The following is a 115,343-nucleotide window of genomic DNA, read 5'->3' on the forward strand; positions in this document are numbered from 1 at the left end:
AGGTCCCATTGCGGCCGGGTGACCGACGATTGGCGTTAGCCGCCGGTGCGCCCCGGCGGCGTGCCGCGCCAGCCACGAACCCGCCCGACGCCCAGAAGGCCATCCCCGGGCACGCTGTCGAGTTGTTCGAACAGGACGCCAGGAGCTGATGCCGGCAGGTGTTCGTCCAAAAGCCGGTCTCCGCCCGCGAGGACGTCGCCGGCTACAGCGCCCTTCGGAAGTGGAGCGAGCAGTTCTGCGAGGTGCCTGAGGGCCGCCCCCTGACGCGGTCCCTCGTCGAGCAGGGCTGGCCGGGCACCGGTCAGATCAGTCCGGTGACTCCGCCGCGGTCGTTGCCGCGTTCCGGGAAGATGAGGTCGTGGACGCTGCGGGCTTCCTCGGCGCCGGAGCTGAAGATCTGGTAACGGTCCGTTCCCAGCATCGCGCTCTCGCTGCCCGCAACAGCCTCCACTGTGAGGTCCCGATCGACGACGCCTTCGGTCACTCCGAGGAAGAATCGAGCGACGCGTCCGCCTGCGGCGCTGATGATCTCGCCGTTCAGCGCGCAGTGCTCGTGGCACAGCCAGGCCACGACGGGGGAGACGAGATCGGGCCTGAGCGCGTCAGCCCACCGATCTCCCTCTCCGCTACGCCATCGCGCCGGGGCAGCCTTCGATTGGCGGGACATCGACGTGTAGGCGATGGGAGCGACGGCATTGGTTCGGATGCCAGCATCTTCGCCCTCGAGGGCGAGGACCCGAACCAGTCCCACCAGCCCGGCCTTCGAGGCCGCGTACGCCGCTGATCCCCGCTGCCCGAGCATCCCCGAGTTGGAAACGGTCATGATGACACGCCCATAGCCCGACGATTCCATTATCGGCCATGCCGCCCGGGTGACGGCGAAGGCACTGCGCAGGTTGGCGGCCAGAACCATGTCCCACAGGTTGTCGTCGGTGGCGGCGATGGGCGCGGCACGCAGGATGCCGGCGTTGTTGATCACGATGTCGAGCCGGCCGTACGTGTCGACCGCCGCCTGTACCGCCTGTGCTGCGCCTCTGCTCGTAGCGCAGTCGGCCCCCACGCCGAGAGCGGTCCCGCCGCGCGCCGCGATGCCTGCGACAGCGGGCCCTGGGTCGGCGATGTCGTTGACGACGACGGAGGCTCCCCGCTCCGCCAGCAACTCGGCATGAGCCCGTCCCAGCCCGTTGGCCGCTCCGGTGACGAGGGCAACCCGGCCGTCGAAGCGCAGTGGCCCGCATCCTTCCGTTTGTAGAGGATCCACGGCACGTCCAGTCTCAGGCGTCGCGTCGGCCGGCCGACTTGACTAACTTGCCAAGTCGCCTCCGAAGGGAAAGAGTAGCTCCAGACCCGGAGGAGGAGCTGCGTTGGAGCACGACCTGGTGAATGTGCGCGTCGAGGTGGCCGACGGTATCGCCCTGGTGACACTGGACCGACCGCCAGTCAACGCATTGGACAGCCGGACATGGTGCGAGCTCACCGCTGCGTTCGACTCGCTAGGCGCTCGGCGCGATGTCCGAGTGGCCATCTTTCAAGGCGCCGGTCGGGTCTTCTCGGCAGGGGCTGACCTAGCCGACTCGCCCAGGCGCTATCGGCCGGACGGGCGGAGCGAGGACGGAGGCCCTCAAGGCGATCCGCGCCAACAGGTCGATCCGGGCCTCCTTCCCCGTCAGGCGTTCTGGGCCCTATACGACTGCGCGGTACCGGTCATCGGGGCCATCGACGGCAAAGCCGTCGGTGCCGGGGCGGTGCTGGTCTCGCTCTGCGACATGGTCGTCGCGACTCCAAGGTTCGAGCTGGCCCTGACGGAGGTCAACGTCGGCGTCCTCGGGGGCGTCAAGGCAACACAGCGGATGGTCGGGCCCTACCTGGCCAAGCGGTTGTTCCTCACCGGCGAATTCATCGGCGCTGAGGAGCTATACCGCAGGGGGGCGATCGAGGCCGTGGTCAGCTCCGAGGAGCTCCTTGGCGCGGCCCGCGGCTTGGCGGCCAAGATCGCGGGTAAGAGCCCTATCGCCGTCCGATTGGCGAAGGAATCGGCCAACCGAGTCGAGTACATGGACCTCAAGGAGGGCTACCGCACGGAGCAGGACTACACGACGCGTGTCAAGCGCTATGCGGATTCCACGGAGGCCGGCGCCGCTTTTGCGGCGCACCGGGCCCCGGACTTCCGCTGGGAGTAGGTGACGTGGGCAGTCTGGGGCGGTGAGGGGCAGGCACCAAGTACAAAGGTCTGCCATGACAGACATTTACGACCGGTACCCGGGCCTGAGCGTCGATCGACCCTCGGAGGGTGTGCTGCGGATCACGATGGACGCCCCCGGCCTCAACGCTGTGACGCCCGCAGTTCACCGGGAGCTGGCGGACATCTGGATGACCGTCGACCGCGACCCCGATACCCGTGTTGCCCTCCTGCGGGGGGCCGGCAAGGCTTTCTCCGCTGGCGGCAGCTTCGAACTGCTCGACACCATGATGGCGGACTACGCCACGCGGACCCGGGTGATGCGGGAGGCCAGGGACCTAGTCTTCAACGTTATCAACTGCTCCAAGCCCATCGTCTCTGCGATCCACGGCCCTGCCGTGGGCGCCGGCCTGGTGGCGGGGATACTGGCGGACGTATCGGTGGTGGCCCGGTCGGCCCGGATCATCGACGGCCACACCCGCCTCGGCGTCGTGGCCGGGGACCACGCGGCGATCTGCTGGCCGCTCCTCTGCGGCATGGCGAAGGCGAAGTACTACCTGCTCACCTGTGACGAGCTGCGGGGGGAGGAGGCGGAGCGGATCGGCCTGGTGTCAATCTGCGTCGACGATGACGCCGTGCAGGCGCGGGCGATGACGGTCGCGGAGCAACTGGCCGGCGGCGCCCAGTCGGCGATCCGCTGGACCAAGCAGGCGCTCAACAACTGGTACCGCGCCCAGTCCGCGATCCTCGATGCCAGCTTGGCCTACGAGTTCTATGGCTTCGGGGGCCCAGACGCCAGGGAGGGTCTGGCGTCCCACACCGACAAGCGGGCGCCGGTGTTCGAGGGTCCGACCGCCGAGTAGCGGTCCCGTTCGATCAGGAGGAACCGAACTCCCCGGGTTTTGGGGTCATTGGACCCTGACGCCCAAGGGGCCATCGTCGTACCTTCGAAGGACAGGCGCTTCCAGGCCTCGTTCACACCCAAATAGCAGCGAGGGAGTCGACCATGAAGGCACTCGTATACCACGGTCCGGGGATCAAGGCGTGGGAAGAGGTGCCCAAGCCGCTGCTGAAAGACGACACCGACGCCATCGTCAGGGTCGACGCGGTCACGATCTGCGGTACCGACCTCCATATCCTGAAAGGCGATGTCCCGGCGGTAACCGATGGCCGGATACTCGGCCATGAGGCGGTGGGCACCGTCGAGTCTGTCGGCACCGGAGTCAAGAACGTCAAGGTGGGCGACAAGGTCCTGGTGTCGTGCATCACCTCGTGCGGCACCTGCCGGTATTGCCGCGAAGCCCGATACGGGCAGTGCCTCGGCGGTGGAGGCTGGATCCTCGGCAATCTGATCGACGGCACCCAAGCCGAGTACGTCCGGGTGCCGTTCGCGGACACCTCTACCTACCCCGCTCCCGCTGGGGTCAGCGACGAGGCGCTCCTCATGGTCGCGGACATCCTGCCCACGGGTTACGAGGTGGGCGTGCTCAACGGGAAGGTGCAGCCGGGTGACGTGGTAGCGGTGGTCGGCGCCGGGCCGATCGGCTTGTCCGCGATCATGGGGAGCCGGCTCTACAGCCCGTCTCACGTCGTTGCCATCGACCTGGCGGACAGCCGCCTCGAGGCCGCCAAGCAGTTTGGGGCGGACGTCACGGTCAACAACAGCCGGGAGGACCCCGCCGCGGTCCTGGCCGGGTTGACCGGCGGCCTCGGCGCCGACGTGACCATCGAAGCCGTCGGCGTTCCCGCCACCTTCGAGCTAGCGGCGTCGCTGGTCCGTCCGGGCGGGCACGTGGCCAACATCGGCGTCCACGGCCAGCCCGCGACGCTCCACCTCGAGGAGCTGTGGACCAAGGACGTGACGATCACAACGGGCTTGGTGGATGCGTTTTCGTCAGGGACGTTCCTGCGCCTGCTGCAGGGGCATCAACTCGACGCTGACCGTTTCGTCACCCACCACTTCACTCTCGACCAGTTCGAACAGGCCTACGACGTGTTCGCTAACGCGGCAGAGACCGGGGCCTTGAAGGTCTTCCTCTCCCGCTCATAGCGCTCGTCGTCACCTCCGCCGGGCGATGGCTTGCTCTCTCCTGTCAAAGCCTTCGCCCGGCGCCCGGGGGGCTGCCTGGCAAGCTGGGTTGCCTCGACGGGTCGATCGGCCTTGTCCCGCAGGATGCTTGCCAGACAGCCGCGAAGCTGGCCGGCGACGCCGGCACCGCTCGGCCGGGTGGCAGCAGCCGGTCCTGGCCCTGAGGCCGGAACTCCTGTGGCGCGGCGCCCGGAGGACTTGCGGCGTCAAGTACACCAAAACCTTGAGCGGCTCGGCGGGGACCATCTGGGAGCCTGGTTGGCTTGTGCACCGGGGACTGCAAAGGGGGGCGGGGAGACTCGCTGGCCGAGCACATCGCCGGCTTGGCTGAGTTGCAGCACGACGGGCTGGTGCGGCGTCTGGGTCTCTCAGCAACGTGACCCAAGAGCAGGTCCGCGAGGTGCGCGGCGTCGCGCGGCCAGAACATGCGCACGCTCGATCACGGCGGTGTCGAGGACTGCAACGGGCATTTCGGGTACCGGGTGGCACCAGCGGTCAGGGGCAAGCATGCTGGTCAGAGGATAAGTTCGGGCTTCTGGGGGCGGTTAGCGACGGTGAGTCGGTCTGTAGGCGGGATTCTGTCCACCGGCCCGTTGCCGGGATCCGGATGGGTGGCCATCCATCTGTGCGGTCTACCTGGGGACACCGGCCGGGCCGACCGTCCCACGTTTGACCTTGCTCCGGGTGGGGTTTACCGAGCCGCCCGGGTCGCCCCGGGCGCTGGTGCGCTCTTACCGCACCGTTGCACCCTTACCTGTGATCCCCGTTCCAGAGGAGCGGTTATCCATCGGCGGTCTGTTCTCTGTGGCACTTTCCTGCGAGTCACCTCGACTGGCCGTTAGCCAGCACCCTGCCCTGCGGAGTCCCGACCTTCCTCGACCGGATCAACGTCCGGCCGCGACCACCCAACCGACTCACCGTCATCATCCACGCTAGCGGGTCGGCCGGTGAAGCCGGGAAAGTAGGGAACGGGCGGTTTGCGGCTCTCGTCGGGCGGGGTAATGACAGCGGACCGAAGGTGAAGATAGGGACGGAGGACCGGCACGGTGGAGTGCGTCGGGTGTGGTGCGCAAGTGGCGGATATCTGGCGGTGGTGCCCGGACTGTGGTGGCCGTCTCCGTCCGGAACCACTGGCACCGGAGCCGCCGCCGGCACCGGGCGTGCGAGGGGTCCGGCGCAAGTCGGCGACCTGCCGCCTGACACCGGACGGGTCGGACCGGGCGGCTTGATGACACGAGCCGACGTAAGGGCCGAGCCAGGGTGAACCGACGCTTCAGGCCGCCAGCACCCGGGCGGTCGCCCGGCGGCCGGGGAGCTTGACCACCTCGATGGCGTTGGGAAGCTGCTCTTTAATGGAGCCGTCGTGGGTGACGACCAGCACCTGCCGGAACCGGCCCCGCAACCGTTCGAGCGCGCCCAGCATCCGCTCCTTGCGTTCCTCGTCGAGGGGGCCGAACACCTCGTCGAGGACTAGAAGGCCCACGGAGCCACCCGACTGAAAGCGGATGTGCTCGCTGATGGCGACCCGCAGGGCCAGGTTGGCCAGGTCGATCTCCGACCCGGAGAAGCGGTCGAGCCCGTAGACCCGCCCGCCGTCGGAGATCTGTAGCCCGTACGTGTCGGGATCGACCTGCAGCTCGTCGTACTCATGGTCTGTCAACTCTGCGAACAGCTCCGCGGCTTGCAGCGCCAGCCGGGGACCGACCGATGCCACAACTGTGTTGCGGAACTCCGAGAGCAGATCGGCCAGGCGCGACAGGTGCTGGCTGTCGGTGGCCAGCTCCTGGAGCGTGGCGTGCTGGGCGACGGCGTCGTTCACTCTGGTCTGGGCGCCGTCGGCGGCCGCTCTGGCTGTGGCGGCCCGCAAGCGCGCCTCTTCCGCCTGGCGGCCGTGCGCCTGGGCCGCGCCGGTCGCGTCGGCGGCCAGCTGGCGGGCCTCCTGGAGTTCCTTGGGGTCGAAGCCCAGCGTCTTGACCTTGTCCCGCAGCGCGGTGACCTCACCCTCGGCGCCGGCCGCGGCGTCTCGCTCACGAGCGAGCGCGGCCTCCAGTGCGGGGCGGCCTTCGAGCCGGCCCCGCAGTCGCTCCGCGGTGACGGCGGCGCGCCGTTTGCTCGCGGCGCGAGCCTCCACCGCCGCGACCGCAGCGCGCAGGGCGTCAGGAGGGGTGCCGGGAGCGGCGGGGCCGCCCGGGCCGACCAACGCGGGATCCACCGCGGCCAGCGCACTACGGGCCCGGCCCTCCGCGGCTACGGCGTCATCGTGGCGAAGCCTTGCCTGGTCCCACGCGGCCCTGGCGGCCTCGGCCGCCCGGTATGCGTCGAGGGCGGCGTTGAGAGCGGCTACCGCAGCCGCCGCGGCGGCCGCGGCCTGGGTGCGCTGCGCGCTTAGCGCTTCCAGTCGGGCCGCCGCTTCGGCGACCTCGGCCGCCCGGTGATCGCGTACTTGCTCCCAAGCCTCCCCGAGGGCCTGTCCGCAAAGCGGGCAGTCGGCCTCGCCGGACAGCTCGGAGGATCGGCTGGCTGCTTGGCGGGCTCGCTCCAGCTCGGCCGTGACTGCGCGGTGGGCGCCGTCGACCTCAGCCAGGCGCGCCCTGGCGGTCTCGGCCGCGGCCGCCCCCCGGTCCCGCTCGGTCGGGTCGGGTTCGGGCGGTGGGTCAGGCACGGTCAGGTCGGCGGCCGCGGCCGCGGCCTCGGCCAGCGCCCGCAGCGGTCCGAGGGCCGCCTCGTCGCCGGCCAGCCCGTGCGCGTCCCGCTCGGCGGCGGCCAGGCCCGCGGCGGCGCGGTCGAGCTCGTCGAGCTCGCGCTCGCGGGCGGCTACTGCCTCTTGGGCTCGGTCGAGCTCGGCTCGGGCGGCCCTGCCTTCGATAACAAGCCCGTCGTAGGCCTGCCGCAGGAGGTCGAGGCGGCCCAGCCGCTCCTGCGCCTCGCTGGCCCTTGTCGATGCGGTTCGCTCCTCCTCGGCCGCTTCTCCGGCGATGGCCTCGGCGGCGCCGGCCGCGGCGTCGGCGTCGTCGGCGGCGACCCTCAACGCCGCCACGTCGGGGAGGACCGACCGCAAGTGGTCGTGGCGCTCTCTCGTGACCCGCGCGTCTCGGCGGGCCTCGTCGCGCGCGGTGTCGAGGGGGGTGATGCCGAGCAGCTGCAGGACCAGCTTGCGCCGCTCCGCAGGCGTCTGGCCCGAGAAAGCCGCCAGCTGCTTTTGCTCAGCGAACACCGACGCCCTGAACGCGGCGTCGTCCATGCCGAGAAGGGAGTGGACGTACCGGCCGACGTCGCGTACCCCTTCGGTCATCTGCAGCCCGTCGCAGGTGACCGACGCCTTGGGCGTCGAGTTGATGCCCGACAACGAGCGCCGCACGACGTAGAGGTGACCTTCGTGCTCGAACTCGACCTCGGTGACGCAGTCGCCGCCTACCCCGGCGGAGCGGATCTCCTCCTTGGCTGTCCTGGCGCGACCCCATAGCGTGAAGAGGATGGCCTCGAGCAGTGTCGATTTGCCCGAACCGTTGGGCCCGTAGATGCCTACCAGGCCCGGAGGCAGCGCGAGGTCGAGCTCGTCCTCGTAGACGCGGAAGTTCCTCAGGTACAGCCTGGTCAGCAGCACAGTCCTCCTTTCTCCACCTCTTAGCCGGCCGCCTCGACGGCTCGCTGCAGGTACTCGTGGCCAAGGCGGCTCAGCCGCTCCCTGTCCAGACCGGTCAGGTCCTGGCCGCCGAGGTAGCCATCCCATTGCCCGCCGAGGGTCTCCACCGACGGTAGCTCCGCGAGGAGGGTCGTGGAGGCGAACTGGGGCTCCAGCTTGAGCAACAGGCCAGCGCCGGCGGCATCGTGGATCGCGGCCATGTCCAGCAGCCTGTAGGCCTCCGGGTCTACTCCATCGAGGTACAAGCGGGCGACCGCCCCCTCCGGGACCGACGCCGCCCGCTCCATGACTCGATCCGACAGCTCCGCCGGGGACATGCCGAGGGCGTAGACGGACTCCAGGGTGATCAAGGGGCGGGCACCCGGGACGGGCACGTGCCGGCACTCCCCGGTGTCGGTGTCGAGCACGACGATGCCCTTGGGCCGGTCCGGGTCGTCGGCGAAGCTGAACGTGTCGGTCGAGCCGGCGTACCACATGGTGGGCGAGACGGCAGCGAAGGTGTGGTAGTGCCCCAGGAGGACCAGATCCGACTTGAGCCGCCCGGCGTCGACCTCGATCTCGTTGATGTCGGAGTGGCGGGGTTGGAGCTGCGCGAGGCGGGGGTGGGTCAGCAGCAGGTTGGTGGTGTCGGCGCGCCGGTTGGCGGCGGCCTCGTCGAGGCCCTCGAGAGCGGCTTCGACGGTGAGCATCTGGGGCACGGCATGCACAGTCAGCCCGGGCAGGTCGAAGCGCTCGTAGCTGAGGCGATGGGCGAAGTGGAACTCCGGGAACGCGTCGGCCAGGGCCGAGTAGGGGCTCCCGGTGCCGGGCAGTCGGGGTGTGTCGTGATTGCCGGTGATGATCACGGCGGGGATCCCATGCTCCCGGATCCGAGTGAGCGCCGCCTGCGCCACCCGGAACGATCGGTAGGTGGGGCGGGGGTGGTCGAAGATGTCTCCGAGCCAGACGATGAGGCCTGGCCGCTCGATGAGCGCCTGGTCGACGGCGGCGGTGAACGACCGCTCGAAGTCCGCCTCCCGCTGGTTGACGCCGGAGGCGGTGGTCATCGGGTAGTAGCTGCGGCCCAGGTGGGCGTCTCCGATGGCAGCGATCCGCATGCCTCCCAGGAAACCAGAGGCGTGTGACAAATACCAGCGATGTAACTCCGGTGGGGCGGCAGCAGGTAGGGTCAGAGGGTGCGTTCTGACCGTGCAGATCGCGCCGGGGGCTCCGCCACCGACGGCTTCACCGCCGCCCGTGGGGTCGCCCGTCGGCGACGGCTCGTGCAGGTCGTCGCGCTCGCAAGCGGTGCCGCGGGCGCCTCGTTCGCGCCGGGCCTGGAGTGGAGAGGCGCCGCGCTCGGCGCCTCGTTGGTCGCCAGTTGGATGGTCCGGCCCGATCGCGATCCGGAGCGGTGGCTGCGCGGCGCCGCCGGCGAGGAGGCCACCGCCGCTCTGCTGGCGGAGTTGCCTGGGCGGCGGTGGATCGTCTTCCACGACCGAGCCGTGCCGGGGAGTGCCGCCAACCTTGACCATGTCGTCATCGGCCCGACAGGGGTCTGGGTGATCGACACCAAGTCCTACCGGGCGCCGCTGCGAGCAGGATGGCGGTCCGTGCGCGTTGGGGATCACCGGATCGACACCGCCACGGCCGCTTGGGAGGCCTCCGTGGTCGCTGACCGTCTCGGAGTCGACGTGCGGGCGGTGCTGGCCGTACACGGCGTGGGGCTGCCGCCTCGAGGCCGGCGAGTAGGAGGGGTCCCGATCCTGCCGGCGTCGGCACTGTTGCGCCGGTTGCGCCGTCGCCGGGGCTCGGCCCGTCTGCGCCGCCAAGACATCCACGCGCTCGGGGAGGCGTTCGAGGAGGCGTTCCGGCCCGCGGCGTCGTTTTCGCCCCGTTCGGTCCGGTCCCGTTCGGCCTCCGCTCGGCCCCCGCGTGGCGAGCCTCGACCCTGGCTGCCATACGATCCATCCGGGGACGGCCCGCGGGCGCCGGGCCGGCGTGCTCGCGCCGCCCGTCTCGGTTCCGGGGGTGCGACGGCGTGACCTCACCGGAGTTCGCCGGAGGGCCGGACCCCAACCCGCCGACGCCGGCGGCGACCGTCGTGTGCTTGCGTCCCGGACCGGCCGGCCCCGAGGTCCTGCTGCTGCGTCGGCGTTCGAAGGGCGCGTTCGGTGGCATGTGGGTGTTCCCCGGCGGCAAGGTCGACCCCGAAGACTGGGGTCCCGGCGACGACGAGGTGGCCGCCGGTCGCAACGCCGCGGTGAGGGAGGCGGCCGAGGAGGCCGCCATCGTGGTCGACCCGGCAACGGTGGTGACCCTGTCGTACTGGCTGCCGCCGCCGGAGGCGGCCCGCAGGTTCTCCACGTGGTTCTACCTGGCGCCGGTGCTGGGGGAGGACCCGATCGTGCTAAGCCAGGACGAGGTGGGCGATCACCGGTGGGAACCGCCAGCTGCCATGCTCGCGGCGCACGCCGCAGGTGAGGTGCAGCTGGCCCCTCCGACATGGATGACGTTGCACTGGCTCGCCGGCTACCGCACGATCGATGACGCCCTCGCCGCGGCTGCTGGATCAGAGCCGGAGCGGTTCCTGACCCGGGCGGTCATCTCCGACGATGGCCAGCTGGTGTCGACCGTATGGGAGGGCGACGTCGCCTACGACGACTTGGACCTCGACCCCGGCCGGCCCGGCCCGCGCCGGCGCCTGGAGGTCCGACGGGGCGCGTGGGTGGCGCTCCTCGACCCGGTCCCGGAGGGATCGTGAAAGCTCAGGCGCCCGCGGTTCAGGGCGCCATGGCGCCACCAGCGTCGCCGCCGGCGCCTTGGCGTCCCTCCGTTTCCGCCCGGCTTGGGGCGACGCTGAGCGGGCGGAGGCCGTGACCGGCGCCAAGCCCCTCGGCTTCGACCCTGTCGACGAGGCCCGGCGCCACTGGGCCGAGCACGGTTGGGCTGACGCTGCGTCGGGCATGGCAGCGGTGACCTCGGTGTTCCGGGCCCAGCAGATCTATCTAGGTCGCATCGACCGGGTGCTCAGACCCCTCGGGCTGACCTTCGCCCGCTACGAGGTCCTGATGCTCCTGTCGTTCAGTCGAACCGGCTCGTTGCCGCTCAACAAAGTCGGCGCCCGCCTGCAGGTGCACCCGACGAGCGTCACCAACGCCGTCGACCGCCTCGAGGCCGAGGGGCTGATCGAGCGGCGCCCCCATCCGACAGACCGGCGCACCACACTGGCCGAGATCCAACCCTCAGGGCGCGAGCTCGCGAAGCGGGCCACCGAGGCGGTCAATGAGGCCGTGTTCGCTGACCCGCTGCTCGACCCCGAGCGCACCGATGCGCTAGTCGAGTTGCTCACCGGTCTCCGCAGGGCCAACGGGGATTTTCAGTAGCGCTCGGCGGGTGCGCCGCCGGGCGGTCCGTCGCGCCTGGCGGCTTGCTGGGGTGGCGGCTGGGATGGTGCGGGGGTGGTGGCCGGGTGCGGGGTTCAGGGCAGGGAGGTCCGAGCGCGTGTGTCGGGGCACGGGGGTCAGGGCGCGGGGGTCAGGGCACAGGGGTCCGCGATGAAAGCCGCGACAGACCCAGCGCCAAACCGGGACGTCTGTCGCGGCTTGCCTTGCTGCAGGCCGAGCAACCCGAGCCAGACCCCCCATCTGGCGTCGAGGTGTGTCGCGGATTCCATCGGGTCGGGGTGGTGCTTCGGGCGTCGCGGCCCGGGGCCCCCACCGGCACCCGCCTGCGCCGGCACCCGCCCTGCGCCGGCACTCGGCTGTGCCGGCGGCCCGGCCTGCGCCGGCACCCGCCTGCGCCGGCACCCGCCGGCGCCGGCAACCCCCTATGCCGACAACTGGCTAGGAGGAGGCCTCGTCTCGAAGCGCGGCGAGCCCGGTGAGGACCTCGGCGAAACTGGTCGACAGCGGGGCCAAGCCGACGCGGATACCGTCCGGCGCCCTGAAGTCGGGCACCACCCCCCGAGCCCACAGCCTGTCGGTAACCGACCGGAAGTCGGTGCGCCGCAGCGTGATGTGGCCGCCGCGCAGGCCCGGGTCCCGAGGGGACGCGACGCTCACGCCGAGCGGGCTGAGCCAGGCGTCCGCGAGCTCGAGGGCGAAAGTCGTCAGCTGGACGGACTTGGCGCGCACCGCTTCGATCCCGACCTCCTCGAGTAGGTCCAGGCTGGCTTGGAGCGGCACCATGGCCACGATGGGCGGCGTACCGCTCAGCATCGAGCGGACACCGGTCGCAGGGCGGTAGCCGGGGCCCATCTCGAAGGGATCACCGTGGCCCATCCACCCCCACACCGGCTGGCGTAGCCGTGGCTGGTGCCGGGCCGCTACGTAGGCGAACGCTGGTGCGCCCGGACCTCCGTTGAGGTACTTGTAGGTGCAACCTACGGCCAGGTCGGCGCCCCAAGAGTCGAGGTGTACCGGCACCGAACCCACGGAGTGGGACAGGTCCCAGAGGACCATGGCCCCGCCAGCCTGGGCGCAGGCGGTGATGGCGGCGGCGTCGGCCAGCCATCCCGAGCGGTAGGCGACGTGGCTGAGGACGACGAGCGCAGTGTCGTCGTCCACCGCTGCCGCCACCTGGTCCACGGTGATGCCCGCCGCCGGGTCGGTGTCGATCCACACCAGGCGCAGGTCCCGCTCGGCGGCGATGCCCTCCAGCAGGTAGCGGTCCGTGGGGAAGTTGTCAGTGTCGAGGACGATGCTGCGCCGGCCACCCTCGGTCGCTGCGCGGTCGACCGCGGCGCGGGCCAGCTTGTAGAGCAGGACGCTGGTCGAGTCCGCCACCACCACCTGGCCGGCGGCCGCTCCCAGTGCGGCGGCCGCTATGCGGTCGCCGAGGGATTCGGGCCACCGCATCCACTCGTCGGTCCAACCGCGGATCAGCCGTCCGGCCCACTGGTCCCGCAAGAAGCGCTCCATCCGCTCGACCGCGGCGCGCAGCGGCCTCCCGACGGAGTTGCCGTCCAGGTAAGCGACGACGTCGTCGAGTTCAACGAATCGGTCCCGCATGGCACCGAGCGGATCCATTGCGTCGAGCGACGCGGCCCGAGCAGCGAAGTCTGTGCCTCCGCCGGCAGCGGCATCGCCGGCAGCGGCACCGCCGGCAGCGGCACCGCCGGCAGCGGCACCGCCGGCGGAGTCAGCGGTGCCTGCCGGGCCGCGGGATCTCGTGGGGTCGGGAAGGCTCATCGGGCGATCTCGGTGCGCACCGCGTAGAGCTCAGGGAAGAACGTCAGGTCCAGCGCGGCACGGAGGAACCCCACGCCGCTCGACCCGCCCGTCCCTTTAGCGGTCCCGATGGTGCGGGCCACCGTCTGGAGGTGCCGGTAGCGCCAAAGCTGCAGGTTGTCCTCCAAGTCGACGAGCTCCTCGCAAGCCTCGTAGGCCTCCCAGTAGCGGTGGGCGTCGCGGTAGATCTCGGTGAACACCGGGATCAGCTCGGGTACCAGCACCCACGGCTGGGTGACGTCGCGCTCTAGGACGGAGGCAGGCACGGGGTGGCCGGCTCGCGCCAGGTAGCGGAGGAAGTCGTCGTAGACCGTGGGCCGTTCCAGCAGCTCGTGCAGAAGCGACCGGGCGTGCGGGTCGTGGTCGAACATGTCGAGCATCCCCGGGTTCTTGTTGCCGAGAACGAACTCGACGGCCCGGTACTGCCACGACTGGAACCCCGATGACGTCCCGAGCCACTGGCGGAACTCGCTGTACTCGGTCGGGGTCAGCGTCGCCAGCACCGACCACTGCTCGGTTAGCTGGCGCTGGATGTGCTTGACCCGGGCCAGGCCCTTGAGGGCTGGACGGAGGTCGTCGAGGGTCAGGCACTCCTGCACGTGGCGCAGCTCGTGGAGGACCAGCTTGAGCCACAGTTCCGAGGTCTGGTGCTGGATGATGAACAGCAGCTCATCGTGGTGGGGAGGCCGGCTCACCGGGTGCTGGGCGCCCAGCACCTCGTCGAGGTGCAGGTAGGCCCCGTAGGACAGCTCCACCTTCTGGCGGGCGATGCCTTCTTCGATCGGCCGGATCCCGTCGCCGGCTCCGGCGCTCACCGCGTCCCCCGCAGCTGCCGCCCGGCGGCCGGTCCGCGCCGGCGTTCGTGTCGGAGCCGTCTCATTCGACCAGCGCAGCCACGTTGGGCCGGGCGGCGGGGCGGGGCGCGGGAGGCGGCGGCGTGGCGCGCACCACGTCCCGGTAGAGGTCGACCTTGGCGGGGACGGCGAAGGGCGCCACCAGGTTGACGATGAGGCACTCGCCGGGCATGAGTGTCTGGATCTCCGCGCTCTGCGCGCTGATGTCCTGCTTGGCCGCCGACCGCAGGATGTTGCGGTCCCGCTCGTCGGCCAGCCCGAGCACGAAGAAGGTGTTGAACTGGCTGAGCAGCTCCCCGTCCAGCAGCTTGGGTTGCTGGGTGATGGCGCACAGGCCGACGTTGAACTTGCGGCCTTCGCGTGCCACCCGGGGGAAGACGTTGGACTCCTTGTCCTTGTTGCCAGACAGCACCCGCTGTGCCTCCTCGAGGGCGATGGCCACGACCGGCATCCGCTCGTGACGGTCCGGGTCGTCGAGGTAGGCCCCTTGCCACTCCTCGAGCACCCTGCGGGCCAGGAACGACGCGACCAGCACCTCCTCGGTGCTGCCCAGGCCGCTGACGTCGACCAGCACGACCTGCCCGGCCAGGAGGTCGGAGATGATCCGGCCGCCGGCGGACACCGACGGGTCGGTGGCGACGCATCGCAGGTCGATGATGCGCCGGGCCCGCCGGTGGACGACCTGCAGGGTGCTCAGCGCGACGCGCGACGACAGCTCCACGTCGCGAAACCCGGGGAGGTCGTCGACCCGGGCGAACTCGGCCAGCCACGCCAGCCCTTCATCGCTCGATCCCGTCGAGTAGTGACGTTCCAGCTCGTAGAGCGCCTCCTCCTGCGGCCGGCTCCAGTCGTAGGCGGTGCGCAGGTCGTCGACGGTGAGCTCGGCCAGGCTGATGCGCAGCGACGTGGTGGAGGGCAGGGCCCGGTTGGCGTACACCCGTAGCGCGCTGGAGGCCCAGGGGTGGCGACCGAGCGCGGTGCGGTACTCGCCGTGGGGATCGATGATCAGCAGCCCGTAGCGGCCGTTGGCTCGCATGGCGCCCGCGGCCAGCACCTGCATCAGGTTGGACTTGCCCATGCCGGTGGTAGCGAAGACCCCCACGTGGCTGGCCAGTGACGCGCCGGGAATGCCGACGGTGAAGTCGACCACCGTCTCGCCGGAGCGCAGCCGGCCGAGGGGCAAGTCGCCCATCCTCTCGGCTAGGAACGCGAAGTCCTCCGCCTCGGGGGCCACGACCCGCGAGAACTGCGTCGGGAGGCTCTTGGGCTTGCGAAACTCGGTCCTCGTCCCGCCGGGCACGTCGGGGGGAGCCAGGTACCCGAGGCACCGGCAGGATGCCACGCGGTAGGTGCGTCGATCCTGCTCGTGAAGGGGGTGAGCCCCGGGCTCCCCGCGCTCGTCGTCGGCCAGCAGCGTGCCCGCTACCCGCTCCGCCCATCCGGGTTCGCGGTGCTCCGTGCCGTAGGTGACGTCGACGACGCGGAACAGGTAGCGGCGGTCGGCGACGGAGTCCACCCCGACCAGCAACTCCCCGAGGAACAGGTCCTCGTCAGGCGCAGCCCGGAAGACCGCTTCGAGCACGTTGCGCCCGAAGAGCCGGCCCCGGATCGGGGATCCACCGGGCGACCCTGCGGCGCCCGGGAGCGGCGGGAGAGCCGGATCGGGGGGCAGGAAGGAGTCGGTCACCGGACGAGTCTCGCAGGCGAGCGTGACGCCCGCTCCGCCAGGGTCCGAGCCGAACACGCCAGCGCCACCTGGTCAGGCCGCTCAGGCCGCTCAGGCCGCTCAGGCCAGTCAGGCCAGTCAGGCCGCCCGGCGGCTACTCAAGCGGGGCGGGTCTTGTGCCGGTCTACCCACTGGTCGATCACCGCCCACTCGGTGGTCAACCAGGCCAGCTGCGCGGCCTCGTCGTCGAGCGGGAAGGGTGCCGCCGGCCACGCCCTCACGGTCATGGCGGCGTTCAGGGGCAGCGCCCGCCACGCCTCACCGGCGGTGACGATGGTGTCCAGCCCGCTGTGCGCGACGAGAACCACCGACAGCCCCGGTTGAGCCTCCATCACCGCGAGCACACCGGCGGGGCGAGGCGGCAGGACGTGAGGCATGAGGGCCGCGGCGTTCGCGGCGTCGGCCTTCCCGTCGCTGCGAAGCCGGCGGATCGCGCGGCGCCGGCGCCGTGGCGTCCAGTTGCCGCCCTCGGGGAACACCAGGAGCGTGTCTCGGCCGTGCAGCTCCCCGGCCAGTCCGGCCAGGCGCCCGGCCAGGTCGTCGTTGGCGTCGCGGCTCGAGGGGAGAAAGCAGCACCCGAGCCGGTTGAGGACGATGTCCAGGGCCGGGTCGGCCTGCAGCACGTCCTTCAACACGATGCGCACACCCCGCCGGTAGCGCTCGAGGAGCATGTGCACCAGCGCGAACGAGTCACCGGGCCCCCCGTGGCGGGCCAGGACCAGCACCGGCTTGTCGGTGTCCAAGGCGCCGGTGTCGGCCGCGCCCGGCGCGTGGTCGGCGCCGGCGAAGGCGGCGGAAACCTCGATCTCCACCCGGAAGCCGGCGCAGCGCCGGGCCCACGCCAGGATCGACCCGAGCGCCCATCCGAGCAGCCGCTGGTGGGCGAGGATCCACGCCTCCGGCGGGGGCCGCCGCCGGGCGGCGCCGGGGTGGCGCATCCACAAGCCGAACGCGGCCATCACAGCGGCCAGATCCACGCACAGGTAGCCGGCGCCGAACGCGCAGACGCGCAGCGGCCGTCGGCGCCGGCCGAAGGGGGCGAGGAGCAGGCCGACTACGGCGCCCGCCGCGAACACGACCAGCAGCGCCAGCTCGATTGCGATCACTACTGGGGAGAGCAGGCGACGCACCGGCCTGGGCGGAATCCGCATCCTCAGGCCTTGATGTGGGCGTCGAGGTAACGGGCCGTCGAGCCGCGGGCGGCTTCGATGCGGGCGGCGGCTCCGCTGGTCTTGCGGTAGCGCACCGTGAGGGTGCGCGAGGAGCTCCCCGCCGGCAACAGGTGGACCTCGACGTCGTCGGGGACGCTGGCCATGTCCTCGCTGAAGCGGTGCCGGCGGCTGATCTCGAAGGCCACCTGCGCCACCTCCCACGGCCTGGTCGGCGGCACGAGGGGCTGCTCGATGCGACCGACGTGGAGCACGAAGACCCGCCGGGCGCCGAGCTCGACGGCGCGCCCGACGGGGACGGAACGCACCAGACCTCCATCCAGGAAATGCTCCCCGTCGATTTCCACCGGCGGGAACAGGCCCGGCACCGCGCACGACGCCAGCACCGCGTCGGCCACCGGACCGGAGGAAAACCAGTGCGCCGATGCGGCCTCGATCGAGGCGGCCACGCACTGGAAGGCCACGGGGAGGTCCTCGATGCGCATCCCGGGCAGGGCATCGTCGATCAGCCGGCGCAGCCTCTGGTTGGCGTGGAGGTGGGTGCCGTGGCGGGCCAGGGTGCCGAGCTGACCGATGACCGAACCGCCGAACACCGCACGGTCGGAGAGCCCGGCCCACATGTCGCGCATCCGCTCGATGGTCTCCGGCGACGGGTCGGCGGCCACCAGCGCGCCGTTGAGCGCGCCGACGCTGGAACCTACGACCAGGTCGGGGATGATGTCCCGCTCGAAGAGGGCCTGGAGCATGCCGACCTCCGCGGAGCCGAGCACCCCGCCGCCCCCGAGCACGAAAGCAGTGTCGAACGCCGGGAGACGGGACCGAGCGGCGCTCACGCCCGCTCCATCATGCGGTGGCGGTCGGCGAACGCCCGCTCCCGCACGTCGAGGGGCACCCCGAGACGATCGAAGCGTTCGGCCATCCGGTCCCACACGTCTGCACGGACCCAGGTGGCGCACGCCGCCAACCGATCGGCGACCGACAGCGGGTACGGGTAGCCGGGGAAGGCGGCGTCGTCGCACAACGCCGACAGGGCGCCGAGAGACGCCTCGGGGTCCGCGTCGGCCGGCAGGTCGACGCGGAAAGCGAACGGGGCGTCGGGGTCAAGGCGGGCGACTAGAACCTGCAGGCCGGCGCCGACCTCGGGGCGGGTCCGGGCCACCTTGGTCCACCAGGTCGCCCGGGCGCCCAGCTCCACGGTCGCTTCCTGCTCGAGCGCTCCGAGCAGCGGCGCGCCGCCCCGCGACAGCGACGAGTGCTTGGTCACCCCGGCAAGCAGCACGCGGCGGTCCGCGGCGCGCGCCACCAAAGCGGCCAGCCACCACGCGGGGATGCGCCAGTCGGGCTGCAAGTCGCCGTCGACGAGCACCACGGCGCCCGGATCGGCGGCGTCCACCGCGGCGGCCACCGCCTTCCACTCGCCCCAGTCCCGCAACAGGTTCACGTCGACCGCAGCTCGCGGGTCGACAGGGGAGTCCAAAGCGGCCAGAGCGGCACGCTCCTCGCCGCAGCCGAGCAGGTGCACCTGCAGCCGACCCTCGTCCTCGAGCACGCTGCGGCCGTCGCGCCAGCGCACCGTCGCGGCGCGGGTCGCGTAGACCTGCAGGCTGCGGGCGTCCGCCACCAGCGCCTGGCCGCCGTCGACGGCCCAGCAGTCGCGGGGAGCCGCGCCGCGGCTGAGCGGCGCCAGCGCCAGCGACGCCTCGAACTCCAGTCCGCTGCTCGTCTCGTCCCGCAGCCCGCCGCCTCCGTGCAGCAGGAGCGACGCCACCCGGTCCGCCGTTGCATCGATGTCCACCCGGCCAGGATGGCACGGCGCCGCGATCGGCCGTCGCCCCGACTGTGACCAGCGCTTTTGGGGAAGAATGTGGCCATGCCCCGCGCCATCTGGTCCGGCTCGGTCAGCTTCGGGCTGGTCAACGTCCCGGTGAAGCTGGTCACCGCCACCTCGTCGAAGGACGTCCGCTTCCATCAGCTGCACGCAGAGGACGGCGGGCGGATAAACCAGAAGCGGGTTTGCTCCCTCGACGGCGAGGAGGTCGAATACAGCGACATCGTCAAGGGCTACGACATGGGCGGCGGCCGGTACGTGATCGTCGAGCCCGAGGAGCTGGCCACCCTCGACCCGGAGGCGGATCGCAGCATCGACATCGAGGAGTTCGTCGAGCTCTCCGACATCGACCCGCTCTACTACGACCACAGCTACTACCTGATCCCCGACGGCAGGGCCGACAAGCCGTACGCGCTGCTCGCCGAGACCATGGCCCGGACCGGCAAGGTCGCCATCGGCCGGTTCGTGCTGCGCACCAAGCAGTACCTCGGAGCCATCCGGGCCCACGACGGCGTGCTGGTCCTCTCCACCATGCTCTACGCGGACGAGATCGTGCCCCAATCCGAGCTCGAGGTCCCGACCACTGACGCCACCAAACCGTCCAAGCGGGAGCTGGACATGGCCGAAAAGCTGGTCGAGTCGCTCACCTCGGCCTTCGAGCCGGAGAAGTACCACGACGACCACCGCGAGAAGGTCCTGGCCCTGATCGAAGCCAAGGCGGATGGCCAGGCCATCGCCGCCCCCGAAGCCCCGAGAGACACCGCTCCGGTCGTCGACTTGATGGCCGCCCTGGAGGCCAGCCTGGCCGCGGCCGGCGCCCGCGGTGACGGCAGCCGCAAGAAGGCCTCGGCCTGAGCAGCTGGTGGCCACCGCGAAGACCACCGAGGTCGAGGTAGGCGGCCGATCCCTCAAGCTGTCCAACCTGGACAAGGTCCTGTGGCCGGCCACCGGGTTCACCAAGGGTGACATGATCGACTACTACGCCAGGATCGCGCCGGCAGTGCTGCCGCACATAAGCGGGCGTCCCCTGACCCTCAAGCGGTATCCCAACGGGGTCGACGGCACGTCATTTTTCGAGAAGAACTGCCCTAGCCACCGCCCGGATTGGGTGCCTACCATCGCGATGGGCGACGTGGCTTATTGCAGCATCGACGAGCCGGCGGCGCTGGTGTGGTTGGCCAACCTGGCCGCCATCGAGCTGCACCCGACCCTCGCCGGCGAGCCCGACTTGGACTGCCCGAGGGCGGTGGTGTTCGACCTCGATCCGGGGCCGCCGGCGGACGTGGTGACCTGCGGGCGGGTGGCGCTGCTCGTGCGCGGCGTCCTGGACCGGCTGGACCTGCAGGCGTGGATCAAGACTTCTGGGAGCAAGGGCCTGCAGCTGTACGTGCCGCTCAACACCCCTGCCGGTTACGACGCGACGCGGGATTTTGCGCTGGCGGTGGCGCAGCTGCTGGAGCGGGCTCACCCCGACTTGGTGGTGACCAGCCAGGAGAAGCGGTTACGGCCCGGCAAAGTGCTGATCGACTGGAGTCAGAACACCAAGTCCAAGACCACCGTCGCGGTCTACTCGCTGCGGGCCAGGGACACCCCGAGTGTGTCTACACCAGTCGCATGGGACGAGGTCGAAGCTGCCGTGAAGGTGGAAAAAGGGGATGGCCTGCGCTTCGATGCCGCCGCAGTGCTGGCCCGGGTGGCCGACCGAGGCGACCTCATGGCGCCGCTCCTCGAAGTCCAGCAAAGCCTCCCCGACCTGCGCCTGCCGGAGCGGTGAACGGGGCTCAGAACTGCAGCGCGGTGAGCTCCGGGTACCACTCCCGGGCTCGCTCCACCGCGGCGCGCCACCGGTCACGATCCGCGCCGTTCGCCGGCTCGACGGTGTGCTTGGGCGCCCACGCCTCGGCGATGTCCTCCTCACCGCGCCAGGTGCCCACGGCCAGCCCGGCTAGGTAGCCGGCGCCGAGGGTGGTGGCCTCCACCTCGCGGGACACCTCGACGGGTCGTTGGCACGCGTCGGCCAGGGCCTGCACGAACACCGCGTTGGCGCTCATCCCGCCGTCCACCCGCAGCGCTGCGATGGTCGTGCCGGCGTCGGCCTCGGCGGCTTCGACCAGGTCGGCGCCGGAGTGGGCCACGCCTTCGAGGACGGCGCGGGTCAGCTCCGCCCGCCCGCTGCCGCGGGTGAGGCCCAGCACTGCGCCCCGGGCGCCGAAGTCCCACTGCGGGGTTCCCATCCCGGACAGGGCGGGGACCACCACCACCCCGCCGCTGTCGGCGCAGCTGGCGGCCACCGTCTCGGACTCCGCGGCCGACGACAGCACACCGAGGTCCTCGACCAGCCAGTCGACTGCGCTTCCGGCGGCCAGCATGATCCCCTCGACACCCCAGGTGAGCCGCCCGTCGCGCCGCCAGGCGATGATCGGGAACGTACCGGCCGCCCCCCGATGCTCGAACGCGGGCCGGTCCCCGACGCACATGTCGAGCATCCCGCCGGTGCCGAACGTGGCCTTGGCCATGCCCGGCCGGGTGCAGCCCTGGCCGATGAGCGACGCCTGCTGGTCTCCGGCGATGCCGCACACGGGCGGGCTGCCGGCGAGCGCCGAGGCCTGCGCCAGGTGTCCGGAGGAGTCGACCAGCGCCGGCAGGGCGCTGCTCGGGATGCGGAGCCGTTCGAGGAGGTCGTCGCGCCAGCCCCGCCCCTCGTCGGCGATGAGCCCGGTGACCCCGGCGTTGGACAGGTCGGTGATGTGGGCTTCACCGCCCGAGAGCGTCCACACCAGCCAGCTGTCAACGGTGCCGATCCGGGTGGTGGGCGAGCGGTCAGGGTCGTAGGTGTCGAGCAGCCACGCCGCCTTGGTGGCTGTCTCGTTGGGGGACAGGCGCAGGCCGTCGGCCTGCAGCTCGAGGCAGGTGCCGGCGGTGCGCAGGTCCTGCCAGCCGAGGCCGGGGCCGAGAGGGACCCCGGTGCGGGCGTCCCAAGCGACGGTGGACGCCCGCTGCGCGGTGACCCCCACCGCGTCGACTGGACCACCGGAGGCGAGGGCCTCGGCGGCGACTTCGAGCGCGGCGGCGGCCATGGCCGCAGCGTCGAACTCGAGCAGCCCGGGCATCGGCACGATCGGGGGCAGGGGCCGGCGGACCACGTGGGTGACTGTGCTGTCGGGGCGGACAATGGCCGCTCTCACGCTGCTGGTGCCGACGTCGACGACGAGGATGCTGATGGGAACCCCTCCCCTGGGTGAGCGCGGACGGGCAGGGACTCTATCGGCGGGTCACCACGGCGGCGGACCCCACGGCGACCCCAGACCGAGCTTGCCCGGGTTGAGGATGCCCCGTGGGTCGAGGGCCGTCTTGAGCGCGGTCAGCACTTGCAGGCCCCCGTCGAGCGCTGCCGCCATGTGCCGGCCCCGGTTGATCCCGATCCCGTGGTGGTGAGACAGGCCGCCGCCGCGTTCCAACGTGGCGCCGACCACCGCGTCCCAGGCCGCCCGGTAGTAAGCCTCGGCCCCTTCGGGGTCGGGCCGCCCGGCAAAAGTGAAGTACAAGCAGGCGCCGTCGCGGTACGCGTGTGACTGGTGGGCGCTCACCGCCAGCGTGGCGGGCAGGTCCTGCACGGCCCGCAGCGCGGCGTGGTAGATCGCCGTCAACCCCGACCAGCTGGCGGCGACCTCGATGGTGTCGGCGACGATGCCGGCCGCGGCCAGCTGCCCAAGGTCGGCTACCTGGTTGCGGTGGGCCAGCCACCGCTCGACCAGGCCCTCGCCGAGCGGCTCGGCGCGGCGGCACTCGTCGTCGACGACCAGCCACCCGCCGTCGATCTCGGCGGGGTCGCCCTCGTCGAGCGCGATCAACACGCAGTGGTCGGGACGCTCGAAGTTGCGGCCCGACTCCACGCGGTCGTAGAGCCGCAGCACCGCCGGCGTCGCGCCCCGGCGGAGGATCCGGCGGCAGGCGTCGAGGCCGTCGTCGACGGTGGCGAAGCCCCACGCGGCGCGCCGCTCGGCGTCAGGCAACGGGCGGACCTTCAGCCTGGCAGAGGTGATCACGCCGAGAGTCCCCTCGCTGCCCACGAACAGCTGGGTCAGGTCCGGGCCCGTCGCGGCCCGCGGCGCCCGCCCGCCGGTGCGGATCACCGTGCCGTCGGCCATGGCCACCTGCAGGCCGGCGACCATGTCCTCGATCTTCCCGTAGCGGGTGGAGTACTGGCCGGCGGACCGGCAAGCCAGCCAGCCGCCGACCGTCGACAGCGCCATCGACTGCGGCCAGTGGCCGCTGGTCGCGCCGTGGTCGTCGCGCAGCGCTGCCTCGAAGCGGTCTCCGAAGGTCCCCGGCGAGACGTCGACGAGGAGGCTGATGTCGTCGTAGGCCTCGATTCCCGACAGCCCGGTGAGGTCCAGGACCACCCCGCCGAACACCGGCACGCTCGCCCCGCACACCCCGCTCCGGCCGGCGGCCACGGTTACGGGGACCTGGGCGTCGTTGCACACCGCGAGCACCGCGGCGACCTCACCGGCGCTCCCCGGTCGGGCCACCGCGCCGGCCCGAGCCGGGGCGGTGCCGGCCTTGGCCCAGACCACCGACAGCGGCCACCAGTCCCGGGCCGATTCTGTGCAGGTCTCGCCGTCGGTGGTCACCGTGGCGCACACCTCCTCCAGCCGGCGGGCCACGCCCGCTGGGAGCGGTCCGCCGGCGAAGCGGGTCGCCAGGCCGGCCGGGTCGCCCTCGAAGGCGACCGCCGGTGTCGGGACGCCGGGACCGAGGGGTGGGGGCGACGTGGGCGTGGTCATCGAAAGGGATGATGCCCGCTGCCGGACCGTGCTGTCAGGGCCGGCCCGCTCCACCGGCGGTCGGGAGTACTCCCGCGGCCATCGACGCCCGCTCCGCCTCGGCACCGGCCACCACCGCGGCGACCTCCGAGGCCTGGCGGGAGCTGTCCCAGCCCAACTCGGCGCCGATCAGCTCCGCCACCGCAGGCGCCGCGGCGACGGTGGCGTCGCGGTCGAGGATCCCGGCGCGGGTCCGCCGGTAGAGGACGTCGGCGAGGGAGTGGACCATCTCGTAGCGGGCCGCGAACAGCGCCTCGGCCCTCAGATAGGGCAGGCCGGGGACCAGCGCCTGGCCGAGATCGGGGTCGGCGGCGATCATCGCGACGAGCGCCCGGGCCTCGCCGCCGTAGCGGCCGGCCAGGTGGCGGAGCAGCACCGGGCTGGCGCCGAGGCGTTCAGCGGCGCCGGGCTCGGCCAGCTCCGCGCTGCCTTCGGACCCCCAGATCGCCAGGCGTCGGGTGGGGCAGTAGGTGAGGCGGCGCCCCAGCAGATGGTGCACCGCATCGACGGCGTCCGCGGCCATCAGCCGGTAGGTGGTGAGCTTGCCGCCGGTGACGGTGATCAGCCCCTGCGGCGAGGTGTCGATCCGGTGCCGGCGGGACAGGTCGGCGGTGGCCTCGTCCCCGGACCCGGGCTGGCCGCCGGCGACTAGAGGGCGCAGACCGGCCCAGGAGCCGGTGACGTCGGCGGCGCTGAGCCCGGCGGTGGTCCAGGCGTTCACCGCGTCGAGGAGGTACCCGACATCGGCGGGAGTGACTTGCGGGTCGTCGAGGGGGCCGTCGTAGTCGGTGTCGGTCGTGCCGATGTAGGTGAAGCGCCCGGGACCGTCCGGACCCGACGCGCTCGCTGCGTCCCACGGCACGACGAACACCGACCTGCGGTCGCCGGGCACCGACAGGACCGTGGCGTAGTCACAGGGGAGCCGGTGCGCGGGCACCGCCAGGTGGACGCCTTTGGCCGGGCGGAGGCGCAGGTGCCCAGACGGGGAAGGCGACAGCTCGGCCACCTGCTCGCTCCACACGCCGCCCGCGTTGACCACCGCCGCGGCGCGGACCTCGGTGCCATCCGCCAGGCGAGCGCCGCACACCCGCCCGTCGGCCTCGAGCAGTGCCGCCACCGGCGCGTAGGTGGCCACCGCGGCACCGTGGTCGGCGGCGCTGCGGGCCAGGGCCAGGGTGAGGCGGGCGTCGTCGGCCTGCGCGTCCCAGTACAAGAAGGCGTCCACCAGCCGATCGGAGCGCAGCAGCGGCAGGTGGGCCCGGGCGCTGCCGGCGCTGACCCGGCGGTGGCGCTTGCCGATCCGCAGGCCGCCGGCCAGGTCGTAGAGCCACAACGCGCTGGAGTACGCCTTGGCCAGGCCCTTGACCTTCGCCCGGGACGATCCGCCGGCGCCGGGCGCCACCGGGTCGCGGCTGAACAGCGGGATCAAAAACGGCAGCGGCTTGACCAGGTGGGGGGCGTTGGTCAGCAGGCGCTGGCGTTCTGTCAGCCCCTCGGCCACCAACCGGTACTCGCCCTGCGAGAGGTAGCGCAGCCCGCCGTGGACCATCTTCGACGACTTCGACGACGTCCCGCCGCCGAGGTCCCCAGAGTCGACCAGCGCGGTACGCAAACCCCGCGCCGCCGCGTCGAGCGCCACACCGCACCCGGTCACGCCTGCTCCGATCACCAGCAGATCGAAGCGATCCGACCTCATTCTGGACAGCGCCGCACCACGGTCGAAGCCACGCACGTCCCCACCGTAGCCAACCGCCCTACCGACAATGATTGTTAGGTGCTAATATGTGTCGCATGAAGTCCCCGGCCGAGCTCGCCGACGCCTTCCGGGCGCGAGGCCTCAAGGTCACCCCCCAGCGGGAATGCATCTTCGGGGTACTCCACGGGTCGGCGGTGCACCCCACGGCCGAGGCGGTCTACGCGGTGGCCAGGGAGCGGATGCCCACCATGTCGTTGAAGACCGTGTACCAGACCCTGAACGACCTGGCCGAGATGGGCGAAATCCAGCAGCTAGACGTCGGGACCGGCGCCAGCCGCTTCGATCCGAACGTCGACCCTCACCACCACCTGGTGTGCCGCGTGTGCGGCAAGATCCGGGACCTCCACGTGGAGTACCCCGGCCTCGACGTGCCGGCCAACCAGCAGCAGGGGTTTGCCGTCGAGGACGCCGAGGTGGTCTTCCGGGGTGTGTGCGCCCAGTGCGCCGCAGCCCCGCAGGTTGTATGACAGCAACCGCACAACCAGAAATCCCCAACAACCAGGAGCGACCGACATGCCCGAACTGAAGGAATCCAAGACCCACGAGAACCTGAAGGAGGCGTTCGCCGGCGAGAGCCAGGCCAACCGCCGCTACCTGTACTTCGCCCAGAAGGCCGACGTCGAGGGCTACCCCGATGTCGCCGCGTTGTTCCGCAGCGTCGCTGAGGGTGAGACGGGCCACGCGTTCGGCCACTTCGACTTCCTCGCCGAGGTCGGCGACCCGGTGACCGGCGTCGCGGTGGGCGACACCGAGGACAACCTCAAGTCGGCGATCGAGGGCGAGACCTACGAGTACACCGAGATGTACCCGGGTTTCGCCAAGACCGCCCGCGAGGAGGGTTTCGACTCCATCGCCGAGTGGTTCGAAACGCTGGCCAAGGCCGAGAAGAGCCACGCCGGCCGCTTCACCTCCGGCCTCCAGAGCGTCAGCTGATACTCGGTCCGCTTCGTTCGGACCCCTGAGCAGGCCGCCGGCCCGTCCCGATACCGGGGCGGGCCGGTCCTGTCACTGCCCGCCGCCGGGCACCCGTCTCCTTTCCCCGAACCCTTGCCAGGAGCACCGTGACTGTCACCTACGACCCGAACGACCCCGCCTACTACGACGAAACCGATCTCCGCACGGAGCTGACCCGGGTCTACGACCTCTGCCACGGCTGCCGGTTGTGCCTGTCGCTTTGCCCGTCGTTCCCGACCATGTTCGACGCCATCGACGCCCGCGACGGAGCCGTCGAGGAGCTCACGGCGGCGGAGCAGGACAAGGTCGTCGACGAGTGCTACCAGTGCAAGTTGTGCTACGTGAAGTGCCCCTACATCCCGCCGCACGAGTGGCAGCTGGACTTCCCGAAGCTGATGCAGCGCGCCGAGGCGGTACAAAACCGCCACCACGGCGACTTGAAGGGAAAGATCACCACGCAGGTGCTCGGCCACACCGACTTGATCGGGACCCTGTCGAGCGCGGCCGCGCCCATCGCCAACCGGGCCATCGCCACGCCGGGCTCCGCCATCCGCAAGCTCATGGACAAGACCGTCGGCGTTGCCGCGGAACGGGTACTGCCGCCCTACGCCCGCACCAGGTTCTCGACCTGGTTCAAGAAGCGGCGCCGGCGGGGCGAGTCCCGCCTCGGGCGGCCCGAGCAGGCCCGCGCTGCGATCTTCTCCACCTGCCTCGTCGAGTACCAGAACCCGGCCATCGGCAAGGATCTGGTCAAGGTCTACGAGCGCAACGGCGTCACCTGCGACATGCCCGACGGCGCCGGCTGCTGCGGCGCGCCGTGGCTGCACAGCGGGGAGTTCGGGCAGTTCACCAAGCAGGCCGCGGCCAACGTGGAGAAGCTCGCTGCCTCGGTGCGGGCCGGCAATGACATCGTCGTCCCCCAACCGACGTGCGGCTACGTCCTCAAGCGGGACTACCCCGAGTACCTGAAGACCGAGGACGCCCGGCTGGTCGCGGCGCACACCTACGACGCCGCGGAATACCTCTGGAAGCTGCACAAGAACCAGCTGAAGCCCGAGTCGTCGAGCGTCAGCGGCGACACCAGCATCGACACCGAGTTCGCCGGTGACGTGCCCGAGACGACCGCGTACCACGTCCCCTGCCACCTGCAGGCCCAGAACATTGGCCTGCGGAGCCGGGACCTCATCAAGCTGACCGGTTCCAAGGTGACTGCCATCAACAAGTGCTCAGGCATCGACGGCATGTGGGGCATGCGCTCGGAGAACTACGACCTGGCCCGCAAGGTCGCCCAGCCCCTGGCCCAGGCCATCGACAAGGCCGATGCGGAGGTAGTGGCCGGCGACTGCCACCTGGCCAACGGCGCCATCGACCAGGAGACCGGCCGGCGTCCCCTCCATCCCCTGCAGTTGCTGGCTCGGGCCTACGGGATCCCCGAAGAGCTCGACGACCCGCGACGCTGATGCCCTCTAGGAGGCAACCATGCCCGCCAACACCAAACTGACCCTCGACGACATCTCCGACCTGCGAGCGTACGAACGAAGCCGGGACCAGTTCCGGGACCGGATCATCGCCCTCAAACGACGCCGCCGGGTTTCGGTCGGCCCGGTGGTGACCCTCGTGTTCGAGAACCACGACACCATCCTCTTCCAGGTCCAGGAGATGGCCCGAGCCGAGCGGATGCTCTCCGACGAGGCCATCCAGACCGAGCTCGACACCTACAACCCGCTCATCCCCGAGCCGGGGAGCCTCTCCGCGACGTTGTTCGTCGAGCTGACGACCAGAGCCGAGATGGAGGAGTGGCTACCGAAGCTCGTCGGGGTGGAGCGCTCCGTCGAGCTGCTGATCGGGGAGGGTCCGACTGCGTCGGTCGTGCGCTGCGCCGTCGACGAGGGCCACGCCATGCAGTTGACCCGCGAGGAGATCACCGCGTCGGTCCACTACGTGCGGTTCTCCCTCTCGCCGCAGGAGATCTCCCGTTTCGCGTCGGAGCCGGTGGTCCTCGCCATCAATCATCCCGCCTACACCGAGGGCGTGCGCCTCTCCGACGACACCAAGGAGACCCTCCTCGAGGATCTGCGAGGCGCTTGAGGCCCGAACCGGAGGCGACGCGGTGTCACCGCAGTTCACCAGAATCCTTGGTGCGGAACTCCTAGACACCCCCCGCCATGCCGCGACACAATGGGGGTCTCCCGGCGGCACCTGCGTGCGGATGGCGCCGGGAGATGCCCCCGAGTTGGAGAACCCCGATGGAACCGACAAAAGCCCTGGTATGGCGGCAGCGCGCCGCCTGTCGCGGTGTCGAACCCGAAGTCTTCTATCCCATCACCGATGAGGAAGCGGAGGACGCCAAGGCCATCTGCTTCTCCTGCTCGGTGCGCGAGCGGTGTCTGGAGTGGGCGCTGACCAACAGGGAGCGAGACGGCGTGTGGGGCGGTGCGACCGAGCGCGAGCGGCGGCGGATCATCCGCCAGCGGCGGCGCTCCGCGTAACCTCCCGACCCCGTACGTCGGTGATGGCGATTTAGAGCCCGACGCCGGTCTGCCGGTAGCGTCTCGACCCTGTGGAACCGTCGAGGCAGTCCGGCACGCCGACCATCGACAGCCTCGGCGGGTGGCCGGGGATCCTGTCGCGGTTGTCCTCCGGCCACGACCTGAGCAGAGCGGAGTCGGCCTGCGCCCTCGGCGAGGTGCTGGAAGGCAACGCCACGCCGGCGCAGATCGCCGCGTTGATGTTCGGCTTGCGGTGCAAAGGTGAGACCGTCGAAGAAATGAGCGGGATGGTGGGGGCCCTCCTGGCCGCGGCCACCCGGGTGCGAGTCGGCCCCGAGCTGGCCGATCGCTTGATCGACACCTGCGGTACGGGCGGTGATCGCAGCGGGACGATCAACGTCTCGACCATCGCCGCGCTGGTGGTCGCCGGCGCCGGCGTGCCGGTATGCAAACACGGTGGCCGGGCCGCCTCCTCCAAGGCCGGCTCCGCCGACTTGCTCGAGGCCCTGGGCGTCGCCATAGAGCTGGCGCCGGAGGGGGTGGCACGCTGCATCGAGACCGCCGGCATCGGCTTTTGCTTTGCCCCTCGCTACCACTCGGCGCTGCGTCACGCCACGCCGGTGCGCCGGGAATTGGGCGTGCCGACCGCGTTCAACTTCCTCGGGCCGCTGGCCAACCCGGCCCGCGTCCGCCGACAGGTGGTAGGCGTCGGGGACCAGACGATGGCCGCCAAGATGTGCGGGGTCCTGGCCGCCAACGGCGCCACCCACGTGCTGGTCGTCCACGGCTCCGACGGGCTCGACGAGCTCACCGTCACCGGCCCGTCGACGGTCCTGGAATGGAAGGTGGAGGACCCCGAAGTCCGCAGCTGGGTCATCGACCCGCTCGACCTTGGGATCACCCCGTGTCACCCCGACGAGCTGAAAGGCGGCGACGCGGTGACCAACGCCGGGTTGGCCCGAGCGGTGTTGGCGGGGGAGCGCGGCCCCCACCGAGACATCGTGGTGCTCAACGCGGCCGCCGGGCTGGTGGTTGCCGGCCGCGCCGCGCAACTGGCCGAAGGGCTGATCATGGCCGCGGCCGCCATCGATGACGGCCGAGCGGCCCAGGCGCTGGCGACGCTGGTCGCCACCTCGCAGGATGCCGCCGGCGAGCCGTCTTGACCGCGGGCGTCCCGGCTCTGGTCGGGCGGTGGTTCTACTCGGCGCCCAGGTCCCACATCGCTTCCAGGTCGTGGCGGCTGAACGACTGGAAGGCGATGAGGGTACGGGTGTTGGTGATGCCATCGAGGGAGTGGATGCGCCGGGTCACCACGTCGGCCAGCTCGTCGTGGCGCCGAACCCGGACCACCGCGACGATGTCCGCGTGGCCGGCCACGGAGTACACCTCGGCGACCCCCTCGACGTCGGCCAGCTCCGCGGCCAGGGGGGCGACCCGGGCGGGCACGGCGTCGATCAGCACGAAGGCATGGACCATGCCCGGAGGCTATCTGTCGCGCCGGGCGCCACGGACGTGGACGGCGGAGCCCGGTACGGTCGGAGCATGAGGACGGCGCGCACGCCAGCTGTTGTCACGCGCCCGGCGAGTTGAGCGACGACGGGTCCGATCTAGACGGCGGGCCGGAGGCGACGTCCGATCCGGTCGCCGGGGCGGGCGCTGCGCCCGAGGCCGTCCCGGTCTCGCTCATCCGCCAAGGCCTCGAGGCGGCCTGGTCGGTGGGCCGGGCAGGGCTGGCGGCCACACCGCCAGTGGAACCTCCAAGAAGGCTGCGGCCGCTCCTGCGCTTCGCCAAGCTCCCGGCCAAGAGCCTGGCCGCGGTCCGCGACGTCGTCGACAGCGACGACGGGTTCCGGGCGACGGTGGCAGCATCGGTGGATCCCGGCCTGATCGAGCAGGCGTCGTGGTTGTGGCTAACCAGACCCGACGGGTGGGCTCGGGAGTTGTCCGCCCTGGGCGAGCGAGCCGACGCCGTCGCCCACCAAGCGCATGAGGGCCGCGCCGAGCGCCAAGCCCGCCGCCGGCTCGAGGCGGTGGAGGCCGCCCGAGCCCGCAGCGACGAGGCGGCGGAAGCAGCCCGCCAGCTGGCCGGCGAACGGCTCGACGAGCTCACCAGGGAACGCCAGGCTCGCAGGCTGGCGGAGGAGGAGGCGGCGAAGCTGAGAGCCGAGATCGACGGCGCCCGCCTGGCCGCGTTCGACAGCGCCAGGGAGGCCGCCGAGGCCCGTCACCGCGCCGAGGTCGCCGAGGCAGCCGCCGACGAGCTGCGCGTCCGGCTTGACGCGACCAGCGCGGAGCGGGACCGGATGGCGGGCGACCTACGCCGCTTGACGGCCGCCCTGGCTGACGCCGAGGACGCCGCAGGTGCGGCCCGCGCCGAGGTCGAGGATCGCCGCGGGCGCGTCGCCCACGCAGTGATGGACGCAGCCGCGGCGGCGCAGGCTCTCGGGGCTGCACTGGCGCGGGCAGGAGCCGAGATGGGCGACGATGGCTCGAGCGCCACGGCCCCTGCCGGAGGCCCGCCGGGGTCGGGGTCGGGGGCCGCCTGGGGCGGGGCTGCTCCTCCCGGTTCCCCTGGGGCGGCGGTGACCGCCGCCCGCCGCCCCGGCTCGCCCGCAGGTCGACGGGGAAGCGCAGGCCGGCGGCGCCCGGTTCCGGTCCCCCGAGGCCTGTTCGGTGACTCCCTCGAGGTGGCTGCCCACCTGGTCCGCCGCCCCAACGTGGTGATCCTGGTCGACGGCTACAACGTCTCCCTCAACACCTGGCCCGGTGTCGGTCTGGCCGACCAGCGCCAACGGTTGACCGCTGCGCTCGGAGAGCTGGCTGCCCGCACCGGCGCCGCGCTCCACGTCGTGTTCGACGCCAGTGCGGAGGAGCAGCTGCCGCCCCCGGCCGGTCGGTTGAGGAGCCCAGTGCGGGTCAGCTTCTCTGAGTCGGGAGAGGACGCCGACGAGGTCCTGATCGACCTGGTCGATCGATGCGACCCAGGCCGTCCCGTGGTCGTGGCCACCGACGACCGGCGGGTGCGCAGCGAGGTCGAACGGCGGGGAGGCAACACCATCTCGGTGGCCCAGCTGCTCGGGGTGATCGGCCGCCGCCCGCAGGACCGCTGAGCGCCCTACCGGGTCTGTCGGGCCGGGCGGCGGGGGCGCGGGATGACTGACCGGCGGCGGGGTGGCTGACGGGCGGCCCGATGCCTGGCGGCCGGTGAGGGTGCTTGGCGGCCGGTGAGGGTGCCTGGCGGCCGGCCGGGGTGCCTGGCGGGAAATGTCACACCCCTGATGGATGATGCGGGTATGACGACGTTGACCATTGATTGCGACGACTGCGTGATGCAGCGGACGGCGGCTTGCGACGACTGCGTGGTGACTGCGATCTGTGGCCGCCAAGCGAGTGACGCGGTGGTGATCGACGCCGCGGAGGCGCGTGCGGTGCGGTTGTTGAGCCGCGGCGGCCTCGTGCCCCGGCTGCGTCACCAGGCGCGCGGCGCCTGCGCGTGACGCCTCGCCGCCCGCTTCGGTGGCGTTCCGACCGCCGGCATCCGCGGGAGGCAAGTAGTCCAACTGCTACTTTCGCAGATCGACTCGGAAGTCGGGTCCGTTAGCCGGGGGAGCCTGTGCAGTCGCTCCATCTCGTCGGTCCCACCAAAGACCGTAAGGGGCTTATCTTTGCCACAGAAGCGGGTGGTCGCGGGCAGTTCGTCGTCCCTGTCGACGACGCGCTTCTCGAACACTTGGCGGCCGGCTTGGCGCTGACCGCCGGAGCCGAGGACGCGCCGCGGGCTCTGGCTACGCCGCCGCCCAAGTCTGACAGTGCCCTCACCCCGCGCGAGGTGCAGGCCCGCCTGCGGGCCGGGGCCAGCATCGCTGAGGTCGCCGCCGCCGCTGGCGTGGACGTCGCTTGGGTCGAGCGTTTCGCTGCCCCGGTGTTCGCCGAGCAGGCAGCGGCGGTGGCCCGCGCGACCGTCCTGGCCATGTCCACCCCGAGGCGGGGCCCCTCACACCGGCCGCTCGGCGAGGCGGTCCCCCGGGCGCTGGCCGACAAGGGTGTGCGTCTCACCCCGGAGCAGTTCGCGGACGGCTGGTCGGCCTACCAGCTTCACGGCGCCGAATGGGTGGTGGCGTTCTCCTACCGCTGGCGGGGGAGGCAGCAGCGCGCGGAATGGATCGTCGACCTAGCGGCTCGGACGTTGCAGGCCCGGACCCGCAGCGCCACTGTGCTGGGATGGGTTCCGGCCCCCGAACCTGACGCAGCCGAAGAGGCCCCTGGTGGCGCCAGCCGGGTGGGGCGGGTGCCCGGAGTTCCAGCCTCGCTGCCGGTGCGGGACGAGCGGTCGCTGAGCGCGCGGGACCGGCCGCGCCGCGCCGCCGGGGCGCCTGCGAAGGCGCGACGAGCAGCGGGCGGGCAAGCTGCTGTGGGGTCGGGCTCTTCGCCGGCGCCCCCGTCTTCATCGTCATCGTCGGCTACTGCCTCGCCGACGCCTGGGGTGTCGTCGTCTGGGGTGCCGACGCCTGGGGTGCCGTCGCCTGGGTCGTCGTCTGGGCAGAGCGTGAAGGCCGCTCGAGCGTCGGCCGGAAACAAGAGGCTGGCCGGGTCGCCGCCTGCGGGCAAAGGCGCCGGGACTACGGCGGCGGCGAAGGTTGGGAGAGCACCCAAACCGGATGCCGCCGGCAACGCCGCCACCGAGGCCGGGGCAGGGGAGAAGGCCTCCGCCGCGAAGGACGCCGCTGCGAAGGCGGCCGCTGAGAGGGTTTCTGCGGAGAAGGCGGCCGCCGCCGAGGAGGCCGCGGCCGCCCGGAAGGCACTCGCGGCGAAGAAGGCGGCTGCCGCGGCCGCCCGGAAGGCACTCGCTGCTGAGAAGGCTGCCGCTCGGAGAGCTCTAGCTGCCGAGAAGGCTGCCGCCAAGCAGATCGCGGCCGCCGAACGCAGCGCCGCCAGAGAGGCGGCCGCGGCTAAGAAGGCGAGCGACCGGCAAGCGGCGGCCGCCAAGAGAGCAGCGGACCGGGCGCGAGCAGAGGTCGAGCGGTCCGTGGCCCGCAAGGCCGCTGTTGCGGAGAAGGCCGTCGCCAAGCAGGTCGCCGCCGCCGAACGGGCGGTGGCGGACAAGTTGGCCGCCGCGGAGGGACTCGCCGTGAGCGATCCAGTGGACGCGCCCGGTGAGTCTGGGGCTTCTTCTGGGAGTCGCCGACGGGGGTCGTCGTCTCCGACCGACGGGGAGGAGATGCGGCTTCCGGTCGCTCCAGAGACCCCCGAAGGCCCGCCGGCTCGGCCAGTCCTGGCCTTCGATGCGGGCGCACCGCATCCTGGCGCCGCCGGTCCTGATCCGGCCGCCGGTCCTGATCCGGCCGCCGGTCCTGATCCGGCCGCCGGCGCTGCTCTATTGGATCCAGCAGTTGGCACCGAAGCCGTTGCCACCGAAGCCGTTGGCACCGAAGCGCCCGCCGGCGTAGAGCCCGCCACCGGTTTCGAGCCCTCCAGTTTCGAGCCCTGCAGCGTCGAGCCTGGGCCCAGTGTCGAGCCCCACCCAGGCGTCGAGCCTGGGCCCGGTGTCGAGCTGGGGGATGGCGGTATCTCCTCTGCTGACGTGACCGCGGCAGAGGGTGAGACCTTGGCAGGGTCGGTGCCATCGCCGGGCGACCCGGAGGTCATCTCGCCGCCGACGGATGCCCTGTCAACCCCGCCGCTAGCAGAGCCGCTGTCGTCGGTGTGGGCTCACGAGCCGTCTGCTTCCACTGGGACCCCGCTCGTCTCGCCCGACCAGTCAGCGCCCGAAGGATCGGATCCCAGCTCAGGGACGTTCGGCGACGACTCAGAACTTCAGCTTCAACCTCAACCTCAGGTTTCGACTCAGCCGCAGGTTCCGGCGATTCGTGCCGCGCTCGCCGGGGACGCCGCGGAGGTGCCGGTCCTGACCTTCCCGCCGCCCCAGGTCGGCCGTCCGACGCCGGGCGCTCCGGAGGCACCAGGCTCGCCGGAGGCTGCCGATGGGCCGGGCGAAGCGTTAGCGGTTCCCGATCCCGCTCCAGGCCGCGGCCGCTTCCGGGCGTGGCGCGAGCGTCGCAAAGCTCGTCGATAATCACCGGACCCGCCGCTGTCGGCGCACGACCCAGCGTTGGTCGGGCCACCCCCGGCGACGCCGTTCCCTTGGCGCGCCCGGCGCCATCTAGACCGCCTGGCTCGTAGCCTGACCGCCATGGGCCACCACCGCGACCCGGGCCGGCTCGCGGAGGACCTGCGGGCGCTCGGCCTTGCGGCTGGCCTGGACGCGGTCGGCTTCGCCGGCGCGGGATCCTTCGACGACGCTCGCGAGGTGCTCGAGGAGCGGAAAGCCGAAGGCCTGCACGGTGGGATGCAGTTCACCTACCGCAACCCGGCCCGTTCGACCGATCCGTCACGGATCTTGGCCGGTGCTCGGTCGTTGATCGTCGGTGCCCGGAGCTACCTGCGGGAGCCGACGGAGGCGTCTCCGGCGCGGGCCGGCTCGCCGGCGCCCGCCCACCGTCCAGGCACGCTTTCCTCCGACATCCAGTTGTCCACCCCCCCAGGTGGACAACTGGATGTCGAATCCAGGGCCGCCCCGGAGACGCCCGCCCCGGAGACGCCCGCCCCGGACAGGCCCGCTCCGGAGACGCCCGTCCCTGGCGCGTCCGCCGGCGGCGCCGGCGGCGCCGGCCGCGGGGCGGGCCCCCCGGCCCGGATCGCCCGGTACTCCTGGGTCGATCACTACGCACCGCTCCGGGTCGCCCTCGAGGCGATGGCCCGCCGGCTTCGCGACGACGGGTGGAGGGCGGTGGTGGTCGCCGACGACAACGCGCTGGTGGACCGGGCCGCGGCTTACCGGGCCGGCCTGGGATGGTACGGCCGCAACACCACGATCCTGCTGCCCGGCGCCGGCTCCTGGTTCGTCCTCGGGTCGGTGGTCACCGACGCCCCGCTGCCGCCGGCCCCCGAGCCGGTACCGGACGGATGCGGCACCTGCCGCCGCTGCGCCACGGCCTGCCCGACCGGCGCCCTCGACCAGCCAGGGGTGCTCGACGCACGGCGCTGCCTGGCGTGGTTGGTCCAGGCGCCGGGGGTCTTCCCCGCGGAGCATCGGGTCGCCCTGGGGGACCGGTTCTACGGTTGCGACGACTGCCAGGAGGTGTGCCCGGTCAACCGCCTCGGCGCCCGGCGCCGGCCGCCGCCGGCGGCCGAGCCCGGCGCCCAGCCGAGCGCCGATGCCCTCGCGGTGCTGGCGTCGAGCGACGAGGCGCTGCTCGCGGATTGGGGGCGGTGGTACATCCCCGAACGCAACCCGGTGTACCTGCGGCGCAACGCGCTGCTGGTGCTGGCCAACGCCGGCGACCCCGGGTCGCCGGCGGTGCAGGCCGCGGTGGCGGACGGGCTGCGCCACCCGCATCCGATCGTCCGGGCGCATGCGGCGTGGGCCGCCCGGCGGCTCGGCGCCTCCCACCTCCTGGACCTCGTGGCCGACGACGTCGAGGCGATGGTGCGGGCCGAGGCCGACCCGCACCATCCGGTCCCGCTGAGAGCCAGAGCGGCCAGAACCTCGGTCGATGGGGAGCAGCCCCCCCGCTACCAGGGTGCTGGGCGAAGCGCCCTCTTCCGTGCCAGGCTGACCCTCTGCCTCCCGATACCGGACGAAGCCTCTGATGCGCCACCTTCTCGTCACCAACGACTTCCCGCCGAAGATCGGGGGTATCCAGTCGTACTTGTGGGAGCTGTGGCGGCGGCTGCCGGCGGAGGAGGTCACGGTCCTGACCACGCCGTACCGCGACGCCGACGTGTTCGACCGCCAGCAGGGTTTCCGCGTCGAGCGGACCCGGGAGCCGGTCCTGCTTCCCAACCCGGTGTTGCGCCGCCACATCCGGCGGCTGGCCGCCGAGGTCGGAGCGGAGGTCGTCGTGCTCGATCCCGGCCTTCCCCTGGGGGCGATCGGGCCGGGGCTCGGCCTGCCTTACGCGGTGGTCCTGCACGGGGCGGAGGTGACCGTACCCGGGCGGCTGCCGGCCAGCCGCCAGCTGCTGCGCCGGGTGGTGCAGGGCGCTTCGCTGCTGATCGCGGCCGGCGGCTACCCGGAGGCCGAGGCTCGCCACGTCGCGGGTGGCAGCCTGCCTCCTGTGGTCCAGGTGCCGCCTGGGGTGGACACCGAGCGATTCGTGCCCCTCGCGGCGATCGACCGGGTAGCGGCCCGCACCCGCCTGGGCCTGCCCGCCGGTGGTCCGCTGGTGGTCAGCGTCAGCCGCCTGGTGCCCCGCAAAGGGGTGGACACCCTGATCGAGGCCGCGGCTCGCCTGGCGCCCGAGCACCCGGGGTTGGTCGTGGCCGTCGCCGGTTCGGGGCGCGACCACGGCCGGCTCGAGCAGCTGGTCAAGAAGACCGGCGCGCCGGTGCGGCTCCTAGGCCGGGTGCCCGACGTGGAGTTGCCGGGGCTGTATGCCTGCGCAGACGTGTTCGCCCTCTTGTGCCGCTCCCGGTGGAAGGGTCTCGAACAGGAAGGGTTCGGCATCGTCTTCCTAGAAGCGGCGGCCGCCGGCGTGCCTTCGATTGCGGGACGAAGCGGCGGGGCCGCGGAGGCGGTGGCCGACGGCGAGACTGGCATCGTCGTCGAGCACCCCGAGGACGTGGGCGCGGTAGCGACAGCCATCGGCCGCATGATCTCAGACGGCAGCCTCGCCAGCCGCTGGGGGCAGGCCGCCCGGCAACGCGCCGAGCAGGACTTCGACTACGACATGCTGGCGGCCCGGCTGGGAGCCGCCATCGACGAGATGGGCACCCGGGTCGGCCGCTGAGCGGCCGCGGCGCGCTCCAGGCTCCGCCGTCCGTAGGGTGGCGGCTGCAGGTGTGATGCACCGGGGCCGGCCGGGTCCTTTGTCGCAAGAAGGTCGAAGGACTACCGTCGGTCGGCGGCTCGCACGAGCGGCGCCGGGCGCCGTCGAGAGGAGACGAACAACGTGGAAGAGCAGGTCACCGAACGAATGACCATCGGGGGCACGCCCGACCACTGCTTCGAGGTGCTGATCGGCTTCGAGCACTACCCGGACTGGGCCGCCGACATCAAGGCCGTCACCATCGACGAGCGCGACGAGGAGGGCCGGCCGGTCCGGGTCACCTTCCGGGCGGCCGCGTTCGGGCGGAGCACGTCCTACACGTTGCTCTACGACTACTCGGAGGCTCCCTCCGAGCTGTCGTGGGTCCAGGTCGCCGGCGACATCACCCGCCGTCTCGACGGGGCCTACGAGCTGCGTCCCGCCGGTGACGGATCGACGGAGATCACCTACCACCTGACCGTCGACTTGGTGGTGCCGCTGCCCGGCTTCGTGAAGCGGCGGGCGGAGGGGCGGATCATGGGCACCGCGTTGAGGGAACTGAAGGCCCGGGTCGAGAGCAGCGGAGCCGACGCAACCGCGTCCTAGACCCGTAGATTTCGGGACATGGCCCTTCCCGATGTGACAATCGCCGCTCTCGACGGCTCCCCGTTTGACACCGCGTCCCTCGCCGGCGAGGCCGTGCTGGTCGTCAACGTGGCGTCCAAGTGCGGGCTGACGCCGCAGTACAGCGGGCTCGAGGCGCTGCAGGAGCGCTACCGCGACCGGGGTTTCACGGTGCTTGGCGTGCCCTGCAACCAGTTCGCCGGGCAGGAGCCGGGGACCGCCGAGGAGATCGAGACCTTCTGCTCGACGACCTACGGCGTGACGTTCCCGATGACCGAGAAGGTCGACGTGAACGGCCCGGGACGCCATCCGCTCTACTCCTGGCTGACCGCCACTGAGGATGAAAAAGGCGAGGCCGGGGACGTGGCGTGGAACTTCGAGAAGTTCCTCGTCGCCCCCGACGGCGCGGTCGTCGCCCGTTTCCGGCCGCAGACCGAGCCGGAGTCCGAAGAGGTCACCTCGGCCATCGAGGCGCTGCTCAAGTAGCAGGTTCGGGGAAAAAGGGCGGGGATGGGCCTCCACCCCGTCCAGGTCACCGATCCCTCCGACGTCCGCCTCGCCGCCTATCGCCAGCTCAACAACCCAACCCGGCGGGATCGGGTGGAGGCGGGGGAGGGGATCTTCGTGGTCGAGGGCCACCTGGCTCTCGAGCAGATGGTCGCATCGGCGTACCCGCTCGAGTCGGTGCTGGTCACGCCGAACCGTCTGCAGCCTCTGGCGGACCTGCTGGCCGCCGCCGGGGAGTCGGCACCGGTGTATGTCGCTGACAGAGACGTGGTTGCGGCGACGGTCGGTTTCGACCTGCATCGGGGCGTCGTCGCGGTGGGTCGCCGTCTGGCGCCGGCCGATCCGATGGCCGCGGTCGCCTCGGCCCGGGTGGTGATGGTCCTCGAAGGCGTCAACGACCACGAGAACCTGGGCGCGCTGTTCCGCAACGCCCGAGCCCTCGGGGCGGAAGCGGTGCTGCTCGACCCGACCTGCGCCGACCCCCTGTACCGCCGCAGCGTCCGGGTGTCGCTCGGCCACGTGCTGCGGGTCCCTTTCGCCCGTCTGCAGCCGTGGACGCAGGGGCTGGCCTCGCTGCGTCGCGCCGGGTTCACGGTCGTAGCTTTGACCCCCGATCCGACGGCGGCGCCGATCGGCTCCTTGGAGCCACCACGGCGCGTCGCGTTGGTGGTGGGCGCCGAGGGCCCCGGGCTGAGCGCGGCGGCTCGGGCCGCTGCCGACGTCGAGGCTCGCATCCCGATGGTGCGCGGCGTCGACTCGCTCAACGTCGCGACCGCGGCGGCGATCGCCCTGCACCGCTTGGCCGGGGCGACGCCGGCCTAGGGTGAGCCCGATGAGCGTCGAGTTGGCAGGCAACGTTGCGGTGGTGACAGGCGGGGGCAGCGGGATCGGAGCCGCCCTGGCCGCCAGGCTGGCCGCCGCGGGGGCAGCGGTGGCGGTGGTCGACCTCGACGCCGGTAAGGCCGAGGCGGTGGCCGCCACCTTGCCCGGCGGCGCCGGCTTCGGCGTCGACGTCACAGACCCCGTGGCGGTCACCGCCCTCGTCGAGCGGGTGTCCCAGGAGATGGGGCCGATCGGCGTCTACTGTTCCAACGCCGGTATCGGCGCCGGCCAGGGCCTCGGCGAGGACGAGGACTGGGAGCGCAGCTGGGCGGTGCACGGGATGGCCCACATCCACGCGGCGCGAGCGGTGCTGCCCGGGATGGCCGAGCGGGGATCGGGAGCGTTCGTGGTCACCGCCTCCGCGGCCGGGCTGCTGGCCATGATGCAGTCGGCTCCCTACACCGTCACCAAGCACGCGTCGGTCGCCATCGCCGAGTGGTTGAGCATCACCTACGGCGGGGACGGGGTCAACGTGCTCTGCCTCTGCCCGCAGGGGGTCCGCACCCCGATGGTCAGTGCCAGCGTCCTCGGCGAGACCGAGGTGGCTGCCAGCGGCGAGATCATCGAGCCGGCCAAGGTCGCCGACGACGTGGTGGCCGCGATCGTATCGGGGACTTTCCTGATCCTGCCCCACCCCGAGGTCCACGAGTACGAAAAGGGCAAGGTGGCCGACCGGGACCGCTGGCTGGCGGTGATGCGCAAGCTGCGGGCCCGCATCGCGGCGTCCTGAGCCGCGCCGTGGCCTCCGGGCCGGTCGTCGGGGTGGACATCGGAGGCACCAAGATCCTCGCCGTGCGCCTGGCACCCCTCGCCCGCCCCGCCCGCGCCGAGGGCGAACCTCCGAACCAAGGGGGGCCGTCCCGTGGGGCGATCGCCGGGGCGGTTGAGGCGGAGGCCCGCCGGCCGACGCCGCGCGACGGAGCGGAGGTCGTCGCCCGCATCTTCGAGGTGGTGAGAGACCTCTGCCCGGCGGCACCGCCCGAGGCGGTCGGCATCGGGATCCCCGGATTGGTCGACCGGGGCGGGGTGATGCGCTTTTCCCCCCACCTCCCGGGCCTGGTCGGCCTGCCGGTGGCGGACCAGCTCGCCGTCGGGTTGCCCGGCTCGCGCCTGTGGGTCGGCAACGACGCCACCGCCGCCGGCTGGGCCGAGCACCGCTTCGGCGCCGCGGTCGGAGCCGACGACGTGCTCATGGTCACCCTCGGCACCGGGATCGGCGGCGGGATCGTCAGCGGGGGCGCCCTGAACGAGGGGGCGGACCGCTTCGCCGGCGAGTTCGGCCACATGGTCATCGACCCGCACGGGCCGCTCTGCCCGTGCGGGAAGCAGGGCTGCTGGGAGCGGTACGCGTCGGGCAGCGGCCTCGGCCAGCTGGGCCGGGAGGCCGCCCTCGGGCACCGGGCCCCCGGCGTCCTCGCCCGTGCCGGCGGCGACCCGGAGGCGGTGCGCGGCGAGCACGTGACCCAGGCCGCCCGCGACGGCGACCCGGACGCGCTCGGCATCATGGCCCGCTTCGCCTGGTGGCTGGCCCTCGGCCTCGCCAACCTGGCCAACGCCTTCGACCCTCGGGTCATCGTCCTCGGAGGCGGCCTCATAGAGGCCGGCGACGTCCTGCTCGGACCGGTCCGCAAAGCCTTCGCCGAGCTGGTCGAGGCACCCGGCGAGCGCCGGGTGCGCATCGAGGCGGCGGTCCTCGGCGAGCGGGCCGGGGCGATCGGCTCCGGGCTGCTCGCGGCAGGTGGCGCGGCGGCGTAACTGCCACTGGGACCGCCGGCGGCGTCCACTACCCTTGGCGCCGTGGAGTTCCGCCGGATCAACGGCTTGCCGCCGTACGTGTTCAGCATCATCAACCAGCTGCGTGACGATGCCCGCCAGGCCGGGCGCGACGTGGTCGACATGGGGTTCGGCAACCCCGACATCCCGAGCCCTGACCTGGCCGTGGACAAGCTGGCCGAAGCCGCCCGCAACCCCCGCAACCACCGGTACTCCGCATCCCGGGGCATCCCCAAGCTGCGGCTGGCCGCCTCCAACCTGTACCTGCGCCGCTTCGGGGTGGAGCTCGATCCCGACACCGAGGTGGTCACCACCATCGGCGCCAAGGAGGGTCTGTCCCACCTGATGTGGACCCTCGTCGGGCCGGGAGACACCGCGCTGGTGCCGACGCCGAGCTACCCGATCCACATCTACGCCCCGCTCTTCGCCGGCGCCGATGTGCAGCAGGTCCGCCTCGGACCCGACCAGGATTTCTTCGCCAACCTGATGGAGAGCTGGGAGTCCACCTGGCCCCGGCCGCGGGTCATCGTGTTCTCGTTCCCGCACAACCCGACGACGGAGTGCGTCGACTTGGCGTGGATGCAGCGCATCGTCGATTTCGCCCGCGAGCACAACGTGATCCTGGTCCACGACTTCGCTTACTCCGACACCGCCTTCGACGGCTACCAGCCGCCGTCGATCATGCAGGTTCCGGGCGCCAAAGAGGTGGCCGTCGAGCTCTACACGCTGACCAAGAGTTTCTCGATGGCGGGATGGCGGGTGGCTTTCATGGTCGGCAACCCTGAGATTGTCGCCGCCCTGACCAAGCTCAAGAGCTACCTGGACTACGGCACCTTCCAGCCGATCCAGATCGCGGCCATCGTGACCATGAACGAGGCGCAGGACTACCCGAAGGTCGTCAACGAGATCTACCAGGGCCGGCGTGACGCCCTCTGCGAGGGCCTCAACCGGATCGGCTGGGAGATCGAGCCGCCGAAGGGCACCATGTTCGTGTGGGCGCCGATCCCCGAGCCGTACCGGGAGATGGGCTCGCTCGAGTTCGCCAAATTCCTGGTGACCGACGCGGAGGTCGCCACCTCCCCGGGCGTGGGGTTCGGCAAGGGCGGCGAAGGCTTCGTCCGCTTCGCGCTGATCGAGAACGAGCAGCGCATCCAGCAGAGCATCCGCAACCTTCGCCGGTCCCTGACCAAGCTCGCCTGAGCCCTCGATGCGCCGGTGGCGTTTTTGTCCCCTGCGCCCCTCGTCAGCGCGTAGCGTCCGTCACATGGGGTACACGCTGATCAAGATGGTGCTGGCACCGATCCTGCGGCTGGCGTACCGGATCAAGGTGGAGGGGCGCGAGCACCTGCCGGCGCAGGGGCCGGTCATCCTCGCGGCCAACCACGTGTCGTTCCTCGACAACCTGGTGATACCGCTGATCTCGCCTCGTCGGGTCACGTTCTTGGCCAAGGCCGAGTACTTCGACGACAAGCGGGTGGCGTGGTTCTTCCGGCTGGGCGGCCAGATCCCGATCAAGCGGGAGGGCGGCTCGGCCGCCGACCGGGCTTTGGCCTCGGCCCGGGAGGTGCTGCAGGCCGGCGGGGTGCTCGGCATCTACCCGGAGGGCACCCGGTCGCCCGACGGCCGTCTCTACAAGGGCCGCACCGGCGTGGCCCGAATGGCTCTCTCCTGCCGGGCCCCGGTGGTGCCGATCGGCCTGCACGGCACCGCCGACGCCCAGCCGATCGGAGCGCGCTTCCCTCGGCCGTTCCGGACCTTGACCGTGGCGATCGGTGCGCCGTTGCGCTGGGACGCCGAGCCGGGGGCGGAGGACGACCGCGACACCCTGCGCCGGGTCACCGACGAGATCGTCGAGGCCATCGCCGCCCTGAGCGGCCAGGAGCGGGTGGCGCACTACGCCAAGCGGAACTGCCCTGACGAGCCTGACACGCAGGCCGCATCCACCGGCTCGGAAACACCCTCGGCGGTGACGGGCGACAGCCACGTCCTAGCTGACTGACCGTGACGGCCGGCCTGACGGCCCGACGCCGGGGGGCGCGGCCGGGCCGGGTGACGGGGTGACGGCCTGGAACGCCGCTGCGGCGGGATGCCTCGGCCGGCGCGCACCGGATGTAACGGTCCGGCGGCGGTGGCGTAACGTGGGGTTCACATGGGGCGTTTAACTTCTCTCCCATGGCTACGTTCCTCCTCCGGGTGTGGGTGCCCGACCGGCCGGGCGCATTGGGCGCGGTCGCCAGCCGCATCGGCGCAGTCCGGGGCGACCTGATCGGCATCGACATCTTGGAGCGCGGCGCGGGACGAGCCATCGACGAGCTGGTCGTGGAGCTGCCGAGCGAGACTCTGGTCCCGCTGCTCGTCTCGGAGGTATCCGAGGTCGACGGCGTCGACGTGGAAGACGTGCGCCCGGCGCTCTCGTCGGTCGTGGACCCCCGCCTCGACGCCTTGGAGACCGCGGCGTTCCTCGTCGATCAGCTGAGCGTCCCCGAGCTGCTCGAGGCACTGGCGCGGCGCAGCAGCCGGGACTTCCAGGCCGACTGGGCGGTGGTGCTCGACCTCGAGGCTCCGTCACCGGTCGTCGAGGTGGGAGCGGCTCCGCCGGCCGCATGGCTCCAGGCGTTCGTCGCCGGCAGCAGGGCGTCGGCCGCGGCCGCCGTCGGCGGTCCCGACGACATGGCCTGGGCGGAACTGGGCGCCGCTGACCTGGTCGTACTCCTCGGCCGGCGGGGCCGGCCGTTCCGGGCCAGGGAACGGCGACAGCTGTCGGCTCTGGCCCGGATCGTCGACCAGCGGTGGATGGACCTGGTGACTCGCTCTGCCCGCATGCTCCACCCCAGCGCCACCCCCTGAACCGGTCCGCCTCCCGACGCCAGCGACGCCCCGGTGGGCGGTGGCTCAGCCCGGGAGCGGGATGCTCTGCGCGAAGTGCCAGACGTCGTCTGGGTCCCACGCCGCCTTGACCCGCTGGAGGCGGGGCAGGTTGGCGCCGTAGTACGCCTGCTCCCAGCTGGCCAGGTCCGGGTCGATGTAGTTCTGGTAGGCCCCGCCGCTCACGTACGGACGGAGGCTCGCGTACCAACCGTCCAGCCACTGCTGGGCCGCGTCCAAGAACCCGCCGGGGGCGCCCGGCGAGAAATCGGCGTTGTACTGGGCGGACGCGATGGCGTCACGGTGCACGAACGCGGTGGCGTCGGGTGCCACCCGGTTGACCGCTCCGCCGTAGCTGTCGAAGCCCACCGCGCCCTTGGCCCCTTGCGACCGGCGGGAGTCGATCCCGGCCAGGACCGCCGCGACCCCTTTGTCGCCGAGCGGGCCGGTCAGGTAGTCGGACTTGGCCAGGCTGGGGCGGCGGGTGAGGACGCCGGCGGGGCCCTGCGTCGGCAGGCGGCACTGCGCCTGCGACAGCGAAGCGCAGCCGGCCTCCAGCAGCATGGCGTGGGCGAAGGACGCCTGACCTACGTAGCGCGACGACACCGCCGCGCCGCCGGCGGCGCGCTGCAGCCCGTCGAGCAGCGGGGTGAGGCTGGCGGGCGACCCCAACCACACGCCGTTGACCTCGGCCTGCGCCTCGCTGCGGGCCGGGTCGGTGCTGAGCACGCAGTTGGCCCACAGCTGGTCGGGGCCGGTGGGCGCCCACGCCAGGTAGGCGGGCAGCACCTGCCCGGCGGCCGCCCACGGCCAAAACAGGGTGAAGGTGGTCACCGGCTGCGTCGGGAAGGTGTCGACCTGGAAGGAGGTGACCACCCCGAAGTTGCCGCCCCCACCGCCCCGGCAGGCCCAGTACAGGTCCGGGTTGGTCGCCGCGTCCGCGCTGACCAGGCGGCCATCCGCGGTCACCACCTGCAGGGACGTCACCCGGTCGCAGGTCAGCCCGTAGGCCCGGTCGACCACGCCGGCGCCGCCGCCGAGGGCCAACCCGGCGAAGCCCACTGTCGGGCACGACCCGGCCGGGATCGACACTCCCTGCCCGTTCAAGGCACCGTAGACGTCGACCAGGCGGGCGCCGGCGCCGATCGTGGCCTTCCCGGACCCGGCGCTCACCCCCGCCATGCGGGTGACGTCGACGACCAAGCCGGCGCCCGTCGAATACCCGCCGTAGCTGTGCCCGCCGCTGCGGACCGCCAACGCCAGCCCGTGCTGGCGGGCAAACCCGATGCAGCGCTGCACGTCCCCGGGCGAAGCGCAGTAGGCCACCCCCTGAGGCCGCGCGCCGTCGTAACGAGGGTCGTAGAGCTGCACCGCCGACAGGTACCCGGCCGAGGTCGGCCGGACCAGGTTGCCGTCCAAGGCGGCGGCGAGCGCAGCCCACTGAGCGCCGCTCGCCGCTGCGCCGCTCGCCGTCCCCGCCGCGGTGGTCGCCGGCACCGGGATGGAAGTACTGGCGGTCGGCGCGGGGGGCGGGGAGGCGCGGCGGGTGCCCCCACAGCCGGCGACGACCGCGCCGACGGCCGCTCCCGCGGCCATCCGTAGGACGTCACGCCGGGAGGGGAGCGGAGAGCCGGTCATGAGGGAGGGAGAGGATGCCTGGCGCGGCCCTCCGGTCGAAGGGGCGGGGACGGGAGGGCCCGCGGCGGGTCTTGGTGCCGCCGATCGGACAGCTTCGACGGCGCCGGCCAGGGTATCGCCTGACCTGCGGGATCCGCATCGCGCTCACCGGGGTGTGGACCACCCAGGAGTTGTCCCCTGATGATCCACAGGATGTGCGCCCTACCGATCCACAGCGATGGGCCCCTACGGTGGCGCCATGACCGGGACCGCCGGCCCGCCGCCGGGTGCAAACCTTCGCGAGCGGCGCATGACCAGCGGGTTCGCGCGCACCCAACCATTGACATGACCGAACCACAGTGCTGAAATTACCAACCTGTATGTTGTGGTTGTGTCCCGCGGGGGCGACTCCCAACCACAAGCGCTTGTGGTGGGGTCGGCGCCGGCCGGCGCCCCACCCCACCACCTGACGAGCCCATCACCGACGACGCAGCACCGAGGACCGCAGCACGGGACCGGCAGGACCAGGCAGTCCGCACGCACCAGACATCGCAGCCGCTCCACGAGCAGCACCACGTACACGAGACGCACACGAGAGGAACCTCCGAATGGCAATCGCACCCGAGCGCATGGGCATCGGCCTTCGCCGGCGGTACACCACTGCCGGCCAGCACCCCTATGACACCGTGGTCTGGGAGCGGCGCGACGCCCGCATCACCCACTGGGCCACCGGCGCGGTCGCCTTCGAGCAGCTCGGGGTCGAAGTGCCCTCCACGTGGAGCGTCAACGCCACCAACATCCTCGCCCAGAAGTACTTCCGGGGCACGATGGGCACCGCAGAGCGCGAATCGTCGCTCAAGCAGGTGGCCGACCGGGTCGTCGACACGATCACGGCGTGGGGCCGCAAGGACGGCTACTTCGTGGACGACACCGAGGCGGAGATCTTCGCCGACGAGCTGAAGTACCTGATCATCCACCAGAAGGCCGCCTTCAACTCGCCGGTGTGGTTCAACATCGGGGTCAAGGGCGTGCCCCAGCAAGGCTCGGCCTGCTTCATCCTGGCCGTCGAGGACTCGATGGACTCGATCCTCAACTGGTACAAGGAGGAAGGGGTCATCTTCAAGGGCGGTTCCGGTGCGGGCGTCAACCTGTCGAAGATCCGCTCGTCCCACGAGGGCCTCCGCGGTGGCGGTACGGCGTCGGGACCGGTGAGCTTCATGCGCGGCGCGGATGCCTCCGCCGGCACCATCAAGTCAGGTGGGAAAACTCGCCGGGCGGCGAAGATGGTCATCCTCGACGTCGACCATCCCGACGTCGAGGACTTCATCTGGTGCAAGACCATCGAGGAGCGCAAGGCCCGGGCGTTGAGCGACGCCGGCTTCGACATGGACCTCGACGGCAAGGACAGCCACTCGATCCAGTACCAAAACGCCAACAACTCGGTGCGGGTCACCGACGAGTTCATGCAGGCGGTCGTCGAAGACGGCGACTGGGGCCTCAAGGCGGTGACGACCGGCGAGGTGGTCAAGACCATCCGGGCCCGCGACCTATTCCGTCAGATCGCCAAGGCCGCATGGGAGTGCGCCGACCCCGGGATGCAGTTCGACACCACGATCAACCGGTGGCACACCGCCCCCAACCACGGGCGGATCAACGGCTCCAACCCGTGCTCGGAGTACATGCATGTCGACAACTCGGCGTGCAACCTGGCCAGCCTCAACCTGCTGACCTTCCTCGAGTCCGACGGCGGCTTCGACGTGGACGGCTTCCGGGCCGCCACCGAGGTCATCTTCACTGCGCAGGAGATCATCGTCGGCAACGCCGACTACCCGACCGAGAAAATCGCCGAGAACTCCCGCCGCTTCCGCCAGCTGGGCATCGGCTACGCCAACCTCGGCGCCTTGCTGATGGCCCAGGGACTGCCCTACGACTCAGACGAGGGCCGCGCCTGGGCCGGGGCCATCACCGCTCTGCTCACCGGCCACTCCTACGCCACCTCGGCGCGCACCGCGGCGCGCATGGGTCCCTTCGCCGGCTTCACCCAGAACCGTGACGCCATGCTCGGGGTGCTGCGCATGCACCGCGACGCGGCGGCCTCCATCGACGAGGAGCTGGTACCCCCCGAGCTGCTCTCCGCCGCCCAAGAGGCCTGGGACCAGGCCGTCGAGACCGCCGAGCAGTACGGCGTGCGCAACGCCCAGGCCAGCGTCTTGGCCCCGACCGGCACCATCGGGCTCCTCATGGACTGCGACACCACCGGCGTCGAGCCCGACCTGGGCCTGGTCAAGATGAAGAAGCTGGTCGGCGGCGGCACCATGTCGATCGTCAACCAGACGGTGCCCCGGGCCCTGCGCCGCCTCGGCTACGGCGAGGCGCAGATCGCCGACATCATCGCCTACATCGACGAGCACAAGTCGATCCTGGGCGCACCCCACCTGACCGCCGCGCACCTCCCGGTGTTCGCCTGCTCGATGGGCGACAACACCATCCACTACAAGGGCCACATCCACATGATGGCGGCGGTCCAGCCGTTCATCTCCGGCGCCATCTCCAAGACGGTCAACGTGCCGGAGTCGGTGACGGTGGAGGAAGTGGAGCAGCTGCACATCGAGGCGTGGCAGCTGGGCCTCAAGGCCATCGCCATGTACCGCGACAACTGCAAGGTGGCCCAGCCATTGGCCACCGCCAAGAAGGCCGTCGCCGACCCGGCGCTCTCCGACGGTGAGCACCACGACGCCGAGCTGGCCATCAAGGTCGCCGAGCTGGAAAAGGCGCTGGAGCGCCAGACGACGGTCGTGGTCAAGCAGCCGATCCGGGAGCGGATGCCCCGCCGGCGGATGTCGAGCACGTTCGCGTTCCGGGTGGCGGACTGCGAGGGCTTCGTGACCGTCGGCGAGTACGAGGACGGACGGCCCGGCGAGGTGTTCATGAAGGTCGCCAAGCAGGGCTCCACCCTCGCCGGCATCATGGATGCCTTCGCCATCTCGGTCAGCCTGGGCCTCCAGCACGGCGTCCCGTTGGCGACATACGTCAAGAAGTACACCAACATGCGCTTCGAGCCCGCCGGCATGACCGACGACCCCGACCTGCGGATCGCCTCGTCGCTGGTGGACTACATCTTCCGCCGGCTCGCCGTCGACTACCTGCCGGCGGCCGAGCGGGCCGAGCTGGGCGTGCTGACATCGGCGGAGCGGACCCAGCCGACCCTGCCGGGCATCGACGAGACCGTCACCCCCAACCTGTCCTCCACCGACGTCACTCCCGTCGAGGACATCGACGAGACGCCGGCGCCTCCGGCCACGGCCATCGTGCCGGCCCCGCTCGCCGTGGCGCCGGCCCAGTCCGACGCCCCCTACTGCGGACAGTGCGGCGTGCAGATGCAGCGGGCCGGCAGCTGCCACGCCTGCCCGTCGTGCGGGACCACCAGCGGCTGCTCGTGATGTGATGTGATGTGATGTGACGTGATGAGAGATCGCGCGTTGGTCCCTCGCCGCGTCCTCGGATAGTCGCAAGCCCTCCGGGGTGGGCTTCCAAGGATTCCGCCAGAGGAATCGTGGGCCGGCGTCATACTCGGCGGCGGGCCGGCTTCGTGCCGGCCCGCCGCTCGTATTGAGCGGAGCGTGCGAGGCTTTAGGAGCCGGTCGAGTCGAGACCGGGATGCCGGAGGTGACCGGGCTCAGGCGCTAGGGCCTGGGATCAGGGAAGCCGCAGGGTCGGCTGTGCGCCCGAGAGTGGATGGCTGCCCAGATGGTGAGGAGTCTGATCCGCTCCTCGGATGCGGTGGCCAGCTCGGCGGTGTAGACGATCAGCTCGTGCACCGCTCGGCCGGGCAGGGGGAGCTCGAGGGACTGGAACGCCAGTTCCAGGTGTCCGACCTCGGGGTGCTGCAGCCGTTTGACGCCGTCATGGCGGATCAAGACGTCGTGCGCTGCCCATCGGCTGCGGAACTCGGGGCGCCGCAGCGGCGCTGCCGTTGCCGGCGCTGCCGTGGCCAGCGCTGCCGTGCACGGCGCGATCCTGCCCGGCCTGCGGGCTCTGACGGACCGGATGGGAGCGATCGGCGAAGACCTAGGTGCGACTGATCCCGATGTCGCGACCGCTTGGGCCATCGCCAAGGGGACCACCCCGATCATCGGGGTCACGAAGGCGGCTTACATCGACGGTTGGTCAGAGCTGGCGGCAGAGAGCTCGCCGGCGCGGAGATAGCGGAACTGGAGGCGCTAGCAGACGCCGCGGACGTCGACACCCGCGGTTGGTGGGAACATGAAATGTAGAGGCAAGCGGCAGCTGCGACGGCTGGCCGGTGTCAGTGGGGCCGAGGAGCGCGGTCCCGGTGGCGATCCCCATCTGAAGGCTCACCGAGACGCCAGACGCCGCCACCGCTTCGCGTCTTGGCGGAGAAGCCTCCTCCGTGCCGGCGTCGACACTCCGGCGGACCAGCCGGCCACGGGCGCTCAGCTGATCCGCTTGGATCGCCCGGCCGCACCGGCATGTGCCTGGCAACGCCGGGGCACATGCCGGTGGTCCAGCCCAGGGGTGGGCTCAGGAGGTGCCGGTCTTGGCCTTCAGGCCGGGGAGGATCGTCCCGCACACCGGCGTGTCACCCGCCAACAGGTTGAAAGTGGTCCCCGAGAGCTTGGTGAGGTACAGGCAGTTGTCGGGGCCGAGGCCGCCCGCGACCGACCCGAACTTCGAGAAGTCGACCATGTGGGTGCCGTACAACCCGAAGGCGTCGAACGTCGAGTCCGCCCGGAGCGCCGACTCGAAGCTGGACGATGTCGGGTTGGTGCCCGCCTTTTGGAGCCCGTCTACGAGTGCAGCGACTGCGATGTAGCCCCCGTACTCGGCGAAGGTCGGGATGCCCGAGACGCCAGAGTAGGACGTCAGCGCGGACTGGAAGGCTTTGGTGGCGGCGGTGTTCATCTCCACGGGCTGGGCGACGGTGTAGAAGTCGACGCCCTGGGCGGCTGCGACGCCCGCCGGCGACTGGAGGAGGTCCCCCCCATAGCCGGTCGGCAGCAGCATCATCTTCAGGTTGACCCCTAGCGCCTTGAGGGCGGCCGCCAGCGCGAAGCCGGTGCTCGGTACGGTCACCGAATAGACCGCGTCGACGCCGGCCTGTTTCATGGCGATGGCGACGGGCTGAACGTCAGTGCTCCCGAAGGGGAAGTTGTAATTCTGGTAGCCGACCTTGATGCCAGCGTTCTGGGCGGAGAGAGCCGCACCGGAGGCGGCCCCCGTCGACGTCGAGGAGACCCCGTAGGCCAGAACCCCTACATTGGTCACGCCGGCGTTCTTTAACGCCGTGCCGAACGTGGTGGCGACCTTCGAGTAATCACCGCTCGAGCTGGTGTCGAACAGGTTGTTGAGCGCTCCGGTGGCCCACTCGGGTCCGTCGAAGCCGCCGCCGATGACCGGTACATGCTGGGAGGCCAGGTACTGCGCCGCCCCGTAGAAGTCGGAGCTGACCTCGAGGATCGCGAACACGTGGTCCTGCTCGACCAGCTTCTGGGCGGCTGCCAAAGCCCCGGCGGGCGTGGACTGGGTGTCCGCCATCACGTACTTGATGTTGAAGCCCTTGCTCGCGGCCACACCGATGCCAGCCTTGATGCCCTGCTCGGTCGTGGTGAATCCCGAGGATGCGACGCCGGTGGAGTCCGTAAGAACGCCTACGGTGATGGTCTTGCTTGTTGCTCCACCGGAGCCGGTCGATCCGCTCGCCGCAACGGTGCTCGATGAGCCCCCTGATCCCGTCGAGCTCGACTTGCTGCTGCCGCAGGCCGATGCCGCCAGGGTGAGCGCGGCCGCTACGGCCGTGCCCTTCGCCAAACTTGCACGCACTGAAGTATGTCCCCCTGATAGATAAACTCGCTGGCGGAATACTCTAATCCGCTGGCGCTATGGGCACAAGTGAGCGCTAGGTGTCGGACCAGCCTGCTCGACGCTCCTCAGTGAGCGGGCGCCGTGTGGGCCGCCCCGGACGCGAAGTCCCGTGAACGGATCAACGCCAGCGCCAAGACGCCGGCTGCGAAGGCGAATATCGCGGCGACCAGCAGGATCAGGTCCAGCGACGAGGTGAAGCTCGCCTTGACCACGTGATTGAGCAGCTGCCGGTGGGCGGCCGGCACCTTTTGGAACAAGGTTGCGACCTGACCGTTCTCAAGGGCCTTGGCGATCGCGGCGCTGCGGCCCGACAGCGGGGTGCCCGACGCCAGGGAGGCCACCGAGCTCGACAGCCGGCTGGTGAAGACCGAGCCGAGCAGCGCGATCCCGGTGGCGATCCCCATCTGGCGGAAGGTGGAGTTGATCCCCGAAGCCATGCCTGCCTGCTCCTGCGTGACCACCCCGACGGCCGTAGATGCCAGCGGCGGGTTGATGAATCCGACGCCCACCCCGCCGAGGATCATGCCCGGGATCAGATGCGTCCACCCCGAGGTGGCGCTCAGGCCGCGCATGAGCATGAGGCCGCCCCCGACGGCGAGCAGACCCAGACCGATGAGGAAGCGGATCGGCACGTGGGCGGTGAGGCGCCCGGCCAGGAAGCTGACGGCGAGGATGCCACCGGAAAGCACCAGCAGCCGGAGCCCGGTCTGTAGCGCGCTGTAGCCGAGCACGTCTTGGAGGTAGATGGTCAGGTACAGGAGGACCGAGAAGATGCTCACCGAGACGCCAAACGCCGCCACCGCTCCGCCCGTGAAGGTGGGCAGCCGGAACAGCCGGAGGTCGAACATGGGGTGGGCGAGCCGGGCCTCGACGAGCAAGAACCCGGCGAGGAGGACCCCTCCGGCGGCGAACGTGGCGATCACGGTGGTGCTGGAGAAGCTGGTCCGGCCGGCCTCGATCAGTGCGTAGACGATCGATACCAGACCTCCGGTGAAGAGGACGAAGCCGGCCCAGTCTGGGCGGCTGGCCTTGTCGCTGCGGGACTCGGCCACCTGGTAGAAGGTGACGGCGAGGGCGACCGCCCCGACCGGCAGGTTGACGAAGAAGATCCACCGCCACGACAGTCCGCTGACCAGCGCACCTCCGACGATGGGGCCGATGGCGACGGCGACGCCGGTGATGGCGCCCCACACCCCGAACGCGAGGCCTCGCTCCTTGCCGTGGAAGGCGCTGGCCAGCAGGGCCAGGGACACCGAGAACATGACCGCCCCGCCCACCCCCTGCAGGCCCCGGGACAGCTCGAGCATCAGCGGGCTCTGCGCCGCCCCGCACAACGCCGACGCGGCGGTGAATATGGCCAGCCCGGCCATGTACAGCAGCCGCCGGCCGAACATGTCCGCCAGCGAGCCGGACGTGAGCAGGAACGCGGCGAGGGTCAGGGCGTAAGCGTCGACCACCCACTGCAGATCGGCGAAGGTCGAGTGCAGCTCGGTCTGGATGGCCGGCAACGCCACGTTCACGACTGTCACGTCGAGGAGCAGCATGAAGGTGCCGAGGCAGACCGCGACGAGGGTCCACCACTTGGTGCCGGCTGGTGTGGCGTCGGCCCGCTCGGCAGTTACGGTCTTCCCCGTCGGCTCGATGGTCATGGGGGCAGCCTACCCACCGATGTGTACGGTTGTACACTTCTTTTGGTGAACCGCGATGCTGCCGCTACCCGCCAACGGATCCTCAACGAGGCCAAAGCCCACTTCGCTCGGCACGGCTTCGACGGGGCCACGGTCCGCAAGATCGCAGCCTCGGCCGGCGTCGCCCCCAACCTGATCACCAGGTACTTTGGGGGCAAAGCGGGGCTGTTCCGGGCCGCCACCGCCGTCGACCTCGACGTGGCGGGCGTCGTTTCCGGCCCGTTCTCCTCGCTCGGTGATCGCATCGCGGCCAAGGTCGTCGAGCGATGGGAGGCGGCCGACTCGGAGGACCCGCTCCTCATGATGTTGCGCTCCGCGGGCACCTCCGACGTGGCGGCCGCCGCGCTCGGCGACTTCATGCTGCAGCGGGCCGCCGCCCCGCTCAGCGACTACCTGCCGGCGGTTACGGGGTGCACGCCCGTCGAGGCGCAAGCCCAAGCGGCGGCCGTCGGGTCGATCATCATGGGCGCGGTGACGACCCGGTACGTGCTGCGCACCGGGCCGCTCGCCGCGGCGTCCCGTGCCGCTGTCGCCCGGTGGCTGGCCGATCAGATCCAGCGCCTGCTCGACCCCTCCGGCGTCGTCAGCCTGGCAGCGGCCGAGGGCAGCCGGGCTGACCTGCCGCCGGTTGGGGGCTGAGCGCCGGCCGGGAAGGGCCGTTGGGCCCTGCCCGTACCCGCCGGCACGGAGCAGGATGCGGGTGAGGTGATCAGGGTGCCGCACGTGGTAGTTCTCGCTCTGACGTCGGTCGGTCATGAGCGCTGAAGGGCAGGCGCGCCTGCCGTCACCGGGAGCCGAGCGACCCGCGGACGGGACCGGGAGGGGTCCTGACCCCGACGTCGTGATGCTCGCGGTCGTCCTCGTGCTCCTGGCTTCGGGCGGCGTCGCGCACCTCGCTGGCGCGCCGGGCGCGGCGCACGGGGCGTGGGCCGCTGCCACCGCGCTCGCGGCAGCCGCGTCTGCGTGGTGGGTTCTGCAGGCGGCGTGGCGCCGGCATCTTGGTGTCGACGTCCTGGCGCTGCTGGCGCTGTGCGGCACCCTCGTGGTCGGGGAGTTTCTGGCCGGCGCGGTGATCGCGGTGATGGTGGCCAGCGGCCGGGCCTTGGAGTCGTGGGCGGCTGGGCGGGCAAGCCGCGAGCTGCGCAAGCTGGTGGAGCGGGCGCCCCGAGTGGCCCACCGCCACACCCACGACGGGCTGCGCGACGTGGCAGTCGAGGAGGTCGCGGTGGGGGATCTGCTGCTGGTCAAGCCGGGAGAGGTCGTGCCGGTGGACGGCCGGGTGGAGTCGGGGGTCCCGGTGATCGACGAGTCGGCCCTGACGGGCGAGCCGCTGCCGGTGGAGAGCCAGGTCGGTGACGCCGTGCGCAGCGGCACCGTCAACGTCGGGGGCCCCCTCACCATGCGGGCCACCACCACCTGCGCAGCCAGCGCCTACGCCGGGATCGTCCAGCTGGTGGCCTCCGCCCAGAGCGAGTCGGCGCCCGCGGTCCGCCTCGCCGACCGCTACGCCGTGGTGTTCCTGGCCGTGAGCCTGGCGGTGGCGACCGCGGCCGGGGTGGCCGGCGGCGGGCTGGCCCGGGCGGTGGCGGTCCTGGTCGTCGCCACGCCCTGCCCGCTGATCCTCGCGGTGCCCGTCGCCTTGGTCTCCGGCTTGTCGCTGGCCGCGCAGCGCGGTGTGGTGATCAAAGGCGGCGGCGCGCTCGAACGGCTGGCGTCGGCGCGGGTCTTGCTCTTCGACAAGACCGGCACCCTGACCGCCGGCCACCCGACCCTCCTCAGGGTCGTCACCGAGCCCGGCGGCCTCGAGGAGTCGGCGGTCCTCGGGCTGGCCGCGTCGCTCGACCAGGTGTCCCCCCACGTTCTGGCGGCCGCCGTCGTGCACGCCGCAGCGCTCCGCGGTCTGACCCTCAGCGTTCCCGACCAAGTCGAGGAGGTCCCTGGCCACGGCGTGAGGGGCGTGGTGTCGGGCCGGCGGGTCGCGGTCGGGAAGAGCTCATGGGCGTCGGCGGACGGGGCCGTGGAGTGGATGGCCGCAGCCCGCCGGGGAGCAGACCGCGACGGCCAGGTGACGGTGTTCGTCGCCGTCGACGACCGCCCCGTCGGCGTCATGATCTTCGCCGACCCGATTCGACCCGACGCGGCCAGGACGATCCGGCGGCTGCGCCGCGACGGGATCGGACGGATCGTGATGGTCACCGGGGACCGCGCTGATGTCGCCGACGCGGTCGGAGCGGTCATCGGCGTTGACCAAGTCCTCGCCGAGCAGACACCGCAACAAAAGCTCGAGGCCGTCAACGCAGCCCGCCGGGTCGGCCCGACGGTCATGGTCGGAGACGGCATCAACGACGCGCCCGCCCTGGCCCTGGCGGATGTCGGAGTAGCCGTCGCGGCGCGAGGAGCGACCGCGTCCTCCGAGGCCGCCGACGTCGTCCTCAACGTCGACCGTCTCGACCGGGTCGGCGACGCGGTGGTCATCGCCCGCCGCAGTTTGCGCATCGCCACCCAAAGCGTGGTCGCAGGCATCGGCCTGTCGGTCGCCGCCATGGCCGTCGCCGCCGCAGGCCTGTTGCCCGCGGCGTGGGGTGCCATCACCCAGGAGGCCATCGACGTCGCGGTCATCCTCAACGCCATGCGCGCCGTCGCCCCCGGACGGGGCTACGCCAACCTCGAGGGGGCCGATGCGCAGCTGGCCGGCCGCTTCGCCGGCGAGCACCGCAACCTGTTCCCGGAGCTGGACCGCCTCGCCCGAGCCGCGGACGGCATCGGGACCCTCCCGACGGCCGACGCGCTGGCCCTCGCCGCCGACGCCCGACGCTGGCTGGACGACGAGCTGCTCCCCCACGAGGAGGCTGAGGACGCTCTGCTCTACCCGATGCTGGCCCGGGTGCTCGGGGGCACCGACCGCACCGCCACCATGAGCCGCTCGCACGTTGAGATCGACCGCCTCACCCGACGGCTCGGCCAGATCCTCGACACGCTGAGCGCCCCGCCGGCGAACGCAGAGCTGGCCGAGGTGCGACGGCTGCTCTACGGCCTCCACGCCGTGCTCACCCTGCACTTCGCGCAAGAAGACGAGAACTACCTGTCCCTCGCCGACCCCGAAACGGCCCAGAGCTGAGCCCCGGGAGCGCCCCAGACGATCAGACCGTGGTGCCGAAGAGGGCCCCGACGCCGTAGGTGACGGCCATGGCGAGCGCGCCACCGATCCCGACCCGCAGGGCGGCTCGGACCCGGGGCGCTCCTCCGAGGGCCGCCCCGAGCGTGCCCAGCCCGCAAAGCGCTACCAGGGTCACCGCCGCGAGAAGGGCGCTGCGCCCTCCGGCCGGGCTGACCGCCGCGGTCACCAGCGGCGCCGCGGCGCCTACCGCGAAGCTGGCCGCAGAGGCCAGAGAGGCCTGAATGGGGCGGGCTGCCGCGCCGGGGGCGTGCCCGAGCTCGTCGCGCAGATGTGCTTCCAGCGCGTCGTTGGCGTGGAGCGCGGTCGCGACCTCGGTCGCCAGCTCGGCCGACAACCCCCGGTTGCGGTAGATCCCGATCAGTTCCCGTAGCTCCATCTGCGGGTCGTCCGCCAGCTCCCGGGCCTCGAGCGCCCGGTCGGCGCGCTCGGTGTCGGACTGGGCGCTCACCGACACGTACTCGCCGATGGCCATGGCCATCGCCCCGGCGGTCAGGGCCGCGAGCCCAGCGGTCAAAATGGCGCTGCGGCTGGCGCCGGACGCGGCGACGCCGATAAGGAGCGCGGCGGTCGACACCAGGCCGTCGTCGGCGCCGAGGACCGCCGCTCGCAGCCACCCTGCTCGCCCGGAGCGGTGCCGTTCGAAGTGGGTGTGCATGTACGGGGACCGTAGCGTGGCGCGCCGCCCCGAGCCGGCCAGCCCCGAGCCGGCCAGCCCCGACCCGGCCAGCCCCAACTCGGCCAGTCCCAACCCGGCGATCATCACCGCGGGTGCGGCCGGCGCCGGCTCGAAGCGGCGGCGATCGCCGATTTCGGGATGTCCCGGCCAGGCTTGCCTAAAGACCACCGCCAGGAAGCCGATGGCCTCATTCGTGAGCCTCCTCGAATCACTCCCGAAAGGCGCGCGGATGACCGTCGCGTCGGCGGATGCCCGGCACCGGATCAACACCCGGCTGCTCGTCGCGCACGTCCCGGCCCTCATCCTCGTCGGGCTGCTCGGCCCCCGCCCGGCGAGCGAGTGCTTCTTGGTGCTCATCCCCGTCGCGCTCCTCGCGGCGTCGGCGCTAGCCAGGTCGAAAGCGCAGGGCGCCCTGGCCCCAACGGCGTACGACCTGACTGCCCTCGGCCTGCTCAGCTGCAGCTTCGTGCTGATCGACCTGACCGGCGGCTCGATCGAGGCGCACATCCACCTCTACGCCATCCTGGTCTTCGTCGCGTTGTACCAGTCGTGGCGGTCTCTGCTCTTCGCGGTGGTCTCAGTGGTGATCCACCACGCGGTCTTGGGGGTGATGTTCCCGGAGCGGGTGTTCGGCATGAAGATGTCCACGCCGAGCGTCATCGGGATGGTCGCGGTCCACGCCGGCCTGGTGGCGCTCGAGGTGGCCGGCATCCTCTGCATGTGGCACTTCGCGGAGGCCGTCGAGGCCGACAACTTCCGGCTCGCGGCGGAGTCGGCCAACGAACGCGAGGAGGCGGCTGCGGATCGCCAGCGCACGGCGGAGGGCCAGATCGAGGCCGAGCGGCAACGTCGCGACGAGCTGGCCGGGGTGACCGTCGCGCTGGTCGAGGACAGCGACCGGATCCGGCAGAGCGCGGCGGAGAGCAGCCGCTCGGTGGAGAGCGTCGACAGCCAGCTGGAGACGTTGAGCCTGGCGGTGCAGGAGGTCGCGGAGCGGGCCCACCGGGCCGCCACGACCGCCGACTCGGGGCGGGCGTCGGCCGAGGAGGCCGCCACCCGGGTGTCGCGCCTTCTCGGGTCGGTGGAGGAGATCTCCGCGGTCAACGCGATCATCGCCAACCTGGCCGACCAGACCAACCTGCTTTCGCTCAACGCCACGATCGAAGCGGCAAGGGCCGGCGAGGTCGGGCGCGGCTTTGCCGTGGTCGCCAACGAGGTGAAGACCCTGGCAGCGGAGACCGCCCTGTCGGCCGGGAAGGTCAACGGGGTCATCGCTGCGGTGATCCGGGAGGCCGGCGCGGTCGCCGAGAGCTTCGCCGCCACCACCGATGTCGTAACCGAGATCCAGGGGATCCAGACCGACATCGCCGCCTCCGTCGAGGAGCAGGCGACCGCGGTGCGCCAGGTGTCGCTAGATCTCTCCAGCGCGGCGGAGGCGGTCCGCTCGATCCTGCACTCCCTCGACGGGCTGAACGACACCGCCTCGCGCCTCACCTAGCGGCCGGGCTGGACCCTGCCCTACCGGGGTGGGGAAGGCATCGCGGTCACTGCCCCAAGGCGGAACGATCCGGGTGCCGTCGGATGTGACCGCCTCGAGCCCAGGAGTGGCGGCAGCGACGCACGGGCCCGGCTGCTGGTCCTCACCGAACGGGGCCGCGCCTGCACGCAGGCCGCGGAGGCCGCGGCCGGCGAGACCGTTGAACATTGGCGAGGCCAACTGAGCGAGTCGGCCTTCCGGCAGCTGACCGCGGCCCTCCGCGTCCTGGCCGACCAGGGTCGACTTCGCCCTTCGTGGTGACCCCGGCGGCCGGTTCCCAGGCGGGGGCTAGCGGTCGAGGCCGAGGGTGAAGGTGGGCGCCGGCGAGGGGCCCTGACGCTGCTCGGCGCTCAGCCGCCGGATGGACGTGCCGGTGGCCAGGAACTCCGTGGCGTGCTCCCCCCACACGTGGTTGTGGACCTCGACGCTGACCCCGACGATCCCCGACGACTGCGCGGCGGTCGCCTCCGCCTGCATCCGGGCCAGGGCCAGCTCCCGGGCTTCGTAGATGCCCTGCGTGAAGGTGGTCATCTCCTGGTTCTGGCCGGCCTGGCGCAAGGCCTGCAGCGCCGACTGGTGGGCGATGTGGTAGACGCACGTGCCGAGCACGAACGCCACCGGTACCGCTCCGGCCGACAGGAGGCGGAAGAAGTCCTGGGCGGACACGTCCGAGGTGAAGGGCCGGCCGTCGGGCGCCCGATGGCTGCCCGGCGGACCGTCCACCGCCCGAACCGCGGTCCCGGTGGCGATGAACTCGAGCACGTCTTGGCCCCACACGTAGGCCTGCATCCCCATGTTGACCCCGACGATCCCGTCCGCCCCGAGGTGCTCGGCCTCCGCCCGCATCCGGTTCATGGCCAGCTCCCGGGCGTTGTACATGGCTTGGGTCAGGATCCCCAGCTCCTGGTTTTGCCCCCACCGCGCCACCTGGATGCCGATGTGGTAGATCGACGACCCGACGACGAAGCCGAGCGGCTCGAAGCCGGCCTCGCCGAGCAGCACGTACTCCGACACCGTCAGGTCGGAGGTGAACACGCCCGAGGGGTCGGCCCCGGCGGTCTGGGCCAGGCGGCCGTCGGCGGCCTCCGGCTCCCACGTGGCGCCAGTGTCGGCATTGCCCTTCCCGAACAGCGGCATCGGATCTCCCGTTTTGGTGTTTTGCGCCGCCCGCGGCGGCGATGCCTCGGGACGCTAGCGGTCTGCGCGGCGGGGCGCGGCGCCGGGCGAGGGGAGCTGCGGCTCACGCCTCGCGTGCCGCGGCGATCCGCCCGACCGCGATACTGCGCCGGGCGTCGTCGGGGCCGAGCGCGGCGATGCACGCCTCGTGCAGCTCGAGGTCGTCGGGGCAGCGGCCGCTCAGCTCCCACAGCACCTCGGGGTCGTGGGAGCGCAGGGCGCCGTCTCGGACCGCGGCGTCGATGTGGTGACGCCAAGCTTGGATGTCGGGGCTCTCCGAGAACGCCAGCAGCGGCCCGCCGTACGCGGCGACGGCAGCGGCGGTGTCCCCGGCGGCCAGTGCGTCGAGCAGGCGGTGATGGTCCGATTCCACCGGCCCGACGAGCCGGTAAGGCCGCGACCCGATGCGTCCCCCGAGGATCTGGCGCAGATGCGACAGTTCGGCCTTCACGGTGGTGGCGCGCACCGGCTGGTCGCCGTACACCCGACCGGTGAGCTCGTCGAGGCTCATCCCGTCGGCGTGTAGGGAGAGGACGACCAGCAGCTCCAGCTGGCGCCGGGTGAGGGCGACCGCGGCGCCGTCCACCAGTACCTGCGGTGCGCCGAGGGAGCGCACCGTAAGCCCGTCGGGGCTGCGTCGGCCCGGCGCCCGTGGCGGCGCCGGGCGCGGGGAGGCCGCCAACTCGTACTCGACGCAGCGGGTCAAGGCGGTCACCGTGGTGAGCAGGGCCGGGTTGGAGCGCTCCCACGTGGTGGACAGGTCCAGCACGCCGAGGAACAGGCCGGTGTCAGGGTCGAGGATCGGCGCCGAGTAGCACACCCAGTCGTGGACCATCGGGGCGTAGTGCTCCGCGGAGAACACCGTCGCGGGGCGGGCGGTGCGCTCGGCGAGGCCCAGCGCATTGGTGCCGACCGCGGACTCCGCCCAGCACCCGCCGAGAGAGAAGTGGACCCGGTCGGCCCGGCGGGCCATGGTCCGCCCGCCGGCGATCCACGCGATGGTGACGCTCTCGTCGGTCAGCGCGGCCATCAAGTCGCCGCTCGACGCCAGGTCCTCTAGGTCCTCGAGGATTATCCGGCTGGCCCGACCGAGGCGCGACTCGGCCCACCGGGTCCTGATGTCCTCTGCCGCCGCGACGGGCGCCGCGTCCAGCTCCGGTGCGACGGTGCGCGCCGAGCGCTCCCAGGACGACAGCACCTCGGGTCGCACCGCGGCGCCGGCGCTTTCGGTGGCACCGGCCCGCCAGTGCCGCTCGAGGTCCAGCCTCCTGTCCCGAAGCTCTCGATCCACGCGGCTCCCCCAAAGGTTCGTTGACCAGCGTACCCAGGGCCCGGTCCCCCAGTCGGGCAGGAGGGCTGCGCCGGCGCGGCCACCCCCGCCGCCGACCAACCTTTTCCCAACCCCTTCAGCTTTAGCGTCGTATCGCCGCCGTCCGGGTGGACGGCGGATCTCTCCACAGGGGGAAGGTCCAACATGCGATTTGCTGCGCCTGGTGAAGCCGGTAGCTCGGTAACCGTCGAAGCCCAGTACGACAACTACATCGGAGGCAAGTGGGTCCCGCCCGTCGAAGGCCGCTACTTCGAGGACATCGCGCCGATCACGGGACGGGCCTTCACGAAGGTGGCCCGCTCCGACGCCAAGGACATCGAGCTGGCCCTCGACGCCGCCCACGCCGCAGCCGAGGCCTGGGGGCGTACCAGTACCACCGAGCGTTCCTCGATCCTGCTCAAGATCGCCGACCGCATCGAGGCCAACCTGGAGATGCTCGCGGTGGCCGAATGCTGGGAAAACGGCAAACCGGTACGCGAGACCCTCGCCGCCGACCTGCCGCTTGCGGTCGACCATTTCCGGTATTTCGCCGGCGTGTTGCGGGCCCAGGAGGGCGGCATCTCCCAGATCGACGACGACACCGTCGCCTACCACTTCCACGAGCCGCTCGGCGTGGTCGGCCAGATCATCCCCTGGAACTTCCCGATCCTCATGGCGACCTGGAAGCTGGCCCCGGCTCTGGCGGCGGGCAACTGCGTCGTGTTGAAGCCCGCCGAGCAGACACCCTGGTCGATCCTGAAGGTCATGGAGCTGATCGGCGACCTGCTCCCCGACGGGGTGCTCAACGTGGTGAACGGGTTCGGCGTCGAGGCCGGCAAGCCGCTGGCGTCCAACAAGCGGATCGCCAAGATCGCCTTCACCGGCGAGACGACCACCGGCCGGCTGATCATGCAGTACGCGTCGGAGAACGTCATCCCCGTCACCCTGGAGCTGGGCGGCAAGAGCCCCAACATCTTCTTCGCGGACGTCGCCGCGGCCGATGACGACTTCTTCGACAAGGCGATCGAGGGCCTGGTCATGTTTGCTCTCAACCAGGGCGAGGTGTGCACCTGCCCGTCGCGGGCGCTGATCCACGAGTCCATTTACGACCAGCTAATGGAACGGGCAGTCGAGCGGACCAAAGCGATGGTGCTCGGCGATCCCCTCGACACCGAGACCATGGTCGGCGCGCAGGCGTCCAACGACCAGTTGGAGAAGATCCTGTCGTACCTCGACATCGGCAAGGCCGAAGGTGCCTCGATCCGGGTCGGGGGCAACCGCCGCACCGTAGAGGGCTACCCCGACGGGTTTTACGTGGAGCCGACGATCTTCGAGGGCGACAACAGCATGCGGATCTTCCAGGAGGAGATCTTCGGGCCGGTCCTGTCGGTGACCAAGTTCGCCCACGAGGCGGAGGCGGTGCGCATAGCCAACGACACCCTCTACGGGCTGGGGTCGGGGGTGTGGACCCGCGACGCCAACACCGCGTACCGCATGGGCCGGGCTATCAAGGCCGGGCGGGTGTGGACCAACTGCTACCACCTCTACCCGGCTCACGCCGCGTTCGGTGGCTACAAGGGGTCCGGGATCGGCCGGGAAAACCACGCCCAGATGCTCGATCACTACCAGCAGACCAAGAACCTGCTCGTGAGCTACAGCCCCAAACGGCTCGGCTTCTTCTGAGCGGGCGCCGCCGGTGACCGCCACCAGGGTGGACATCACCCCGGAGGCCGCCGCGCTGGTCGACAAGCTGGTGGGCCAGCACGGCCCGCTGCTGTTCCACCAGTCCGGCGGGTGCTGCGACGGCTCGAGTCCGATGTGCTACCCCCGCGACGACTTCAAAGTCGGCGAGCGGGAGGTGTACCTCGGGGAAGTGGCCGGCCAGCCGTTCTACATGGGCCCCGACCAGTACCAGTACTGGGCGCACACCCATCTCACCGTGGACGTGGTCCCCGGGCGGGGCGCCGGGTTTTCCGTCGAGGCCCCCGAAGGGGTCAGGTTCCTCGTCCGGTCCCGCCTCTTCACTGACGAGGAGACCGCCGAGGCGAGCCCGGTGCTGCGCGGCTGCCAGCACAGCTGAACGTCGCGGTGACGCGATGACGCGATGACGCGGTGGGCCGGCCGGCGGGCCGGCCCGCCGCCGCGTCCGGCCCCGACGCCCGTTCGGAGCGGGGGCCTGCAAGTATCACCCGCTAGCACCCGTCCTGACCGAACTGTCGGACTCCATCGGCCGCGGTGTCAACCGGATGGTGTGCTCGTGCGTCATACCGGGCAGATGTTGCTACGACGACGGTGCGGCGCCAGCCGCGGGGAAAGGATCCATCCCATGGTCTCCAGGCGCTTCAGGCGGGTCTCGGCGCTCGGGGCGGTGGCGTTGGGGGCGGGTGCGCTCGCAGCGCGGGTCCGCAAGGCGAGGGCGCTGCAGTCCGTTGCGGTGCTGGCCGGCGCGGCGCTGGCCGTCGCGGCGTGCGGCTCGTCGGGGACCGCCACGGGGACCTCCCCGTCGGGCGCACCCGGATCGCTCGCCTCGGCCCGGCCGACCACGACGGTGCCGGCGCTGACCGTCGCGTCGATCACGCCGGCGCCGGCGGCCACCGCGGTGGCGTTCACGACGCCGGTGACCGTGTCGTTCTCCTCCGCTGTCGCCCCCGCCTCGCCCACACCGGCGATCAGCCCAGCGGTCCCCGGCAGCTGGGCCCAGTCCGGGTCGACGATGACCTTCACCCCGTCGGGGGGTTGGGCTCCCTACGCGCGTATGACCGTCACCGTCCCCGCCGGGATCCGCAGCCGGCAGGGCGGCGCGCTGGCCGCGCCGGTCAGCGCCACCTGGTCGACGGGCGCGCCGTCGATGCTGCGCTTGCAGCAGGTCCTCGCCAGTCTCGGCTACCTGCCCTTGAGCTTCACCCCGACCGCGGCGTCGAGCGCAGGGTCCACCGTCGCCCTCCCGGGCGCCGACCAGCAGGGCAGCTTCGCGTGGGCGTCGCCGAACGTCCCGGCCACCCTCGCCGCACAGTGGACCGAGGGACAGGCGAACGGCATCACCCGGGGCGCGGTCATGGCGTTCGAGGCTGACCACCATCTAGCCATCGACGGGCTCGCCGGGCCGGAGGTGTGGGCGGCTCTGGCGAACGCGGTGACCGGCCACCAGGTCGACCCCCGGCCTTACGACTACATCGCCGTCACCCAGACGTCGCCCGAGACGCTCTCGGTCTGGCAGGGCGGCAAGATCATCTACACCAGCCTGGCCAACACCGGGGTCCCCGGCGCGACGACCGCCACCGGTACCTTCCCGGTCTACGAGCGGTTCGTCACCACCACCATGCGCGGCACGAACCCTGACGGCACCAAGTACGTCGATCCGGGCATCCCATGGGTCGCGTACTTCAACGGCGGCGACGCCATCCACGGCTTCGTGCGCGCCGGCTACGGCTACCCGCAGTCGGACGGGTGCGTGGAGCTGCCGCCCGACCACGCCCAGGTCATGTACCCGCTGGACTACTACGGGACCCTGGTCACCGTCTCCTAGCCGGCGCGCCGGGGCGCCCCCTGAGAGAGAGGGTGTCGAGGTGCCGGCGGAACAGCACGGCCCGTACCGCTACGAAGCGCCCGACGCTGACCACGCCGTTGGCGCAGACGACCGCCAACAGCGACGCCAGCACGGAGGTCGAGAAGAGCGCCGACACCGCCAGCGCAACGGTGGTCAGGGTCAACGCCGCCGCCCACGCCACCGCGCTGGCCGCCGCGAACCGGTCGCCGCGCCCGAACCCGGCCTGGTCGGGGAGGGTGTAGCGGCGGTGGGCGGCGAAGTTCGCCAGCGCGCACGACGTCAAAGCGACGGCATTGGCCGCCAGGCTCCCGAGAGGAGCCTGGAGCGCCAGGTAGATCACGAGGTAGGCCAGCGTCGACAGGCCGCCGATCTGCGCGAAGCGGGTCCCGGCTTCGAGAGCCGAGCGAGGCTGACGACCGGTGCGACCCCGGCCCGCCGCCAGCCGCCGGCTGACCCGCACCAGCCCCCGCAGGTCGCCGACCGCGGTGGCGACCACGTCAACGCGCGAGTCGGGGTCGTCGACCCAGTCGACGGCCACCTCGTGGATCCGCAGCCCGTTGTGCTCAGCGAGGACCAACATCTCGGTGTCGAAGAACCAGCCGCCGTCCTCCACGAGGGGCAGAAGCTCCCGGGCCGCGTCGGCTCGTAACGCCTTGAACCCGCACTGGGCGTCGGTGAACTGGTTGCGTACCGTCGCCCGCAGGATCAAGTTGTAGGCGCGGGAGATCACCTCCCGGCGGGGGCCGCGCACGACGCGGGCGCCCCGGGCCAGCCGGCTGCCGATGGCGATGTCGCTGTGGCCGGAGACGAGCGGGGCGACCAGGGGGAGAATGGCATCCAGGTCGGTGGCCAGATCTACGTCCATGTAGGCGACCACATCCGCGGTGCTCTGGCCCCACGCCACCTTGAGGGCGTTGCCGCGGCCCTTGCGGTCCAGGTGCAGCGCCCGGACGCCGGGTAGCTGGGCGGCCAAGCGCGACGCGATGTCCCACGTGCCGTCGGTGCTGGCGTTGTCGGCGATGGTGACTGTCGCCGCGAACGGGAACTCCTGGTCCAAGTAGGAGCGGAGGGTCCGCACGCTTCGGGCCAGGCTGCGCTCCTCGTTGTACACCGGCACGACGATCTCGACGGTGGCCTGGCGGGAAGAGCGGCCCCGACGGTCGTCCTGGAGAGGTTCGCTGAGCATGACCGACACCCTGCTCGCCGCGGCTGTGGTCGCTCTGGGACGTCCCTGGGAATCGGCTGGGAGTCGCCGGCGGCTGGGAGGCGCCCGGCGGCTGGGAGGCGCCCGGCGGCTCGAAGGGGACTGGCATGCCGCACCCAGCGCATGCCCATCGGGTTCTCAGGGGTTTCGGAGGGTCGCCGTCCACCATGGCGTCATGACCACCCTCGGTGCCGCCGCTGAACGGGCACACGGACGCGTCGGCCAGCTCCTCCGATACGCCCGTCTCGGCCGGCTGCTGCGGGTGGCGGTGGTCCTGGCGGCCAACGTGACCTCGTTCGGGATGCTCTGGGTGGCGCAGTTCTTGCTTTGCGACCGGGTGCTGTTTCGCGAGCCGGCGGTCGAGCGCCCCGGAGCGGAGGCGGCCGAGACGGCAAGATGTTCGCAATGACACGGGTACTGGTCGTCGACGACGAGCCGCACATCGCCGAGCTGGTCAGCCTCGGGCTGCGCTACTCCAAGTTCGACGTGACCACCGCGGCCACGGGCCGCGACGCCCTGGCCGAGGTGCGCCGCAGCCGTCCAGACCTGATCGTGCTGGACGTGATGCTCCCCGACCTCGACGGCTTCGAGGTGGCCCGGCGGATCCGCGAGACCGACGGGGGCGCCGACCGGGTGCCGGTGATCTTCCTGACCGCCCGGGACACCACCGCCGACAAGATCGCCGGCCTCGATCTCGGCGGCGACGACTACGTGACCAAGCCCTTCAGCGTGGAGGAGCTGGTGGCCCGGGTGCAGGCGGTACTGCGCCGTTCGACCGCGTCGGCGCCGGCGGAGCACAGGATGCAGTTCGCCGACCTGGTCCTCGACGAGGACACCAGGGAGGTGTGGCGGGGAGACCGGAGCATCGAGCTGACCGCCACCGAATACCGGTTGCTGCACTACCTGCTGCTCAACGCCCGCCGGGTCCTGACCCGGGCGCAGATCCTCGAGCACGTCTGGGACTACGACTTCGCCGGCAACGCCAGCGTCCTCGAGACCTACGTCAGCTACCTGCGCCACAAGGTCGACGCCGGCGGACCCGCGCTCATCCACACCGTCCGAGGAGTCGGCTACGCGCTGCGCGAACCGCGAGGCGACCCGTGAACCTGCGCCGCCGCCTGCTGACCATCCAGGTGGTGTTCGTCGCGCTGGGCCTCGGGGTCTTCGCCCTGGTGACCTACCAGCTCTACAGCCGCTCCCAGTACCAGCGCGTAGACAGTCAGCTGCAGTCGGCGACCCCCGGCCTGCTGCGCTACGTGTTCCGCGACGGCCATTCCTCGACCGAAGGCCAAGGCGGCGACGACAACCTCCCGCCCGGCAGCTACGTGCAGCTGCGCACGCAGTCGGGGGCGGTGGTGAGCGGCACTTCCAAGCTGGTGTCGTGCTACACGACCAGGTGCCCGGCCCCGGCCCTGCCGGCGGTGCTCACCGTCGCGCCGGGCTCCCACGGTCGGTTCCTGACCGTGGATGCGGTGTCCGGTTCAGGCAGCTTCCAGGTCCTCGTGCAGCCGCCGTTCCAGCCCGGCGCCCCGCCCGGCGGCGCCAACGGTGACGGCCGACAAGCGGCCCAACCGACCACCACCGCATCGCCCGGAGCTACGCGGACGCCGGTGACGTTCCCCCCGGCGGCGGACAGCGGCTACGTCGTGACCGCCATCCCGCTAAACGACGTGACCCGCAGCCTCCAGCACCTAGTGGAGCTGGAAGTGGTGGTGGGCGTGTTGGTCCTCCTGGCCCTCTCCGCCGGCGGTCTGGTCGTGATCGGCCGGGGCCTCGCCCCGCTGACCCGCCTCACGATGACCGCCCGGGCCATCGCCGGCGGGGACCTGGGCCGGCGAGCCAGCCCGGCCGACGGTCGGGGGGAGGTCGGGCAGCTGGGCCTGGCCTTCAACACGATGATGACCAACATCGAGCAGGCCTTCGCCGACCGGGAGGCTTCCGAGGAGCGGCTCCGCCAGTTCCTCGCCGACGCCTCCCACGAGCTGCGGACCCCGCTGACCTCGATCCGGGGTTACGCCGAGCTGTACCGGATGGGTGCGACCGGCGTCGACCTCGACACCGCCATCGGCCGCATCGAGCAGCACTCGGTGGAGATGGGCGCCCTGGTGGAGGAGCTGCTGCTCCTCGCCCGCCTGGACGAGACCCGCAGCCCGCGGCGCGAACCGGTCGACTTGACCGTGGTCGCCGCCGAGGTCGTCGGTGACGCCGCAGTGACCGCGCCCGACCGGCACCTCACCCTCGACGCGCCGGCACCTGTCGAGGTGACCGGCGACCCGGCCCACCTGCGCCAGGCGCTGACCAATCTCCTCGCCAACGCGGTTCGCCACACCCCGCCGGGCACGCCGGTCGAGGTCCGGGTGAGCGTCGACGGGGGCGCCGCCCAGGTCACCGTGCGCGACCACGGGCCGGGCATGGCGCCCGACGGCCTCATCCACGCGTTCGACCGGTTCTGGCGGGCCGACCGGTCTCGCACCGGCGGCGGTGCGGGGCTCGGACTGGCCATCGTCGCCGGTGTCGCCGCCGAGCACGGCGGCCAGGCGTCGGTCGCCAACGCCCCGGACGGGGGAGCGGTGTTCACCATCCGAGTGCCGGTCCCGGCCGAGCCCAGCGCCGGGCGCGACCAGCCTCCGGAACGGTCTCAGGCTGTTACTCGTTGACTCCCAGGACTCTCTGAGCTTGGTCGCCGAAGCTGCCCGCATGGCCATCACTGCCTTCCCTCCGGGCCGAACCGACCATCCCGCGGTGCGAGCGCCGGAGGCGGGGCCTACCGGCAGGCTGGCGCGGGTGCTGCGAGGCCGCGCCAGTGACCCGGCGTGGGTCCGCCCGGCGCTGCTGACGCTGCTGGCGGGCACAGCCGTGCTCTACCTGTGGGGTTTGGGCCGCTCCGGGTACGCCAACACCTTCTACGCCGGGGCGGTGCAGGCCGGAACCAAGTCGTGGAAGGCGTTCTTCTTCGGATCGTCCGACGCCGCCAACTTCATCACCGTGGACAAGCCTCCGGCCGCGTTGTGGGTCATGGAGATCTCAGCGCGGATCTTCGGTCTCAACTCGTGGAGCCTCCTCGTCCCCCAAGCCCTCGAGGGCGTGGCGGCGGTCGCGGTGCTCTACGCCACGCTGCGCCGCTGGGTGGCTGCCGGCCCGGCGCTGCTCGGCGGAGCGGTCCTGGCCCTGACCCCCGCCGCGACGCTGATGTTCCGCTTCAACAACCCCGACGCTCTGCTCGTGTTGCTGCTCGTGGTCGGGGCGTACGCCACCGTGCGGGCGATCGAAGGGGGCAGCACCCGGTGGCTGATGATCGCCGGTTTGTTCGTCGGGTTCGGCTTCGTCGCCAAGATGCTGCAGGCGTTCATCGTGGTCCCTGCTCTCGGCGGGGCCTACCTGCTGGCCGCCCCGCCGCGGCTGCGCAGGCGGGTCGGCCAGCTGGCCGTCGCCGGCGTGGCGATGGCGGCCGCCGCCGCGTGGTGGGTGGTCGCGGTGCAGCTGACGCCGGCGGCGGACCGGCCCTACGTCGGGGGGTCCCAGGACAACAGCTTGTGGAACCTCATCTTCGGCTACAACGGCTTCGGTCGCCTCACCGGCAACGAGAACGGCAGCGTCGGCGGCGGCGCGGCCGGCACCAGCGGACGCTGGGGGATCACCGGGCTGACCCGGATGTTCAACGCCGACTTCGGCGCCCAGGCGTCGTGGTTGCTCCCGGCGTGCGGGATCCTGCTCGTCGCCGGGCTGGTGTGGACCATCCGCCGTCCCCGCACCGACCGGGTCCGGGCCGGCATCGTCGTCTGGGGTGGCTGGGTCCTGGTCACCGCGGCGGTGTTCAGCCTCGGTCAGGGCATCATCCACCCGTACTACACCGTGGCCCTCGCCCCGGGAATCGGCGGCATGGTCGCCACCGGCGTGGCGCTGCTGTGGAGCCGGCGCACCATGTGGCAGGCCCGCGCCGTGCTCGCCGGGACCGTGGCGGTCACGACCTGGTGGGCGTGGGTCCTGCTCGGGCGCGACGCGTCGTGGCACCCCGAGCTGCGGACCGGCATCATCGCTGCCGGCGCCCTCTCGATCATCGGCCTGCTCGGCTGGGTGCCGGGGCTGCGCCGGGCCGGCACGGTCCTCGGAGCCGTCGGCGCGCTCGCAGTCGCGGCGGGCGTGGCGGCGCCGGCGGCCTACAGCCTCCAAACCGCTTCCACCGCCCACAGCGGGGCCATCCCCTCCGCCGGGCCCGCCGGGTCCGGGTTCGGTTCCGGCGGACCGGCCGGCGCCGGGCGGGCACGGGGTGGTTTCGGCGCCCGGGGAGCGTTCGGCGGTGCCCGGGGGGCGTTCGGGGGCACTCGGGGCGGCTTCGTCCCGCCCGCCGGGGGCGTCCCGTCCGGCGGGGGCGTCCCGTCCGCCGGCGGGTTCGGTGTCGGGGGGACTCCGCCTGCCGGGCGTCCCCGCGGCGGTTCCCTCGGCGGCATGCTCGGCGGTCTGCTCGGCGGTTCCTCGGTGAGCCCGGCTACCGCCAAGGCCCTCGCAGCCGACGCGTCCGCCTACACCTGGGTCGTGGCCACCGCCGGCTCCGAGCAGGCCGCCGCCTACCAGCTGGCGACCGGCGACCCGGTGATGGCCATCGGCGGCTTCAACGGCACCGACCCGGCGCCGTCGCTGACGCAGTTCGAGGCCTACGTCACCCACCACCGCATCCACTACTTCATCGCCGGGGGTGGATTCGGTGGCGGTGGTGGCGGTGGTGGCGGTGGAGGAGCGGGCACGGCCGGCACGGTGACGGTCGCGTCGCAGATCGCCGCTTGGGTCGAGGGCCATTACACCTCGACGACGGTCGGCGGCGTTACCGTCTATGACCTCACCCAGCCCGCCGGGTAGCTACCGAAGGAGGGCAGGATGGTGCAACGCTGACGGCGCCGACAGGAGCCCCCGATGAGTCCCAAGCAGGTCCACTACTCCGCACCGGCCAAGTCCGGGCCGCCGTCGGACCGCCGTCCGGCGCCGGCCCCGCCGCCGCCTCCCCCGTGGCGACCGTGGCTGCTGCTGGTCGGCCTGGTCCTGACGATCCTGCTCTTCGTGCTGTCCGCGGTGGGCGGCCAGGCCTCGACGCCGAAGTCCCTGACCTTCTCCGACTTCCAGACCGACGTCACCAACGACTCGATCAAGACCGCCACGATCAGCAGCACCGGTCATGTCAGCGGCACGTTCGTGAAAGGCGGCGACTACACCAGCCAGATCCCCACTGCGCTGCAAGACACCAAGCTGAGCAGCCTGCTCACCGACCATCACGTGCAGATCACCGGGACGGCCCCGAGCAGCGGCTTGTCGCTCGGGGTGGTCCTCCTCGATCTGCTGCCGCTGGTGTTCCTGCTCGGGTTGTTCTGGTGGGTCGGCCGGCGGGCCAAGAAGCAACTGGGAGGTGCCGGCATCGGCGGAGGTCTGATGGGCTTCGGCGGCTCCAAGGCGAAGGTGTACGACGAGGACCGGCCGACGACGCGTTTCTCCGACGTCGCCGGCTACGAGGGCGCCAAGCAGGAGGTGCTCGAGGTCGTCGACTTCCTCAAGAACCCGCAGCGATACGAGAAGGCCGGCGCGGTAGGCCCGAAGGGCGTCTTGATGGTCGGCCCTCCCGGGACGGGCAAGACCCTGATGGCCCGGGCCGTCGCCGGCGAGGCGGACGTCCCGTTCCTGGCTCTCACCGGGTCGAGCTTTGTCGAGATGTTCGTCGGCGTGGGGGCGTCCCGGGTCCGGGACCTCTTCGCCGACGCCCGGAAGCGGGCGCCGTCGATCGTGTTCATCGACGAGATCGACGCCATCGGCGGCAAGCGAGGCGCCGGGTTTGGTTTCGGCGGCAATGACGAGCGCGAGCAGACCCTCAACCAGATGCTGGCGGAGATGGACGGCTTCGACCCGGCCACCGGCGTGGTGGTGATCGCGGCGACCAACCGGCCGGAGTCCCTGGACCCGGCCCTTCTCCGGCCCGGACGCTTCGACCGCACCGTAGAGATCCCTCTGCCCAACCTGATCGAGCGGCGGGCGATCCTGGCGGTGCACGCCAAGGACAAGCACCTGGGCCCGGACGTGGACCTCGACGTCGTCGCCCGGGGCACCCCCGGGTTCTCCGGCGCCGACCTGGCCAACCTGGTCAACGAAGCCGCGGTGCACGCCGTCCGGGACAACCGCTCGGTGATCGAGGCCGGCGACTTCGACGCGGCGCGCGACCGGCTGCTGCTCGGCCGGCGGGAGAGCTCCAACGCGCTGCTCCCCGAGGAGAAGCACTCGGTCGCGGTGCACGAGACCGGGCACGCCTTGGTGGCGGTCCTCTCGCCGCACGCCGACCCTGTCGCCAAGGTGACCATCCTCCCCGCCGGCCAGGCGCTGGGCGTCACCGAGCAGCTACCGGAGACCGAACGCCACCTCTACCCGGAGAGCTACCTGCGCGACTCGCTGGCAGTGCGCCTCGGGGGACGGGCGGCGGAGCTCATCGTCCTCGGCGAGGCGTCGACCGGCGCTTCCAACGACCTGGCCGGCGCCACGCAGCTGGCGACCCGGATGGTCAGGGAATGGGGACTGTCGCCCCGCCTCGGACCGATCGGCTACAGCAACGACGGTCCCGGATACCTCGGAGAAAGTGGGCTGAGTGCTCGCCCGTACGCGGAGGCGACGCAGCGGGCGATCGACGAAGAGGTGGCCGCCTTGCTGCGCCAAGCCGAGGAACGGGCCACCGAGCTGCTCAGCTCCCACCGGGCGGAGCTGGACCGCATCGTCGAGCTGCTGATCGACCGCGAGATCATCGACGGCGACGACCTGATGGCCATCGTGGACCCCGGCCGCGCCGCCAAGGCCGCGCCGCTGGCGCCGATCCCGACCGCCTCCCACCGCGTCAGTCGGGCACCTGGCGCAGGGACCGGATCAGCTGATGGGCAGGGGTGAACAGGCGCCGCACCGTCAGCTGCGCGGCCACCAAGGCCGCGAAGGCGTTGCCGCCGAGAAGCATGTACATCACCACCAGCTGCAGGCGGATGGCGGCCAGAGGCGACGCCCCGGCCAAGATCATCCCGGTCATCGCGCCGGGCAGCGCCACCAAGCCCACCACCTTGGTCTGGTCCACGCTCGGCAGCATCCCCGAGCGCAGCGCCTGGCGATGCCAGGGAAGGGACGCCTCGTAGCTGGTCTGGCCGAGCGACAGGCGGGCCTCGACCTCCCGGCGGCTGGCCGCCAGGTCGTCGCGTAGGCGGGTCATCACCAGCGACGTGGTGTTCATCACGCTGGTGATCACCATCGACCCGAGCGGTATCACCGCCCGGGCTGACAGCGGCACGATCCGAAAAGCGCCCAGCACGCCGAGGGTGCCGGCGGTGCCCACGACGATGGCACCGACCGCTACCAGATAGGAGCCCGGCACCTGCCGGGCCCGGCTCCCGGACGTCCACGCCGCGGTGGCGACCATCACGGACAAGACGATCGGGGTGAGCCACCCCTGGCCGCCGAACACGAAGTCCAACACGTAGCCGACCGCGACGAGCTGAACGAACGAGCGGCCCGTCGCCACCACCATGTCCCGCTCCAGGCCGAGGCGCCGCCAGCGCGACGCGGCGACGGCAATGACCACCAGGAACACAGAAAGCCCGACGTCGCCGAAGCTGATCGGGCCGGTGAGCGTCCCGCTCCCTCCTGAGCCCGCGGCGTGCGCGGCGGCGTCGAGGGCGGCGATCACGGCGCAGTCCTCGGGGCGGGCGCGACCTGCACGACGTGGTCGGCCAGGTCGGTGGCGTGGCGCGGGTCGTGGGTCACCATGACCACCGTCAGCCCTTCGTCGGCCAGGCGGCGGATGAGTGCCTCGACCCCGCTCTTGGACGCCGTGTCCAGGGCCGAGGTCGGCTCGTCGAGGGCCAGCACGTCGGGCCGGCGGCCCAAAGCCCGGGCCAGCGACATCCGCTGCGCCTCGCCGACCGACAGCCGGTCGGCGTCCCGGGCGAGCAGCACCGCGGGCAGCCCGACCCGCTCGAGCAGCTCCGGTGCGCCCGGACCGAGGTTGTCGGCCACGGTGCCGGGGAACGCGACTGGCACCTGCCCGACGAGCTGCACCCGCCGGCGCAGCTCGAGCACATCGAGGTCCCGCACGTCGGTGCCGTCGAGGCGGACGACTCCGCCGTCGGGATCATCCAGGCGGTTGAGCAGACGCAAAAGGGTGGTCTTCCCGGCGCCCGAAGGGCCGACCAGGACGGTGAGCCCGTCGGCGGGCACCGCCGCGGAGAACCCGGCGACGATCGGCCCGTCGTCGCCGAGGACCGTCACGTCGTCGTACTCGAAGCGGGGCGGTCGGGGAGCGGTCACGGCAAGCGGCGGGTCACGGGGATCGGGCCGGATGCTACTGGCGGCAAATGTCGAGTCCCGCGGCTAGGGTCGGGCAGTGCCCTCGGAGCTGCGCGAAGGGTTCCACCGTGAGCTGGACCGCCAGGAGATCGCCATCGGCGCCCTCCTCGACGTCGTTCCGGAGGCCATCCGGAGAGCTACCGCCGCGCTGTTGAGCGGCGACCGCACCGTCGTGGACGACCTGGCCCGGTGGCGGGCGCTGGTCAGCGACCTCAACGCCGGCGTCGAGCGCGGCGCGGAAACCGTCATTGCCCTCCAGTCGCCGGTCGCCGGCGACCTTCGCCTGCTGCTCGCCGCGACCCGCCTGGTGCCCCTGCTGGCCGACACCATGGACCTCATCGCGGACATCGCCTCGCCGGCGCTGGCCGAGATCGGCCCGAGCCTGCCCGGCCGGATCAAGGACATCACAGCGGAGCTCGGCGACAGCTGCGCCGACACCTGGACGTCGGTCGAGGAGCTGTGGCGCGAGCGCGACCGGGTCCATGCCCAGGCGGTGCGCGACCGCGACGACGTGCTGACCGACGTGCGCTCCACCCTCACCGCAGAGCTGGCCTCCGGCGCGGTGGACCTCCAGGTGGCGATGCAGATGGCGATGGCCGGCCGTTCCTTCGAGCGCCTCGGGCGCCACGCGGCAGCCGCGGGGCGGCTGTTCGAGCCGCTCCGGCCCACCGGACGGGTGTCGAACGCGGAGGAGACCCCCGACCCGCAGCCGGCCCCCGACTCCTAGCCGCCAGCGGCCCGTACCCTGGTGCCATGGCACCTGAGGTCGTCAAGTCGGAGCAAGAGTGGCGGGCCGAGCTGAGCCCCGAGCAGTACGAGGTCCTGCGCCAGAAGGGCACCGAGCGGCCGTGGTCGGGCAAGTACGTCTCCAACCACGACGACGGCACCTACCACTGCGCGGCTTGCGGGGCGGTCCTGTTCAGCTCTGACACCAAGTTCGAGTCTGGATCGGGGTGGCCGAGCTTCACTGAGCCGGCGGTCGCCGACGCGGTGGAGCTGCACGAGGACCGCACCCACGGGATGGTCCGCACCGAGGTCACCTGCCGTCGCTGCGGTGGCCACCTGGGCCACGTCTTCGATGACGGTCCGACCCCGACCGGGCAACGCTTCTGCATGAACTCGCTGTCGCTGGAGTTCACCCCGAAGTCCTGACCCTTCCCCGGTGGCGGTCGCGCCGTCGCACCCGGCCCGTAGCCTGACGTCTGTGGCTGCCCCGGGACCCGTCGAGCTCGGACGCGGCGTGGTCGTCGGCTCCGGGCAGTCCGTCCCCGAGCCGTGGGCCGCCGCCGCGGTGGTCACCCTCGACGAGGAAGCGCTCCGCGACCCGCAAGCGGTCGTCGCCGAGCTGCGGACCGCGTGGGCGCAGCGCCAGCCGGTGGTCATCGAGCTGGGCGTCGACCCGGCCCGTTTCCGGGCCCCGCCGTCGCTGGAGGTGGAGCCGTGGACCCTCGACCCGGGCCTGCGCCTCTGGGAAGAGGAGTTGCAGTTCCTGGTGTGGGCCAACACCTACGACGCTCGCGACGGGGGCGACCCGACGTGGTGGTGGGCCCGCAAGGCCCAGCGCGTCGGTGCCAGACCCCTTCGCGCGACGGCCGCCGGCGACGTCGAGATCCCCGGCGTCGGCCCGGTCTGGGTCGACGGCGGACCCCGGGAGCCGTTTCCCCACCTCCTCGACGGGCTGGCCGTCGTGCACCGCGAGAGCATCGAGCGCGGCCAGCTGACCGTCGCGTCCGCGGTCCGTCCTCCTGGCGCGGAGCTGGCCGGCGACCAGCTGCGGGCCGTCGGGCACGCCCGGGGGCCGGCGCGCATCATCGCCCCCGCCGGGTCGGGCAAGACCCGGGTCCTTACCGAACGGCTACGCCACCTGGTGGTCGACCGCGGCTGGGAGCGCGACGCCATTCTCGCCGTGGCCTACAACAAAAAGGCCCAGGAGGAGCTGGACCTACGCTGTCGGGACTTCGGCCCCAAGACCAGGACCCTCAACTCGCTCGGGTTGTGGGTGCTCGGGCAGGCCCGGGGCCGGACCCCGCAGGTTCTCGTCGAGCGCGACGTCCGCCGGCTGGTCGACCGCCTCGCCCCGAGCCGCCGGCACCGGGCCAACACCGACCCGGTCGGCCCCTACCTCGAGGCGCTGTCGCGGGTCCGCCTGGCGCTGGTGGACCCCGAGGAGGTGGAGGCCGAGCGCGACGACGTTCCCGGGCTCGGCGTCGTCTTCACCGGACTTCGCGCCGAGATGGCCGCCACCGGCACGGTCGACTTCGACGAGCAGATCTACGCCGCGATCGAGGTTCTCCTCGCCGACGGCGGCCTTCGCAGCCGACTTCAACTGACCTGCCGCCACCTTCTCGTCGACGAGTTCCAGGACCTGACTCCAGCCCACGTCCTGCTCCTCCGGCTGCTCGCCGGCCCGGTCGGCGACGTGTTCGGCGTCGGCGACGACGACCAGGTCATCTACGGGCACGCCGGCGCCGACCCGGCCTTCCTGATCGACTACGCCGCCCTGTTCCCCGGCGCCGGCGACCACCCCTTGGAGGTCAACTACCGCTGCCCTCCCGACGTGGTCGGCGCAGCTGCGTCGCTGCTGTCCTACAACCATCGGAGGGTGGCCAAGACCATCCGGGCTGCCCGCCAGTCGCCGGCCGAGGCGCCGGCGCTGCAGGTGCGCCGCCACGGCGGCGGCCAGGGCGCGGCGCAGGTAGCCACCCAGGTCGGGGAGTGGTTGAGCGACGGCGCGTCGCCGGATCAGGTGGCTGTGCTGGCCCGGGTGCACTCCGCCCTCCTGGCGCCGGCGGTGGCGCTCGGGGCGGCCGGCGTCCCCGTCGCGTCCACGGTCCGGGTCGACATCCTGGAGCGCACCGGGCTGCGGGCCGCCCTCGCCTACCTGCGCATCGCCACCGCCCCCGACGAGCGGATCGCCGCGTCCGACCTGATCGAGATCCTCCGCCGCCCGAGCAGAGGGCTGCCGCCGTGGTTCTCCGACCGGGTCCGTCGCCGGAGCCGCTGGTCGCTCGACAACCTGGCGGGCGTCGCATCCTCGCTCCCCGAGAAGGACGCCGCCAAGGTCGGTCGTCTGGTCGACGATCTCGTGGTCCTGCGAGCGGAGGCCGACCGGCGCGGCGCCACCGCCGCCGCGTTGCTGGGGGTGGTGCGCGACCAGATCGGCCTCGGCGGCGCGATGGGCCTCCTCGACGCCAGCCGCGGCGGGGAGGGGTCGAGCCACCTCGACGACCTCGACGCCCTGGCCGAGGTGGCGGCGTTGCACCCCGATCCGGGCACGCTCGAGGAGTGGGTCCGCTCCGAGCTGGAGCGACCCGCCGACCCCGCCGGCGTGACGCTGTCCACGGTGCACCGGGTCAAGGGCATGGAATGGGACCGGGTGGTGGTCTACGGCGTCACCGCCGGGCTGCTGCCGCACCGCCTCGCCGAGGACGACGAGGAGGAGCGGCGGATCCTGCACGTGGCGGTGACCCGAGCCCGTCACGCCGCCGTGGTGCTCGCCGACGCGGAGCGTCCGTCGCCGTTCCTCGCCGAGCTCGACGGGTCCGCGCCCCACCGGCCGGCCCGAACCGGGCCCGCTACCCCGGCGCGGGGTGCAGCGTCGGCCGGGCCGGCCAGCGGCGGGCGGGGCTCCTCCGCCCGGCGGCCCTCGGCGGGAGGCCCCAAGCCGCTCGAGGCCCGGGTCGGCCTGGCGCTGACGGTGCCCGGAGGGTTCAGCGGCACCATCGGCTCCACCGACGCCGACGGCGCGCTGGTCAGCCTCGACACCGGATCGTCCCTGAGGGTGCGCTGGGGTGACACCGTCAGCGTCCACGGCCGCGACGCCCTGCTCGTGGCGCCCGCCGACCTGGCCCCCGAGGCTGCCGCGGCCGAAGCGGCGCTGCGGGCGTGGCGCACGGGCAGGGCCAGGGCCGACAAGGTCGCCCCGTTCATCGTCTGCTCGGACCGGACGCTGCGGGCCATCGCCACCGCCCGGCCCGACACCCTCGTCGCGCTCCGCCGGATCGACGGCATCGGCCCGACCAAGCTCGACCAGTACGGCGAGGAGATCCTCTCGGTGCTGGCCGCCGCGGCCGACCCGGCCCCGGCGGGGTGATTGGCCGGCCGGGTACCCGGCCGCGACCGTTAGCCTGGGTAACGACATGTCGCTGAGCTCCACCGCCCCGCCGTCGGCTGCCGGCGGCCAGCCCGGGCGGGACGCCCGCCGCCCCGGATGGATCCGGCGGATGGCGCCGTGGCTGGCCCCCTACCGGCGCAACGTGGTCCTGGCGTTCGGGGCGGCGCTGGTCGGCAGCGCAGTGACCGCGGCGGCGCCGGCGATCCAGCGCCAAGTCGTCGACAACGTCATCATCCACCACCGCTCGCCGCTGGCCCCGTGGCTGGCCTTGCTCGCCGGCGCCGCGGTCGTCAACTTCGTGGCGGCCTACGTCCGCCGCTTCGTCGGCGGCCGGGTCAGCCTCGACGTGCAATACGACCTGCGCAACGCCATCTACGACCAGCTGCAGCGCCTCGACTTCGCCCGCCACGACGAGCTGCAGACCGGGCAGCTGGTGTCGCGGGCCAACTCCGACGTCGGCCTGCTCCAAGGGCTCCTGGCCTTCTTGCCGATGATGAGCGGCAACGTGTTGCTGCTCGTGGTGTCGATCGCGGTCATGTTCGTCCTGTCGCCGATGCTCGCCCTGATCAGCCTTGCCGTGGTCCCGGTGATGATCGTCACCGCGTACCGGATGAGGGCTCAGACCTTCCCCGCCAACTGGGACGCCCAGCAGAAGGAGGGCGAGGTCGCGGTCGTCGTCGAGGAAGGCGTAACCGGGATCCGGGTGGTGAAGGGCTTCGGCCAGGAGCGGCGAGAGGTCGACCACCTCGTCGCCAAGGCGCGGGCCCTCTACGGGTCGCGGCTGCGAGCGGTGCGGCTGCAAGCCCGCTACCAGCCGGTGCTCCAGACCGTGCCGGTCCTCGGCCAGGTCGCGGTGCTCGGCCTCGGCGGGTGGCTGGCCATCGACGGGCGGATCACCATCGGCACGTTCCTGGCGTTCTCCACCTACCTGGCGCAGCTGAGCGCCCCCGCCCGGATGCTCGCCGCCGTGCTCCTCGTCGGCCAGCAGGCCCGGGCCGGCGCCGAACGGGTACTCGACCTCCTAGCCGTCGACCCGACCGTCGACGAAGCTCCCGACGCCGACGTCTTGCCGCCCGTCCGGGGCGAGATCACCTTCGAGCACGTCAGCTTCGAGTACCGCGACGGCCGGCGCGTGCTCGACGACTTCGACCTGTCGATCGCCTCCGGAGAACGGGTGGCGATCGTCGGCGCGTCGGGTTCGGGCAAGTCGACGGTGGCCATGCTGGTGCCGCGCTTTTACGACGCCAGCCACGGCACGGTCCGCGTAGACGGCGTCGACGTCCGCAGCGTGACCCTCACGTCCCTGCGCCGGCAGATCGGAGTGGTGTTCGAGGAGAGCTTCCTCTTCTCCGACACCGTCCGGGCCAACATCGCCTTCGGCCGCCCCGATGCCAGCGACGAGGAGGTCAAAGCCGCGGCGCGCGCCGCTCGCGCCGAGGGGTTCATCGAGGCGCTGCCCGACGGCTACGACACCGTGGTCGGAGAGCGCGGCATGAGCCTCTCCGGCGGTCAACGCCAGCGCGTCACCCTGGCCCGGGCTTTGCTCACCGACCCGCGGGTGTTGATCCTCGACGACGCCACCAGCGCGGTCGACGCCCAGACCGAAGAAGACATCCACGACGCGCTGCGAGCCCTGCTCGCCGGGCGCACCACCCTGCTCGTCGCCCACCGGCGCTCCACGCTCGGCCTGGCTGACCGCATCGTCGTCCTCGACGGTGGGCGGGTGCTGGACCAGGGCAGCCACGAGACCCTCATCGGTCGCTGTCCGGCCTACCGGCGGCTGCTCGCCAGCCCCGGCGACGAGCTGGCCGAGGGGCCCGAGCCGGGGGAGGGCCACGGGATGCCTGCCGGCTCGGGCGACGACGGCCCGATCCGCCCCGGTGCCGCCGATCCCGTCATGCGCGTCCGTCCCACCCCCGCCCGCGTCGCCCCGGCGGCCGGGGCCGGCGCCGGCGCGGCGATGGGCGGCCCCGGCAACTGGATGGGCGGGCTGGCCGCCACCCCCGACCTGCTCGAGAAGGTGGCGGCGCTGGCCCCCGCCACCGACACCCCAGACATCGACGTGGACGGGCAGCGGGCCTACGACCCCGACTTCAGTCTGCGCCACTTCGTCCGTCCCTTCCGCCGTCAGCTCGGGCTCGGACTGACGCTGGTCCTGCTCGACGCGCTGGCCACCCTGGCCGGGCCGGTCCTGATCAGGGCCGGCCTCGACGACGGGGTGGCCAAGGCGTCCGGGACCGCGCTGGCCGCGGCGTCGATCGCCTTCCTGGCGGTCACCGCCGCCGACCTGATCGACACCGTGGTTCAAGTGCTGGTCACCGGCCGCACCGCCGAGCGGTTGCTGTTCGCGCTGCGGGTGCGGATCTGGTCGCAGCTGATGCGGCTGTCGGTCGACTTCTACGACCGGGAGATGGGCGGGCGGATCATGACCCGGATGACCACCGACGTCGACGCGCTGTCCACCCTGCTGCAGACCGGTCTGATCAACGCCCTGGTCGCCATGTTCACCTTCGTCGGGGTGGGGGTCGCCCTCGCGGTGTGGAACTGGGAGCTGGCTTTGACGACCATGAGCGTCGTGGTCCCCCTCGCCGGCGCGACGGTCGCGTACCGGCGCCTGTCGGGCCGGGCGTACCGCTCCGCCCGAGAGCGCATCTCGGTGGTCAACGCCACCATGCAAGAGAGCCTGTCGGGGGTCCGCGAGACCCACGCGTTCGACCGCTCGGCGCACAACCAGGACCACTTCCACTCGTTGGCCGCCCGCTACCTAGAGGCCCGGCTGGGCGCCCAGCGACTGGTCGCCACCTACTTCCCGTTCGTGCAGTTCCTCTCCGACGTGGCGGGGATATTGGTGCTGGCCGTCGGCTCGGCGCTCGTCCGCGGCCATTCGCTCACCGCCGGCGAGCTGGTCGGGTTCCTGCTCTACCTCGACGTGTTCTTCTCGCCGATCCAGCAGCTGTCGCAGACCTTCGACTCCTACCAGCAAGCCGGAGCCTCGGTCGCCCAGATCAACGCGCTCATGGCCCAGCGACCGCTCGTCGAGCTGCCCGACGAGCCGGTCCGTCCGCCCCGCCTGCAGGGGCGGGTGTCGTTCGACGCGGTGCGCTTCTCCTATCCCGGAGGCCCCGAGGGTCAAGAAGCCCTTCGAGGCGTCACCTTGACCATCGAGCCAGGCCAGACGGTGGCCCTCGTCGGTGAGACCGGCGCCGGCAAGTCGACGATCATCAAGCTGGTCACCCGGTTCTACGACCCGACCGGCGGCGCGGTGCGCATCGACGGGATCGACCTACGCCAGATCGACCTCGAGGCGCTGCGCCAGCAGCTCGGGTACGTACCCCAGGAGGCGTTCCTGTTCTCCGGCACCCTCCGCGACAACATCGCGTACGGCCGGCCCGACGCGACAGACGCCGAGGTCCGGCGGGCCGCGGCCGCGGTGGGCGCCGACGCGTTCGTGCGGGGCCTCCCCGACGGTTACGACACCGTGGTGAGCGAGCGGGGCCGCTCGCTGTCGTCGGGGCAGCGGCAGCTGATCGCGCTGGCCCGAGCGGAGCTGGTCGACCCGGCGGTCCTCCTCCTCGACGAGGCCACCTCCAACCTGGACCTGGCCACCGAGGAGCGGGTGAGCCGGGCCATGGGCGTCGTCGCCCACGGCCGGACCACCATCCTCATCGCCCACCGCCTCCAGACCGCGGCGCGCGCCGACCGGGTAGTGGTGATGGACCACGGCGTGGTGGTGGAGGACGGCTCCCCAGACGATCTGCTCCTCGCCGGCGGCCCGTACGCCCGGCTGTGGGCTCTCGCCGAGGCGGGCAGCCTGGTCGAGTGAGCGCCGGGCCGGCGGGCCCGGGGCCGGCAGGCGCCGGCCGGCGGGCTCGGTGGCGGGTCAGCCGGCCGGTGCGGTGGACTCCCACACGGCTAGCTGCCCGTTGACCGTCCCGGCGACCACTGCGGTGGCGCCTAGCCACGCGACCTGGTCGAGGGAGGCGGTGCCGGTCGTCTGCCACGGCGTGGCGCCGGTGTCGACCCTGCTCCAGGTCGCCCCGGAGTTGGAGGACGTCCACAAGCCCAGGCCTGCGCCGGCCGCGGTGTCGGTGGTCGCCGAGGCCGACCCGCCGGCGGCCAACCACGACTGGCCGGAGATGGCGAGGGAGCGGAGGCCGATCGCCGGCGCATCGCTGAAGGCGGTCACCTTCTGGACGGTCCAGGTTGCGCCGGTCGGGGACCGCCACAGGGTCGGGTGGAGCGTGCCGTCGGCTGAGGTGGTCGAACCCCAGGCCACCAGGCCGCCCGAGGTCCCCGTGCTGGCTGGCGCGCTGGTCGAAACCGCGGTGGTCGAAGCAGCGGTGGAGGGTGCGGTGCTAGAGGGTGCCGTCGCCGGCGTCGAGGCGGCCGTCACCGCCGTGGGGGAGCAGCCGGCAATGCTGTCGGCGCCGCCGGTAACCGCTGCGGGCACCGATGCCGCCGTCCATGCCGATCCGCTCCGGCTGGTCCACGCCAGCGCCCGGCTGCCGGGGCCGGCGAGCGCCCCGACCCCGACCGCCACGGCGCCATCCGGGCCGCTGCACACGCCTCGGGGTGTCTCATCGAGCAGGGACGGGGAGCGGTCCAGGCCGCCGGCGAGGGTCCAGGCGGCGCCGGTGGCAGACGTCCAAGCCAGGGGGTGACCGCCCGGTCCGGCGTTGGCCGCCGCCGGGCCGGTCCCCACCGCGACGAAAGATCCCGACGCCAGGCGGGTCAGCGCGTTGAGGCTGGTGGGGCTGCCCCCGGTCCCGAACGCGCCGTTGATCGCCGTGGCCTGCACCCACGAGAGGTCTCCGGCGGCTGGACCCGACGCCGCCGGGTTGGACGCCAGGCGCCACGCCTCCCCCTGGGGCTGGCCGGCAGCCAGGAGGCTGGTGGTCGCCGCCTGTGCCCCGACCGCGACCGCTCCGCCGACCGTCGCCCCGCCAACCGTCGCCCCGCCAACCGTCGCCCCGCCAACCGTCGCCCCGCCAACCGTCGCCCCGCCAACCGTCGCCCCGCCGCCGGCTGTCGAGGTGCCGGTGTCACCAGCCGCACCCCAGGCGATGGCCTGCGCCACCCGAGCCCCGCTGAAAACGCTCCCGGTCGGCACCACCGACCAAGACGACCCGTCGGAGGACTCCAACACCACCACCGACGCCTGGTCCTGACCGAGGAGCTGCCCGGGCTGGGTGACATCGACGACGAGGCGCAGCGTGCCTCCGGCGCGCACCAACGAGACCGGCTTGGCTTCGGCCCTCGGCGTCCCCCACACCGCCGCCGACCCCGTCGCTTCGCTCCACGACACGGGGGTGGCGGCCGTCGCGGCGGGCGGAACCGCTCCGGTGCCGACCAGCAGGCGGGGGACCCCGGCGTCGGGGTCGGCGATCAGCGTGGTGGCGCCGTCGGTGGCAACGAGGCCGGGATGCCAGGCCGCCGCGGTCGCCGAGGCGGGCAGGCCGAGGGGGGTCCAGCTCCGCCCGTCCACCGACGTCCAAGCGAGGGCGATGCCGTCACCGCCGCCGACCGCGACCAGGCCGCCGGACGTGGGCGACACCGCGTCCACGGCGGCGCCATCGGGATCGGGCCGGGCCGCCTCCATCGGGAACGACAGCGACGGCGCGCTCCAGCTGAACCCGTCGGGGGAGATCCACGACGCCGGCGCCCAAGTGCCGTTGTTGTTGACCGCGCCAACCGCCTCGTAGATCGTGGCGGTACCCCGGACCATCGCGGTGATGGCCGAGATCCGGTAGTCGCCACCGCCGCTGAACGCCTGTCCGGCGTCGGGCTCCTGGGCCCAGCGCAGCCCGTCGGTCGACGTCCAGATGGTCCCGTCCGTTGCCACCCCGGAACGGCGGGTACCGGCAGCGAACACCCCGGCCTGCGTGACCAGGATGCTGCGCACGTCAGCGCCCGGCGCGCCGTTGATCAGCCGCTCGGCGCCGGCCACCCGGGTGAAGTGGCGCCCGTCTGTCGAGTACCACATCGCCTGGTGCCCGTCGACGGTCCCCGCCGCGAACAGGCCCAGCGCGCCGGCGCCGGCCACGTGCATCTCGGCGCCGAGCGCGGTGGGCGCCGGCGACGAAGCGGAATCGTCGTTGGCGTCGCTGGCGGTGGCGGCGAACGCCGGCTGGTCCGCGACCGCGACGAAGGGGTCGCCGCTACGCGCCGAAACCCAGACCGCGGCTCGCCGGGAGGCGCCGACGCCGACCGAGCCGACCACCACCGTGCGACTGCCGAAGACGGTGACCGCGGCGGCGGTGCTGTCGACGCCCGGCCCGGTGAGCGCGGTGGCGGTCCAGGTGGAGGCGTCGGGTGACGTCCAGACGGTGGCCGTCGAGGTCCCTTCGGCGGTGGTCCTCGTGCCCGCGACCAGCCAGTCGTCGCCGGGTTGGGCCGGAGCCTGCAGCGCGCTGAGCGTCGAGGTGGCCCCGCCGCCGACGGTCAGCGTCGGCGAGGTGGCCCGGCTCCACGTCGAGGTCGTCCCCGTCGCCAGGCCGGTGGTGGGCGACGCCGCGGATCCCGCCGCCTGCGTGGTCGAGGGGGACCGAACCGGGGCGGCGGAGCCCCCACACCCGGCCAGCGCGAAGCCGACCAGCGCGAGCGCCGCCACGCCGAGCGGGAACCGGCCGAAGCGGCGCAGGCCGCGGCCGCCGGGTAGCGACGCGCGTGGCGCCGCGGCGCGACCGACTCGCGTGCGACCGCTCGCGACCCGCGCCGTCAAGGACAACGACGTCCGGTGGACACAGCGGGCACGCCTGCTACCTGTTGGAGAGGCGGAACCCGTCGCCGTCGTCGCGTCGCTTCCACACCTGCCACCACCGCTTGCCCTCGCGCTCGGCTTGCACCTCGGCGAGGATCTCGGGCCCGGCCGCGGTCACCACTGCGTCGGCTTGGTCCAAGACGGCGGCGATGTCGCCGGGCGGGTCGTCGGGCTCGGCTTCCACCGGCGGGCGGACCAACGAGCCGACCACGAACGTGGCGTCGATGATGTCGCGCTCGTAGCGGCTGCATTTCTCCGGGCAGCGCCAGGGCGCTTCGGGCGCCAGGTTGAGGACGCAGAAGCGGGCCACCTCGCCGGTGGCGTAGCTGCGGCTCTGGAAGTGGCGGCAGTCCTCGCGCATCGGCACCCGTCCATCCTGTCATGCCGGCGGGAACCGGGACCATCGGAGGGGGGTAATAGTTTGCTGAGCTAAAGGTCGCTACCATGGAAGAGATGGAACCGTCCGCAGCGGTCGACACGCCCGGGCACGAGGACCCGCCCGGGATGGCGGTGACCCTCCCGAGCCAGCTACGCCTGGCCGTCTTGCGCCTGTCGCGCCGCCTCCGGCAGGAGGCCAACGGGCAGATCACGCCGTCGCAGATCTCCGCCCTGTCGTCGATCAACAAACACGGAGAGCTGTCGCTCGGAGAGCTGGCTGCCTTCGAACGGGTGGCGCCGCCGTCGATGACGCGCATCGCGGCCCGGTTGGAAGACAGCGGGCTGGTGGCCCGCCGCACCGACGCCGCCGACCGTCGAGTCGCGCGCCTGGTCATCACCGACGCGGGACGGGCGCTTTTGGAGGAGACCCGCACCCGGCGGGACCTGTTCTTGGCGGCCCGGCTGCAGGAGCTGTCGGAGGAGGACCGGGAGATCATCGCCCGAGCCGTGCCCCTCCTCGAGCGCCTGGTCGCCAAGGAGTAGCTGCCCAGCGCCGGCCGCCGAGGAGGGGCCGGCCCGCCTGGGCTCAGAGAGGCAGATCGCCGGTGGCCCGGCGGGTGGTGCCGTCCTCTTGGAACGCGGCGATGGCGTTGCGGGCGATGGTCCACTGGTGGACCTCGTCGGCGCCGTCCGCGAAGCGGCTCCACCGGGCCTGCTGGAGCATCCCGGCCAGCGGCGTGTCGGTCGAGTACCCGAGGGCGCCGTGGACCTGCACTGCCCGGTCCACGATGCGCCACAGGCTGTTGGCGACGAAGTGCTTGGCCATCGACACCTCGGTCTTGAACGGGAGGCCCTGCTCGATCCGGTAGGCGGCGTGGAGGACCATCAGCTTGGACTGGTAGAGCTCCATCGTGGAGTCGGCGATCAGCCACTGGATGCCCTGCTTGTCCGCCAGCATCGAGCCGTGGGCGTAGCGGGACAAGGCCCGCTCGACCATCATGTCGAGCGCCGTCTCGCACTGCGCGATCCAGCGCATGCAGTGGGCCAGGCGGGCCGGGCCGAGGCGGGCCTGGCCGAGGAGATGCCCCTGCCCGCGCCCCCCGAGGATGTTCCCGGCCGGCACCCGCAGGTCGGTGATCCGGATCTCGCAGTGGTTGTGGCTGCCCGACATGGTCTCGACGTCCCGGACGATTTCCCAACCTTCCGACGGCAGGTCGACGAGGAAGGCGGTGTTGGCCGCCTGGGGGATGTCGGGGGCGTCCTCCGTGCGGGCGATGAGGATCGCGAAGCTGGCCCGGCGGGCGCCGGAGATGAACCACTTGTGCCCGTTGATCACCCACTCGTCGCCGTCGAGCACCGCTCGGGTCTGGATGAGCGTCGGGTCGGAGCCGGCCACCTCGGGCTCGGTCATCGCGAAGCAGCTGCGGGCGGTGCCCTCGCACAGCGGCCGCAGGTACTTCTCCTTCTGCTCGTCGGTCGCCCAGTGCAGCAGCGTGTGCTGGTTGCCCTCGTCGGGCGCCTGGCAGTTCATGATGAACGGGCCCAGGCTGGACTTGGCCGCCTCGGCCGACACCGCCGCCATCGCCGTCGGCCCGAGGCCCATCCCGCCCCACTCCTCGGGCATGTGCGGCAACCACAGCCCGGCTTCCCTGGCCCGGCCTCGCAGCATGGCGATCATGGCGATCAGCGCCCGGCGATCGGCCCGCTCGTCGCCGGTGCTGTCCTTGCGCAGATCCTCCTCTGCCGGCTTGATCTCGGTGTCGACGAACTCCCGCACCCGGTCGCGCACCGCTTCGATCTCGGGGGCGAAGGTGTAGTCGATGGCCATCGTGTATCTCCTGCTCGATAGGTGGGAAAAAGGGACCGGGGGTTCAGCCCCGGCGCGCCGCCACGATGGCGTCGAGGCTGTCGGGGTTGGCCACTGATGCGAGGGTCAAGGCGTCCTCAACGGCCGCTCCGGCGAGGATGCGCTTGACCGGCACCTCCAGCTTCTTGCCCGACAGGGTGCGGGGGACCGCCGGAACGGTGACGACGTGGTCGGGCACGTGGCGGGGGGAGAGATCGGTGCGGATGGCGGTTTTCAACCGTGCCGCCAGGTCGTCGCGGGCCGGGGTGCTCGGGTCGGCGGGCACGACGAACAGCCACAGCTCGCCGTTGCCGCCCTCGGCGTCAGGCACGTGGACGACCAGGCTGTCGGCCACCTCGTCGAACCCTTCGACGACGTCGTAGAACTCGGCGGTTCCCATCCGCACGCCGCCCCGGTTGAGCGTCCCGTCGCTGCGGCCGGTGATGACGCAGGTGCCCCGGTGGGTGAGGGTCATGCGGTCACCGTGCGCCCACACGCCGGGGAAGCGCTCGAAGTACGCCTCGTGATATCGCCGGCGATCCCCGTCGCCCCAGAACCCCACCGGCATCGACGGGAGGGGGGCGGTCAGGACCAGCTCGCCTTCCTCGCCGACCACCGACCGGCCGCGGTCGTCGAACACCTCGACCGCGGCGCCCAGGCAGCGGCAGGCGATCTCGCCGGCCCACACCGGGTGGAGCGGGCTGGGACCGACGAAACCGGTGCATACGTCGGTGCCGCCGGAGAACGACCCGAGCATCAGGTCGGGGCTGACCGCGTCGTAGACCCATTGCGCGGTGGCGGCCGGGAGGGGACTGCCGGTCGAGCCCAACGTCCGCAGCCGGCTCAGGTCGTGGCTGGCGGCCGGCTCGACGCCGGCCTTTTGGGCGGCGACCAGCGAGGCGGCCCCGACGCCCGCGACCGTGGTCTCCGTATCCTCGATCAGCGCCCACAGGGCGTCGTTGTCGGGCCACGCCGGGTTGCCGTCGAAGAGCACCACGGCGGCGCCGACGACCAGGCCGGAAACGAGGAAGTTCCACATCATCCAACCGGTGGTGGTGAACCAAAACAGCCGGTCGCCGGCAGCCACGTCGAATTGGAACGCCAGCGCCTTGGCGTGCTCGAAGAGGATGCCGGCGTGGCCGTGGACGATCGCCTTGGGGCGCCCGGTGGTGCCCGAGGAGTAGAGGATGTAGAGCGGGTGGTCCGAAGGGACCTCCCGGTGCTCGGGTTCCTCCGGGCCCGGTCCCGGGTGGGAGGACAGGGCGTCCCATGCCGTCCACCCGCCAGGCGCGGCCCGCTGCGGTTCGAGGTAGGAAAGCCACACCGCGGCGCGCAGGGTGGGAAGCCCCTGGCGGATGGCCTCCATCTCGTGGCTGCGATCGACGCGGCGGTCTCCGTAGCAGTAACCGTCCGCGCCGATCAGGACCGTCGGCTCGACCTGGGCCAGGCGGTCCAGTACTCCAGCAACGCCCATCTCCGACGCGCAGCACGTCCACACCGCTCCCAGGCTGGCGGTCGCCAGGAACGCGACGAGCGCTTCGGGGATGTTCGGGAGGTAGCCGGCGACCCGGTCGCCCTCGCCGACGCCAGCGGCTTCCAGCCCGGCGCGCACCTCCCGGACCCGGCTGCGCAACTGGTCCCACGTCAGCTCCACCGGCTTGCGGGTCTGGCTGTGAGCCACCACCGCGACGGCGTCGCCGGGCTGGCCGGCGCCGGCCAGAGCCTGGCGGGCGTAGCTGGTCCGGCCGCCCGGCCACCAGCGGGCATCGGCCACGCCGTCGGGGCCGGGCACCAGCGTCGACTCCGGCGGGGTCGACCACTCGAGGCCCACCTCCTTGGCTACCTCCGGCCAGAACTGCTCCGGGCGGTCCACCGACCAGCGCCACGCCGCCTCGTAGCCCTCGACGCCACCGCTTCGGGCGCCCCCGCCGGCGCCCGGGTTCAAGACGCGCTCCAGCGGCCCCGCCTGGCGGAGGGCGGCCAGCCACTGGCCCAGGCGGCTGTGTTGCTGGCGTTCGAGGGGAGGCGTCCAGAGGGGCTCGGGCCGGCTGTGTGAGCTGCTCATCGCCTGTCATCTCAGCACGCGGCTGCCCGCCGGGCGTGCCACGTGATCCGTCGCATCACCCATGCAGATAGTTGGAGTGACGAAAGTCGCTTGACGCGATGGCGCGGTGTGGGCCATACTGGAGACAGCTCGGGGCAGTTATCCCCCCCAACTCGCCCCTCGAGCATGCGAAGGACCGGCACCCCCCCCGCCGGTCCTTCGTCGCGCCCGGCGCCGGACGCTCTGCCCCTCCACCACGATGCGGTATGACCGAACGGCCCGGCCCTCCCCCCGAAGGGCCAGCGGCCGTCGGTGCTGCGACCACAACCGTGGACGGCCACACCATATGTGTCCGATGCCACAGCAAGCAAGACGGCCGCGCCGGCGCCGGGGTCGGACCCGCCGACCGAGCAGCGGGCGGTCCTGGCCTGCCGGTTCGGGATGGCCGGGGTCGGGTCGGTATCCTGCCTTGTCATGGCCACTGCCCTCGCCGCGTACTCGTTGCGCATCCGTGCCCGCCTGCGCAACCACCCGGGTGTTCTCGGGCAGCTCGCCACCGTCCTCGGAGAGGCCGGGGGGAGCCTCATGGCCATCGAGATCGTGGCGACTGACGGAGCGACGGTCACCCGGGACCTGGTGGTGTTCTGCCCCTCCGAGGGCCACGCCGGCGATGTCGCCGCCGCAGCCAAGCGGGTCGAGGGCGTGCAGGTGATGGAGGTGGAGGACCGGACCTTCGCACTGCACGAAGGCGGCAAGCTCGACGTTCTTGGCAAGCAGCCGCTTCGGGATCGCGACGACCTGGCCATGGCCTACACGCCTGGCGTCGCCCGGGTCTGCACGGCCATCGCCAACACCCCCGCGCTGGTCCACCGCTACACCATGAAGTCCAACACGGTGGCGGTGGTCACCGACGGCACCGCAGTGCTCGGACTGGGCGACATCGGCCCGGAGGCCGCGCTCCCCGTGATGGAGGGCAAGGCCGTGTTGTTCAAGTCCTTCGCCGGCGTCGACGCCATCCCGGTCTGCTTGAAGGTCAACAGCCCCGCCGAGCTGATCGAGACGGTGCAGCGCATGGAGCCGATGTTCGGCGGGATCAACCTCGAGGACATCGCCGCGCCCCACTGCTTCGAGATCGAGCGCATCTTGAGCGAGACGCTTTCCATCCCGGTCTTCCACGACGATCAGCACGGCACCGCTGTCGTCGTGCTGGCAGCGTTGCGCAACGCAGCCAAGGTCGTGGGCCGCCCCATCGAATCGATGCGTGTCGTCCTGTCCGGGGCCGGCGCTGCCGGCGTCGCCATCGCCAAGATCCTGATGAGCGCCGGCGTTCTCGATGTGGCCGCCGCCGACCGCAAGGGGGCGATCCACAAGGGGCGCGAGGGCTTGGACCCCTCCAAGCAGTGGCTGGCCGACAACGCCAACCCGGGTGGCCGCACCGGAACCTTGCAGGAGCTGCTCGCCGGCGCCGACGTGTTCGTGGGGGTCAGCGGCCCCGGGCTTCTCGGGCGGGAGGACCTCCAGACGATGGCTCCCGACCCCATCGTGTTCGCGCTGGCCAACCCGGTCCCCGAGGTCCTGCCCGAGGAGGCCGAAGGCGTCGTCGCGGTCATGGCCACCGGCCGCAGCGACTACCCCAACCAGATCAACAACGTCCTGTGCTTCCCCGGTATCTTCCGCGGCGCCCTGGATGCCGGCGCCACCCGGATCACCGAGGGCATGAAGCTGGCCGCTGCCGAAGCCATCGCCGCGGCGGTCCCCGCTGCCCAGCTGAGCGCAGAGGAGGTCGTGCCCAGCGTGTTCGCGCCCGGCGTCGGCGAGTCGGTAGCCGCCGCGGTGGCGGCCGCTGCGCTGGCCGAGGGGGTCGTGCGGGGCAGCTGACGCCGCTCGCCGGCACCCTGATTGCCGGCAGTGTGATTGCCGGCACCTGATTGCCGGCAGTGTGATTGCCGGCAGTGTGATTGCCGGCGGCCGCGCTTGCCCTCTGCAGCCGGGGCCTGCTGAGGTGCCGCTCAGTCCTCGCTGCTGTTGGTGGCGGCCCCCGGCCGGTCGAGCACCCGGTCCAGGTTGGTGCAGAAGCGCTGCATGAGCCGCTCGATCACCATCGGCAGCGGGGCGAACACCACCCGGGGCATCCGGCCCGGATCGACGGCGAAGGTCCATGTCAGGAGGCTGCCGTCCGATGTCGGGGCCAGCCGGTAGTCCTCGGCCAGCGCGGCAAACGAGGGGATGCCGGTCGACTCCGCGCAAAAAGCCCAGCGGCTCGGCTCATCCCAAGCCAGGACCCGTTCGGTGACGGTGACACCCCCGACACGCACCTTGCGAACCGACCCGGTCCCGTGGGGCGCCTCGTCGGTGTAGTGCCCGCTGTCGTCGAAGCCGGGGAACCACCGGCCCCACCCGCCCGGGTCGCCGGCGATGGCCGCGAAGACCGCCGCCGGCGGATGGTGCAGCGCCCGTGACTTGGTGCAGCGCACCGGTGCGCTGTCCAACCAGGCAAGGTCGACACTTCTGAGCGTCCCCATCCGCCGTAGGGTAGCGGCCCCCTCCTCGGGCCGTCCCGGCCGTTGTGTATCGAACATGTGTTCGATACAGTTCGGCTGTGGGTTCACCGGGCGGTGCAGCACGACGATTGGATCCTGCGCCGTTGCAGGAGACCGGTAGGCGGGCCCAGATGGGTGCGCTTGCGGTCCTGGCCGCTCGCGGCGGGGAGCCGGCGCCGGCGGCGGCGCGTCTGCTGGACGCCCCGGCGACGCTCGTGCCGTTGCTGCCCGAAGGCGGCTTGCGGCGGGGGAGCACCGTGGCGATCGGGGCCGGATCGGCTTCGGGGGCGGTGTCGCTCGCCCTCTCCCTCCTGGCGCCGGCCTCGGCGGGCGGCGCATGGTGCGCCGCGGTGGCGCTACCGGACCTCGGGTTGGTAGCGGCGGCCGAGATGGGCGTGGCCCTGGAACGGCTGGCCCTGATCCCCCGGCCTGGTGACCAGTGGCCGGTGATCGTGGCGGCGCTGCTCGAAAGCGTGGACATCGTGGTCCTGCGGCCGCCCACCCGGGTGCGCGCCGGCGACGCCCGCCGCCTGACGGCCAGGGCTCGCGAGCGCGGCGCAGTGCTGATGGTCATGGATGGCGCAGGTGCGTACGGCAGATGGCCGGAAGGGGCGGACGTGCGCCTCGAGGTCACCGCTTCGGTGTGGACCGGCCTGGGCTCGGGGCACGGCCACCTGCAAAGCCGCGAGGTCGAGGTGGCTGGGTCGGGTCGGCGGGGAGCGAGCCGGGCCCGCTCGGCGCGGGTCCAACTCCCCGCTGCTTCACCCGGCGGTTCTCCCTACGGTCCTCCCGCCGGCTCTCCGGCCGGCTCTCCGGCCGGATCGGTTCGGGGGCAGCCGAAGCCCGATTCGGAGATGGATCCAGCGTTGGCCGCCCGAGCCGGGTAGTCGATGCCAGGAGTCCGCACTCTGGTCGCCTGGTATCCGGACTGGCCAGTGGTGGCAGCCGGCCACCCGCCTGAGCGGCCGGTGGCGGTGGTCAGCGCCAACCGGGTGGTGGCGTGCTCGCCCGAAGCGCGCGCCGAGGGGGTGGTGCAGGGGCTCCGGCGCCGGGAGGCGCAGGGTCGCTGCCCCGAACTGCTCGTCGTGCAGGCCGACCCCTCCCGCGACCTGCGAGCGTGGGAACCGGCGGTCATGGCGGTGGAGGCACTGACCCCGATGGTCGAGGTGGTGCGGGCCGGGATGCTGGCATTGGCCACCCGTGGCCCCTCCCGCTACTACGGGGGTGACCGGGCGCTGGCCGGCCTGATGGCCCAGGCCATCGACACGGCCGTTGCCGCCTCCGGAGTGCGAGGGAGCGGGACGCTCATCGGCGTGGCCGACGGACGCTTCGCAGCTGAGCTGGCGGCTCGGGCGGTGTCCGCCCGGCCGGCTGCTTCCGGCGCGGCTGCCGACGCGCCGGTCTGTGTGGTTCCCCCCGGCGCCAGTGCCACCTGGCTGGCCCCCCTCCCGGTCACCGCTTTGGATCGCCCCGAGCTGACCGGCCTGTGGGCCCGACTGGGCCTGCGGACCCTAGGAGAGGTCGCGGCCCTCGATCAGCGGGCCGTCCTCGCCCGCTTCGGGACCGAGGGGGCAGACGCCCACCGCCTGGCACGCGGCCTCGACGAGCGACCGCCGGCGGCCAGGGTCCCCCCACCGGACCTGGCGGTCAGCGCGGTGCTGGACCCGCCGGCGGAGCGCGTCGACACCGTGGCGTTCGTGGCCCGGACACTGGCCGAAGAGTTGCACGGGCGGCTCGCGGCCCTGGGACTGGCTTGCACCCGCCTGGCTGTCGAAGCCGAGACCGAGCACGGCGAGCACCTCCAGCGCCTGTGGCGCCACGATGGGGCGCTGACCGCGGGGGCGGTAGCCGAGCGGGTGCGATGGCAGCTCGATGGGTGGCTGCGGTCGCAGGGCGATGCAGGAGGGACGTCGGGGGGACTGAGCCTCCTGCGGCTCCGCCCTGATGAGATCCGCCCCGACCACGGGCGGCAGCTGGGGTTCTGGGGCGGCTCTGCGCAAGGCGATGCGAGGGTGGCCCGGGCCCTGGCCCGGGTGCAGGGTTTGCTAGGCCCCGACGGGGTGGTCACCGCAGTGATCGGTGGGGGCCGGGACCCGGCGGAGCAGGTGCGGTTGGTGCCGTGGGGCGACGAGCGGGTCCAGGGGCGTCCAGCCGCCTGGACCCCGGTCTCGGCGTCTCGGGCCTCGGCGCCTCCGGTCTCGGCTACTCCGGCCTCGGCGTCTCGGGCCTCGACTGCTCGGGCCTCGGCGTCTCCGGCCTCGACTGCTCGGGCCTCGGCGTCTCCGGCCTCGGCTACTCGGGCCTCGACTGCTCGGGCCTCGGCGTCTCGGGCCTCGGCCGGGACGGGCCGGCCGGCTCGGGCCCCCGTGGAGCTACCGCCGTGGCCAGGGCGCCTCCCCGGCCCGGCGCCGGCGGTGGTCCACCACCCGGCGCTGCCTGCCGAGGTCCGCGACCGGGAAGGGAACGTCGTCGGGGTGACGGGCCGTGGCGAGCTGAGCGGCGCGCCGGCGACGGTGACCATCGCCGGCGCTCCGGTCCTCGAGGTGAAGGCATGGGCCGGCCCGTGGCCGATCGAGGAGCGTTGGTGGGACGACAAGGGTCGCCGCCGGGCCCGACTGCAGGTGGTCCTCTCTGACGGTTGCGCCCGCCTGCTCAGCCGTGAGGGCGGCCGCTGGGGTGTCGACGCCACCTACGACTGAAGCGGCTCGCGTCGCGGTACCAAAATCGCGCCCGGCGCGATTTGGTACTGCATGCGACCAAAATCGCGCCAGGCGCGATTTTGCCGGTTGCCAGGGGGACGCCCGACGCAGCCGGCCTGACCATCTCAGGCTGCGACGGACTCCTCGCCGGCGTTCTCGTCGTGCAGCACCGATCCGGCCCTCCGGATCAGCTGCCGGCGATAGATGAAGTCGGCCACCGGCACCGCTACGCCGGTCACCATGATCCCGGCGACGACGTCGGCCACGAAGTGGTTGCCGGTCGTGATGACCGCGATGGCCGTGGCCGCCGGGTACACCCACACGGCCGCCGCCCAGCGCCGGCCGCGCAGCACCCGCCAAACTGCCCACGACGACCAGGTGGCCCAGGCCAGGTGCAGTGACGGCATGGCGGCCAGCTCATTGGCGTGCTGCGCCAGGGTCCCCGAGTGCCAGGAGCCGAAGGCACCGGTCTTGGCCACCACGTCCACGATGCCGAGCGAGGGCACCATGCGGGGCGGGGCCATCGGGTAGCGCCAGTAGATGGCGAGACCGATGACGTTGATCAGCACCAACGCGGCGCGCAGGGGGCGGTAGTGCCCGGGGTGGCGCCACCACAGCCAGCCGAGCACCGCGAAGGTGACGACGAAGTGGGCGTTGTCGTAGTAGTCGCTGATCCACAGCCCGATGGTCGGGTGGGGGGCGAGCAAGTGGTTGAGCCACTGCTCGGGGTCCAGGTGCAGCACCCGCTCCAGGTGGAACACGCTGCGGGCGTGGGCCTCGGCGGCGGCCTGGCGGATCGGGGCCAGGTTGGAGACCATGTCGTAGACCCACGCCAGCCACACGATGGTCAGTACCTCCATCCACACGCGCGGACGACGCGGCGCGAGCTTCTGGAGGGCCATGGGTGAGAGATTCTAGGAAGTGCTTGCCTCGAGGAGGCGGCAGGCGAGCCAGGCGGCGCTAGGCGAGCGCCGCCTCGATGACCGATGCGGTGGCCAGAAGAAGGTCCTCCCGACCCGGCGCGGCCACCAGCTGGAGGCTGGCAGGGACGCCGCCGGCGCCGGCCGTGCCAGCGGGAACCGGCACCGGAAGCGACAGCGCCGGCGCCCCGGACAGGTTCCAGGGCATCGTGTGACGCAGGGTGGTCACCTTGGCTGCGTCCTCGATGTGGGGCGGCAGGTCGGCCAGGGTGGGCATGGCCAGGACCTCGACGCGGGCGAGCACGGCGGCGACCTCCGCCTGCCACAGCTCGCCGGTCCCGCGGGCGGCCGCGACTGCGGAGGGCTCCAGCGATGCCCCCGGCCACAGGCGGACCGCGACCTCCGGGCTCAACCCGCCGGTGCGGGCGAGCTCGCCGTCGGCCGCCCACGCCTCGGCCACCAGGATCGTCATGCCGGCGTCCCTGGCTGCGTCCCATCCGGGCAGGGAAACGTCCTGCACGGGAAGGCCGCTGGCCGCCAGCGCCGCGTCGATCGCTCGGTCCACCGGCTCGGTGGCCGGGAGGCGGACCCGACCGAGCGCGGCCGCTGGCGTCCTGCCGGTCACGAACCCCGGCTCGAGCAGCATCATCCCCTCCACCAGGCCGGCCACGTCCACTGCCAGCGGCCCGACGGTGTCGAGGCTGGGGGCCAGCGGCCACACCCCCTGCAGGGGGATCCGCCCGCCGGTGGTCTTCAGGCCTGCCACCCCGCAGCAGGCGGCCGGGATACGGACCGACCCGCCGGTGTCGCTGCCGATGGCCACGTCAGCCTCGCGGTGACCGACCGCCGCCGCTGAACCGCTCGATGAGCCGCCCACCACTCGCCTGGCATCGGCAGGGTTGAGCGGGGAGGAGAACCACGGGTTGAGGCCGGTGACCCCGTACGCCAGCTCGTTGAGGTTGGTCTTGCCGACTATGCGCACCCCGCCGGAGGCTTGCGCGGCCCTGATCCCCGCCAGGCACAGGGCATCGACGGCGGCGGGGGCGGCCTGCTCGGCCAGGACCCGGCACCCGGCGGTGGTCGGAACCCCCGCCAAGTCGATGAGATCTTTGACGGCGACCCGCCGCCCGGTGCCGGTCGTGTCGAAGCGGATGATGAACGAACCCATGCGCCCAGCCTGGCAGACCCATCGGTGACGACCCGCGGCCGAGATCCCCTAGCCTCGATTCTCACCGGAGTGGTGGATCCCCCTGGAGTATCGAACATATGTTCGATACTCTGGGCTGCATGGGTTGGGGCAATCCTCCGGTGCCGTGGTCAGAGCTCGAGGCTCGGCTGTCGGGGAGGGCCCGACCGTTCCCGACAGACGGGGACGGCGGTGACAGCCCGGCCTGGTCCCACAAGAGAGGGCCCTACCAGCCGCCTGCCCATGTGGTCCGCCGCCGGAAGGCCGCCACGACGCCGTACGCGGAGCTGCACTGCCACTCCAACTTCAGCTTCCTAGATGGCGCCTCCCACCCCGAGGAACTGGTAGAGGAAGCCACCCGCCTGGGCCTCGAAGCCCTGGCTCTCACCGACCACGACGGCATGTACGGGGTGGTGCGCTTCGCCGAGGCGGCGCGGGCGGTGGGGATGCCGGCGGTCTTCGGCGCCGAGCTGTCCCTCGGCCTGACCCGGCCCCAACACGGGGTGGCCGATCCGGAAGGGACCCACCTCCTCGTCCTGGCCCGGGACCCGACTGGCTACACCCGACTGTGCCGGGCCCTGTCGGCGGCCCACCTCCAGGGCCGTGAGAAGGGCAAGCCGGTCATCGACCTAGACACCCTCGCGGCGATCGGCGGCGGCGCGGTTCCCGACATCGCAGCCATCGGGGACCCCTCCGGCAGCCACCCGGCCGGCGAGGCGCCGGCGGACCCCCTGCGGGAGCCGCTCTTTTCCCCCCACCAATCCGATCACTGGGTAGTGCTGACCGGGTGCCGCAAGGGCGTGGTGCCCGCCACCCTCCTCGACGCCGGACCGGGGCGCGCCGCCACGGCCCTGGCCGGGCTGCAACGGCGGTTCGGGGCGGCCAACGTCGTGGTGGAGGTCTGGGACCACGGCGACCCGCTCGACTCGGCGCGCAACGACGCTCTAGTGGAGATCGCCTACCGGGGCGGGGCGGAGGTGGTGGCCACCAACAACGTGCACTACCACGTGCCAGCCCGCCGGCGGCTGGCCGCCGCCATGGCCGCGGTCCGGGCCCGGCGCAGTCTTGACGACATCGACGGGTGGCTTCCGTCGGCCGCCGCCGCCCACCTCCGCAGCGGCCGTGAGCAGGCGGCCCGCTTCGCTCGCTACCCGGGGGTGGTGGAGCGGGCCGCGGCGCTCGGGCGGGAGTGCGCGTTCGACCTGTCGCTGGTGGCTCCCAAGCTGCCGCCGTGGCCGACCCCGGCCGGGCACAGCGAGATGAGCTGGCTGCGCCACCTGACCGAGGAGGGAGCCAAAGGGCGCTACGGGCCGCGCGAGCGTCCCAGCCACCCGCGAGCATGGGCCCAGATCGACTACGAGCTGGCGATGATCGAGCAGTTGGGTTTCGCCGGTTACTTCCTCATCGTGTGGGACATCGTCCGGTTCTGCCGTGAGCACGACATCTACTGCCAGGGTCGAGGGTCGGCGGCCAACTCGGCGGTGTGCTTCGCGCTCGGGGTCACCAACGCCGACGCGGTCCGCCTGGGCCTGCTGTTCGAGCGGTTCCTGTCGCCCGAGCGCGACGGGCCACCCGACATCGACGTGGACATCGAAAGCGGCCGGCGGGAGGAGGCCATCCAGTACGTGTACCAGCGCTACGGGAGGGGATGCGCGGCGCAGGTCGCCAACGTGATCACCTACCGGCCCAAATCCGCGGTGCGCGACATGGGCAAGGCGCTCGGGGCCGCGCCGGGGCAGCTCGACGCCTGGTCCAAGCAGGTGGACGGGTGGGGTCCGCTGTCGGCCACGACCGCGCCCGGCCCCTCCGGCGCTCCCGACCACGACATCCCGGCGCCGGTCCTGGCCTTGGCCGAGGAGATCCAGCACTTCCCCCGCCATCTCGGTATCCATTCCGGGGGCATGGTGATCTGCGACCGGCCGGTGTCGGAGGTGTGCCCGGTCGAATGGGCTCGCATGGCCGACCGCTCGGTGCTGCAGTGGGACAAGGACGACTGCGCGGCCGCCGGGCTGGTCAAGTTCGACATGCTCGGCCTCGGGATGCTGACGGTGCTGCACGCCACCGTCGACCACATCCGCGACTTCCACGGGGTGGAGGTCGACCTCGGGGCCCTCCCTCAGGAGGACGAGGTGTACCAGATGCTGTGCCGGGCCGACTCGGTGGGGGTGTTCCAAGTCGAGAGCCGGGCGCAGATGGCCACGCTGCCGAGGCTCAAGCCGAGGGAGTTCTACGACTTGGTGGTGGAGGTCGCTTTGATCCGCCCCGGCCCGATCCAGGGGGGATCGGTGCATCCCTACATCCGCCGGCGCAACGGGCAGGAGCCGGTCACCTACCTTCACCCCCTGCTCGAGCGGAGCCTGGCCAAGACCCTCGGCGTGCCGCTGTTCCAGGAGCAGCTGATGCAGATGGCCATCGACGTGGCCGGCTTCACGCCGGCGGAGTCCGACCGGCTGCGCCAGGCCATGGGGTCCAAGCGAAGCGTGAGCAAGATGGAGGCGCTGCGGGCCCGGTTGTTCTCGGGCATGGCCGAGCGGGGGATCACCGGCGAGGTGGCCGACCAGATCTACGAGAAGCTGGTGGCGTTCGCCAACTTCGGCTTCCCCGAGAGCCACTCGGTGAGCTTCGCCTACCTCGTGTATTCATCGTCGTGGATGAAGTTGCATTACCCGGCGGCGTTCTGCGCCGGGCTGCTCGACGGCCAGCCCATGGGCTTTTGGTCCCCGCAGACCATCGTGGCCGATGCCCGCCGTCACGGAGTGGTGGTGCGCGGGCCCGATGTCAACGCCAGCGCCGCAGTGTCGCTGCTCGAGGCGTGCCCGTCCAGCGCCGGCGGAGCCGCGGTGCGCATCGGCGTCTCCTACGTGCGGACCATCGGGTCCGAGGTGGCGGATCGCATCGCCGCCGGCCGGCCGTATTCGGGTATCGAGGACCTGGTCCGCCGCTGCGGGCTTAGCACCCCACAGGCCGAGGCGCTGGCTACCGCCGGCGCGCTCGGTTGCTTCGGCCTTCCTCGCCGCGAGGCGTTGTGGGCCGCGGGGGCGGTGGCCCAGTCGGGCCCGTCGCTCGACGCTGCGGTCGGTCGGCGCAGCGCCCGGTTGGCCGGGCTGGTCACCGGCGCCGAGCCGCCCCGTCTGCCCGGGATGGATCCGGTGGAGACCAACCGGGCCGACCTGTGGGCGACAGGGTTGTCGCCCGACAGCTACCCGACGGAGTTCGTCCGAGACGACCTGGACCGGATGGGGGTGGTCACCGCCGCCGGCCTGGTCGCGGTGGCGGCCGACGTCCGCGTCACCGTCGCCGGGGTGGTCACCCACCGGCAGCGGCCGGCGACGGCGCAGGGGATCATCTTCCTCAACCTGGAAGACGAGACCGGTCTGATCAACGTGGTGTGCTCGAGGGGAGCATGGGCCCGGTACCGGCGGGTGGCCCGGGCCGCTCCGGCGTTGATCGTCACCGGCAAGCTCGAACGGGTGGAGGGCGTCATCAACGTCGTGGCCGACCGCATCGAGGCGCTGACCCTGTCGCCTACCGCCCTGCGCTCGAGGGACTTCCGGTGAAGGGCGGCGGTGGCGGCGGCGGTGGTGGGGTGGCTCGGGCCGGTGGTGCGGTGGTCGCGAACCCGGCGGCCAGGCGCCCCAGGGCGTCGTCGAGAATGGCGGTCAGGTCGGCGTCGGGATCCTGGAGCCACTCTTCGTAGGCGGCGACGGCAGCTCCGAGCGCACAATGCGCCACCACCCGGGGCAGCAAGTCCTCGGCTCCGCATCCCGTCCGGGCGGCGACGAACTCCGCTACCACGCCCCGCCATTGGGCGAAGCGCAGCGTCGAGTTGGCGATCAGGGTGGGGACACCGAGGATGAGTGCCAGGCGCTGGCGGTGCTGGGTCGCGATCTCCGGGGGAATCCGGTTGAAGCCAACCACCCCGGCCCGCACCGCCTGCATCATCGGAACCTCGGGCCCGGTCGCGCCGAGGGCGGCCCGCATGTGTTCCAGCTCGGTCTCGAAGTCGCCCCAGACCAGGTCCAGTTTGGAGGAGTAGTAACGGAAGAAGGTCCGTCGCCCGATCCCTGCCGCGGTGGCGATGTCCTCGACGCTGGTCTCGTCGAAGCCTCGGTCGGCGAAGAGGCGCAAGGCGACTTCCTGCAGCTCGGCGCGCGACGTCGAGCGCGGCCGGCCGAGCCGGGCGACGCCCCGGCGGGGCACCGACCCAAGCGGGCTCGATCGGCGAGGGCCCGATCCGCGAGGGCCCGGTCCGCGAGGTGCGGATGCCGCCGCGTCCGGCTCGTTGGCGCTTCCCTTCGACACTCAGTGCCATTATGATCCATTCACCGCGAAGAGAGGAAACGCACACATGGGGAACCCTTGGTTCGAGACCGTCGCCGAAGCGCAGCGCCGGGCCAAGAAACGGCTACCGAAGTCGGTATACGGCGCGCTTGTCGCGGGGTCCGAGCGCGGCCTCACCGTCGAGGACAACATGGCTGCGTTCGGGGAGCTCGGGTTCGCGCCTCACGTCGCCGGGCTGTCCTCCAAGCGCGAGCTGGCCACGACGGTCATGGGCCAGTCGATCTCCCTGCCGGTCGTCATCTCGCCGACCGGCGTCCAGGCGGTGCACCCCGAAGGGGAAGTAGCCGTAGCGCGCGCTGCCGCTGCGAGAGGCACCGCGATGGGGCTCAGCTCCTTCGCCAGCAAGCCGATCGAGGAGGTGGTGGCGGCCAACCCGCAGACCTTCTTCCAGGTGTATTGGGTTGGTACCAAAGAGCGGATGCTCGAGCGCATGGAGCGGGCCCGGGCGGCGGGCGCGGTCGGCCTGATCGCCACCTTGGACTGGTCGTTCTCGATGGGCCGTGACTGGGGCAGCCCGGTGATCCCCGAGAAGATGGACCTGAAGACGATGATCAAGGTCGCGCCGGAGGGCCTCGTGCGACCGAAGTGGCTGCTCGAGTACGCCCGGACTATGCGTTTCCCGGACCTGACGACGCCCAACCTGACGGCGCCGGGCCAGGCCCCCCCGACGTTTTTCGGCGCCTACGGAGAGTGGATGCAGACCCCCCTGCCGACGTGGGAGGACGTGGCCTGGCTGCGCGAGCAGTGGGGCGGCCCGTTCATGCTGAAGGGGGTGTGCCGAGTGGACGACGCCAAGCGGGCGGTCGACGCCGGGGTCACGGCCATCTCGGTCTCCAACCACGGCGGCAACAACCTCGACTCCACGCCGGCGACTATCAGGGCCCTCCCGGCGGTGGCGCAGGCGGTGGGCGACCAGATCGAGGTGCTCCTCGACGGCGGCGTGCGCCGGGGCAGCGACGTGGTGAAGGCCGTGGCGCTCGGGGCCCGCGCGGTGATGATCGGTCGGGCCTACCTGTGGGGTCTGGCCGCCAACGGCCAGGCCGGGGTGGAAAACGTGCTCGACATCCTCCGGGGCGGGATCGACTCCGCGCTCCTCGGGCTCGGCTTGTCGTCGATCCAGGACCTGACCCCCGACGACGTCGTGGTGCCTCCCGGCTTCGAGCGACGACTGGGGGAGTAGCGCCCGGAGTCATTCCCTCACCCTCAGCTACAGGTTGACCCTCGGGTTGGTCTCGGAAGCTCCGGTGCCGAGGGAGCCCAGCACTGCCAGGGCGGCGTCGGCCTGGGAGACGGGGACGAGGAGGTGGTCGTGGCGCAAGCCGGCCAGGACGTTGCAGGCGATCCCGGCACCGGCCAAGGCGGCGCTGACCGCAGCGGTCAGCCCGACGGCGTGCAGCGCCGATTCGACCCGAAGGACGATCCAGGCGGCCACGAAGTCGTAGGCCAGGCCGGCCTGGTCGGCGTCGGACCTGGCCACCACCGCGCAGCGACCCTCCGGTTCGCTGACGGTGGCCGCGGCCTCGATGCCGGCGGGGACCTCAGCCACCCACACCCATTCCCCTGGCCGGGCCTCGGGGCGCAGACCTGCGAGCAGGGCGCCCAGGTCAGAGGCCGGACTCAACTCGCCGCGGCGGGCCGCGTCGGGCCCCTCCGGCGCGATCCGCCGTCCCCGACGGTCCGCCCGGCGATGACCCGACAGCCGGAGGATCGCCGCATCGCAGACGTCACGACCCCGATGGTAGGCCCTACCCTGCCGACTTGGACCGTTGCGGGTGGGCGGGAACCGACGCGGCGATGGTGGGCTACCACGACACCGAGTGGGGAGTCCCGACCCGAGACGACCGGGGACTGTTCGAGCTGCTCATCTTGGAAGGTGCCCAGGCCGGCCTGTCGTGGCGGTCGGTGTTGACCAGGCGCGACGGGTACCGCTCGGCGTTCGCCGGCTTCGACCCCGTCGCCGTGGCCTCGATCACCCCGGACGGCCAGGCCGCGCTCCTCCGTGACGCCGGGATCATCCGCAACCGGGCCAAGATCGCCAGCGCCGTCAGCAACGCCAGAGCACTCCTCGAGGTCGCCGCGGAGCACGGGACGTTTTCGGCCTACCTGTGGGACCGCGTCGACGGCACCGCGATCGTCAATCATTGGAGCGAGGCGGCTCAGGTGCCGGTGACTACGCCGCTGGCCGAGACCCTGAGCAAGGACCTGCGCCGGCGAGGTTTCTCCTTTGTCGGCCCCACCATCGTGTACTCCTACCTGCAGGCCGCCGGAGTGGTGATGGACCATCTGACCTGCTGCTTCCGTCATGCCGAGCTCTGCTGATCTGCGCCGGTGGCGTCGTTGCCCGACCCGCCGGGGCGGGCGCCTAACGGTCAGCACCACCGTTGTGGCACGGGCGGGCTGCGGCCCGGTGTCCCGGCCGGTGGGACCGGGCGGAGGACCGGCCGGCGAATCTACCCGCGCCGGTTGACCTACGGACTGGTGGCAGGCTGCGTCGATGGCTGAGCGTCCCCCGTCGGTGCGCGGGCCGCTCCGGCCGCTCGAACTGGCTGCCGCCGCGGTCCTCGGAGGAGTCACCGTCGCCCTCGCGGTCCTCGGGTGGATCCTGCCTCACGCCAGTGCCATCCAGGCGCTGGGCGCCGTGCCGATGGGGCTGGTCGCGCAGCGGTACCGTCCCCGCGCCGTGCTGGCGGCGACCGTGGCCGGCTGCGTCGTGTCCTTCCTGGTAGCGGGCACCGGGCCGGCCTACAGCGTCGTCGTGTGCGCCATCGTCGGCGGTCTTGTGGGCGACGTCAAACGCCGCGGCCGGGGCCGGTGGACGGTCGTGGCGGCCACCGCGGTCGTGGCGCCGGCGCTCGCCGGGGTGGCCGATCTCATGCTCTTGGTATTCGCCGCCAGCCGGAAGCTGACCCTCGACCAGATCCGCAACCTGGGACGCGGCGTGACCGGGGTGGCCGGACGCTTGCCGCTGCTGCACGGTGCGGCCGACCGAGCGAACCATCTCCTCGACACCGCCATCCGGGACTGGTGGGCGACGGTGGCAGTGGTGGTCGTAATCGGATTGGCGGCCAGCGTCGCCGCGGCATGGGTGATCGTCGGCGCCGTCCTGGACCGCCTGGAGTGGATGGTCCCCGAAGACCGCATGGAAGCCCCGGATGACCCGCGGCCCATCGCACCACTGCCGGTGTCGTTGCGCGACGTCCATGTCCGCTACCCGCAGGCGGCGTCCGACGCGCTCGACGGGGTGAGCTTCGCTCTCGAGGGCCCGGACCTAGTCGCCCTCGTCGGCGCCAACGGGTCCGGGAAGTCGACCTTGGCCCGAGTCCTGGCTGGCCGCCCCCCGACCGCGGGCGAGGTGGTGCGCGCCGGCGCGGCGGGGCTGGGCAAGCGCGGAGGCACCGCCGTGATCTCCCAGAGACCGGAAAGCCAGGTCCTCGGGGTTCGGGTCGCGGACGACGTGGTGTGGGGCCTCCCCGCCGACGCCGCGGTCGATGTCGAACAGCTCCTCGATCTGGTCGGGCTGGGCGGGATGGCGGCGAGGGAGACGACGACGCTGTCGGGCGGCGAGCTGCAGCGCCTGGCGGTCGCCGCCGCCCTGGCCCGCCGACCCAAGCTGCTCTTGTCCGACGAGTCGACCGCAATGATCGACGAGCAGGGCCGCAAAGACCTCACCTCCCTGCTCGCCCGGCTGCCCCGCACCGCCCAGATGGCCGTGGTGCACGTCACCCACCGGGCGGAGGAGGCGGCCGCCGCCGACCGCGTGGTGCGCCTCGCCGGCGGCCGTCTCCTCGAAGGGGTCGGCGACAGCTTCCCGCCTTTCGCTGATCCCGGCCCCACGGGGAGCACCCCGGCACGACGCGGGCCCCTGGGAGACCGGAGAGCCGGGGTGCTCGTCGTCGAGGACGTATCGCACACCTACGCCGACGGCACACCGTGGGCCCAGCCAGCCCTCCACGGGATCAACCTCAGCGTCGGCGAGGGTGACGGCCTGCTGATCGTCGGCGGAAACGGCTCGGGAAAGTCCACCCTCGCCTGGGTCCTGGCCGGGCTGCTCGAGCCCACCTCCGGTCGCTGCCTGCTCGACGGTCGGCCCGTTACCCGCCAGGTGGGCGCCGTCGCGCTGGCGTTCCAGCACGCCCGGCTCCAGCTGCAACGCCCGACGGTTCGCTCCGACATCAAGGCGGCCGCGGGGATCGGATCCGACGCGGTGCCCGCCGCCTTGGCCGAGGTCGGCCTCGACGCCGAGTTCGCGGATCGGCGCATCGACCAGCTGAGCGGAGGTGAGATGCGCCGGGTCGCTCTGGCCGGGCTCCTCGCCCGCCGGCCGCGCGTGTTGATCCTTGATGAGCCGCTCGCCGGGCTCGACCCCTCCAGCCGGGCCGGGTTGCTCTCGGTCCTCGGCCGGTTACGAGACGAAGGCCTCTCCCTGATCGTGATCTCCCACGACCTCGAGGGGATGGGAGAGGTGTGCGACCGAACTGCGCTGCTCGCGCAGGGTCGGCTCCAGTTGCACGACTACGTGCCCGAGCCGGTCTCGGGCGGCGGGCCCACGCCGTGACGTCGCGCCCGTCCGACACTTCCCGGCGCGTCCAGCGCCTCCAAAGCGGATCGTCCGGCGGTGGGGCGTCGGGCGGTGGCGCAACGTCTTCTGGCGGATCGTCCCCCGACCGGCAACCCCGCCGGCCGCGGCGGTCGATGGTCCTCCTCCGCCAGATCCCCGGCGACACGGCCATCCACCGGCTGTGGGCCGGAACCAAGATGCTGGCGGTCGTCACCTACGGCGTCGTCCTCTCCCTGGTTCCGAGTTGGCCGGGCATCGTGATCGGAGCGGTCATGCTCCTCGCGGTTGCACGCATTGCCCGAGTCCCGCGAAGCGCGCTGCCCCGGCTGCCGGTGTGGTTCTGGGTGGTGATGGCCGCCGGCGGACTGTTCACACTCGTGTCGGGTGGCAAGCCGGAGATCTCGGTCGGCTCGGGGCATGTCGGGCTGGGCGACCTCGAGCTCTACGTCCGCTTCGTGTGCCTGAGCGTCGTGCTCCTCGGCGCTTCGGCCATGGTCGCGTGGACAACCTCCTTGGGTGATGTCGCGCCGGCGGTGGCCCGCGTCGGTGCGCCGCTGCGATGGCTGCGCCTGCCCGTCGACGAGTGGGCCGTCACCACCGCTCTGTGCATCCGCAGCCTTCCTCTGCTGGTGGATGAGATGCGCACGGTGATGGCCGCAAGGCGTCTGCGGCCTGGACCGCCGGGGCACCGTTGGAGCCTCAACACCCTCCTCGACGAGGGCATCGACCTCATGACCGCCGCTCTCACCGCTTCGATCCGCCGGGCCGGTGAGATGGGAGAGGCCATCACGGCGCGAGGCGGGACCGGGCAGCTGACCTCGCAGCCGGCGGGGCCGGGATGGCCCGACGCTCTGGCCGCCGCGGTGGTAGCGGTGGCATCCGGCGCGGCGATCGGGCTGGCCAGCGTCGCATGAAGCGGCGGTGACCGCCTCGTTCGACCGCGGGGATTGCTAGGGGAGTGGCGCTGGGTGCTGGGCCGTGCGCGGCGCGGCCGCTTGTTGGGGCGCGGCCGCTTGTTGGGGGCGCGGCTGTTGCTGGCGGCCGGGAAAGCCGCGACAGACCGCGCCCGGAATTGTCAGGTCTGTCGCGGCTTGCAAGGGTGATCACCCACGCGAGCCGCGACACGTCCGCCGGCTGTGGTGGAGGTCTGCCGCGGGTTTCCCTTGGAAGCAACTGCGACCAGCAGCGGGAGCGATGCGAGCAGCAGCGGGAGTGGCGGCGCTGCGGCTCGGAGCGCCAGGTCGGAGGAGCGCATGTCGGCCGCCAGTGGAACACCCTTCGCCACGCCTTCATCACCGCCGCTCTCGACGCTGGCGTGCCCCTGCGCGACGTCCAAGAGGCCGCATCGCACGCCGATCCGCGCACCACCATGGGTTACGACCGGGCCAGGGTCTCGCTCGACCGTCACGCCACCTACATCGTGTCCATCTACATCGCCGGCGCCGCCCGCTGACCGACGCTCTGGGCGCCAGCAAGAGTCTGCTGGAGCCCAGAGTCGGCAACCCAAGCAGAAATAACGCCGAGTAGGTGCGGAACGCCGGTCGGTGGTGATCGGTCCTGATGGAATGTTCTGTCCCGGGACGCTGTCGGGGGTCAGCGGTACGCTTGGAACGTGGAGGGCCAGGCCGCTCCGTCGCCCTCTGACCCCGCCGTCGTGGTCACGAACCCCGACGAGGCCGTGACGCCCGAGGCGTTTCGCGCGTGGCTGGACCGGCGCCAGAGCGGGGAACCCCTCCATCTCCCAGTCCGAGCTGTTGACACACTCACGGACCTGCGCAGCACCGGCGAGGCGTGACCCCTGTCGTCATTGATGCCTCCGCCGGTGTAGAGCTGGTCGTCGACTCCGAGCGTGGACGTGCCCTTCGGCGACCGCTGCCCGACGACGCCGTGCCCTGGGTCCGGATCACTTCTTCGCCGAGTGCGGGGCCGTGCTTCGCCGCTGGGATCTCAACGGCGTCCTCACCGGCGAGCAATCCCAGCAAGGCGTCAACGAACTCCTCGCTCGGCCTCTACGGGTGGTGCATGTTCGAGGTCTGTTCGCCGACGCACGGGCGAAGCGGGCGAACGTCACCTTCGCCGACGGTCTCTACGTCGCGCTCGCCGCCCATCTCCATGCCTCGCTGCTCACCTCCGACGGTTGCCTCGCCAACGCCCCGACGCTCGGCGTGCCGGTGTTGTACTCCGCCTGACGAACGCTCTCCGCTCGCCGGCGGGTCGTTCTGTGTGAGCCGGTACACGCGCCGCACGGGCGACCTGAGGCGCGGATCGCCGTTCCTGAAGAAGCGCTTGGTGTCAAGAGCCGTCGACGGAGTCGATGTCCTTTTTTCCTTGCCGGCTGTCCACTTGGTGTGAAGTGGCGGGACACGCGAGACGCTCCCTCTGTCGAGCGCTCAACGACGATGGGCCTCGTACCGCCAACCGAAGAAAGCCCCCACCAAGCCGACGAAGCCGTAGAAGAGGGCTCCGGCGCCTCCGCCGAGTACAGCCCCGACACCCGCCCCGAGGATCAGCCCAATCAAGAGCGTCGTCCAAAGTGACGGCAGCACCGAGGCTTTCGTGGATGAGGTCATGGCCAACCGTAGGTCCCGTTGGCGTACGTGTCCGGCGATGCGCCAGAGCGACGGATCCCGTTTACCCGGTGGCCGGGACCGGTTACCCCAACGGTGGCAGGGTGGCCGCCTGCGGGCACTCCCCGCTGGCCGCCAGCGGGCAGATTCTGGTGACTGTCACAAGAGCAGGCGGGGACCGCGGCGAGCAGCGAGACTCGCGATATGGCACCCGCTCGATCCGTGGTCGTCGGCCTACTCCACCCCGGTTCGATGGGAGCGTCGGTGGGCGCGGCGCTCATCGAACGAGGCTCGAGGGTGCTATGGGCCTCCGCCGCCCGCAGCAACGAGAGCGCCAGGCGAGCTGAGGACGCCGGCATGGAAGACGCAGGTTCGGTGGCCGGCTTGTGCGCCCAGGCCGACGTGGTGCTGTCGATCTGCCCGCCGCACGCCGCCCTGGACGTGGCCCGTCAGGTGGCAGCGACGGCGTTCGCCGGCTTGTACGTCGACGCCAACGCGGTGGCGCCGGCCACGGCTCTCGAGATCCGCGGCGTGGTGGAGGCGGCAGGAGCCCGGTTCGTCGACGGCGACCTGATCGGCGGCCCGATGGGGCCCGGCACCGGGACCCGGATGTTCCTCAGCGGCCCGGACGCCCCGGCGATCGCGTCCCTGCTATCAGGTAGTGATCGGGGGGAGGCCGTGGTGCTCGGGGACAACCCGACTGCGGCATCGGCGATGAAGATGTCGTACGCGGCGTGGACCAAGGGAACGGCCGCGCTGCTGCTGGTTGTCGAGGCGGCCGCCCGGGCCAACGGTGTCGAGGACGCGCTCTTCGGCGAGTGGGCTCGCTCGCAGCCGGATCTTCCTGAGCGGCTGGCGGCTGCCCACCACTCGCTGCCCAAGGCCTGGCGGTGGTCGGGTGAGATGGACGAGGTCGCTCGCAGCCTGAGGGATCTGGGGTTGCCCGACGGTTTCGCGGCGGCAGCCGCCGAGGTGTGGCGGGCCGTGACTGAGGGGAGGCTGCCGCCCGGGGACCCGAGCCGACGCTCGACTAGCGGGGACCGGAGCTGACCCCGGCTCCTGCGAGCAGGCTCAGGAGCTGCGGACGTCGGCCGGCTCGGCGCCGGCGACGCGGACCAGCTCGGCGAAGGAGGTGGGGAACACACAGTTAGGTGTGCCCGCCGCGGCCCAGATCTCCCCCTCGTCGGCCAGACCCTGGTCCACGAGGACCCGAAGCCCGTAGTGGCCGAGCGGGCTGACTCCGCCTATCGGGTAGCCGGTCGCGGCCCGCACTGCGTCGGGGTCGGCCCGGCGCACCCTGGCTGCGCCCAGGTGGGCGGCCAGGCGGGTGGGGTCGAGGCGGTCCGCGCCGCGAAGCACGATCAGCACCGGGGCTCCGTCGGCCATGAACACGAGGGACTTGGCGATCTGCGCTTCGGTCACCCCGAGAGCGGCGGCGGCCTCCGCTGCGGTGTGTGCGGACTCCGGTAGCTGGCGGACCGCGGCGTCGGAGCCGGCCGCGAGGAGCGCGGTTTGCACCCGGCGGGCGTTGCGGTGCAGCGCGGCCTGGTCTGCCGAGCCGTCGGAGCCGGGGCCGTGCGCCACCGACGCCGGGCTGTCCTCTCCCGAGGTCGGACCGTCGGGCTCGGGACTGGTGGGCGCAGGGAAGGTCAAGGCGCCGGTCAGGCCGCGGCGGGCGCCATGACGTCCGCCACTAGGCGGAACGAGCGCAGCCGGTCGGCTTGGGAGAAGGTGTTGGTTGTCACGATCAGCTCGTCGGCGCCGGTCATCGAGGCCAGCCTGGTCAGCCCGGCGCGCACCGTGTCGGGGGAGCCGACGATGTGGGAGGACGTGAAGCCGGCGACGGCGTTGCGCTCGCCGGCGGTCCACGGGTAGGCGTCGGCGTCCTCCGGGCTGGAGAGGGGCCCGGGGCGACCGGTCCGCAGCCGCAGCATCTGAAGCCGCGACGGCCCGTGCAGCCACTGCGCCTCCTCGTCGGTGTCGGCGCCGAGCACCGCCGCCCCGATGGCGACGTAGGGCTCGTCGAGCACCGCCGAGGGACGGAACGAGTCCCGGTAGAGCTGCACCGCCGGCTCCGTGTACGCGGGGGCGAAGTGGTGGGCGAAGGAGAACGGGAGGCCGAGCATCCCAGCCAGCTGGGCGCTGTAACCGCTCGAGCCGAGCAGCCAGATGCTCGGCGGTACCTCGGCGCGGGGCACGGCGCGGATGTGGCGGTACGGGTGGTCGTCTGGGAAGGAGCCGTGCAAGAACGCCACCAGCTCCCCCAGCTGCTCGGGGAACTTGTCCGCTGCGGGGTCGTCGAATGCCCGCCTGAGCGCCCGGGCCGTGGCCTGGTCACTTCCGGGCGCCCGCCCGAGTCCCAGGTCGATGCGGCCCGGGTGGAGCGACGCGAGCAGGCCGAATTGCTCGGCGATCACGAGCGGCGCGTGGTTGGGGAGCATTACGCCGCCGCTGCCGACCCGGATGCGGGAGGTCGCGGCGGCGAGGTGGGCGATGAGCACCGCCGGCGACGAGCTGGCGATGCCGGGCATGTTGTGGTGCTCGGCCACCCAGTAGCGGCGGAAGCCGAGGTCTTCGGCCAGCCTGATCAGCTCCACTGACCGGGCCAGCGCTTCAGTCGGGCTCACGCCCTCCGGCACCGGGGCCAGGTCGAGCACGGACAGCACGGGCGGATGGGTGGACACAAGGCTTTCAACACCGGCGGGGTCCGGGCTCTTCCCCGCCGTGACCGGTGGCCCCGCCGGGCGCGTCAGTCACAGACCGAGGGCGGGGCGGGGAGGACGGGGGCCCATCTCCCACCACGGCGGCAGGCTGACCTGGCCGGGAGGGAGGGCACCGGCGAGCACCAGCGCGGTGCCGCGCGGCTGGTGGCTGACCCGGTCGAAGGGGAGCGCCCGCTGGCGGCGGGTGGTGACGGTGGTGGTCGGCGCTCCCCAACCGGGGCCGTACCAGGCGCCCCGGCTGACCGACCGGACCGGGACGTCGATCTCGCCGCCGAGGCGGGACACCAGTTCGAGGGTGGCGTGATCGCCGATGCCGGGCAGCACGACTTTGACGCCGAAGAGGGAGAGGAAGCCGTCGGCTCGCGCTCCCCACCGGTGGCGGCCTTGGGACAGGTCCTGGAGGCAGGCCAGCGTGGACACGCCCTGGCCGCCACCCTCGGAAACCAGCGCAGGGAGGTTCGGCAGGGGGGCGACGTTGGCCACCTCGTCGAGCACGAAGGTGAGCGGAACGCCGCCACGGCGCGCCGCGGCGGCGCTGTAAGCGCCAGAGCGGGCCCGTTCAAGGAACCCGACGACGACCGGCGCGACCAGGTCCTGGCGGTCTCCGGGCGCGCACACGTAGACGGTGTCAGTGCTGGAGTGGAGCGCGGCCGGCTCGACGTTGGGCGAGTCCGCCGCCGCCAGCGCGGCCTGCGACCGGTAGGCGGCCAGGATCCCCGCCGCGCTGGACCAGATGCCCGACAGCTCGCGGGCCTCCGTGGCGGCCAGGCCGGCGAGGACGTCGCCGGCTACCGGCGCTCCCCGCGCCGCGAGCACCGCCGCCGCCTCGCCGAGATCCTGGCGCAGCACCCAACTGTTGACCGTGCGCATGTCGGCGCCGGCGAGGGCCGCGGCGTGGAGCAGCGGCGCGACCATCGCCTCGGCCCGCTCCACCCAGTGCCCCGACTCGCCGCGCTCGGCGCCCGGGCGGGCGGCGCGGGCCATCGCCCGGGTGAGCACCAGCGCGTCGTCCCACTCGCGGCTGGCGGCGACCGGCGACCACCGGGCTCGGAGGACCCCGGGCGGCGGATCGACGGTGCCGGTCGGGTCGAACAGCCAGCACCGTCCGATCCCGGCCCGGGCTCGCATCGTGGCTTCGAGGACGTCGGGTTTGGTGGAGGTGACGATGACCGCGCCGGGCGCGACCAACACGTTGGGTACGACCAGCGCCGACGTCTTCCCGGAGCGGGGCGGCCCGAGCACCAGCACCGCCTGGCCGGGATCGGCCAGCACCGGACCGCGCCATCCCTGGCCCACGTACAGGCGGGGCCCGAGGGTGCGCAGCGCGGACTGCAGCTCCGGGAGTGACATCACCGTCCTCGTGGCAGGCGGTCCGTCCTGGCTGGACGCGACGGTCCCGGTGTCGGGACGAGCGACGGTCCCAGTGTCGGGACGAGTGGAGGGGAGCCGATCAGCACGTTACCCAACCGGTTGGGTCGACCCGCCGGTGGCCCGGTGGAACGGCGAGGCTGCTCAGGCCAGGGCGGCTTCGATGAGGGCGCCGAGCGCGCAGAGTTGTTCTTCGGCCCCCTCCCGCCCGACGAGCTGCAAGCTCACCGGAGAACCTCCCGCCGGCGCCACCGGCAGCGCCAGGGCAGGCACGCCGGCCAGGTTGACCGGGAGGGTCCAGGCGACGGTCATCGCTGCGGCCGCGTCGGGACCGACGGCCGGCGGGGGGCCGCCCATCACCGGGAGGGCCAAGGCGCCGACCTGGTCGAACACCGCGTCGAGACTGCGCCGCCAGCGGTCCCTGAGCGAAAGGGCATCTCGGAGCTGCTGATGGCCGACGCGGGCCGCGTGGCCGAAGTTGTCCCGCACGTCGGCCCCGACCTCGGCGGGGTGGTCGCCGACCAGCTCGCCGTGGGCGTCGAGCGCCTCGCGCCCGAGGATGGCCAGGCCGGCGCGCGCCGCATCCTGCCACCCCGGCAGGTCTATCGGAACAACATCGAGCCCTGCCGCTGACAGCGCGGCGTCGAGCGAGGCGTCCACGGCAGGGTCCACCGGCAGCGGGAGGCGGAGCCGCCCGACCGGCCCGTCGAACGATGCGGCCGGGCGGAACCCCGGCTCCAGCAGCGCCATGCCGGAAGCCACTCCGGCCACGTCGCGGGCCATCGGGCCGACGGTGTCGAGGCTGATCGCCAGGGGCCATACACCCTGGAGGGACACCCGCCCCCAGGTGGTCTTGAGTCCGGTGATCCCGCAGCACGCGGCAGGGATCCGCACCGACCCTCCGGTGTCGGTGCCGAGCGCGACGTCCGCCTCGCCGGCGCCGACCGCGGCGGCCGATCCGCTGCTCGACCCGCCGGGGACGAGAGCGGCGTCGAAGGGGTTGACCGGTGTCCCGAACCACGGGTTGATACCGGTGATCCCGTCGGCCAGCTCGTGGAGGTTGGTCTTGCCGACGATGCGGGCCTCGCCGGCGGCGACCGCGTCGCGGATACCTGCCAGGCACGCTGCGTCCGCGGTTGCGGCCTCGGCCCGCTCGGCCACCGCCCGGCAGCCGGCCGTGGTCGGCACTCCCTCCATGTCGATCAGGTCCTTCACCGCGACCCGCAGGCCGCGGTCGCCGTCGGAGAGCGGGGTGATCCAGGTGGCGGCGGTCATGCGCCGAAGCACGCCCGTTCGGTGAGCGCGAGAGGCATGCCCGGCGCGGCGGCGATGGTGTCGTGGAACTGGCGGAGGTCGCCCCTTCTCTCCTCGAACCATCGGTCGCGCATGCGTTCGATCTCCAACGATCCGGTGAGGTAGGAGGGGGCCTGGGTCGGCCACGAGCAGTACCGCTCGACCTCGGCGCGGGCCACCGCGTCGGTCAGGCCGGCCTTGGTGGCCATGAACGTGACCGCGTCCTCGACGGTCATATCCCCGGTGTGCAAGGCGGTGTCGACCACGACCCTCGCCGCCCGGAAGATCCGGCCGCCGAGATGGCACAGCTCTTGGCGGGGGTCGCCGAAGAACCCCTGCTCGCGCATCATCTTCTCGGCGTAGAGCGCCCAACCCTCGACGAAATACGAGGTCCAGATCACCTTGCGAAGCGGCCGGGGGGTGCTGTTGGCCCAGGTCAGCTGCCAGTGATGGCCGGGGTAGGCCTCGTGGACGCTGGTGGTCGGGATGCTGTGGAAGCTGTTGTCGGCCAGACGCTCCTGGAGCTGCTCGGCGGAGGTGCCCTCCGGCGGGTACGGCACATAGAAGGTGCCCGTCCGCGACGTCGAGAAAGCGGGCGGCGACGAGTAGGACGCCACCGCCAGCAGCGGCCGCTGGAACAGCGGTGACGGCTCGACCAGGCACCGCTCACCGTCGGGGAGAGTGACCAGGTTGCGCTCGACGAGGAACGCTCTGGCGTCGCGGCAGGACCGCTCGTACGCGGCGCGCATCGCCTCCGGCGTGTCGGGGTGCTCGGCCGAGAGCGACTCCACCACCTGCCGCCAGCCGCCACCGCCTGGGTCCACCCGGGATGCCAGCTCGGTCATCTCGGCGTCGAGGTCGTCCCACGCCACCAGCCCCCGGGCGTGAAGCTCCGCCGCTCCGTAGCCGAGCATCTCCCGTTGGCGCAGCAGGGCGCTGTAGCGGTTCTCCCCGAGCGCCCACTCGCCGCGCGCCCGCTCCGCCAGGCCGTCGAGGTGGACGGCGAGGTCGTCGAGGGCGGCCGCCGCCCCGGCCCCGGCCGACGCCAGATCGGCCTTCAGTTGCGGGTCGTCGACCGACCCGGGAAGCAAGTCGCGGAAGTACACCGCCCCGGCGTGCGCGGCATCCCGGCCTCGACGCACCAGCAGCGCCGGCGCGACGCTCGGGTCGAGGTTGGCTTGGGCCGCGGCGACCACGCCGGGCACCTGGTGAAGGCGGGCCACCGCCGCGGCCGTCAGCTCGGTTTCGGGGCGCAGCCGGTGCTGGAACAGGCTGTGCACCCCGCCGGTGCAGGGGTTCAGGTAGATGCTCGGGTCGCGGCGCCAGTCTTGCCACTCCTGCAGCACGGCGCGCCCCGCCAGCTCGGAGAGCAGCAGGGTGAGGTCGATCTGCTGGTCGGGGCCGACCCCGCCCGCGATCAGTCCGTCGAGGCGGGCCGCCCAGCGCCGGTCCTGCGCCGCCCGGTCCTCGAATCCCGCCGAGGAGAAGTCGCCGAGCTCCCCGTCGTGGCCGGGCACGCCCAGCTCGCTGGCGGCGACCGGGCGGCGCTCGAGGTCCTCGTCGATCCACTCCTGCACCACGCCGTCGATCTCTGCCATGGAGCGACGGTACCCCGCCGCCCCCGCTGCGACCGTCGCCATCCGCAACCGGGCCCGGCG

General features: G+C 72.1%; 93 protein-coding genes, 1 other RNA gene and 2 pseudogenes. 56 read left to right on the forward strand and 40 right to left on the reverse strand.

From position 1 onward, the window contains the following. Positions 1-301: 301 nt before the first annotated feature. Entirely contained in the window at positions 302-1,261 is a 960-nt protein-coding gene (locus tag K6U06_RS06740; protein WP_262321143.1) for an SDR family NAD(P)-dependent oxidoreductase, read from the reverse strand. Between the two features lie 103 nt (positions 1,262-1,364). Between K6U06_RS06740 and K6U06_RS06745 the strand changes: the two genes are divergently transcribed. The 3 genes from K6U06_RS06745 to K6U06_RS06755 all read left to right on the forward strand — a co-directional run bounded on the left by K6U06_RS06745 (position 1,365) and on the right by K6U06_RS06755 (position 4,229). Beyond that, positions 1,365-2,180, forward strand: coding sequence for an enoyl-CoA hydratase-related protein (locus K6U06_RS06745; protein WP_262321144.1), 816 nt, complete (start codon positions 1,365-1,367; stop codon positions 2,178-2,180). Between the two features lie 55 nt (positions 2,181-2,235). Then, positions 2,236-3,042, forward strand: a complete 807-nt coding sequence (locus tag K6U06_RS06750) for an enoyl-CoA hydratase/isomerase family protein (protein ID WP_262321145.1) — start codon at positions 2,236-2,238, stop codon at positions 3,040-3,042. Positions 3,043-3,185: 143 nt separating this feature from the next. Then, complete coding sequence (locus tag K6U06_RS06755) at positions 3,186-4,229, forward strand: zinc-dependent alcohol dehydrogenase family protein (RefSeq protein ID WP_262321146.1); 1,044 nt, start codon at positions 3,186-3,188, stop codon at positions 4,227-4,229. A 590-nt stretch (positions 4,230-4,819) separates the two neighbouring features. Here K6U06_RS06755 and rnpB read toward each other — a convergent pair. From rnpB to K6U06_RS06770, 3 genes are all read right to left on the reverse strand, one after another. Continuing rightward, positions 4,820-5,185: RNase P RNA component class A (gene rnpB / locus K6U06_RS06760), an RNA gene on the reverse strand. A gap of 356 nt (positions 5,186-5,541) precedes the next feature. Further along, positions 5,542-7,872, reverse strand: coding sequence for an SMC family ATPase (locus K6U06_RS06765; RefSeq protein WP_262321147.1), 2,331 nt, complete (start codon positions 7,870-7,872; stop codon positions 5,542-5,544). Positions 7,873-7,892: 20 nt separating this feature from the next. Beyond that, entirely contained in the window at positions 7,893-9,008 is a 1,116-nt protein-coding gene (locus tag K6U06_RS06770) for an exonuclease SbcCD subunit D (RefSeq protein ID WP_262321148.1), read from the reverse strand. A gap of 78 nt (positions 9,009-9,086) precedes the next feature. Here K6U06_RS06770 and K6U06_RS06775 point away from each other — a divergent pair, with 78 nt between their 5' ends. The 3 genes from K6U06_RS06775 (at position 9,087) to K6U06_RS06785 (ending at position 11,276) form a co-directional block, all read left to right on the forward strand. Then, positions 9,087-9,935: a nuclease-related domain-containing protein gene (locus K6U06_RS06775; protein ID WP_262321149.1), complete on the forward strand. Its 849-nt coding sequence runs from the start codon at positions 9,087-9,089 to the stop codon at positions 9,933-9,935. Beyond that, positions 9,932-10,654: an NUDIX domain-containing protein gene (locus tag K6U06_RS06780; RefSeq protein WP_262321150.1), complete on the forward strand. Its 723-nt coding sequence runs from the start codon at positions 9,932-9,934 to the stop codon at positions 10,652-10,654. The genes K6U06_RS06775 and K6U06_RS06780 overlap by 4 nt, the downstream gene beginning before the upstream one ends. A 112-nt stretch (positions 10,655-10,766) precedes the next feature. Beyond that, positions 10,767-11,276: a MarR family winged helix-turn-helix transcriptional regulator gene (locus K6U06_RS06785; RefSeq protein ID WP_262321151.1), complete on the forward strand. Its 510-nt coding sequence runs from the start codon at positions 10,767-10,769 to the stop codon at positions 11,274-11,276. 459 nt (positions 11,277-11,735) lie between these two features. Here the strand turns inward: K6U06_RS06785 and K6U06_RS06790 are convergent, their stop codons facing one another. The 6 genes from K6U06_RS06790 to K6U06_RS06815 form a co-directional block, all read right to left on the reverse strand. After that, positions 11,736-12,920: a kynureninase gene (locus K6U06_RS06790; RefSeq protein ID WP_410051003.1), complete on the reverse strand. Its 1,185-nt coding sequence runs from the start codon at positions 12,918-12,920 to the stop codon at positions 11,736-11,738. Positions 12,921-13,078: 158 nt separating this feature from the next. Next, the gene (locus K6U06_RS06795; protein ID WP_262321153.1) at positions 13,079-13,936 is read right to left on the reverse strand and encodes a tryptophan 2,3-dioxygenase; all 858 of its coding nucleotides are present in this window, start codon (positions 13,934-13,936) and stop codon (positions 13,079-13,081) included. Between the two features lie 61 nt (positions 13,937-13,997). Continuing rightward, positions 13,998-15,662, reverse strand: coding sequence for an ATP-binding protein (locus K6U06_RS06800; protein WP_262321154.1), 1,665 nt, complete (start codon positions 15,660-15,662; stop codon positions 13,998-14,000). A gap of 137 nt (positions 15,663-15,799) precedes the next feature. Further along, on the reverse strand, positions 15,800-16,807 hold the full coding sequence (locus tag K6U06_RS06805) for a 1-acyl-sn-glycerol-3-phosphate acyltransferase (protein ID WP_262321155.1): 1,008 nt from the start codon (positions 16,805-16,807) through the stop codon (positions 15,800-15,802). Between the two features lie 47 nt (positions 16,808-16,854). Further along, the gene (locus tag K6U06_RS06810; protein WP_262321156.1) at positions 16,855-17,703 is read right to left on the reverse strand and encodes a patatin-like phospholipase family protein; all 849 of its coding nucleotides are present in this window, start codon (positions 17,701-17,703) and stop codon (positions 16,855-16,857) included. Next, a complete protein-coding gene (locus K6U06_RS06815) occupies positions 17,700-18,665 on the reverse strand; it encodes a DNA double-strand break repair nuclease NurA (protein ID WP_262321157.1) in 966 nt (321 codons plus the stop codon). Before K6U06_RS06815 ends, K6U06_RS06810 begins: the two co-directional genes overlap by 4 nt. Before the next feature lie 75 nt (positions 18,666-18,740). Between K6U06_RS06815 and K6U06_RS06820 the strand changes: the two genes are divergently transcribed. Both K6U06_RS06820 and ligD read left to right on the forward strand, forming a co-directional pair. Further along, positions 18,741-19,553: a Ku protein gene (locus tag K6U06_RS06820; protein WP_262321158.1), complete on the forward strand. Its 813-nt coding sequence runs from the start codon at positions 18,741-18,743 to the stop codon at positions 19,551-19,553. Between the two features lie 7 nt (positions 19,554-19,560). Next, a complete protein-coding gene (gene ligD, locus K6U06_RS06825; RefSeq protein ID WP_262321159.1) occupies positions 19,561-20,472 on the forward strand; it encodes a non-homologous end-joining DNA ligase in 912 nt (303 codons plus the stop codon). A gap of 7 nt (positions 20,473-20,479) precedes the next feature. On the opposite strand, the gene K6U06_RS06830 is transcribed toward ligD, so the two are convergent. Genes K6U06_RS06830 through K6U06_RS06840 form a run of 3 tightly spaced genes read right to left on the reverse strand, consistent with a single transcriptional unit; the run spans position 20,480 to position 25,220 of the window. Next, a complete protein-coding gene (locus tag K6U06_RS06830) occupies positions 20,480-21,919 on the reverse strand; it encodes an FGGY family carbohydrate kinase (protein ID WP_316044696.1) in 1,440 nt (479 codons plus the stop codon). Positions 21,920-21,970: 51 nt separating this feature from the next. Continuing rightward, complete coding sequence (locus tag K6U06_RS06835) at positions 21,971-23,485, reverse strand: FAD-binding oxidoreductase (RefSeq protein WP_262321160.1); 1,515 nt, start codon at positions 23,483-23,485, stop codon at positions 21,971-21,973. Positions 23,486-23,519: 34 nt separating this feature from the next. Continuing rightward, the gene (locus K6U06_RS06840) at positions 23,520-25,220 is read right to left on the reverse strand and encodes a glycerol-3-phosphate dehydrogenase/oxidase (protein WP_262321161.1); all 1,701 of its coding nucleotides are present in this window, start codon (positions 25,218-25,220) and stop codon (positions 23,520-23,522) included. 95 nt (positions 25,221-25,315) lie between these two features. On the opposite strand from K6U06_RS06840, the gene K6U06_RS06845 reads away from it, so the two are divergent. From K6U06_RS06845 to trpD, 6 genes are all read left to right on the forward strand, one after another. Then, a complete protein-coding gene (locus K6U06_RS06845; RefSeq protein WP_262321162.1) occupies positions 25,316-25,747 on the forward strand; it encodes a Fur family transcriptional regulator in 432 nt (143 codons plus the stop codon). Between the two features lie 46 nt (positions 25,748-25,793). Then, on the forward strand, positions 25,794-26,213 hold the full coding sequence (locus K6U06_RS06850; protein ID WP_262321163.1) for a rubrerythrin family protein: 420 nt from the start codon (positions 25,794-25,796) through the stop codon (positions 26,211-26,213). Positions 26,214-26,341: 128 nt separating this feature from the next. Next, positions 26,342-27,694 carry a heterodisulfide reductase-related iron-sulfur binding cluster gene (locus tag K6U06_RS06855; protein ID WP_262321164.1) on the forward strand — a complete coding sequence of 451 codons (1,353 nt, stop codon included), beginning with the start codon at positions 26,342-26,344 and terminating at the stop codon, positions 27,692-27,694. A 19-nt stretch (positions 27,695-27,713) separates the two neighbouring features. Then, positions 27,714-28,322 (forward strand): DUF3501 family protein, encoded by a 609-nt coding sequence (locus K6U06_RS06860; RefSeq protein WP_262321165.1) that lies wholly within the window; start codon positions 27,714-27,716, stop codon positions 28,320-28,322. A 158-nt stretch (positions 28,323-28,480) separates the two neighbouring features. Then, entirely contained in the window at positions 28,481-28,723 is a 243-nt protein-coding gene (locus tag K6U06_RS06865; RefSeq protein ID WP_262321166.1) for a WhiB family transcriptional regulator, read from the forward strand. A gap of 71 nt (positions 28,724-28,794) precedes the next feature. Continuing rightward, positions 28,795-29,886 carry an anthranilate phosphoribosyltransferase gene (gene trpD, locus K6U06_RS06870; protein WP_262321167.1) on the forward strand — a complete coding sequence of 364 codons (1,092 nt, stop codon included), beginning with the start codon at positions 28,795-28,797 and terminating at the stop codon, positions 29,884-29,886. A gap of 34 nt (positions 29,887-29,920) precedes the next feature. On the opposite strand, the gene K6U06_RS06875 is transcribed toward trpD, so the two are convergent. Then, complete coding sequence (locus K6U06_RS06875; protein ID WP_262321168.1) at positions 29,921-30,199, reverse strand: Lrp/AsnC family transcriptional regulator; 279 nt, start codon at positions 30,197-30,199, stop codon at positions 29,921-29,923. Between the two features lie 110 nt (positions 30,200-30,309). On the opposite strand from K6U06_RS06875, the gene K6U06_RS06880 reads away from it, so the two are divergent. From K6U06_RS06880 to sepH, 3 genes are all read left to right on the forward strand, one after another. After that, positions 30,310-31,833 (forward strand): NYN domain-containing protein, encoded by a 1,524-nt coding sequence (locus K6U06_RS06880; RefSeq protein ID WP_262321169.1) that lies wholly within the window; start codon positions 30,310-30,312, stop codon positions 31,831-31,833. A 183-nt stretch (positions 31,834-32,016) separates the two neighbouring features. After that, complete coding sequence (locus tag K6U06_RS06885) at positions 32,017-32,220, forward strand: hypothetical protein (RefSeq protein WP_262321170.1); 204 nt, start codon at positions 32,017-32,019, stop codon at positions 32,218-32,220. 116 nt (positions 32,221-32,336) lie between these two features. Beyond that, on the forward strand, positions 32,337-34,796 hold the full coding sequence (gene sepH / locus K6U06_RS06890) for a septation protein SepH (protein ID WP_262321171.1): 2,460 nt from the start codon (positions 32,337-32,339) through the stop codon (positions 34,794-34,796). An 87-nt stretch (positions 34,797-34,883) separates the two neighbouring features. Here the strand turns inward: sepH and K6U06_RS06895 are convergent, their stop codons facing one another. Then, the gene (locus K6U06_RS06895) at positions 34,884-35,063 is read right to left on the reverse strand and encodes a hypothetical protein (RefSeq protein ID WP_262321172.1); all 180 of its coding nucleotides are present in this window, start codon (positions 35,061-35,063) and stop codon (positions 34,884-34,886) included. Between the two features lie 411 nt (positions 35,064-35,474). On the opposite strand from K6U06_RS06895, the pseudogene K6U06_RS24655 reads away from it, so the two are divergent. The 10 genes and pseudogenes from K6U06_RS24655 to K6U06_RS06940 form a co-directional block, all read left to right on the forward strand. Beyond that, positions 35,475-35,864, forward strand: a pseudogene (locus K6U06_RS24655) (epoxyqueuosine reductase); the annotation flags it as partial. Between the two features lie 508 nt (positions 35,865-36,372). Further along, positions 36,373-37,512 (forward strand): glycosyltransferase family 4 protein, encoded by a 1,140-nt coding sequence (locus K6U06_RS06900; RefSeq protein ID WP_262321173.1) that lies wholly within the window; start codon positions 36,373-36,375, stop codon positions 37,510-37,512. Positions 37,513-37,674: 162 nt separating this feature from the next. Continuing rightward, the gene (locus K6U06_RS06905; RefSeq protein ID WP_262321174.1) at positions 37,675-38,136 is read left to right on the forward strand and encodes an SRPBCC family protein; all 462 of its coding nucleotides are present in this window, start codon (positions 37,675-37,677) and stop codon (positions 38,134-38,136) included. 18 nt (positions 38,137-38,154) lie between these two features. Beyond that, positions 38,155-38,640: a glutathione peroxidase gene (locus K6U06_RS06910; RefSeq protein WP_262321175.1), complete on the forward strand. Its 486-nt coding sequence runs from the start codon at positions 38,155-38,157 to the stop codon at positions 38,638-38,640. Positions 38,641-38,664: 24 nt separating this feature from the next. Further along, the gene (locus tag K6U06_RS06915; RefSeq protein ID WP_262321176.1) at positions 38,665-39,483 is read left to right on the forward strand and encodes a TrmH family RNA methyltransferase; all 819 of its coding nucleotides are present in this window, start codon (positions 38,665-38,667) and stop codon (positions 39,481-39,483) included. Between the two features lie 10 nt (positions 39,484-39,493). Then, positions 39,494-40,273 (forward strand): SDR family oxidoreductase, encoded by a 780-nt coding sequence (locus K6U06_RS06920; RefSeq protein ID WP_262321177.1) that lies wholly within the window; start codon positions 39,494-39,496, stop codon positions 40,271-40,273. A gap of 8 nt (positions 40,274-40,281) precedes the next feature. Beyond that, on the forward strand, positions 40,282-41,298 hold the full coding sequence (locus K6U06_RS06925) for an ROK family protein (protein WP_262321178.1): 1,017 nt from the start codon (positions 40,282-40,284) through the stop codon (positions 41,296-41,298). Positions 41,299-41,340: 42 nt separating this feature from the next. Next, positions 41,341-42,516 carry an aminotransferase class I/II-fold pyridoxal phosphate-dependent enzyme gene (locus tag K6U06_RS06930; RefSeq protein ID WP_262321179.1) on the forward strand — a complete coding sequence of 392 codons (1,176 nt, stop codon included), beginning with the start codon at positions 41,341-41,343 and terminating at the stop codon, positions 42,514-42,516. A gap of 64 nt (positions 42,517-42,580) precedes the next feature. Beyond that, positions 42,581-43,315 (forward strand): lysophospholipid acyltransferase family protein, encoded by a 735-nt coding sequence (locus K6U06_RS06935; RefSeq protein ID WP_262321180.1) that lies wholly within the window; start codon positions 42,581-42,583, stop codon positions 43,313-43,315. A gap of 173 nt (positions 43,316-43,488) precedes the next feature. Next, positions 43,489-44,163 (forward strand): hypothetical protein, encoded by a 675-nt coding sequence (locus K6U06_RS06940; RefSeq protein WP_262321181.1) that lies wholly within the window; start codon positions 43,489-43,491, stop codon positions 44,161-44,163. Positions 44,164-44,208: 45 nt separating this feature from the next. On the opposite strand, the gene K6U06_RS06945 is transcribed toward K6U06_RS06940, so the two are convergent. Continuing rightward, positions 44,209-45,819 (reverse strand): FAD-binding oxidoreductase, encoded by a 1,611-nt coding sequence (locus K6U06_RS06945; protein WP_262321182.1) that lies wholly within the window; start codon positions 45,817-45,819, stop codon positions 44,209-44,211. A gap of 587 nt (positions 45,820-46,406) precedes the next feature. On the opposite strand from K6U06_RS06945, the gene K6U06_RS06950 reads away from it, so the two are divergent. Beyond that, positions 46,407-49,238 carry a vitamin B12-dependent ribonucleotide reductase gene (locus K6U06_RS06950; protein WP_262321183.1) on the forward strand — a complete coding sequence of 944 codons (2,832 nt, stop codon included), beginning with the start codon at positions 46,407-46,409 and terminating at the stop codon, positions 49,236-49,238. 243 nt (positions 49,239-49,481) lie between these two features. Here K6U06_RS06950 and K6U06_RS24660 read toward each other — a convergent pair whose 3' ends face one another. Continuing rightward, positions 49,482-49,715 (reverse strand): hypothetical protein, encoded by a 234-nt coding sequence (locus K6U06_RS24660; protein WP_410050994.1) that lies wholly within the window; start codon positions 49,713-49,715, stop codon positions 49,482-49,484. Positions 49,716-49,794: 79 nt separating this feature from the next. Here K6U06_RS24660 and K6U06_RS24665 point away from each other — a divergent pair. Next, positions 49,795-50,072, forward strand: a pseudogene (locus K6U06_RS24665) (aldo/keto reductase); the annotation flags it as partial. 268 nt (positions 50,073-50,340) lie between these two features. Here the strand turns inward: K6U06_RS24665 and K6U06_RS06960 are convergent. Both K6U06_RS06960 and K6U06_RS06965 read right to left on the reverse strand, forming a co-directional pair. Beyond that, positions 50,341-51,627 (reverse strand): ABC transporter substrate-binding protein, encoded by a 1,287-nt coding sequence (locus tag K6U06_RS06960; protein ID WP_262321184.1) that lies wholly within the window; start codon positions 51,625-51,627, stop codon positions 50,341-50,343. Positions 51,628-51,746: 119 nt separating this feature from the next. Continuing rightward, complete coding sequence (locus K6U06_RS06965) at positions 51,747-53,330, reverse strand: MFS transporter (RefSeq protein WP_262321185.1); 1,584 nt, start codon at positions 53,328-53,330, stop codon at positions 51,747-51,749. 45 nt (positions 53,331-53,375) lie between these two features. On the opposite strand from K6U06_RS06965, the gene K6U06_RS06970 reads away from it, so the two are divergent. After that, the gene (locus K6U06_RS06970; protein WP_262321186.1) at positions 53,376-54,008 is read left to right on the forward strand and encodes a TetR/AcrR family transcriptional regulator; all 633 of its coding nucleotides are present in this window, start codon (positions 53,376-53,378) and stop codon (positions 54,006-54,008) included. A gap of 115 nt (positions 54,009-54,123) precedes the next feature. After that, positions 54,124-56,487 carry a heavy metal translocating P-type ATPase gene (locus tag K6U06_RS06975; protein ID WP_262321187.1) on the forward strand — a complete coding sequence of 788 codons (2,364 nt, stop codon included), beginning with the start codon at positions 54,124-54,126 and terminating at the stop codon, positions 56,485-56,487. A 22-nt stretch (positions 56,488-56,509) separates the two neighbouring features. On the opposite strand, the gene K6U06_RS06980 is transcribed toward K6U06_RS06975, so the two are convergent. Then, on the reverse strand, positions 56,510-57,391 hold the full coding sequence (locus K6U06_RS06980; protein ID WP_262321188.1) for a VIT family protein: 882 nt from the start codon (positions 57,389-57,391) through the stop codon (positions 56,510-56,512). A gap of 61 nt (positions 57,392-57,452) precedes the next feature. Here K6U06_RS06980 and K6U06_RS06985 point away from each other — a divergent pair, with 61 nt between their 5' ends. Further along, positions 57,453-58,721: a methyl-accepting chemotaxis protein gene (locus tag K6U06_RS06985; RefSeq protein WP_262321189.1), complete on the forward strand. Its 1,269-nt coding sequence runs from the start codon at positions 57,453-57,455 to the stop codon at positions 58,719-58,721. Between the two features lie 327 nt (positions 58,722-59,048). On the opposite strand, the gene K6U06_RS06990 is transcribed toward K6U06_RS06985, so the two are convergent. Continuing rightward, on the reverse strand, positions 59,049-59,897 hold the full coding sequence (locus K6U06_RS06990) for a heavy metal-binding domain-containing protein (protein WP_262321190.1): 849 nt from the start codon (positions 59,895-59,897) through the stop codon (positions 59,049-59,051). Between the two features lie 103 nt (positions 59,898-60,000). After that, entirely contained in the window at positions 60,001-61,227 is a 1,227-nt protein-coding gene (locus K6U06_RS06995; RefSeq protein WP_262321191.1) for a hypothetical protein, read from the reverse strand. 183 nt (positions 61,228-61,410) lie between these two features. Here K6U06_RS06995 and adh point away from each other — a divergent pair, with 183 nt between their 5' ends. The 3 genes from adh (at position 61,411) to K6U06_RS07010 (ending at position 64,771) form a co-directional block, all read left to right on the forward strand. Continuing rightward, positions 61,411-62,928, forward strand: a complete 1,518-nt coding sequence (gene adh, locus K6U06_RS07000) for an aldehyde dehydrogenase (RefSeq protein ID WP_262321192.1) — start codon at positions 61,411-61,413, stop codon at positions 62,926-62,928. Positions 62,929-62,941: 13 nt separating this feature from the next. Then, positions 62,942-63,325, forward strand: a complete 384-nt coding sequence (locus K6U06_RS07005; RefSeq protein WP_262321193.1) for a DUF779 domain-containing protein — start codon at positions 62,942-62,944, stop codon at positions 63,323-63,325. Positions 63,326-63,844: 519 nt separating this feature from the next. After that, positions 63,845-64,771: a L,D-transpeptidase family protein gene (locus K6U06_RS07010; protein WP_262321325.1), complete on the forward strand. Its 927-nt coding sequence runs from the start codon at positions 63,845-63,847 to the stop codon at positions 64,769-64,771. Here the strand turns inward: K6U06_RS07010 and K6U06_RS07015 are convergent. Further along, on the reverse strand, positions 64,758-65,978 hold the full coding sequence (locus tag K6U06_RS07015) for a bifunctional glycosyltransferase family 2/GtrA family protein (RefSeq protein ID WP_262321194.1): 1,221 nt from the start codon (positions 65,976-65,978) through the stop codon (positions 64,758-64,760). The two genes, K6U06_RS07010 and K6U06_RS07015, sit on opposite strands and share 14 nt — an antisense overlap. 193 nt (positions 65,979-66,171) lie before the next feature. On the opposite strand from K6U06_RS07015, the gene K6U06_RS07020 reads away from it, so the two are divergent. Genes K6U06_RS07020 through ftsH form a run of 5 tightly spaced genes read left to right on the forward strand, consistent with a single transcriptional unit; the run spans position 66,172 to position 72,905 of the window. After that, the gene (locus tag K6U06_RS07020) at positions 66,172-66,405 is read left to right on the forward strand and encodes a hypothetical protein (protein ID WP_262321195.1); all 234 of its coding nucleotides are present in this window, start codon (positions 66,172-66,174) and stop codon (positions 66,403-66,405) included. After that, positions 66,402-67,100: a response regulator transcription factor gene (locus tag K6U06_RS07025; protein WP_262321196.1), complete on the forward strand. Its 699-nt coding sequence runs from the start codon at positions 66,402-66,404 to the stop codon at positions 67,098-67,100. The genes K6U06_RS07020 and K6U06_RS07025 overlap by 4 nt, the downstream gene beginning before the upstream one ends. Continuing rightward, positions 67,097-68,653, forward strand: coding sequence for a sensor histidine kinase (locus K6U06_RS07030; protein ID WP_262321197.1), 1,557 nt, complete (start codon positions 67,097-67,099; stop codon positions 68,651-68,653). The genes K6U06_RS07025 and K6U06_RS07030 overlap by 4 nt, the downstream gene beginning before the upstream one ends. Before the next feature lie 40 nt (positions 68,654-68,693). After that, on the forward strand, positions 68,694-70,850 hold the full coding sequence (locus K6U06_RS07035; protein WP_262321198.1) for a glycosyltransferase family 39 protein: 2,157 nt from the start codon (positions 68,694-68,696) through the stop codon (positions 70,848-70,850). Between the two features lie 54 nt (positions 70,851-70,904). Continuing rightward, positions 70,905-72,905, forward strand: coding sequence for an ATP-dependent zinc metalloprotease FtsH (gene ftsH, locus K6U06_RS07040; RefSeq protein ID WP_262321199.1), 2,001 nt, complete (start codon positions 70,905-70,907; stop codon positions 72,903-72,905). Here the strand turns inward: ftsH and K6U06_RS07045 are convergent. Then, entirely contained in the window at positions 72,856-73,689 is an 834-nt protein-coding gene (locus K6U06_RS07045; protein ID WP_262321200.1) for an ABC transporter permease, read from the reverse strand. The two genes, ftsH and K6U06_RS07045, sit on opposite strands and share 50 nt — an antisense overlap. After that, on the reverse strand, positions 73,686-74,309 hold the full coding sequence (locus tag K6U06_RS07050; RefSeq protein ID WP_262321201.1) for an ATP-binding cassette domain-containing protein: 624 nt from the start codon (positions 74,307-74,309) through the stop codon (positions 73,686-73,688). The genes K6U06_RS07045 and K6U06_RS07050 overlap by 4 nt, the downstream gene beginning before the upstream one ends. A gap of 76 nt (positions 74,310-74,385) precedes the next feature. On the opposite strand from K6U06_RS07050, the gene K6U06_RS07055 reads away from it, so the two are divergent. The 4 genes from K6U06_RS07055 to K6U06_RS07070 are packed head-to-tail and all read left to right on the forward strand — an operon-like array spanning position 74,386 to position 82,285. Then, on the forward strand, positions 74,386-75,075 hold the full coding sequence (locus tag K6U06_RS07055) for a hypothetical protein (protein WP_262321202.1): 690 nt from the start codon (positions 74,386-74,388) through the stop codon (positions 75,073-75,075). Between the two features lie 26 nt (positions 75,076-75,101). Beyond that, a complete protein-coding gene (msrB, locus tag K6U06_RS07060) occupies positions 75,102-75,500 on the forward strand; it encodes a peptide-methionine (R)-S-oxide reductase MsrB (RefSeq protein WP_262321203.1) in 399 nt (132 codons plus the stop codon). A gap of 52 nt (positions 75,501-75,552) precedes the next feature. Then, positions 75,553-78,441: an ATP-dependent DNA helicase UvrD2 gene (locus K6U06_RS07065; RefSeq protein WP_262321204.1), complete on the forward strand. Its 2,889-nt coding sequence runs from the start codon at positions 75,553-75,555 to the stop codon at positions 78,439-78,441. Between the two features lie 46 nt (positions 78,442-78,487). Beyond that, positions 78,488-82,285 carry an ABC transporter ATP-binding protein gene (locus tag K6U06_RS07070; protein ID WP_262321205.1) on the forward strand — a complete coding sequence of 1,266 codons (3,798 nt, stop codon included), beginning with the start codon at positions 78,488-78,490 and terminating at the stop codon, positions 82,283-82,285. 57 nt (positions 82,286-82,342) lie between these two features. Here K6U06_RS07070 and K6U06_RS07075 read toward each other — a convergent pair whose 3' ends face one another. Further along, positions 82,343-85,072 carry a hypothetical protein gene (locus tag K6U06_RS07075; protein WP_262321206.1) on the reverse strand — a complete coding sequence of 910 codons (2,730 nt, stop codon included), beginning with the start codon at positions 85,070-85,072 and terminating at the stop codon, positions 82,343-82,345. 148 nt (positions 85,073-85,220) lie between these two features. Further along, positions 85,221-85,589, reverse strand: coding sequence for a hypothetical protein (locus K6U06_RS07080; protein WP_262321207.1), 369 nt, complete (start codon positions 85,587-85,589; stop codon positions 85,221-85,223). Positions 85,590-85,675: 86 nt separating this feature from the next. On the opposite strand from K6U06_RS07080, the gene K6U06_RS07085 reads away from it, so the two are divergent. Next, complete coding sequence (locus K6U06_RS07085) at positions 85,676-86,143, forward strand: MarR family winged helix-turn-helix transcriptional regulator (RefSeq protein WP_262321208.1); 468 nt, start codon at positions 85,676-85,678, stop codon at positions 86,141-86,143. 43 nt (positions 86,144-86,186) lie between these two features. On the opposite strand, the gene K6U06_RS07090 is transcribed toward K6U06_RS07085, so the two are convergent. Beyond that, positions 86,187-87,428 (reverse strand): acyl-CoA dehydrogenase family protein, encoded by a 1,242-nt coding sequence (locus K6U06_RS07090; protein WP_262321209.1) that lies wholly within the window; start codon positions 87,426-87,428, stop codon positions 86,187-86,189. Between the two features lie 43 nt (positions 87,429-87,471). Continuing rightward, entirely contained in the window at positions 87,472-89,511 is a 2,040-nt protein-coding gene (locus K6U06_RS07095; protein ID WP_262321210.1) for an acetoacetate--CoA ligase, read from the reverse strand. A gap of 453 nt (positions 89,512-89,964) precedes the next feature. Here K6U06_RS07095 and K6U06_RS07100 point away from each other — a divergent pair, with 453 nt between their 5' ends. Further along, positions 89,965-91,368, forward strand: coding sequence for an NAD-dependent malic enzyme (locus K6U06_RS07100; protein WP_262321211.1), 1,404 nt, complete (start codon positions 89,965-89,967; stop codon positions 91,366-91,368). Between the two features lie 131 nt (positions 91,369-91,499). Here the strand turns inward: K6U06_RS07100 and K6U06_RS07105 are convergent, their stop codons facing one another. After that, on the reverse strand, positions 91,500-92,012 hold the full coding sequence (locus K6U06_RS07105; protein WP_262321212.1) for an SRPBCC family protein: 513 nt from the start codon (positions 92,010-92,012) through the stop codon (positions 91,500-91,502). Positions 92,013-92,161: 149 nt separating this feature from the next. Here K6U06_RS07105 and K6U06_RS07110 point away from each other — a divergent pair, with 149 nt between their 5' ends. Together K6U06_RS07110 and K6U06_RS07115 are read left to right on the forward strand one after the other, a co-directional pair. After that, positions 92,162-92,917 carry a DNA recombination/repair protein RecA gene (locus K6U06_RS07110; protein WP_262321213.1) on the forward strand — a complete coding sequence of 252 codons (756 nt, stop codon included), beginning with the start codon at positions 92,162-92,164 and terminating at the stop codon, positions 92,915-92,917. Positions 92,918-92,920: 3 nt separating this feature from the next. Next, positions 92,921-94,729, forward strand: coding sequence for a DNA polymerase Y family protein (locus K6U06_RS07115; RefSeq protein ID WP_262321214.1), 1,809 nt, complete (start codon positions 92,921-92,923; stop codon positions 94,727-94,729). Positions 94,730-94,854: 125 nt separating this feature from the next. Here K6U06_RS07115 and K6U06_RS07120 read toward each other — a convergent pair whose 3' ends face one another. Both K6U06_RS07120 and K6U06_RS24510 read right to left on the reverse strand, forming a co-directional pair. Further along, entirely contained in the window at positions 94,855-95,631 is a 777-nt protein-coding gene (locus K6U06_RS07120; RefSeq protein WP_262321215.1) for a phosphatase PAP2 family protein, read from the reverse strand. Between the two features lie 58 nt (positions 95,632-95,689). Continuing rightward, entirely contained in the window at positions 95,690-96,817 is a 1,128-nt protein-coding gene (locus K6U06_RS24510; RefSeq protein WP_316044695.1) for an amidase, read from the reverse strand. Between the two features lie 119 nt (positions 96,818-96,936). Between K6U06_RS24510 and K6U06_RS07135 the strand changes: the two genes are divergently transcribed. Beyond that, positions 96,937-100,392, forward strand: a complete 3,456-nt coding sequence (locus K6U06_RS07135) for an error-prone DNA polymerase (RefSeq protein WP_262321216.1) — start codon at positions 96,937-96,939, stop codon at positions 100,390-100,392. On the opposite strand, the gene mftR is transcribed toward K6U06_RS07135, so the two are convergent. After that, the gene (gene mftR, locus K6U06_RS07140) at positions 100,361-101,035 is read right to left on the reverse strand and encodes a mycofactocin system transcriptional regulator (protein ID WP_262321217.1); all 675 of its coding nucleotides are present in this window, start codon (positions 101,033-101,035) and stop codon (positions 100,361-100,363) included. The genes K6U06_RS07135 and mftR overlap by 32 nt on opposite strands. A 148-nt stretch (positions 101,036-101,183) precedes the next feature. On the opposite strand from mftR, the gene mftD reads away from it, so the two are divergent. Next, positions 101,184-102,356, forward strand: coding sequence for a pre-mycofactocin synthase MftD (gene mftD, locus K6U06_RS07145; RefSeq protein ID WP_262321218.1), 1,173 nt, complete (start codon positions 101,184-101,186; stop codon positions 102,354-102,356). Positions 102,357-102,383: 27 nt separating this feature from the next. Here mftD and K6U06_RS07150 read toward each other — a convergent pair whose 3' ends face one another. Continuing rightward, a complete protein-coding gene (locus tag K6U06_RS07150) occupies positions 102,384-102,797 on the reverse strand; it encodes an ACT domain-containing protein (RefSeq protein WP_262321219.1) in 414 nt (137 codons plus the stop codon). 137 nt (positions 102,798-102,934) lie between these two features. Here K6U06_RS07150 and K6U06_RS07155 point away from each other — a divergent pair, with 137 nt between their 5' ends. The 5 genes from K6U06_RS07155 to K6U06_RS07175 all read left to right on the forward strand — a co-directional run bounded on the left by K6U06_RS07155 (position 102,935) and on the right by K6U06_RS07175 (position 107,923). After that, the gene (locus tag K6U06_RS07155) at positions 102,935-103,495 is read left to right on the forward strand and encodes a DNA-3-methyladenine glycosylase I (protein WP_262321220.1); all 561 of its coding nucleotides are present in this window, start codon (positions 102,935-102,937) and stop codon (positions 103,493-103,495) included. Positions 103,496-103,670: 175 nt separating this feature from the next. Beyond that, positions 103,671-105,731 (forward strand): ABC transporter ATP-binding protein, encoded by a 2,061-nt coding sequence (locus tag K6U06_RS07160; RefSeq protein ID WP_262321221.1) that lies wholly within the window; start codon positions 103,671-103,673, stop codon positions 105,729-105,731. A 137-nt stretch (positions 105,732-105,868) separates the two neighbouring features. After that, a complete protein-coding gene (locus tag K6U06_RS07165; protein ID WP_262321222.1) occupies positions 105,869-106,648 on the forward strand; it encodes an energy-coupling factor transporter transmembrane component T family protein in 780 nt (259 codons plus the stop codon). A 185-nt stretch (positions 106,649-106,833) separates the two neighbouring features. Next, a complete protein-coding gene (locus tag K6U06_RS07170) occupies positions 106,834-107,187 on the forward strand; it encodes a tyrosine-type recombinase/integrase (RefSeq protein WP_262321223.1) in 354 nt (117 codons plus the stop codon). A gap of 475 nt (positions 107,188-107,662) precedes the next feature. Beyond that, positions 107,663-107,923: a hypothetical protein gene (locus K6U06_RS07175; RefSeq protein WP_262321224.1), complete on the forward strand. Its 261-nt coding sequence runs from the start codon at positions 107,663-107,665 to the stop codon at positions 107,921-107,923. A 201-nt stretch (positions 107,924-108,124) separates the two neighbouring features. On the opposite strand, the gene K6U06_RS07180 is transcribed toward K6U06_RS07175, so the two are convergent. Continuing rightward, positions 108,125-108,304: a hypothetical protein gene (locus K6U06_RS07180; RefSeq protein ID WP_262321225.1), complete on the reverse strand. Its 180-nt coding sequence runs from the start codon at positions 108,302-108,304 to the stop codon at positions 108,125-108,127. A gap of 201 nt (positions 108,305-108,505) precedes the next feature. On the opposite strand from K6U06_RS07180, the gene K6U06_RS07185 reads away from it, so the two are divergent. Beyond that, complete coding sequence (locus tag K6U06_RS07185) at positions 108,506-109,351, forward strand: NAD(P)-dependent oxidoreductase (protein ID WP_262321226.1); 846 nt, start codon at positions 108,506-108,508, stop codon at positions 109,349-109,351. 21 nt (positions 109,352-109,372) lie between these two features. On the opposite strand, the gene K6U06_RS07190 is transcribed toward K6U06_RS07185, so the two are convergent. The 5 genes from K6U06_RS07190 to K6U06_RS07210 all read right to left on the reverse strand — a co-directional run bounded on the left by K6U06_RS07190 (position 109,373) and on the right by K6U06_RS07210 (position 115,283). Next, positions 109,373-109,954, reverse strand: coding sequence for a YbaK/EbsC family protein (locus K6U06_RS07190; RefSeq protein ID WP_262321227.1), 582 nt, complete (start codon positions 109,952-109,954; stop codon positions 109,373-109,375). 8 nt (positions 109,955-109,962) lie between these two features. Next, complete coding sequence (locus K6U06_RS07195; RefSeq protein ID WP_262321228.1) at positions 109,963-110,967, reverse strand: LLM class flavin-dependent oxidoreductase; 1,005 nt, start codon at positions 110,965-110,967, stop codon at positions 109,963-109,965. A gap of 87 nt (positions 110,968-111,054) precedes the next feature. Continuing rightward, a complete protein-coding gene (locus tag K6U06_RS07200; protein ID WP_262321229.1) occupies positions 111,055-112,374 on the reverse strand; it encodes a type IV secretory system conjugative DNA transfer family protein in 1,320 nt (439 codons plus the stop codon). 162 nt (positions 112,375-112,536) lie between these two features. Further along, complete coding sequence (locus tag K6U06_RS07205; protein ID WP_262321230.1) at positions 112,537-113,667, reverse strand: amidase; 1,131 nt, start codon at positions 113,665-113,667, stop codon at positions 112,537-112,539. Next, positions 113,664-115,283, reverse strand: a complete 1,620-nt coding sequence (locus K6U06_RS07210; protein ID WP_262321231.1) for a DUF885 domain-containing protein — start codon at positions 115,281-115,283, stop codon at positions 113,664-113,666. Before K6U06_RS07210 ends, K6U06_RS07205 begins: the two co-directional genes overlap by 4 nt. Positions 115,284-115,343 lie beyond the last annotated feature (60 nt).

Origin of the sequence: Acidiferrimicrobium sp. IK (genome assembly GCF_025499425.1) — a bacterium.
Classification (GTDB): Bacteria; Actinomycetota; Acidimicrobiia; order Acidimicrobiales; family Palsa-688; genus Acidiferrimicrobium.

What these genes read in the sequence shown, in the direction of transcription:
- K6U06_RS06750 (WP_262321145.1), top strand. Translation starts at nt 2,236, where the DNA reads ATGACAGACATTTACGACCGGTACCCGGGCCTGAGCGTCGATCGACCC.
- K6U06_RS06755 (WP_262321146.1), top strand. Translation starts at nt 3,186, where the DNA reads ATGAAGGCACTCGTATACCACGGTCCGGGGATCAAGGCGTGGGAAGAG.
- K6U06_RS06770 (WP_262321148.1), bottom strand. Translation starts at nt 9,008, where the DNA reads ATGCGGATCGCTGCCATCGGAGACGCCCACCTGGGCCGCAGCTACTAC.
- K6U06_RS06790 (WP_410051003.1), bottom strand. Translation starts at nt 12,920, where the DNA reads ATGGATCCGCTCGGTGCCATGCGGGACCGATTCGTTGAACTCGACGAC.
- K6U06_RS06820 (WP_262321158.1), top strand. Translation starts at nt 18,741, where the DNA reads ATGCCCCGCGCCATCTGGTCCGGCTCGGTCAGCTTCGGGCTGGTCAAC.
- K6U06_RS06835 (WP_262321160.1), bottom strand. Translation starts at nt 23,485, where the DNA reads ATGACCACGCCCACGTCGCCCCCACCCCTCGGTCCCGGCGTCCCGACA.
- K6U06_RS06840 (WP_262321161.1), bottom strand. Translation starts at nt 25,220, where the DNA reads ATGAGGTCGGATCGCTTCGATCTGCTGGTGATCGGAGCAGGCGTGACC.
- K6U06_RS06845 (WP_262321162.1), top strand. Translation starts at nt 25,316, where the DNA reads ATGAAGTCCCCGGCCGAGCTCGCCGACGCCTTCCGGGCGCGAGGCCTC.
- K6U06_RS06850 (WP_262321163.1), top strand. Translation starts at nt 25,794, where the DNA reads ATGCCCGAACTGAAGGAATCCAAGACCCACGAGAACCTGAAGGAGGCG.
- K6U06_RS06860 (WP_262321165.1), top strand. Translation starts at nt 27,714, where the DNA reads ATGCCCGCCAACACCAAACTGACCCTCGACGACATCTCCGACCTGCGA.
- K6U06_RS06865 (WP_262321166.1), top strand. Translation starts at nt 28,481, where the DNA reads ATGGAACCGACAAAAGCCCTGGTATGGCGGCAGCGCGCCGCCTGTCGC.
- K6U06_RS06875 (WP_262321168.1), bottom strand. Translation starts at nt 30,199, where the DNA reads ATGGTCCATGCCTTCGTGCTGATCGACGCCGTGCCCGCCCGGGTCGCC.
- K6U06_RS06885 (WP_262321170.1), top strand. Translation starts at nt 32,017, where the DNA reads ATGACGACGTTGACCATTGATTGCGACGACTGCGTGATGCAGCGGACG.
- K6U06_RS06900 (WP_262321173.1), top strand. Translation starts at nt 36,373, where the DNA reads ATGCGCCACCTTCTCGTCACCAACGACTTCCCGCCGAAGATCGGGGGT.
- K6U06_RS06910 (WP_262321175.1), top strand. Translation starts at nt 38,155, where the DNA reads ATGGCCCTTCCCGATGTGACAATCGCCGCTCTCGACGGCTCCCCGTTT.
- K6U06_RS06915 (WP_262321176.1), top strand. Translation starts at nt 38,665, where the DNA reads ATGGGCCTCCACCCCGTCCAGGTCACCGATCCCTCCGACGTCCGCCTC.
- K6U06_RS06920 (WP_262321177.1), top strand. Translation starts at nt 39,494, where the DNA reads ATGAGCGTCGAGTTGGCAGGCAACGTTGCGGTGGTGACAGGCGGGGGC.
- K6U06_RS06935 (WP_262321180.1), top strand. Translation starts at nt 42,581, where the DNA reads ATGGGGTACACGCTGATCAAGATGGTGCTGGCACCGATCCTGCGGCTG.
- K6U06_RS06940 (WP_262321181.1), top strand. Translation starts at nt 43,489, where the DNA reads ATGGCTACGTTCCTCCTCCGGGTGTGGGTGCCCGACCGGCCGGGCGCA.
- K6U06_RS06945 (WP_262321182.1), bottom strand. Translation starts at nt 45,819, where the DNA reads ATGACCGGCTCTCCGCTCCCCTCCCGGCGTGACGTCCTACGGATGGCC.
- K6U06_RS06950 (WP_262321183.1), top strand. Translation starts at nt 46,407, where the DNA reads ATGGCAATCGCACCCGAGCGCATGGGCATCGGCCTTCGCCGGCGGTAC.
- K6U06_RS06965 (WP_262321185.1), bottom strand. Translation starts at nt 53,330, where the DNA reads ATGACCATCGAGCCGACGGGGAAGACCGTAACTGCCGAGCGGGCCGAC.
- K6U06_RS06975 (WP_262321187.1), top strand. Translation starts at nt 54,124, where the DNA reads ATGAGCGCTGAAGGGCAGGCGCGCCTGCCGTCACCGGGAGCCGAGCGA.
- K6U06_RS06985 (WP_262321189.1), top strand. Translation starts at nt 57,453, where the DNA reads ATGACCGTCGCGTCGGCGGATGCCCGGCACCGGATCAACACCCGGCTG.
- K6U06_RS06990 (WP_262321190.1), bottom strand. Translation starts at nt 59,897, where the DNA reads ATGCCGCTGTTCGGGAAGGGCAATGCCGACACTGGCGCCACGTGGGAG.
- adh (WP_262321192.1), top strand. Translation starts at nt 61,411, where the DNA reads ATGCGATTTGCTGCGCCTGGTGAAGCCGGTAGCTCGGTAACCGTCGAA.
- K6U06_RS07015 (WP_262321194.1), bottom strand. Translation starts at nt 65,978, where the DNA reads ATGCTCAGCGAACCTCTCCAGGACGACCGTCGGGGCCGCTCTTCCCGC.
- K6U06_RS07020 (WP_262321195.1), top strand. Translation starts at nt 66,172, where the DNA reads ATGACCACCCTCGGTGCCGCCGCTGAACGGGCACACGGACGCGTCGGC.
- K6U06_RS07025 (WP_262321196.1), top strand. Translation starts at nt 66,402, where the DNA reads ATGACACGGGTACTGGTCGTCGACGACGAGCCGCACATCGCCGAGCTG.
- K6U06_RS07035 (WP_262321198.1), top strand. Translation starts at nt 68,694, where the DNA reads ATGGCCATCACTGCCTTCCCTCCGGGCCGAACCGACCATCCCGCGGTG.
- ftsH (WP_262321199.1), top strand. Translation starts at nt 70,905, where the DNA reads ATGAGTCCCAAGCAGGTCCACTACTCCGCACCGGCCAAGTCCGGGCCG.
- msrB (WP_262321203.1), top strand. Translation starts at nt 75,102, where the DNA reads ATGGCACCTGAGGTCGTCAAGTCGGAGCAAGAGTGGCGGGCCGAGCTG.
- K6U06_RS07070 (WP_262321205.1), top strand. Translation starts at nt 78,488, where the DNA reads ATGTCGCTGAGCTCCACCGCCCCGCCGTCGGCTGCCGGCGGCCAGCCC.
- K6U06_RS07085 (WP_262321208.1), top strand. Translation starts at nt 85,676, where the DNA reads ATGGAACCGTCCGCAGCGGTCGACACGCCCGGGCACGAGGACCCGCCC.
- K6U06_RS07090 (WP_262321209.1), bottom strand. Translation starts at nt 87,428, where the DNA reads ATGGCCATCGACTACACCTTCGCCCCCGAGATCGAAGCGGTGCGCGAC.
- K6U06_RS07095 (WP_262321210.1), bottom strand. Translation starts at nt 89,511, where the DNA reads ATGAGCAGCTCACACAGCCGGCCCGAGCCCCTCTGGACGCCTCCCCTC.
- K6U06_RS07100 (WP_262321211.1), top strand. Translation starts at nt 89,965, where the DNA reads ATGGCCACTGCCCTCGCCGCGTACTCGTTGCGCATCCGTGCCCGCCTG.
- K6U06_RS07105 (WP_262321212.1), bottom strand. Translation starts at nt 92,012, where the DNA reads ATGGGGACGCTCAGAAGTGTCGACCTTGCCTGGTTGGACAGCGCACCG.
- K6U06_RS07110 (WP_262321213.1), top strand. Translation starts at nt 92,162, where the DNA reads ATGGGTGCGCTTGCGGTCCTGGCCGCTCGCGGCGGGGAGCCGGCGCCG.
- K6U06_RS07115 (WP_262321214.1), top strand. Translation starts at nt 92,921, where the DNA reads ATGCCAGGAGTCCGCACTCTGGTCGCCTGGTATCCGGACTGGCCAGTG.
- K6U06_RS07120 (WP_262321215.1), bottom strand. Translation starts at nt 95,631, where the DNA reads ATGGCCCTCCAGAAGCTCGCGCCGCGTCGTCCGCGCGTGTGGATGGAG.
- K6U06_RS24510 (WP_316044695.1), bottom strand. Translation starts at nt 96,817, where the DNA reads ATGGGTTCGTTCATCATCCGCTTCGACACGACCGGCACCGGGCGGCGG.
- K6U06_RS07135 (WP_262321216.1), top strand. Translation starts at nt 96,937, where the DNA reads ATGGGTTGGGGCAATCCTCCGGTGCCGTGGTCAGAGCTCGAGGCTCGG.
- mftD (WP_262321218.1), top strand. Translation starts at nt 101,184, where the DNA reads ATGGGGAACCCTTGGTTCGAGACCGTCGCCGAAGCGCAGCGCCGGGCC.
- K6U06_RS07160 (WP_262321221.1), top strand. Translation starts at nt 103,671, where the DNA reads ATGGCTGAGCGTCCCCCGTCGGTGCGCGGGCCGCTCCGGCCGCTCGAA.
- K6U06_RS07165 (WP_262321222.1), top strand. Translation starts at nt 105,869, where the DNA reads ATGGTCCTCCTCCGCCAGATCCCCGGCGACACGGCCATCCACCGGCTG.
- K6U06_RS07180 (WP_262321225.1), bottom strand. Translation starts at nt 108,304, where the DNA reads ATGACCTCATCCACGAAAGCCTCGGTGCTGCCGTCACTTTGGACGACG.
- K6U06_RS07185 (WP_262321226.1), top strand. Translation starts at nt 108,506, where the DNA reads ATGGCACCCGCTCGATCCGTGGTCGTCGGCCTACTCCACCCCGGTTCG.
- K6U06_RS07200 (WP_262321229.1), bottom strand. Translation starts at nt 112,374, where the DNA reads ATGTCACTCCCGGAGCTGCAGTCCGCGCTGCGCACCCTCGGGCCCCGC.
- K6U06_RS07205 (WP_262321230.1), bottom strand. Translation starts at nt 113,667, where the DNA reads ATGACCGCCGCCACCTGGATCACCCCGCTCTCCGACGGCGACCGCGGC.
- K6U06_RS07210 (WP_262321231.1), bottom strand. Translation starts at nt 115,283, where the DNA reads ATGGCAGAGATCGACGGCGTGGTGCAGGAGTGGATCGACGAGGACCTC.